Source organism: Cyanobium sp. Morenito 9A2, from assembly GCF_024345575.1.
Classification (GTDB): domain Bacteria; phylum Cyanobacteriota; class Cyanobacteriia; order PCC-6307; family Cyanobiaceae; genus ATX-6F1.
In genome coordinates, this window is sequence record NZ_JAGQBJ010000005.1 from 53,243 (window position 1) to 168,585 (window position 115,343).

General features: G+C 66.4%; 104 protein-coding genes and 2 pseudogenes (2 of these 106 running past the window's edge). 66 read left to right on the forward strand and 40 right to left on the reverse strand.

Features of this window, described 5'->3' with window-relative positions:
- Positions 1–642, reverse strand: partial view of a DEAD/DEAH box helicase gene (locus KBY88_RS08050; protein ID WP_254939404.1) — the start only. 828 nt of this gene lie to the left of the window's left edge; only the first 642 of its 1,470 coding nucleotides appear in the window; its start codon is at positions 640–642; its stop codon lies off the left edge, out of view.
- Positions 643–704: 62 nt separating this feature from the next.
- Between KBY88_RS08050 and KBY88_RS08055 the strand changes: the two genes are divergently transcribed.
- The 5 genes from KBY88_RS08055 (at position 705) to KBY88_RS08075 (ending at position 5,408) form a co-directional block, all read left to right on the forward strand.
- The gene (locus KBY88_RS08055; protein ID WP_254939405.1) at positions 705–1,370 is read left to right on the forward strand and encodes an SDR family oxidoreductase; all 666 of its coding nucleotides are present in this window, start codon (positions 705–707) and stop codon (positions 1,368–1,370) included.
- Positions 1,371–1,479: 109 nt separating this feature from the next.
- On the forward strand, positions 1,480–2,649 hold the full coding sequence (locus KBY88_RS08060; protein WP_254939406.1) for an NAD(P) transhydrogenase subunit alpha: 1,170 nt from the start codon (positions 1,480–1,482) through the stop codon (positions 2,647–2,649).
- Positions 2,646–2,945: an NAD(P) transhydrogenase subunit alpha part 2 gene (locus KBY88_RS08065; protein WP_254939407.1), complete on the forward strand. Its 300-nt coding sequence runs from the start codon at positions 2,646–2,648 to the stop codon at positions 2,943–2,945. Before KBY88_RS08060 ends, KBY88_RS08065 begins: the two co-directional genes overlap by 4 nt.
- Positions 2,942–4,342 carry an NAD(P)(+) transhydrogenase (Re/Si-specific) subunit beta gene (locus tag KBY88_RS08070; RefSeq protein ID WP_254939408.1) on the forward strand — a complete coding sequence of 467 codons (1,401 nt, stop codon included), beginning with the start codon at positions 2,942–2,944 and terminating at the stop codon, positions 4,340–4,342. Before KBY88_RS08065 ends, KBY88_RS08070 begins: the two co-directional genes overlap by 4 nt.
- Positions 4,308–5,408, forward strand: a complete 1,101-nt coding sequence (locus KBY88_RS08075) for a YheT family hydrolase (RefSeq protein WP_254939409.1) — start codon at positions 4,308–4,310, stop codon at positions 5,406–5,408. The genes KBY88_RS08070 and KBY88_RS08075 overlap by 35 nt, the downstream gene beginning before the upstream one ends.
- An 18-nt stretch (positions 5,409–5,426) precedes the next feature.
- Here the strand turns inward: KBY88_RS08075 and KBY88_RS08080 are convergent, their stop codons facing one another.
- The 3 genes from KBY88_RS08080 to KBY88_RS08090 are packed head-to-tail and all read right to left on the reverse strand — an operon-like array spanning position 5,427 to position 7,319.
- Positions 5,427–5,660 (reverse strand): hypothetical protein, encoded by a 234-nt coding sequence (locus KBY88_RS08080; RefSeq protein ID WP_254939410.1) that lies wholly within the window; start codon positions 5,658–5,660, stop codon positions 5,427–5,429.
- Between the two features lie 31 nt (positions 5,661–5,691).
- Positions 5,692–6,078, reverse strand: coding sequence for a (2Fe-2S) ferredoxin domain-containing protein (locus tag KBY88_RS08085; RefSeq protein WP_254939411.1), 387 nt, complete (start codon positions 6,076–6,078; stop codon positions 5,692–5,694).
- Positions 6,078–7,319 carry a 1-deoxy-D-xylulose-5-phosphate reductoisomerase gene (locus KBY88_RS08090; RefSeq protein WP_254939412.1) on the reverse strand — a complete coding sequence of 414 codons (1,242 nt, stop codon included), beginning with the start codon at positions 7,317–7,319 and terminating at the stop codon, positions 6,078–6,080. The genes KBY88_RS08085 and KBY88_RS08090 overlap by 1 nt, the downstream gene beginning before the upstream one ends.
- A gap of 102 nt (positions 7,320–7,421) precedes the next feature.
- Here KBY88_RS08090 and KBY88_RS08095 point away from each other — a divergent pair, with 102 nt between their 5' ends.
- Entirely contained in the window at positions 7,422–7,649 is a 228-nt protein-coding gene (locus KBY88_RS08095) for a hypothetical protein (protein WP_254939543.1), read from the forward strand.
- Between the two features lie 178 nt (positions 7,650–7,827).
- Here KBY88_RS08095 and KBY88_RS08100 read toward each other — a convergent pair whose 3' ends face one another.
- The 7 genes from KBY88_RS08100 to cysS form a co-directional block, all read right to left on the reverse strand.
- Complete coding sequence (locus KBY88_RS08100) at positions 7,828–8,178, reverse strand: Uma2 family endonuclease (RefSeq protein WP_254939413.1); 351 nt, start codon at positions 8,176–8,178, stop codon at positions 7,828–7,830.
- Positions 8,179–8,262: 84 nt separating this feature from the next.
- On the reverse strand, positions 8,263–8,820 hold the full coding sequence (gene rfbC, locus KBY88_RS08105; RefSeq protein WP_254939414.1) for a dTDP-4-dehydrorhamnose 3,5-epimerase: 558 nt from the start codon (positions 8,818–8,820) through the stop codon (positions 8,263–8,265).
- Positions 8,821–8,862: 42 nt separating this feature from the next.
- Complete coding sequence (gene rfbB / locus KBY88_RS08110; RefSeq protein WP_254939415.1) at positions 8,863–9,948, reverse strand: dTDP-glucose 4,6-dehydratase; 1,086 nt, start codon at positions 9,946–9,948, stop codon at positions 8,863–8,865.
- Positions 9,945–10,352 carry a clan AA aspartic protease gene (locus KBY88_RS08115; RefSeq protein ID WP_254939416.1) on the reverse strand — a complete coding sequence of 136 codons (408 nt, stop codon included), beginning with the start codon at positions 10,350–10,352 and terminating at the stop codon, positions 9,945–9,947. Before KBY88_RS08115 ends, rfbB begins: the two co-directional genes overlap by 4 nt.
- Positions 10,349–11,290 (reverse strand): dTDP-4-dehydrorhamnose reductase, encoded by a 942-nt coding sequence (gene rfbD, locus KBY88_RS08120; RefSeq protein WP_254939417.1) that lies wholly within the window; start codon positions 11,288–11,290, stop codon positions 10,349–10,351. Before rfbD ends, KBY88_RS08115 begins: the two co-directional genes overlap by 4 nt.
- Positions 11,287–12,195 carry a glucose-1-phosphate thymidylyltransferase RfbA gene (rfbA, locus tag KBY88_RS08125; protein WP_254939418.1) on the reverse strand — a complete coding sequence of 303 codons (909 nt, stop codon included), beginning with the start codon at positions 12,193–12,195 and terminating at the stop codon, positions 11,287–11,289. The genes rfbD and rfbA overlap by 4 nt, the downstream gene beginning before the upstream one ends.
- A gap of 70 nt (positions 12,196–12,265) precedes the next feature.
- Positions 12,266–13,732 (reverse strand): cysteine--tRNA ligase, encoded by a 1,467-nt coding sequence (gene cysS, locus KBY88_RS08130; protein ID WP_254939419.1) that lies wholly within the window; start codon positions 13,730–13,732, stop codon positions 12,266–12,268.
- A gap of 478 nt (positions 13,733–14,210) precedes the next feature.
- Between cysS and KBY88_RS08135 the strand changes: the two genes are divergently transcribed.
- From KBY88_RS08135 to KBY88_RS08180, 10 genes are all read left to right on the forward strand, one after another.
- Positions 14,211–15,761, forward strand: a complete 1,551-nt coding sequence (locus KBY88_RS08135) for a hypothetical protein (RefSeq protein ID WP_254939420.1) — start codon at positions 14,211–14,213, stop codon at positions 15,759–15,761.
- Positions 15,762–15,902: 141 nt separating this feature from the next.
- Positions 15,903–17,114 (forward strand): polysaccharide biosynthesis/export family protein, encoded by a 1,212-nt coding sequence (locus tag KBY88_RS08140; RefSeq protein WP_254939421.1) that lies wholly within the window; start codon positions 15,903–15,905, stop codon positions 17,112–17,114.
- A 2-nt stretch (positions 17,115–17,116) separates the two neighbouring features.
- The gene (locus KBY88_RS08145) at positions 17,117–17,569 is read left to right on the forward strand and encodes a protein-tyrosine phosphatase family protein (RefSeq protein WP_254939422.1); all 453 of its coding nucleotides are present in this window, start codon (positions 17,117–17,119) and stop codon (positions 17,567–17,569) included.
- A gap of 238 nt (positions 17,570–17,807) precedes the next feature.
- Positions 17,808–19,727 (forward strand): ABC transporter ATP-binding protein, encoded by a 1,920-nt coding sequence (locus KBY88_RS08150; protein ID WP_254939423.1) that lies wholly within the window; start codon positions 17,808–17,810, stop codon positions 19,725–19,727.
- A gap of 46 nt (positions 19,728–19,773) precedes the next feature.
- The gene (locus KBY88_RS08155) at positions 19,774–19,995 is read left to right on the forward strand and encodes a ribbon-helix-helix protein, CopG family (protein WP_254939424.1); all 222 of its coding nucleotides are present in this window, start codon (positions 19,774–19,776) and stop codon (positions 19,993–19,995) included.
- Entirely contained in the window at positions 19,996–20,259 is a 264-nt protein-coding gene (locus KBY88_RS08160; RefSeq protein ID WP_254939425.1) for a PIN domain-containing protein, read from the forward strand.
- 763 nt (positions 20,260–21,022) lie between these two features.
- Positions 21,023–21,151, forward strand: coding sequence for a hypothetical protein (locus KBY88_RS08165; RefSeq protein ID WP_254939426.1), 129 nt, complete (start codon positions 21,023–21,025; stop codon positions 21,149–21,151).
- A 169-nt stretch (positions 21,152–21,320) separates the two neighbouring features.
- The gene (locus KBY88_RS08170; protein ID WP_254939427.1) at positions 21,321–22,304 is read left to right on the forward strand and encodes a glycosyltransferase family 2 protein; all 984 of its coding nucleotides are present in this window, start codon (positions 21,321–21,323) and stop codon (positions 22,302–22,304) included.
- Positions 22,301–23,431, forward strand: coding sequence for a UDP-galactopyranose/dTDP-fucopyranose mutase family protein (locus KBY88_RS08175; RefSeq protein WP_254939428.1), 1,131 nt, complete (start codon positions 22,301–22,303; stop codon positions 23,429–23,431). Before KBY88_RS08170 ends, KBY88_RS08175 begins: the two co-directional genes overlap by 4 nt.
- Positions 23,428–24,582 carry a hypothetical protein gene (locus KBY88_RS08180; protein WP_254939429.1) on the forward strand — a complete coding sequence of 385 codons (1,155 nt, stop codon included), beginning with the start codon at positions 23,428–23,430 and terminating at the stop codon, positions 24,580–24,582. Before KBY88_RS08175 ends, KBY88_RS08180 begins: the two co-directional genes overlap by 4 nt.
- Positions 24,583–24,598: 16 nt before the next feature.
- On the opposite strand, the gene KBY88_RS08185 is transcribed toward KBY88_RS08180, so the two are convergent.
- Positions 24,599–24,826, reverse strand: coding sequence for a hypothetical protein (locus KBY88_RS08185; RefSeq protein ID WP_254939430.1), 228 nt, complete (start codon positions 24,824–24,826; stop codon positions 24,599–24,601).
- Between KBY88_RS08185 and KBY88_RS16265 the strand changes: the two genes are divergently transcribed.
- From KBY88_RS16265 to KBY88_RS08300, 23 genes are all read left to right on the forward strand, one after another.
- The gene (locus tag KBY88_RS16265) at positions 24,737–25,378 is read left to right on the forward strand and encodes an FkbM family methyltransferase (protein ID WP_396102835.1); all 642 of its coding nucleotides are present in this window, start codon (positions 24,737–24,739) and stop codon (positions 25,376–25,378) included. The two genes, KBY88_RS08185 and KBY88_RS16265, sit on opposite strands and share 90 nt — an antisense overlap.
- An 886-nt stretch (positions 25,379–26,264) precedes the next feature.
- Positions 26,265–27,491 (forward strand): glycosyltransferase family 4 protein, encoded by a 1,227-nt coding sequence (locus KBY88_RS08195; protein WP_254939432.1) that lies wholly within the window; start codon positions 26,265–26,267, stop codon positions 27,489–27,491.
- Positions 27,485–28,420, forward strand: a complete 936-nt coding sequence (locus tag KBY88_RS08200) for a glycosyltransferase (RefSeq protein WP_254939433.1) — start codon at positions 27,485–27,487, stop codon at positions 28,418–28,420. The genes KBY88_RS08195 and KBY88_RS08200 overlap by 7 nt, the downstream gene beginning before the upstream one ends.
- Positions 28,417–29,385, forward strand: a complete 969-nt coding sequence (locus KBY88_RS08205) for a hypothetical protein (RefSeq protein ID WP_254939434.1) — start codon at positions 28,417–28,419, stop codon at positions 29,383–29,385. Before KBY88_RS08200 ends, KBY88_RS08205 begins: the two co-directional genes overlap by 4 nt.
- Positions 29,385–30,344: a glycosyltransferase family 2 protein gene (locus tag KBY88_RS08210; protein ID WP_254939435.1), complete on the forward strand. Its 960-nt coding sequence runs from the start codon at positions 29,385–29,387 to the stop codon at positions 30,342–30,344. Before KBY88_RS08205 ends, KBY88_RS08210 begins: the two co-directional genes overlap by 1 nt.
- Entirely contained in the window at positions 30,344–31,363 is a 1,020-nt protein-coding gene (locus tag KBY88_RS08215; protein ID WP_254939436.1) for a glycosyltransferase, read from the forward strand. The genes KBY88_RS08210 and KBY88_RS08215 overlap by 1 nt, the downstream gene beginning before the upstream one ends.
- An 18-nt stretch (positions 31,364–31,381) precedes the next feature.
- Complete coding sequence (locus KBY88_RS08220; protein ID WP_254939437.1) at positions 31,382–32,536, forward strand: glycosyltransferase family 4 protein; 1,155 nt, start codon at positions 31,382–31,384, stop codon at positions 32,534–32,536.
- Positions 32,533–33,810 (forward strand): glycosyltransferase family protein, encoded by a 1,278-nt coding sequence (locus KBY88_RS08225; protein ID WP_254939438.1) that lies wholly within the window; start codon positions 32,533–32,535, stop codon positions 33,808–33,810. Before KBY88_RS08220 ends, KBY88_RS08225 begins: the two co-directional genes overlap by 4 nt.
- On the forward strand, positions 33,807–34,943 hold the full coding sequence (locus tag KBY88_RS08230; RefSeq protein WP_254939439.1) for an acyltransferase family protein: 1,137 nt from the start codon (positions 33,807–33,809) through the stop codon (positions 34,941–34,943). Before KBY88_RS08225 ends, KBY88_RS08230 begins: the two co-directional genes overlap by 4 nt.
- A 10-nt stretch (positions 34,944–34,953) precedes the next feature.
- The gene (locus tag KBY88_RS08235) at positions 34,954–35,085 is read left to right on the forward strand and encodes a hypothetical protein (protein ID WP_254939440.1); all 132 of its coding nucleotides are present in this window, start codon (positions 34,954–34,956) and stop codon (positions 35,083–35,085) included.
- 270 nt (positions 35,086–35,355) lie between these two features.
- A complete protein-coding gene (locus KBY88_RS08240; protein ID WP_254939441.1) occupies positions 35,356–35,994 on the forward strand; it encodes an FkbM family methyltransferase in 639 nt (212 codons plus the stop codon).
- Positions 35,995–36,304: 310 nt separating this feature from the next.
- A complete protein-coding gene (locus KBY88_RS08245) occupies positions 36,305–36,709 on the forward strand; it encodes a type II toxin-antitoxin system VapC family toxin (RefSeq protein WP_254939442.1) in 405 nt (134 codons plus the stop codon).
- Positions 36,710–36,900: 191 nt separating this feature from the next.
- On the forward strand, positions 36,901–37,593 hold the full coding sequence (locus tag KBY88_RS08250) for a sialate O-acetylesterase (protein ID WP_254939443.1): 693 nt from the start codon (positions 36,901–36,903) through the stop codon (positions 37,591–37,593).
- Positions 37,590–38,666 carry an acyltransferase family protein gene (locus tag KBY88_RS08255; RefSeq protein ID WP_254939444.1) on the forward strand — a complete coding sequence of 359 codons (1,077 nt, stop codon included), beginning with the start codon at positions 37,590–37,592 and terminating at the stop codon, positions 38,664–38,666. The genes KBY88_RS08250 and KBY88_RS08255 overlap by 4 nt, the downstream gene beginning before the upstream one ends.
- The gene (locus tag KBY88_RS08260) at positions 38,663–40,000 is read left to right on the forward strand and encodes a glycosyltransferase (protein ID WP_254939445.1); all 1,338 of its coding nucleotides are present in this window, start codon (positions 38,663–38,665) and stop codon (positions 39,998–40,000) included. The genes KBY88_RS08255 and KBY88_RS08260 overlap by 4 nt, the downstream gene beginning before the upstream one ends.
- Entirely contained in the window at positions 39,997–41,439 is a 1,443-nt protein-coding gene (locus KBY88_RS08265) for a hypothetical protein (RefSeq protein ID WP_254939446.1), read from the forward strand. Before KBY88_RS08260 ends, KBY88_RS08265 begins: the two co-directional genes overlap by 4 nt.
- Complete coding sequence (locus KBY88_RS08270; RefSeq protein ID WP_254939447.1) at positions 41,436–42,617, forward strand: glycosyltransferase family 4 protein; 1,182 nt, start codon at positions 41,436–41,438, stop codon at positions 42,615–42,617. The genes KBY88_RS08265 and KBY88_RS08270 overlap by 4 nt, the downstream gene beginning before the upstream one ends.
- Positions 42,617–43,792 carry a glycosyltransferase gene (locus KBY88_RS08275; RefSeq protein ID WP_254939448.1) on the forward strand — a complete coding sequence of 392 codons (1,176 nt, stop codon included), beginning with the start codon at positions 42,617–42,619 and terminating at the stop codon, positions 43,790–43,792. The genes KBY88_RS08270 and KBY88_RS08275 overlap by 1 nt, the downstream gene beginning before the upstream one ends.
- Positions 43,793–43,795: 3 nt before the next feature.
- On the forward strand, positions 43,796–45,622 hold the full coding sequence (gene asnB, locus KBY88_RS08280) for an asparagine synthase (glutamine-hydrolyzing) (RefSeq protein ID WP_254939449.1): 1,827 nt from the start codon (positions 43,796–43,798) through the stop codon (positions 45,620–45,622).
- 2 nt (positions 45,623–45,624) lie between these two features.
- On the forward strand, positions 45,625–46,473 hold the full coding sequence (locus KBY88_RS08285; protein ID WP_261348621.1) for an FkbM family methyltransferase: 849 nt from the start codon (positions 45,625–45,627) through the stop codon (positions 46,471–46,473).
- Between the two features lie 7 nt (positions 46,474–46,480).
- Positions 46,481–47,653 (forward strand): glycosyltransferase, encoded by a 1,173-nt coding sequence (locus KBY88_RS08290; protein WP_261348584.1) that lies wholly within the window; start codon positions 46,481–46,483, stop codon positions 47,651–47,653.
- Positions 47,646–48,419 (forward strand): glycosyltransferase family 2 protein, encoded by a 774-nt coding sequence (locus KBY88_RS08295; protein ID WP_254939451.1) that lies wholly within the window; start codon positions 47,646–47,648, stop codon positions 48,417–48,419. Before KBY88_RS08290 ends, KBY88_RS08295 begins: the two co-directional genes overlap by 8 nt.
- On the forward strand, positions 48,416–49,054 hold the full coding sequence (locus tag KBY88_RS08300) for a class I SAM-dependent methyltransferase (RefSeq protein ID WP_254939452.1): 639 nt from the start codon (positions 48,416–48,418) through the stop codon (positions 49,052–49,054). The genes KBY88_RS08295 and KBY88_RS08300 overlap by 4 nt, the downstream gene beginning before the upstream one ends.
- A gap of 396 nt (positions 49,055–49,450) precedes the next feature.
- Here KBY88_RS08300 and KBY88_RS08305 read toward each other — a convergent pair whose 3' ends face one another.
- On the reverse strand, positions 49,451–49,828 hold the full coding sequence (locus KBY88_RS08305) for a HEPN domain-containing protein (RefSeq protein ID WP_254939453.1): 378 nt from the start codon (positions 49,826–49,828) through the stop codon (positions 49,451–49,453).
- Positions 49,815–50,222, reverse strand: a complete 408-nt coding sequence (locus tag KBY88_RS08310) for a nucleotidyltransferase family protein (protein ID WP_254939454.1) — start codon at positions 50,220–50,222, stop codon at positions 49,815–49,817. The genes KBY88_RS08305 and KBY88_RS08310 overlap by 14 nt, the downstream gene beginning before the upstream one ends.
- 46 nt (positions 50,223–50,268) lie before the next feature.
- On the opposite strand from KBY88_RS08310, the gene KBY88_RS08315 reads away from it, so the two are divergent.
- Together KBY88_RS08315 and KBY88_RS08320 are read left to right on the forward strand one after the other, a co-directional pair.
- Complete coding sequence (locus KBY88_RS08315; RefSeq protein WP_254939455.1) at positions 50,269–50,841, forward strand: WcaF family extracellular polysaccharide biosynthesis acetyltransferase; 573 nt, start codon at positions 50,269–50,271, stop codon at positions 50,839–50,841.
- 151 nt (positions 50,842–50,992) lie between these two features.
- On the forward strand, positions 50,993–52,393 hold the full coding sequence (locus KBY88_RS08320) for a glycosyltransferase family 4 protein (RefSeq protein WP_254939456.1): 1,401 nt from the start codon (positions 50,993–50,995) through the stop codon (positions 52,391–52,393).
- A 193-nt stretch (positions 52,394–52,586) separates the two neighbouring features.
- Here KBY88_RS08320 and KBY88_RS08325 read toward each other — a convergent pair whose 3' ends face one another.
- The 3 genes from KBY88_RS08325 to KBY88_RS08335 form a co-directional block, all read right to left on the reverse strand.
- Positions 52,587–53,381 (reverse strand): C40 family peptidase, encoded by a 795-nt coding sequence (locus tag KBY88_RS08325; RefSeq protein WP_254939457.1) that lies wholly within the window; start codon positions 53,379–53,381, stop codon positions 52,587–52,589.
- 1,051 nt (positions 53,382–54,432) lie between these two features.
- Positions 54,433–55,080: a hypothetical protein gene (locus KBY88_RS08330; RefSeq protein ID WP_254939458.1), complete on the reverse strand. Its 648-nt coding sequence runs from the start codon at positions 55,078–55,080 to the stop codon at positions 54,433–54,435.
- Between the two features lie 1,082 nt (positions 55,081–56,162).
- Positions 56,163–56,774 carry a hypothetical protein gene (locus tag KBY88_RS08335; RefSeq protein WP_254939459.1) on the reverse strand — a complete coding sequence of 204 codons (612 nt, stop codon included), beginning with the start codon at positions 56,772–56,774 and terminating at the stop codon, positions 56,163–56,165.
- A gap of 648 nt (positions 56,775–57,422) precedes the next feature.
- Here KBY88_RS08335 and KBY88_RS08340 point away from each other — a divergent pair.
- Both KBY88_RS08340 and KBY88_RS08345 read left to right on the forward strand, forming a co-directional pair.
- Positions 57,423–57,539: pseudogene (locus tag KBY88_RS08340) on the forward strand (type II toxin-antitoxin system Phd/YefM family antitoxin); the annotation flags it as partial.
- A gap of 145 nt (positions 57,540–57,684) precedes the next feature.
- Positions 57,685–58,080: a type II toxin-antitoxin system VapC family toxin gene (locus KBY88_RS08345; protein WP_254939549.1), complete on the forward strand. Its 396-nt coding sequence runs from the start codon at positions 57,685–57,687 to the stop codon at positions 58,078–58,080.
- 6 nt (positions 58,081–58,086) lie between these two features.
- On the opposite strand, the gene KBY88_RS08350 is transcribed toward KBY88_RS08345, so the two are convergent.
- On the reverse strand, positions 58,087–60,534 hold the full coding sequence (locus tag KBY88_RS08350; RefSeq protein WP_254939460.1) for a GumC family protein: 2,448 nt from the start codon (positions 60,532–60,534) through the stop codon (positions 58,087–58,089).
- A 142-nt stretch (positions 60,535–60,676) separates the two neighbouring features.
- Between KBY88_RS08350 and KBY88_RS08355 the strand changes: the two genes are divergently transcribed.
- The 14 genes from KBY88_RS08355 to KBY88_RS08420 all read left to right on the forward strand — a co-directional run bounded on the left by KBY88_RS08355 (position 60,677) and on the right by KBY88_RS08420 (position 77,599).
- Positions 60,677–61,477 carry a hypothetical protein gene (locus KBY88_RS08355; RefSeq protein ID WP_254939461.1) on the forward strand — a complete coding sequence of 267 codons (801 nt, stop codon included), beginning with the start codon at positions 60,677–60,679 and terminating at the stop codon, positions 61,475–61,477.
- Positions 61,464–62,318 (forward strand): archaeosortase/exosortase family protein, encoded by an 855-nt coding sequence (locus KBY88_RS08360; protein ID WP_254939462.1) that lies wholly within the window; start codon positions 61,464–61,466, stop codon positions 62,316–62,318. The genes KBY88_RS08355 and KBY88_RS08360 overlap by 14 nt, the downstream gene beginning before the upstream one ends.
- Position 62,319: 1 nt before the next feature.
- Positions 62,320–62,916 (forward strand): hypothetical protein, encoded by a 597-nt coding sequence (locus KBY88_RS08365; RefSeq protein WP_254939463.1) that lies wholly within the window; start codon positions 62,320–62,322, stop codon positions 62,914–62,916.
- Between the two features lie 951 nt (positions 62,917–63,867).
- Complete coding sequence (locus KBY88_RS08370; protein WP_254939464.1) at positions 63,868–64,494, forward strand: DJ-1/PfpI family protein; 627 nt, start codon at positions 63,868–63,870, stop codon at positions 64,492–64,494.
- 30 nt (positions 64,495–64,524) lie between these two features.
- On the forward strand, positions 64,525–65,949 hold the full coding sequence (locus KBY88_RS08375; protein WP_254939465.1) for an APC family permease: 1,425 nt from the start codon (positions 64,525–64,527) through the stop codon (positions 65,947–65,949).
- A gap of 3 nt (positions 65,950–65,952) precedes the next feature.
- Positions 65,953–66,861 (forward strand): PhzF family protein, encoded by a 909-nt coding sequence (locus tag KBY88_RS08380; RefSeq protein ID WP_254939466.1) that lies wholly within the window; start codon positions 65,953–65,955, stop codon positions 66,859–66,861.
- 30 nt (positions 66,862–66,891) lie between these two features.
- Entirely contained in the window at positions 66,892–67,152 is a 261-nt protein-coding gene (locus KBY88_RS08385; RefSeq protein WP_254939467.1) for a hypothetical protein, read from the forward strand.
- A 50-nt stretch (positions 67,153–67,202) separates the two neighbouring features.
- On the forward strand, positions 67,203–67,574 hold the full coding sequence (locus tag KBY88_RS08390; protein ID WP_254939468.1) for a cytochrome c oxidase assembly factor Coa1 family protein: 372 nt from the start codon (positions 67,203–67,205) through the stop codon (positions 67,572–67,574).
- A complete protein-coding gene (locus tag KBY88_RS08395; RefSeq protein WP_254939469.1) occupies positions 67,561–67,917 on the forward strand; it encodes a hypothetical protein in 357 nt (118 codons plus the stop codon). Before KBY88_RS08390 ends, KBY88_RS08395 begins: the two co-directional genes overlap by 14 nt.
- A gap of 1,646 nt (positions 67,918–69,563) precedes the next feature.
- Complete coding sequence (locus KBY88_RS08400) at positions 69,564–70,709, forward strand: zinc-dependent alcohol dehydrogenase (RefSeq protein WP_254939470.1); 1,146 nt, start codon at positions 69,564–69,566, stop codon at positions 70,707–70,709.
- Between the two features lie 168 nt (positions 70,710–70,877).
- Positions 70,878–72,077 (forward strand): radical SAM protein, encoded by a 1,200-nt coding sequence (locus KBY88_RS08405; RefSeq protein WP_254939471.1) that lies wholly within the window; start codon positions 70,878–70,880, stop codon positions 72,075–72,077.
- 21 nt (positions 72,078–72,098) lie between these two features.
- On the forward strand, positions 72,099–74,831 hold the full coding sequence (locus KBY88_RS08410) for a sugar porter family MFS transporter (RefSeq protein WP_254939472.1): 2,733 nt from the start codon (positions 72,099–72,101) through the stop codon (positions 74,829–74,831).
- An 82-nt stretch (positions 74,832–74,913) separates the two neighbouring features.
- Positions 74,914–75,678, forward strand: coding sequence for an SDR family NAD(P)-dependent oxidoreductase (locus KBY88_RS08415; RefSeq protein WP_254939473.1), 765 nt, complete (start codon positions 74,914–74,916; stop codon positions 75,676–75,678).
- Positions 75,679–75,829: 151 nt separating this feature from the next.
- Positions 75,830–77,599: a thiamine pyrophosphate-binding protein gene (locus KBY88_RS08420; protein WP_254939474.1), complete on the forward strand. Its 1,770-nt coding sequence runs from the start codon at positions 75,830–75,832 to the stop codon at positions 77,597–77,599.
- Here the strand turns inward: KBY88_RS08420 and KBY88_RS08425 are convergent.
- The 7 genes from KBY88_RS08425 to KBY88_RS08455 form a co-directional block, all read right to left on the reverse strand.
- The gene (locus KBY88_RS08425) at positions 77,569–81,069 is read right to left on the reverse strand and encodes an SDR family oxidoreductase (RefSeq protein ID WP_254939475.1); all 3,501 of its coding nucleotides are present in this window, start codon (positions 81,067–81,069) and stop codon (positions 77,569–77,571) included. The genes KBY88_RS08420 and KBY88_RS08425 overlap by 31 nt on opposite strands.
- Positions 81,070–81,082: 13 nt before the next feature.
- The gene (locus KBY88_RS08430; protein WP_254939476.1) at positions 81,083–81,955 is read right to left on the reverse strand and encodes a radical SAM/SPASM domain-containing protein; all 873 of its coding nucleotides are present in this window, start codon (positions 81,953–81,955) and stop codon (positions 81,083–81,085) included.
- Positions 81,956–82,038: 83 nt separating this feature from the next.
- Positions 82,039–83,391: a glycosyltransferase gene (locus KBY88_RS08435; protein ID WP_254939477.1), complete on the reverse strand. Its 1,353-nt coding sequence runs from the start codon at positions 83,389–83,391 to the stop codon at positions 82,039–82,041.
- Positions 83,392–84,799: 1,408 nt separating this feature from the next.
- A complete protein-coding gene (locus tag KBY88_RS08440) occupies positions 84,800–85,330 on the reverse strand; it encodes a sterol desaturase (RefSeq protein ID WP_254939478.1) in 531 nt (176 codons plus the stop codon).
- A 59-nt stretch (positions 85,331–85,389) separates the two neighbouring features.
- Positions 85,390–86,568: a UDP-2,3-diacylglucosamine diphosphatase gene (locus tag KBY88_RS08445; RefSeq protein WP_254939479.1), complete on the reverse strand. Its 1,179-nt coding sequence runs from the start codon at positions 86,566–86,568 to the stop codon at positions 85,390–85,392.
- A 62-nt stretch (positions 86,569–86,630) separates the two neighbouring features.
- Positions 86,631–87,743, reverse strand: coding sequence for an S-methyl-5-thioribose-1-phosphate isomerase (gene mtnA, locus KBY88_RS08450; protein ID WP_254939480.1), 1,113 nt, complete (start codon positions 87,741–87,743; stop codon positions 86,631–86,633).
- A 172-nt stretch (positions 87,744–87,915) separates the two neighbouring features.
- A complete protein-coding gene (locus KBY88_RS08455; protein WP_254939481.1) occupies positions 87,916–88,119 on the reverse strand; it encodes a hypothetical protein in 204 nt (67 codons plus the stop codon).
- Positions 88,120–88,254: 135 nt separating this feature from the next.
- Here KBY88_RS08455 and KBY88_RS08460 point away from each other — a divergent pair, with 135 nt between their 5' ends.
- Positions 88,255–88,626 (forward strand): VOC family protein, encoded by a 372-nt coding sequence (locus KBY88_RS08460; protein WP_254939482.1) that lies wholly within the window; start codon positions 88,255–88,257, stop codon positions 88,624–88,626.
- A gap of 30 nt (positions 88,627–88,656) precedes the next feature.
- Here KBY88_RS08460 and KBY88_RS08465 read toward each other — a convergent pair whose 3' ends face one another.
- The 5 genes from KBY88_RS08465 to KBY88_RS08485 all read right to left on the reverse strand — a co-directional run bounded on the left by KBY88_RS08465 (position 88,657) and on the right by KBY88_RS08485 (position 93,991).
- Entirely contained in the window at positions 88,657–89,946 is a 1,290-nt protein-coding gene (locus KBY88_RS08465) for a SufS family cysteine desulfurase (protein ID WP_254939483.1), read from the reverse strand.
- On the reverse strand, positions 89,943–91,247 hold the full coding sequence (sufD, locus tag KBY88_RS08470; RefSeq protein ID WP_254939484.1) for a Fe-S cluster assembly protein SufD: 1,305 nt from the start codon (positions 91,245–91,247) through the stop codon (positions 89,943–89,945). The genes KBY88_RS08465 and sufD overlap by 4 nt, the downstream gene beginning before the upstream one ends.
- A gap of 2 nt (positions 91,248–91,249) precedes the next feature.
- Entirely contained in the window at positions 91,250–92,068 is an 819-nt protein-coding gene (gene sufC / locus KBY88_RS08475) for a Fe-S cluster assembly ATPase SufC (RefSeq protein WP_254939485.1), read from the reverse strand.
- A gap of 86 nt (positions 92,069–92,154) precedes the next feature.
- Positions 92,155–93,600: a Fe-S cluster assembly protein SufB gene (gene sufB / locus KBY88_RS08480; RefSeq protein ID WP_254939486.1), complete on the reverse strand. Its 1,446-nt coding sequence runs from the start codon at positions 93,598–93,600 to the stop codon at positions 92,155–92,157.
- 13 nt (positions 93,601–93,613) lie between these two features.
- Entirely contained in the window at positions 93,614–93,991 is a 378-nt protein-coding gene (locus KBY88_RS08485; RefSeq protein ID WP_254939487.1) for a ferredoxin thioredoxin reductase catalytic beta subunit, read from the reverse strand.
- 256 nt (positions 93,992–94,247) lie between these two features.
- Here KBY88_RS08485 and sufR point away from each other — a divergent pair, with 256 nt between their 5' ends.
- Together sufR and KBY88_RS08495 are read left to right on the forward strand one after the other, a co-directional pair.
- Positions 94,248–94,904, forward strand: coding sequence for an iron-sulfur cluster biosynthesis transcriptional regulator SufR (gene sufR, locus KBY88_RS08490; RefSeq protein WP_254939488.1), 657 nt, complete (start codon positions 94,248–94,250; stop codon positions 94,902–94,904).
- Positions 94,901–95,284, forward strand: a complete 384-nt coding sequence (locus KBY88_RS08495; RefSeq protein ID WP_254939489.1) for an NDH complex assembly factor CRR9 — start codon at positions 94,901–94,903, stop codon at positions 95,282–95,284. The genes sufR and KBY88_RS08495 overlap by 4 nt, the downstream gene beginning before the upstream one ends.
- Here KBY88_RS08495 and KBY88_RS08500 read toward each other — a convergent pair.
- The gene (locus tag KBY88_RS08500) at positions 95,281–96,081 is read right to left on the reverse strand and encodes an EamA family transporter (protein ID WP_315858117.1); all 801 of its coding nucleotides are present in this window, start codon (positions 96,079–96,081) and stop codon (positions 95,281–95,283) included. The genes KBY88_RS08495 and KBY88_RS08500 overlap by 4 nt on opposite strands.
- Positions 96,082–96,124: 43 nt before the next feature.
- Here KBY88_RS08500 and KBY88_RS08505 point away from each other — a divergent pair, with 43 nt between their 5' ends.
- The 5 genes from KBY88_RS08505 to KBY88_RS08525 all read left to right on the forward strand — a co-directional run bounded on the left by KBY88_RS08505 (position 96,125) and on the right by KBY88_RS08525 (position 100,981).
- Positions 96,125–96,754 (forward strand): phycobiliprotein lyase, encoded by a 630-nt coding sequence (locus KBY88_RS08505; RefSeq protein WP_254939491.1) that lies wholly within the window; start codon positions 96,125–96,127, stop codon positions 96,752–96,754.
- Positions 96,755–96,884: 130 nt separating this feature from the next.
- Positions 96,885–97,646, forward strand: coding sequence for a phycobilisome rod-core linker polypeptide (locus tag KBY88_RS08510; RefSeq protein WP_254939492.1), 762 nt, complete (start codon positions 96,885–96,887; stop codon positions 97,644–97,646).
- A gap of 174 nt (positions 97,647–97,820) precedes the next feature.
- Entirely contained in the window at positions 97,821–98,933 is a 1,113-nt protein-coding gene (locus tag KBY88_RS08515) for a DUF4912 domain-containing protein (protein WP_254939493.1), read from the forward strand.
- Between the two features lie 192 nt (positions 98,934–99,125).
- Positions 99,126–100,523 (forward strand): phospholipase D-like domain-containing protein, encoded by a 1,398-nt coding sequence (locus tag KBY88_RS08520; RefSeq protein WP_254939494.1) that lies wholly within the window; start codon positions 99,126–99,128, stop codon positions 100,521–100,523.
- 23 nt (positions 100,524–100,546) lie between these two features.
- Complete coding sequence (locus KBY88_RS08525; RefSeq protein WP_254939495.1) at positions 100,547–100,981, forward strand: hypothetical protein; 435 nt, start codon at positions 100,547–100,549, stop codon at positions 100,979–100,981.
- Between the two features lie 19 nt (positions 100,982–101,000).
- Here the strand turns inward: KBY88_RS08525 and KBY88_RS08530 are convergent, their stop codons facing one another.
- Complete coding sequence (locus KBY88_RS08530; protein ID WP_254939496.1) at positions 101,001–101,357, reverse strand: hypothetical protein; 357 nt, start codon at positions 101,355–101,357, stop codon at positions 101,001–101,003.
- Between the two features lie 212 nt (positions 101,358–101,569).
- On the opposite strand from KBY88_RS08530, the gene KBY88_RS08535 reads away from it, so the two are divergent.
- Positions 101,570–103,201, forward strand: coding sequence for an alpha-D-glucose phosphate-specific phosphoglucomutase (locus KBY88_RS08535; protein WP_254939497.1), 1,632 nt, complete (start codon positions 101,570–101,572; stop codon positions 103,199–103,201).
- Between the two features lie 49 nt (positions 103,202–103,250).
- On the opposite strand, the pseudogene KBY88_RS08540 reads toward KBY88_RS08535, so the two are convergent.
- The 8 genes and pseudogenes from KBY88_RS08540 to KBY88_RS08575 all read right to left on the reverse strand — a co-directional run.
- Positions 103,251–104,216: pseudogene (locus KBY88_RS08540) on the reverse strand (putative bifunctional diguanylate cyclase/phosphodiesterase).
- A 24-nt stretch (positions 104,217–104,240) separates the two neighbouring features.
- Complete coding sequence (locus tag KBY88_RS08545) at positions 104,241–105,521, reverse strand: sensor domain-containing diguanylate cyclase (protein ID WP_254939498.1); 1,281 nt, start codon at positions 105,519–105,521, stop codon at positions 104,241–104,243.
- 125 nt (positions 105,522–105,646) lie between these two features.
- The gene (locus KBY88_RS08550) at positions 105,647–106,021 is read right to left on the reverse strand and encodes a PAS domain-containing protein (RefSeq protein WP_254939499.1); all 375 of its coding nucleotides are present in this window, start codon (positions 106,019–106,021) and stop codon (positions 105,647–105,649) included.
- A gap of 267 nt (positions 106,022–106,288) precedes the next feature.
- Positions 106,289–109,549: an efflux RND transporter permease subunit gene (locus KBY88_RS08555; RefSeq protein ID WP_254939500.1), complete on the reverse strand. Its 3,261-nt coding sequence runs from the start codon at positions 109,547–109,549 to the stop codon at positions 106,289–106,291.
- A gap of 9 nt (positions 109,550–109,558) precedes the next feature.
- A complete protein-coding gene (locus tag KBY88_RS08560; protein WP_254939501.1) occupies positions 109,559–110,725 on the reverse strand; it encodes an efflux RND transporter periplasmic adaptor subunit in 1,167 nt (388 codons plus the stop codon).
- Positions 110,726–110,752: 27 nt separating this feature from the next.
- A complete protein-coding gene (locus KBY88_RS08565; RefSeq protein WP_254939502.1) occupies positions 110,753–111,070 on the reverse strand; it encodes a hypothetical protein in 318 nt (105 codons plus the stop codon).
- The gene (locus KBY88_RS08570) at positions 111,070–114,378 is read right to left on the reverse strand and encodes an efflux RND transporter permease subunit (RefSeq protein ID WP_254939503.1); all 3,309 of its coding nucleotides are present in this window, start codon (positions 114,376–114,378) and stop codon (positions 111,070–111,072) included. The genes KBY88_RS08565 and KBY88_RS08570 overlap by 1 nt, the downstream gene beginning before the upstream one ends.
- Positions 114,379–114,392: 14 nt before the next feature.
- Positions 114,393–115,343: the 3' portion of an efflux RND transporter periplasmic adaptor subunit gene (locus tag KBY88_RS08575; RefSeq protein WP_254939504.1), read on the reverse strand. The gene runs 141 nt beyond the window's last position; 951 of the gene's 1,092 nt are visible here — the last part of the coding sequence; its start codon lies beyond the right edge, outside the window — the gene reads right to left on this strand; its stop codon occupies positions 114,393–114,395.

Genomic DNA, 115,343 nt, shown 5'->3' on the forward strand with positions numbered 1-115,343 from the left:
GCCTTCCTCCTGCACCTCCACCCGCCGGGCGGCGCAGAAGGCCAGGTTGTCGGCGCGAAACGGAGTGCCCGTGAGCCCCAGGCGCAGGGCGGCCCGTTCGGTGAGGCTGGTGAAGGCATGGCCCCAGGCGGTGGCCTGCGGTTCCTCAGGATCGACCCCGAGGTGATGCACCTCATCGGCGATCGCCAGCACCTGAGCCATTCCGGCCTCCGCGAGCGCCTGCTGCAGGGCCAGGCGGTGACGTGCCGCCCCCTGGTAGGTGAGCAGCAACCCTTGCCAGGGTTCGCGTGCCGTCTGGGGGGCCAGATCCTGCGGTTGCTCGGGGTCCCAGTCCCGCAGCCGCAGCCCCAGCCGCCCGGCGGCGGCGCGCCACTGGCCAGCGATTGAGCTCCGGTGGCAGAACACGAGGAAGTGGCTGAGCTGACCCTCCTGGTGCAGGCGCTGAAAGCTCATCAGTGCGCCCAGGGTCTTGCCGGCACCAGGGCCGGCGTGGATCAGCACGTCGTGGCCGGCTGGATCGGGGCGCCCCAGGCGCCGGCGCAGCAGCTCCACCAAGTGGCGCTGCCACTGGCGCGGCTGCGGCGCAGGCGGGACCCCGGGGGCGGGTCGCGCCGCGCGGAGGTCAAAGGAGGGAGCCGCCATGGCGCCATTGTGTCGGCAGCGGCCACCTCCCTAGAACGGGACTCGTTGGCAGAGGAAATGGGATGGGGCGATTGGCGGTGAGCGGGGCCTCCGGCAAAACCGGCTGGCGGGTGGTGCAGGAGGCCCTTCGGCGCGGCTGGGCGGTGCGGGCGCTGGTGCGGCCGGACTCCGAGCTGCCCGAGGGTCTCGAGGGTGCCGAGGTGGTGCGGCTGGAGCTGGGGGATGGCCCGGCCCTGCGCGCCGCCCTCGACGGGGTTGACGCCCTGGTGATCGCCACCGGCGCCCGCCCCTCGATCGACTTGACGGGCCCGCTGCGGGTCGATGCCCTGCTGGTGCGGGCCCAGGCCGAGGCCTGCCAGGCGGCGGGGGTGCGCCGGCTGGTGCTGGTGAGCTCGCTCTGCAGCGGCAGGCTGCTGCACCCGCTGAATCTGTTCGGTCTGATCCTGCTCTGGAAGGGGCTGGGGGAGCGCTGGTTGGCAGGCAGCGGCCTGGATTGGACGGTGATACGCCCGGGGGGGCTCAAGGAAAGCGAGGAGAACCTGGAGGCGCAGGGCATCCGCTTCTCCGGCCCGGACCAGCAGGAGAGCGACAGCATCCCCCGGCGCCTGGTGGCCCGGGTGACGCTCGATGCCCTGGGGGATCCGGCGGCGATCGGGCGGATCATCGAAATCACCAGCGGTGAGGCGGTGCCACGCCAGGAACTGAGCAGCTGGCTCCAGGCCTCCTGAGGCCGCCTGAAATCAATTGTGTGCCGGACTGCGCACAAAGCCCCCCCGCCCGTTGCACGGGGCGCTGGGATTGTCGATCACTGAAGGCAGTCCCATCAGCGAAGCCTCCTTGACCACAGTTTTGGTTCCGCGGGAGCGGCGCTCCGGGGAGACCCGGGTGGCGGCCACCCCTGAAACGGTGAAGCGCCTGATCGCCCGGGGCGCTCGGGTCTGGATCGAAGCCGAGGCCGGGCGAGCAGCGGGCTTCAGTGATGCGGCCTTCGAGGAGGCGGGGGCGGAGGTGTTCGCCAGCAGCGACAGCCTCGAGCGCTGGCGTCAGGCCGATGCGGTGCTGGCGGTCCAGGCGCCGTTGCTCTGCTCCGAGGGGGGGGATGGCGGCCTGGAGGCCCTGCCGGCGGGCAGCCTCGTGCTGGGCCTGTTGGATCCCTACCGCAACCAGGCCCTGATCGATCAGCTGGAGCTTGGTCGGGTGTCGTCCCTGGCGCTGGAGCTGCTGCCGCGGATCAGCCGGGCCCAGGCGATGGATGTGCTCTCCTCCCAGGCCAACATCGCCGGCTACAAGGCCGTGCTGCTGGCGGCCGCGGCCCTGGACCGCTTCTTTCCGATGCTGATGACGGCGGCCGGCACGGTGCAGCCCGCCAAGGTCGTGGTGCTGGGCGCCGGAGTGGCGGGCCTGCAGGCGGTGGCCACGGCCCGGCGGCTCGGAGCGGTGGTCCGGGTGAGTGACGTGCGCCCGGCCGCCCGCGAACAGGTGGAATCGCTCGGGGCCCGGTTCATCGAGCCACCCCAGCTGGAGGAGGCTCCTGGTGAGGCGGGGGGCTATGCCCGGGAGGCCGGAGCCGTGTTCCAGGAGGCCCAGCGTCAGATCCTCGCCAAGCAGCTCGAGGACGCCGATGTGGTGATCTGCACGGCCCAGGTGCCCGGCCGGCCGGCGCCGCTGCTGATCACCGAGGCGATGCTGGCGGGGATGCGCCCCGGGTCGGTGGTGGTGGACCTGGCGGTGGCCCAGGGGGGCAACTGCGCCGCCAGCCGCGCTGAGGCCGATGCGTGGGTGGGCGGTGTGCGCGTGATCGGGGCGGGCAACCTGGCGGCCACGGTGCCTCAGCACGCCAGCGCGCTCTACGCCCGCAACCTGGCCGCCCTACTGGAGGTGGTGCTCAAGGAGGGCGCGATCCACATCGATCCGGAGGATCCCTTGCTCGACCCCTGTCTGCTCACCCATGGGGGGGCCTGCCGCCGCCCCGATCTACGTCCCGCCCGCCAGGAGGCCACAGCATGAGCGAAACGTTTTCCCTTTCCGAGGCCCTCTGGGTGCTGCTGCTGGGCAGCCTGCTGGGCTTCGAGCTGATCGGCAAGGTGCCCCCCACCCTGCACACCCCGCTGATGTCGGGGGCCAACGCGATCAGCGGCATCACCCTGCTGGCGGCCCTGGCCCTGATCGGTCAGGCCCCGACCCCGGCCCTGCGCCTGGTGGGGGCGGTGGCCCTTGGCTTTGCTCTGTTCAACGTGGTGGGAGGTTTCCTGGTGACCGATCGGATGCTGGCGATGTTCCGCCGTCGGGGGCCGGCCTCATGAGCCACCTCGCGATCGATCTGGGGGCCGTGCTGCTGCTGGCCCTAGGGCTCAAGGGCCTCTCGCGGATCCGCACCGCCCGCTGGGCCAATGGCCTGGCGGCGGCGGCGATGGCCCTGGCAGTGGTGGGGCTGTTGCTCGACCAGGGCCTGGCCGGCTGGCCGTGGATGCTGCTGGGGCTGGTGCTGGGCAGCAGCGTGGGCGCCGTGGTGGCCTACAAGGTGCCGATGACCTCGATGCCGGAGGTGGTGGCCCTGTTCAACGGCTGTGGCGGTGTGGCCTCGCTGCTGGTGGCGCTCGGCGCCTCGGCCCTGCCCACGCCCCTGGGCCTGCTGGCGGTGGTGTCGGTGCTGGTGTCGGTGCTGGTCGGCTCGATCACCTTCAGCGGTTCGATCGTGGCGATGGGCAAGCTGCAGGGATGGCTGCCGACCCCCGGCTGGATGCTCCTGCCCCAACGCCATGGGGTCAACATCACCCTGGCACTGCTTTGTCTGACCAGTTCCGTTCTGGTGCTCAACGGTCTGCCGGCTGGTCTGCCGGCCCTGACGGTCTTCTCCCTGCTGCTCGGGGTCGGTCTCACCCTGCCCGTGGGCGGCGCCGATATGCCTGTGGTGATCTCGCTGCTCAACTCCTATTCCGGCGTGGCGGCGGCGGCGGCGGGCTTCGTGGTCGGCAGCCAGCTCCTGATCGTGGCCGGCGCCATGGTTGGGGCGGCCGGGCTGATCCTGACCCAGGTGATGTGCACGGGCATGAATCGCTCGCTCACCTCGGTGCTGTTCGGCGGTGCCCTCGGCGGCGGCGCCACGGCCAGCGGCGACGGGGACCAGGGTTACACCTCGGTCACCTCCTGCAGCGCCGAGGAGTGTGCCCTGACCCTTGAGCAGGCGGAGCGGGTGGTGTTCGTGCCGGGCTACGGCCTGGCGGTGGCCCAGGCCCAGCACGGGCTCAAGGAACTCGCCCGGTTGCTGGAGCAGCACGGGATCGAGGTGAGCTACGCGATCCACCCGGTGGCGGGACGCATGCCCGGCCACATGAATGTGCTGCTGGCGGAGGCGGACGTGCCCTACGAGCAGCTGATCGAGATGGAGGTGATCAACCCCGATTTCCCGCGCACGGATGTGGTGATCGTGCTGGGGGCCAACGACGTGGTGAACCCCCAGGCCAAGAACGACCCCAGCAGCCCCCTCTACGGGATGCCGGTGCTGGAGGTGGATCAGGCGCGCTCGGTGTTCGTGGTCAAGCGCAGCCTGGGCTCGGGCTACTCCGGGATCCGCAATTCCCTGTTCGAGTTGCCCCAGACCTCGATGGTGTTTGGCGATGCCAAGCAGGTTCTGCTAGCTCTGACCCAGGAGCTGCGGGCGCTGGGTGTCGGCAAACAGGCGGTGGGAGCGACCCCCTGAGGGGATCGTCGCCAGTCTGGGGCTGAGGGCGTTCCGGCCCCGGGCCCCCTGGTGGGGGGCTGACCTGCAGACCCTGCGCGACACCCTGCGCCAGACGACCTTGCCCCCTGAGCACGGGGAGCCCTTCGAGGTGCCGATCGGCGGCGGCGACCGACTGCTCGCCCTGCTGGACCGCCCCACCACCATCCCCCGGGCCCTGGTGCTGCTCGCTCCGGGTCTCGGGGGCCACAGCGAGGGGGAGGGGGTGGGCCGGCTGGCCCTGGGCCTGCAACGGGCGGGGCTGGCGGTGCTGCGCCTCAACCTGCGCGGCGCGGGGCGCGGGCGGCCCCTGGCCCGGGGCACCTATGCCGCCCAGGGCAACCGTGACCTGGCGCCCGTGCTGGCCTGGGCCCGCCGGCTGGCGGCCGATTTGAGCCCTGCCCCGGGGCCGCCGGTGCCGCTGCTGGGGGCGGGCATCTCCATGGGCGGCACCCTGCTGCTCAACGCCGTGCTGGATCCGGCGCTGCGCGCCGAGGGCCTGGCGGCCGATCGGCCGTTGCTCGACGGTCTGGTGACAATCAGCAGCCCCCTCGATCTGCTGGCCTGCGCCCGGGTCATGGAGCGTCCGCGCAACCGCGTCTACGTGAACTGGCTCCTGCGCAGCCTGCGCCGCCAGACCCTTGCCGATCCCTACGGGGTGACGGAACAGGAGCGCTCGGCCCTGGCGCAGGTGCGCACGATTCGCCAGTTCGACGCGGTGATCACCGCCCCCCGCTGGGGGTACGACTCGGTGGAGCACTACTACGCCGAGGCCAGCCCCCTGGGCCGCCTGAGGGCTGCACTTGAGGGCGGCTCAACCGCGGTTGGGCTCCCACCCACCCTGGTGCTGCACGCCCAGGACGACCCTTGGGTGCCGCCTGATCCGGCCCAGGATCTGCTGCGAGCCCTGGATGGGCGGCCCGCGGGATCGCTTCAGGTGGTGCTCACCCGGGGCGGCGGCCACAACGGCTTTCACGCCCCCGAAGGTTGCTGGAGCGACCAGCTTGCGACCCGCTGGCTGGAGCACCTGGCCGACGGGGCCCGTTGAGTCAGCCTTGTCGCCGGCTCAAACTCCGGGGGGCTCCAGGCGGGGGTCGGCCGCCACCAGTCGCTCGATCAACAGAGCCCGGTTCTCTGGATGCCCCGACACCGTGAGCTCGCCACTGCCTGCCCACCAGTTGAGTCGCTCGCCACTGTCGAAGACGAACTCCTCGAAGGGACCCTCATGGAGCCAGTGGCCCGGTTCCCCCAGCAGGGCCACCAACTCCTTGAGCTCTTGCAGGCTTCCCTGGAAGTTCACGGGCTGCGCTGCGGCGGGGCTTGGCTTGAGCTTAAGGCGCCTCAGCGGCAGAGAACGGTTCGAACGGCGTGCGACGCAGCACCCAGTCCTCGATCACCTGGCCGCCGATCAGGTGCTCGCGCACAATCCGCTCCAGCCGTTCTGCGCTCGCTTCGCCGTACCAAATGCCCTCAGGCCAGACCAGCAGAATCGGGCCGCCGCTGCAGTGGCGCAGGCAGTCCACCTTGGTGCGCAGCACGATTCCCCCGATCCGGCTCGGGTTCTCGAGGTCGTGCTCGCGCACCAGGGCCTTGAGCTTCTCCCAGCTGGCGGCCCCCACGGCGGGGTCACAGCAGACCGGGCGGCTGGGGGTGGCGCAGAGCAGCAGGTGATGCTGGATGCCCATGGGGCCCTTGGCCCCTTCAGCTGGCAAGGCCATCAGGCGATGAGCAGCTGGGCGGTGGCGGTGGCGGCCGCCTCGCGCACGGCGGCCCGGGCCCAGCCATCAACGGCGAGCACATCCTCGAGGCTGGGGTCCGCGCGCAGATCGGCGCCGTGGCGTTCACAGATGCGCTCGATCAGCCGCGGGATGTCGAGGAAATGGATCCGTCCGTCGAGGAAAAGGGCCACCGCCTGCTCGTTGGCGGCATTGAGCACCGCCGGCATCGTGCCGCCGGCGCGGCCGGCGGCGTAGGCCAGCTCCATGCAGGGGTATTTGGCCCGGTCGGGGGCACGAAACGAGAGCGTGCCCACCTCGGTGAGATCGAGGCGGCGCCAGGGGGTGGCGAGGCGATCGGGCCAGCTGAGGCAGTAGAGGATCGGCAGCTTCATGTCGGGCCAGCCCAGCTGCGCCAGCACCGAGGAATCCGCCAGCTCCACCATCGAGTGGATGATGCTCTGGGGGTGAATGACGATCTCGATCGCATCGAAATCGAGCCCGAAGAGGTAATGGGCCTCGATCACCTCCAGCCCTTTGTTCATCAAGGTGGCCGAATCCACGGTGATCTTGCGCCCCATGGTCCAGTTGGGGTGGCTGGTGGCATCGGCGACGGTGGCCTTGGTCAGATCGGCAGCGGGCCAGTCGCGGAAGGCGCCGCCGGAGGCGGTGAGCTGGATCCGGCGAAGCCCCGGGGTGGGCACCCCCGTGGAGAGGCGGGCGCTGTCGGCCCAGGGGGTGCCCTGGAGGCACTGGAAGATCGCCGAGTGCTCGGAATCGGCCGGCAGCAGCCGGCTGCCGCTCGTCTTGAGCTCCGGCAGCACCACCGGGCCGGCGGCGATCAGGGTCTCCTTGTTGGCCAGGGCCAGATCCTTCCCGGCGCGGATCGCCGCCAGGGTGGGCAGCAGACCGGCGCAGCCGACGATGCCGGTGACCACCAGATCGGCCGAGGGCCAGGCAGCGGCGGCGCAGAGTCCATCGGAGCCCCCAAGCACCTCGGGCAGCGGCCCGGGGCGCTGGCCAGGGTTGAGATCCTGCAGGCGCTGGCGCAGCACCGCCACCAACTCGGCATCGGCCAGGGCCACCACCTCGGGGCGGTGCTCGATGATCTGCTCGATGAGCAGGTCGAGATTGCGGCTGGCCGTGAGCGCCACCACCTTGAAGCGCCCGGGGAATTCCGCGGCGATCTCAAGGGTCTGGGTGCCGATCGACCCGGTGGAGCCCAGCACGCTGATGGCTTTCACGGGAACGGCGGCACGGGGTTGGCGCCCAGTGTCCCACCGGAGCCCCAGGTGCGGCGCCGCTGGCGCGTGCCGCGTCACACTGGGGCTACTTGCCCCTTGGCCGTGCTCTGGCTCAAACGCTGGAACTTCATTGAGCGGGCCAAGCTGGAAAGGGAGCTGTGGGAGGCCTTCGAGCGCGGCGAGACGATCGAGGATCTGGTGGCGGCCTGTCCCGCCGGGGATGGCTTTCGCCGCGAGGTCTGGACGACCACGCTGGTGCGGATTCGGCGGATCGAAGCGCTGATGGCGGGGCAGACTCCAGCGGCCAAAACTCAGGACGACTCGGACTGAACAACCGCCCCGACTGAGGTGCGTGGGGCTGCTGATGGGGAGCTTCTGGCCCCCTGGACCAGGGCCAGGTCCGGGGGGCTGGGGAACAGTTCACCGGCCTCCAGTTGCAGGGCCGCCCCGTGGCGCTGGGGCTCGGACTGATCGCCAGGCCAAATCTCAGCGGCCCGTTGCTCGGGGATCAGCCCAAGCCCAGGGAGGCGCCATTGGTGCGGTAACTCTCCAGCTTGCAGCGCAGCGCGGAGAGGTCATCGCTGGGGCTGGCGAGTTCCACCACCAGATCGGGCAGAGGGGGGAAAGCCGCGGCGCTGCTCCGGGCTGAGGGCCTGCCAGAGCAACGCGCAAGGGCTTGGTTACGCGCGCCGGTCTCGCCGCCGGTGGGAGTCGTGGTGATCAGTTGGCCATCGGAGCCAAGCTCCAGTTCTGCCTCTGGGTTGGTCCGGCCGACGGCCGCGAACTGCTCAGGGGTGAGCCGCAGCTCAGGAGGCAGCAGCAGCGGTGCGGAAGTGGGGTTTGGCAGGGAGTGCCTCATGGGCCCTGCGAAGGCTGAAGCTATGGAGGGTGCAGCATTTGATTAGGGCTGGCGGGCGGCCCATCGATCAACCTGGAAGGGTGATCAACCCGGTAGCCGCTCGGCGGGTTGATCCTTCAGCCGCGGGTTGGTTTGATCCCTGGCCGAGCACTGCAGCGCTGCACCGGCCTCCAGGGGCGGCCAGTCGATCGCCAGATCAGGGTCATCCCAGGCGAGGCCTTGCTCCGAGGAAGGGTGGTAGTAGTTGCTGCAGAGATAGCAGAAATCCGCCAGCTCACTGAGCACCAGAAAGCCGTGGGCGAAGCCAGGCGGCACCCAGAGCTGATGGTGCTCCACGTCATCGAGCACGGCGCCCACCCACTGGCCGAAGCTGGGGGAGCCGGGGCGCACGTCGACGGCCACATCGAAAACACTGCCCCTGGCGCAGCGCACGAGCTTGCCCTGGGTCTGCGCCAACTGGTAATGGAGGCCGCGCAAGACGCCGCGGCCAGAGCGGCTCTGGTTGTGCTGCAGCAGCGGCGGGATGCCGGCCGCGTCCAGCGCCGTCTGACGGGCTGTTTCAACGAAGAAGCCGCGTTCGTCGCCGAACACCCTGGGCTTGAGCAGCAACACCTCGGGAATGGACTGGGGGACGATTTCCATCGGGGTGGGCAGTGAATCAGCGTGTGAAAGCAGCCAGAACCATCAGCTGAGTTGGCCGGCGTACTGACCGACGAGGTAGGCGGAGTAGTCGTCAGACAGCAACGGCTCCCACCAGGAGCGGTTCGCCAGGTACCAGGCCACGGTGCGGCGCAAGCCTTCCGACACCGTGACCCGGGGCTCCCAGCCCAAGGCCTCACGGATGTGGGAGGCGTCAATTGCATAACGGCGATCGTGGCCGGGTCGATCGGTCACAAAACGGATCAGCTCGCGGCTGGGCCGCTGCGGCAGGGCGAGACCCTGATCGGAAGCCAGCTCATCGACCAGGTCGCAGAGCTGGTGCACCAGATCGAGGTTGCTCACCTCGTTGTTGCCGCCGATGCAATAGGTGTGGCCAGGTTCACCCGAGAGCAGGATGCGCTCAAGGGCGCGGCAATGGTCTTCGACGAAGAGCCAATCGCGCACATTGGCGCCATCGCCGTAGACCGGGATAGGCCGGCCCAGGAGAATGTTGATCAAGGTGAGCGGGATCAGCTTCTCGGGAAAGTGGAAGGGACCGTAATTGTTGGAGCAGTTGCTCACCAGCACCGGCAGGCCGTAGGTGTGCTGCCAGGCGCGGGCGAGGTGGTCGCTGGCGGCCTTGCTGGCAGCGTAGGGGGAGCGGGGGGCATAGGCGGTGGTTTCGTTGAAGGGCGGATCACTGGGCTCCAGACTGCCGAAGACCTCATCGGTGCTCACGTGCAGGAAGCGCCAGGACGCGGGCGAGCCGGCGGCGAGCCAATGGGTGCGGAACGCCTCCAGCAGCGTGAAGGTGCCGCCCACGTTGGTGGAGAGGAACGCCGCGGGGCCGCTGATCGAGCGGTCGACGTGGGATTCGGCAGCCAGGTGGGCGATGTGGGTGATGGCGTGCTCCGCCAGGAGCACGTCCACCAGGGTCCGGTCGCCGATGTCGCCCTCCACGAAACGGATCTGGCCGGCGGCGATCAGCGGTTCGATCGTGGCCCGGTTGCCAGCGTAGGTGAGTGCATCGAGCACCACCAGGTTGTCGTTGGGGTGCGCGGCGGCCCAGTGATGAACGAGGTTGCCGGCAATGAAGCCGGCGCCGCCGGTGATCAGGATGTGACGCGTCACTTGGCGACGGAGAGGGGAAGGTTCGGGCTGGCGGGGTTCAGATCGATCGACTGCAGTGGGGGCCTGAGTACCAGATCCATGTCCTCCGTCGGAATCGCCCCCAGCAGCACCTCATCACCCAGCACCATGGCGCCGGTGAAGCAACGACGGTTGCGGAAGCGCACCTCGATCGGACCCACGTAGGGCACGCTGCGGCAACGGCCATCGGCCAGGACGACCTCTCGCTGCTCCAGCGTTTCGAGCTGCCGCTGAATCACCAGGTGCTCGGGGATGCAGAGATGCACCGCGCCCGTGTCGGCCAGGGCTGAGACCGCCACGGGCTGGAATTCGGGTCTGGTGGTGTTCGCCAGTTGAAGGTCAGCGCGAATCAGGCCCATCGAAGCAGAGGTGGTGGATGGGTTCATGGTTCCCCGTCCCAGGCGCTCAGACATTGGCGCAGATCCTCGCGCCAATCGGGCAGGGGAAGCCCAAATGTGCTTTGGAAACGGGAGCCATCGAGGCGTGAATTGGCGGGGCGGGCCGCCGGGGTGGGGTAGGCGCTGGTGGGGATGGCGCTCAATTCGGGGGCACGGGTCAGCAGGCCCAGCTCCAGCGCCTGCCTGAAGATCTCGGCTGCGAAGCCGTGCCAGCTCACGGCCGGCTGGCCGCTGTAGTGGTAGGTGCCCCAGGGGAAGGGGCGGCCATCGGGGAGTACGCCGACACTGGCGGGTTCGGCCAGGGTCAGCAGGGTGCGGGCGATCGCTTCGGCGCTGGTGGGGCCGCCGCTCTGGTCGGCCACCACCGAGAGGGCCGGGCGTTCGGCGCCGAGGCGCAACATCGTGCGCACGAAGTTGGCGCCCTCGAGGCCGAACACCCAGCTGACCCGCAGCAGCAGGTGCGGGCCGCCGGCAGCCCGCAGGGCCTGCTCGCCGGCCAGCTTGCTGGCGCCGTAGACCCCCAGGGGGCCCGTGGGGTCGTCCTCCTGCCAGGGGCGCTCGCCGCCGCCGGCGAAAACGTAGTCGGTGGAGAGGTGCAGCAGGGGGAGGTTGCGCTGGGCGCAGGCGGCGGCCAGCAGGCCCACGGCAGTGGCATTGATGGCGTGGGCGAGCTCCGACTCCGTTTCGGCGCGATCGACGGCGGTGTAGGCGGCGGCGTTGAGCACCAGGGCGGGCCGATGGCCATCAAGCAGGGCCGCCAGTTGGGGGGCCAGCTCGGTCACGGGGGCGGCCAGATCGAGCTCGGGACGGCCGGCCACCACCAGCGGCGGCGGCGGAAGACCGGGACCATGCCGTTGGATCATGCATCGCCGCAGGGCCGAGGCCACCTGACCCTGGCGGCCGATCAGAAGCAAGGGAGAGCTCAAGGCTGCAGTTCCTCCATCAGCAGCCTCTCCAGGTAAGCCCCGTAGCCGGACTTGCGCAGGGGCACCGCCAGGGCCGCCAGGGCCTCGCCATCGATCCAGCCCTGGCGCCAGGCCACCTCCTCGGGGCAGCCGATCTTGAGGCCCTGGCGTTTCTCGAGGGTGCGGATGTAGCTGCCGGCCTCATGGAGGGAATCGCAGGTGCCCGTATCGAGCCAGGCCATGCCGCGCCCCAATAACTCCACCTGCAGTTGGGCGGCGTCGAGATAGAGGCGGTTGAGGTCGGTGATCTCCAGCTCGCCCCTGGCGGAGGGCATCACCTGTTTGGCCAGCTCCACCACGCGGGCGTCATAGAAGTACAGGCCGGTGACGGCGTAGTTGGAGGCGGGCTTGGCCGGCTTCTCGACGAGGGAGGTGACGCGCAGGTCGGCATCGAAGCCCACGACGCCATAGCGCTCCGGATCCGCCACCCGGTAGGCAAACACCGTGGCCCCCTGCTGCCGAGCGCTGGCGGCTTGCAGGCCACCGGAGAAGTCGTGGCCGTAGAAAAGGTTGTCGCCGAGCACCAGGGCGGCGGGCCTGCCGCCGAGGAAGGCTTCACCGATCAAGAAAGCCTGGGCGAGACCATCGGGGCTGGGTTGCTCGGCATAGTTGAGCTCCAGGCCCCAGGCCGAGCCATCGCCAAGCAAATCGCGAAAGCGGGGCAGATCCACAGGGGTGGAGATGATCAGGATCTCCCGGATCCCCGCCAGCATCAAGGTGCTGAGCGGGTAGTAAATCATCGGCTTGTCGTAGACGGGCAACAGCTGTTTGCTGACCGCCTGGGTGATCGGATGCAGGCGGCTCCCGGTGCCGCCTGCCAGGATGATGCCCCGGCGCCCATGGGCCTTGTGATGTGGGTCGGGCATGGGCTGGATTGTATGCAGCCAGGCCAGACGGCATGGCCCCGAAGCCTTCGGTAGCCCAGGGGCCTGAGGTCTACTTCCGAATCCAGTCGGTCACGCCCGTCGGCCGATCGATCAGTTCGATGCCGTGGCGGCGCAGCTGGTCGCGCAGGCCATCGGCGCTGGCATAGTCTTTGGCGCCCTTGGCCGTGCGGCGCTGCTCGATCAGGGCCTGGATCTCGGCCTCCGAGGGGCCGCCGACGGGCTCAGCCGCTGGGGTGGCGCTCGCTTCGGCCTTCAGGCCCAGCACCCCGGCCAGCTCCACAAGCAAACGCCATTGGTCTTCCAGGCGCCGGTCGTCGGGCGAGGGCAGTTCCCCGCGCTCCAGCCGATTCGCCAGCGATCGCAGCGGCCGGGCCAGCTCGAACAGCACCGCCAGGGCGCTGGAGCTGTTGAGGTCGTCATCGAGGGCGGCGACGAAGGCGTCGCGCTGGCGCGCCAGCTCCGGGCTGGGCTCGAAGTTGGGCTCTGCCTCAGGACCGGCTTCCCAACCGACGGCGGCTGCGCCGCCCACAGCCAGGGCGGCGCCCAGGCCCCTCCAGCCCGTCGCGGCGGCCTCCAGGGCGACGGGGCCGAAGTCGAGCGGTTTGCGGTAGTGGGCCTGGAGCACGAACAGCCGCAAGGTCATCGCGCTCACGCCACTGGCCAGCAGGGCGCGGATCGTGGTGAAGTTGCCAAGGGACTTGCTCATCTTCTGGCCGCCCACGTTGACCATGCCGTTGTGGAGCCAGAGCTGGGCCAGGGGTTTCCCCGTGGCCGCCTCCGACTGGGCGATCTCGTTTTCGTGGTGGGGAAAGATCAGATCGGCGCCGCCCAGGTGGATGTCGATCGATTCGCCCAGTTCCGCGCGCACCATGGCCGAGCACTCGATGTGCCAGCCGGGCCGCCCAAGGCCCCAGGGGGAGGGAAAGCTGGGCTCGCCTGGTTTGGCGCCTTTCCAAAGGGCGAAATCGAAGGGATGGTGCTTGCGCGCCTCCTGGGCTCCACTCACGCGACCGGAGGCGTTGTCCTGCTGGCTCTCCAGGTCGCGGCCGGAGAGTTTGCCGTAGCCCTCCGCCTTCATCACCGCGAAATAGACATCACCATCGGCCGAATAGGCGGCGCCCTTGGCCTCCAGCTCGCCGATCAGAGCCCGGATGCCATCAAGGCAACGGGTGGCTCGGGGCATGCGGTCCGGCGGCAGGATGCCAAGGGCCGCCATGTCGGCCTGGAACGCGCTGATGTTGCGCTCGCTCACCGCCTCCATGGAGCTGCCTTCTTCGGTGGCGCGCTGGAGGATCTTGTCGTCGATGTCGGTGATGTTCTGGACGAAGGTGACCGCCAGGCCGCGCCAGATCAGGTAACGCCTGAGCACATCCCAGACGATGTAGCTGCGGGCGTGGCCCAGGTGGCAGAGGTCGTAGACGGTGACGCCGCAGCAGTAGATCGAAACCTGGCCCGGCACCAGGGGCACCAGCGGCTCGCTGCGCCGGGTCAGGGTGTTGGTGAGCCGCAGGGTCAAGGGAAGCGGTGTCCAATCGCAGCAAACTAGGGCCTGGCCCGGGCCGGATCCTGCGCGTATCGTTCCACGAGTCGATCCACCAGCTCACGCTCCCTTGCCCCAGCCTGCACCAAGGATGCTGGTGGTTCTGGCAGCAGCCCTGGGCTTGCAGAGTCCAGCGCCCAGAGCTGAGCCGATCGAGACCAGGGCGCCCCTTGCGTGGGAGCTGGAGCCACCCGCCCCGGCACGGCCCAGCCACTCGGGCCCCTCCGTTGACCCACCTTGGCTCGAAGGAGCCAGAACTCTGGTCTGGGAATGGGATCCAGACCCGGAGGACACGGCTCGGATCTGGGCAGAGGACGGACCGGACCTGGCAGCGAAACCCATCTCTCCGGCGGCGCGAACCGCGCCGCCCAGCCAGGCCGATGGGAAGGCCCTGCTGGGCGGTCTTCCCATCATCCCGAGCGATTACCTTCCCCTGCTGCGTCTGGGCCCAGCGGTGCCCACCGCCAGCCAACTGCCTGAGGAGAGCTGGCAGATCAGTGTGGGCCAGTTGGCACCGTTCGGGGGCGGCGGGCAGGCCAGGGGCACCGGCAACCAGACCTATTTCGGCCGCCTCGATGCTGGAGTTTCAGACGTCTGGCAGTTCTCCGTCTTTTATTCGGTGGCGGATGACCCGCTCTATGCCCCGGTCAGAGCCAAGGGACACCCCCCCAACCGTCTCAGCACCTCCTCGAATTACTGGGAAGCCTTTGGAGGCGCCCTGCAGAGGCCGTTGGCGGCGGGTCGGAACTGGACCCTGAGCCTGGCGGGCTCCCTGGAGCAGTTCCATGTGATCAGCGGCGGCGGCTGTGGCTCCAGCGGCTGCCAGGACAACCCCAACATCTTCAACAGCGCCGCCGGACCGGTGTCGACCCGCAACCTGGCGGGGTCCCTTGCCCTGCCGATCAGTTGGCAGGCCACCCGCAACCTTCAGGTCACCTTCACCCCCGGCGCCTCCTTTCTGCCGCCGACCCAGGGGGATGGCCAGGGGGGCGCGGGCACCTTCTTCGGCACCAACCTGACCGTGGCCGCCGGCGTCAGCTGGCGCTTCGCCCCGCAGCTCAGCCTGTTTGGCTCGGGGTTGCTCCCCCTGGGCCCCGGCACCAACAGCTTCGATGGCGAGCTCAACTTCCGCAGGGTCCCGATCCTGACCGCAGGCTTGAACTGGGCGATCAACCCCCGCTTCGGCCTCGAGGGGGCCCTCACCAATGGCTGGGGCGCCACTCCGGCCACGGCCCTGCTGACCCTCCCGAGTCAGAACAAGCTCGGGTTCATGGGCCGCTTCGTCTACAGCCCCGAGGCCAGCGATTCACCAGGCGTCACGATGGGGGACCGCCAGCGCAGCCTGACCCTCGGCGGCCTGACGGTGAACACAGCCCAGGTGCCGCCGGATGGAACCCTGCAGCTCTGGGCCAACGCTGACAGCCTGGGCAATCTGTTCGGTTTCTTCGGGTACTCCCTCTCCAACGCTGTCCAGTTCCAATACAGCGGTGGCGTGTTCAACACCATCGAGCCCGCCACAACCCTGAGCAGCCTCTACGCCAGCGATGGCGGCTACAACGAGCGCTTCGGCGCCAAAGCGATCGTGCTCAACCAACTGCGCGGGGCACCGTTTTCCACCGCCGGACGCCTCAGCGTCGGTCGCAACCGTGACCCAGACAGCTTGCAGGGGTACGCGTTCTTCGAGCTGATCAACACCTGGGAGGCGAACCGCTGGCTGGCCCTCAACCTCAGCCCCAAGGTCGGCTGGAGTGGGATCAGCTCGCCGTGGGGGGTGGGTCTGAGCGCCAACCTGCAGCTCGGGAAGTGGTTTCAGCTGATCCCTGAACTGAACCTCGTGGCATCCCAGGTCAGCGCCAGCAACGGCACCCTGGCCCTGCGCTGGCTCGCCAGCAGGACCAGCGCCGTGGATCTTTATGTGAGCAACGCTGCGGGCCTGCTGGACATGGGCCAGCTGATGGGCAATGGCCAGGTGCGCGTCGGTGGGCGCCTGCTACTGACTTTCTAGATTGAATGAGCCACGGGCCTTGGATGCAAGCTGTCGAGGGAAGGACCAAAGCAAAGCACTGTCCTGGTTATTGCGGCTTCCCAGCCCCATACTGACCCCCAGGTCTGACCGACTGACGGTTCCTCGATGCCTGCCCGAGTGTTGAGCCGCCAGCCCCGTGCCACCGCTGCCGGGCTGAGCGGGCTGCTGGTGCTGGCCCTGGTGAGCTCGGGGCTGCCGCTGGCCCTGGCGGCAGCCGAACCGATGGCGATCCCCCTGGCCCAGCCCCCTGGAGCCGAAGCTATTCAAGGCAGTGGGCCGACCCCACCGGCGTCCAGGGACCCTGCCCGCGGCCTGGTGGCCCCGGGGGGGGCCACCAGGGCCATCCGCCCAGCCCCGCTTCAGGAAGACGCCTACATCCTCGGGGCCGGCGATGGGCTGGCGGTGAAGTTCCTGGGAGGGGACACGCGCAATCCACTCTCGGGGCCCGTCGAGATCCTCAGTGATGGCACCGTTTCGTTACCCCTGCTGGGCAGTGTGCGCCTCCATGGCTTGACCCTCTCCCAGGCGACGCTCTGGCTGGAGGGGCTCTACAGGCGTCAACTGCTGCGCCCTGAACTGCAACTCACCCTCACAAGGCCGAGGCCGCTGCGGGTGGCGCTGGTGGGTCAGGTGGAGCGACCGGGCATCTATACCCTCACCAGCTCGGAAACCTCGAACACCGAGGCCAGGGTAACGATCAGCGGCCTGCCCACCCTGGTGGATGCGATCCAGAAGGCGGGGGGGATCACCCAGGAGGCGGACCTGCGCCAGGTGTTGTTGCGTCGGCGCTTACCCGGTGAGGCTGTGGCCTATCGGCGCACGCGCGTGAACCTGCTGGCGCTGGTGCAGGACGGTGACCAGGTGCAGAACCCGCTCCTGTTCGACGGCGACACGATCCGGATCGAGAAGGCCACCGAGCCCGTGATCGAGGCCACCGAGCTGGCGGCCACCACCCTGGCGCCGCGCCAGATCACCGTGAATGTGGTGGGCGAAGTGGAGCGCCCCGGCCCGGTGCCGCTGCCCGCCAACACCCCCCTGGTGCAGGCGGTGATGGCGGCGGGGGGCACCAAGAGCTGGCGGGCGAACATCTCCCGGGTGCAACTGGTGCGCATCAACCGCAACGGCAGTGTCACCCGCCTGGCCTATGCCCTTGATCTGGATGCACCGGCCTCTGACAACCGCAACCCACCCCTGCGCGATCGGGACACGGTGGTGGTCGGACGCAGCAGTTTCGCCAAACTCAGTGATGCGATCACGGCGGTGGGCACGCCGCTCACCGGGCTGACGAACGTGCTCACCTTGCTGCAGCTCACGCGCAACAACAACAACTGAGCATGGCGGTCCGAGCACACTTTCGGATCAACTGGGTGTTGCGCGACCAGCTGGCCCTGGGGCCGGCGCCCCGCCAGGAGGGCCATCTGAGGTTGCTGGAACAAGAGGGCGTGCGGGCAGTGCTGAGCCTCTGTGACGCCCCCGAGCTGTCGATGCCAGCTGCGCTGGGGGAGCGCTTCCTGTGGGCACGCCAGGTGCTGCCCGACCACCGCAGCGGCCGCAACCCCACGCGCGGGGAGCTGGAGGCGGCCCTGGCCGAACTGGCCCGGCTACGTCAGGAGGCGGCGGGGGCGGTGTTCGTCCACTGCCTGGGCTCAATGGAGCGCTCCCCCCTGGTGTGCCTTGCCTGGTTGATGCGGGAACGGGGGCTGAGCCGTCTGGAGGCCCTCGATTACCTCATGCAGGTGCATCCCGGCACCAACCCGTTGCCCGGCCAGCTGGGCTTGCTGGAGTGAAAACTCAGGCCCATGCTGCATCGGGGCCTACAGGTCTGGCCCGGAGAGAGCCCCTACATTGACCATGGTAGGTGTGACGTTCGAGCCCCGCTCACGTTCGCCTGAACCTCACCGAATCGTTAGGCCGGGGGTGTGGTGTGGCCCAACGACTCGGCCGATGGCGGGCGCGAAGGCCAGGACCAGCGGTTCACCGGCGGCCGGGGTCTAGCCGGGACCCGCCTGCGGCTGGGCGCGCGTGGTGCCCTGGGTCCCTGACGCCCTCTCCATTCCTCACTCCCTCCGCTTGAAACACCTGATCCGCCAACTGCTCAGCCCACTTCTCGGGACGTTCCTGAGCCGGCAGCCAGCGGCACAGCTGATCCGCGAAACGGCGCGCCGGCAGTGGAAGCTGCTGGTGGTGAACCTGCTCAGCAGCCTGCTGGAGAGCGCCAGCGAGGGCGCCACCTTCGGGGTGATCTTCCTGGTGGTGGAGCTGCTCTCCAACACGCACGCCCCCACGGCGGTCACCTGGGCGAGCAAACCCGTGGTCTCCTGGATTACGGGGGCTCCCGCATGGCTGGCGGGCCTGCCCACCACGCCGCTGTTCCTGGCTCTGCTCGTTCTGGCGGTCATGCTTCAGCTGGTTCAGAGCCTGACCCGTTACGCGGGGCTGGTGAGCATCGGCTACTTCGCTGCCCGCTGCAAGGCCCAGGTGACGGCGCGGATCCACAGCCAGATCCTGCGCCTGAGCTACCCCTGCGCCAGCGCCTACCGGGTGGGGGATCTCACCGACTACGCCGCCGGCGGGCCTGACGCGATCCGTACCCAGATCGAGGCGGCCAGCCAGATCCTGGTGACGACGCTGCTGATCGCGGTCTACCTGGGGATCCTGTTGCGCCTCTCCCCCTGGCTGCTGCTGGCGGCGGGGGCCCTGGGGGGGCTGATCACCTCGGTGCAGCGGGCGCTGCTGCCGCGGCTGCGGACGGGGGCCCATCAGGTGAGTGGCATCCAGGCGGAGATCGCCGCCCGGATCACCGAGGACATCCAGGCGCTGCGGCTGCTGCACAGCAGCGGCCAGCGCCAGAGCGCGGATCAGGCGCTGCGCTCGCGCATGGGCGAGCTGGAGGGCAGCCTGCGGCGCCAGAGCCGCCTGATGAACGTGATCGGTCCGTTCAGCAGTTTCCTGCCGATCGCGGCGATCGCGGTGATGGGGGGCCTGAGCCTGCTGGTGTTCGGCTCGAAGACCTCCGGGGTGCTGCCGAGCCTGGTCACCTTCGTGCTGGCTTTGCAACGCCTCAATGTGCGCTTTTCCAGCCTGGCGGGCCTGTTCAACCAGCTGGCCGACAACGCCGGACGAATCGGTCGGCTGAATGCGATCCTCAGTCCCGGCGGCAAGGCTTTCGCCCAAGAAGGCGGCGTGCCCTTCCTGGGCCTGGGACAGGAGATCCGCCTGGAGCAGGTGCACCTGAGCTACGGGGGCAGCGGCCCCGATGCCCTCAAGGGGATCGATCTGGTGATCCCCAAGGGGGCCACCGTGGCCCTGGTCGGACCGAGCGGGGCGGGCAAGAGCTCGATCGCCGATCTGCTGGCGGGGCTCTATGAACCCAGCCGCGGCCGCGTGCTGATCGATGGCCAGGATCTTCGCGCCCTGGAGCTGGGCAGCTGGCAGCAACGCCTGGGGGTGGTGAGCCAGGACACCTTCCTGTTCAACCTTTCCCTGGCGGAGAACATCGCCTTCGGCACCCCCGGAGCCAGCCGCGAGCAGGTCCGGGCGGCGGCGGCGGTGGCCCATGCGGCGAGCTTCATCGAGGCGCTGCCCGAGGGCTTCGACACGATCGTGGGGGAGCGCGGCTTCCGGCTCAGCGGCGGCCAGCGCCAGCGCATCGCCCTGGCCCGGGCGATCCTGCGCCAGCCGGAGCTGCTGATCCTCGATGAGGCCACCAGTGCGCTCGATTCCGAAAGCGAGCGGCTGGTGCAGGATGCGCTCGAGGCCCTTGATGGCCGCATCACCAAGCTGGTGATCGCCCACCGTCTCGGCACTGTGATCCAGGCCGATCGGATCGTGGTACTGGAAGCGGGGCAGATCGTGGAGCAGGGCAACCACGGGGATTTGAGCGCCCGGCAAGGGAGCCTGTACCAGCAGCTGTGGCTCAATCAGGTGGGGGCTGGGGTGGGGTGAGGCTCACCACCCGATATCGTCATCAAAAGAGGGAGCGCAAGAGGAGATGCGCACGATCGTCGATCTGCCTGAGCCTGAGCGGGAGGAGCTGGATGCCCAGTGCCGTCAGCGCGGTCTTTCGAGGGCGGCCGCCCTGCGGGAGGCCTTGAAGCTTTGGCTCCAGCACCAGCAACCCAGGCATGAGAAGGTAAAGCGCCTCTGGCACGACCGACCCGCTGACGCCCTGACCCTGCAGGAGGCCCTACGGCAGGAGTGGATCGATCGCTGAATGCTTTTGCTCGACACCAACAGCCTCATCGATGTGCTGCGCGGCGAACGGCCCAGCCTGGCCTGGCTGGAGAGTTTCCTGCGACTGCCTCTCGATCACAGCATCGCCAGGGAAAGCGTGCTCCTCAGGCAGAGCCTTGAGCTGAAGGTGCCTGATGCGATCATCCTGGCTACGGCCACCGTGCATGGGCTCACCTTGGCGACCCGCAACGTGCGGGTTTTCCCCTTGACGCTCCAGAACGTGGTTCATCCCTACGCGCTTTGATGGCTGGGGCGGCCCTCGCTGGCCGCCTCAGCAAGCTGGTGATCGGCCGCCGCCGCGCGATCGTGGAGCAGAGCAGCCGCAAGGATCTGAACGCCCGCGGGAGAGCCCGTACCGCCAGGTGCGGCTCGATCAGGCGGGGGATGGGGTGGGATCGGTCCTGTTCGCTTCTGGTCAGTGGTGTGCCGCGGATCCATGGAGCCAGCCCGACCCGGGGTGCCCGCCCGCCGCACGCTCGCGGTTGCTGCGATCAAGCGCCGGGGTAAGGCGGGGATCGATCGGGCTCTCCCATGCGGCCCTGTGCATCTGAACAAGCGCCACCGGCCGCCGGCTGTGATCCCTTCCGAGCAGGAGTACAGGGGGAAGCGGGATCAGCCAGGACAGCAACCCCGTGGCGAAACGAACACTCTGGCCTGGCTGCTGAGCCGTCCCCCCAGTGGCTGCCGATCACCAGCTGAAATCGCTGCCGAGCTCGCCGCCGAGCGGGCTTGGGGATCGCCTTTCTTAATGCCAGCGCCCCCGCTACCTGATCGAAGACCAGGAGACCTTTTCGGGCCGCTGCCGGGGCCTGCTTGCCGATCCGGTCGAGCGACAGGTGGAGGCGCCGCTTGGAGGGAGACGGCTCCGCTGGCTTGAATGCCGCGGAGCTCCGCTCAAACGGGTTGATCAGCAGGCCCTTGGGCGTTTTGATGCCTTCGTTGCCAGGCTGGGTCTGCATGGGGTGGAACGTTCCCGAGCGCTGGTGGTAACCGCGATTGAGCGGAGGATGAGTGACGGCCTGTTCAGACCCGACGCCCTGCAAGCGGCCTGTTGCCAGCGGTTGGGGCAGGGCAGGGTCTGGATGCTCCCCGGGGATGCGGTGGTCCAGGGGCTGAAGGTGAGGCTGCTGGCTTGATGGGGGGACACGTGCGCTTGAATCCGGGGGCGAGCAGCTGGTGCAGGAAGCGCTCGGAGCATGGAGGGAGGGTGGCGAACTCAGAACGTCGCCCCAACGATGGAGGCGCCGGCAGCAAGTCTTGGAACCGTCTCCAGCCCTGCCCCCATCGATGAGCCTGGTATCTGTTGTGATCCCTACGCTCAACCGCCTTCCCCTGCTGCAGGCCACGGTGGCTTCTGTGCAGGCACAGGTGTACGGCGCCTGGGAACTGGTGATTGTGGACGATGGCTCCAGTGACGGCACCACGGCCTGGGTGAGCGCTGAGCGCGCCAGGGATCCAAGGATCCGGCTGGTTGAGCGCTCCTCCCTTCGGTCCGAGACCCATGGGGCGCAGGTTTGCCGCAATCTGGGCCTCCAGCAGGTCAACGGAGAGGTCGTACTGTTTCTTGATTCCGATGATCTACTCGCTCCTGATTGCCTCCACCGCCGCCAGCAAGTTCTGCAAAAAGAGCGAAGCCTTGATGCAGTTGTGGGGCAAGCCGGATACTTTCAAGACCAGCCTTTTGATCTAGGAATCGACAAGATCTGGGGCAATCTTGATCCGGAAGAGGGAGATCTCGACCGGTTCCTGGCCCATGCCATTCCCTGGCAGACCAGCGGCCCGCTCTGGCGCCGAGAGGCTCTGAATTGCATCGGCCCCTGGGACGAGAGGCTCCAACATGTCGGGCACGACCACGAATTCCACGTCCGCGCCCTCTGCCGCGGCGTGCGCTTCCGAAAGCTGGCAGGTGTTGACTACTTCTGGCGTGTTCCCCGCAATGATTCCCTCAGCTCGCTGGAGTCCTTCAAGCTCCGCCACCGTGATGGCGGCATGATCACGGCCTACCGGGCCATCATCGCCGAGGTAATGGGCAACGGCTGCAGCACGTCTCTGCGGGAGGCCGTGATGGCGCGGGAAGTGATTCGCCTGATGATGGACTGCCGAAACTTCGGCGGATCAGCACAATGCTGCGAACAAGGCCTGCTCGATGCCGCCCAGCGCGGACTGCTTCCTGCCTGGAAACTCGTCGCCAGCCGGGTGCTACTCCGCTGCTGGTGGCGGATCGGCGGCCGTCTGCCGGCGATGGCACTGCTCAACCGCCTGGCAGGGGAGGCGGTGGCCTCCCGATGACCCGCACCGCAAGGGTGCTCGTGGTGGGTGCCGGCTTCTCCGGTGCCGTCGTGGCCCGAGAGCTGGCGGAGGCAGGCCATGACGTGCTGGTGATTGATGCCCGCGACCATCTCGCCGGTAATTGCCACACTGAACGGGATGAGGACACAGCTGTGCTCGTTCACCGCTACGGCCCCCACATCTTCAACACAAACAACGAGATGGTGTGGTGCTACATGCAGCGCTTTGGCACCTGGATGCCCTACACCAATCGGGTGAAGGCGTCGATCCCCAAAGGCATCTACAGCCTCCCGATCAACCTGCATACAATCAACCAGTTCTACGGACTGCGATTACATCCCAAGGAGGCCCGCACCTTTCTGGCCAGTCGGGCAAGCCGGGAGTACCCCGAACCAACTAACTTTGAGGAGCAAGCACTCAGCCTCATTGGGGAGGAGCTCTACGGAGCCTTCTTTTATGGCTACACGCGCAAACAATGGGGCTGCGAACCAAAGGAACTACCGGCCTCGATCCTCAAGCGCATTCCCGTTCGATTCAACTACAACGACAACTACTACGCCACCCGGCACCAGGGCTTACCGCTGGAGGGCTACACCGAGGTGATCCGACGCATCCTCGATCACCCCGCCATCACGGTGGAATTGAACACAGATTGGGAGCCAGCGATGAAAGGAGTCTTTCGCCACGTGGTGTACACCGGCCTGATCGATCAGTTCTTCGGCTGTGAGGCCGGTGCCCTGGGCTATCGCACCGTGTTCTGGACGTGCAGCGGCGGCGTGGGTGATCTGCAGGGCAACGCCGTGATCAACCATTGCGATCTGGCTGACGCCTTCACCCGGGTGCATGAGCACAAGCATTTTGCCCCCTGGGAAGAACACGAGCGTTCGCTGTTGTTCACTGAGTACAGCAAGGAAACCGAGACAGGCGACATTCCCTATTACCCCAAGCGCCTGGCACCGGATCTGGAGCTCCTGGCCACCTATCAAATCCGGGCGGCACAGGAGCCGAACGTGACCTTCCTCGGCCGCCTGGCCACCTACCGCTACCTGAACATGGATGCGGTGGTGGCCGAAGCGCTGGAGCGGGCACCGTTGATCCTGCGACAGCTGGGGCGCCCAGCGGCATGAAGGCGGTGCGGCCCCTGCTGGTGTGGTTCGCCAACAGTCATGAGCACTCGCTCCACTACCTCAAGTTTGGCCTGATGCAGATGGCGCGGCAGGGCGAGATCTGCCTGGAGGAGAGAAACACAGCAACAGCGCACGACTGGCTGCCGCAGGATCTCCGCCAGCGCTCCTACCGCAGGATCGTGCTGCTCGGTGTGCAGTGGGGCGGGCAACGGCGGCTGGTGGCGGTGGACGGGGAAGATTCTCCGTTCCAGCTCTCGGATCTGATTGAGCGGGTGGATCGCTACTACACCTGCACCTATTGTCCGTTCCTCTTCCAGGAGCAGCAGTTTCGCATTGCGCTGCCCTGGCAGAGCGACGCGGAGATTCGGCCCTATCGCCAGCGCTTCGGTTCACTTGTGAACCGCTATGGGGATCAGTTCCACAAGGTGCGCCCCTGGGCACCGATCGGCCCCGATCTGGAGTGCTCCCAGCCCCAGCGGAGTTGGTCAGAACGAAAGCTCGGCAACCTGCGCCACAAGCTGCAGCTGCGCTGGTGCGGCACGCTGGACTGGCAGCCCCAGCTTGAACGCTTCTCAGCACGCTGGGAGCACATCAAGGCGCTTCGCACCGAGGCCCCCACGGTGGATGTGGTCCTGCTTGACTCCCTCTGGGGCTGGCCGCGGCATCGCATCGCCCTGCACAGCCAGCTGGCCAACCTGGCGGCGCAGGGCTACGGGATCCGGTCGCAGCTGAACCACCGTGAGCCCGAGGCCGATGAGCTGGGTGATGCGCCTGCTCCGGATCCCGCCGATTTCCCCATGCAAGTGGGCGAACCCATCGGGGAAAACTATGAACAGCTGCTGGCGCAATCGCGGTTGGGTGCATTCGCAACCGGGTTTCACTATGGCTGGCGCAGCATCGTGACCTTGGCCTGGGCCCTGGGCTTGAAGACCTTGCAGGACCCCTTCACCTACACCTTTCTGTACGATCCGGCCCCGTTTCAGCAGCGGCTGGGGCCTGAGGGCTGGCAGGGGTTGAGCGCTGCTCTCGATGGGGCGCGCATGGAGGATTGCACGGAACGGAAACGCCGCTGGGAGCATTTTGATCACGTGGCGGCACCAGAACGCCTGGCGGCGATCATTGTTGAAACGACTTTGAAAGAGCTGAGCTAGATTCACTTGTGTTGATTCATAAGATATCCAGAGGATGCAGCGGGTTTTCGGCAGGATGATTCGCCCCTTGCTTCGAGCGAATGGGTACAGGCTTGAAACCGACTTGCCATGCTTCCTCAACCACGCCACTCCAAAACTGCAGCCAACGCCCTTGATGGCGCTTGCGTTGGCGGAGCATTCCCTGACGAGGCCATTTGTCCTGCAGCTTGGCGCCAATGATGGGAAAAGATTTGATTGTCTTCATCCGTTTCTGGAGCATTCATGCTGGAGCGGCTTGCTTGTTGAAGGCGACCCGATACTGCAGGAGCAACTGAGATTGAACAATCAGCATCGTGAGCCACGAATCAGGACATTGAATTGCGTTGTGGGAGATGGTGAACCAGCCACCTTCTACTCCCCTCATCCCGACAAGGTCCATGAGCTCCCAGACTGGGCGCTTGGAATCGGTGGATTTGATGCTGACCACATCGATCGCCATGCTGTTCATTTCCCTGGGCTGGCTGATTGCTTCACGAAGAGAAGCGTAACAACAATAACCATTAACAATTTGATCAGGAATCATCTTGGGCGCACCCCTGATGTTCTTTTCATGGATCTGGAGGGATATGATGCCAACATCCTTGAGGCCTTGGACTATGCCAGCTTTTCCCCAAAGATAATCATATTTGAATCGGCGCATGCAGAACGCTCCCGCATGAACTCCCTGTTCTCCATGCTTGGGGCCAAGGGATACCTGGTTCACTGGGGTCCTGGCGATTCAGTTGCGATGCACGCATCAGTGATGGGGTGTCAATGATCCAACCATTTCGACAAAGAAAGGGCACATTCATCATGGTTGTGATTTGATTTGGGCTCAGGACTGTACATGTTTGCCACGAATCTGATGGCGGGCGTTGTTTCAAATTGATTGGCATGACCACCGTTCCCGTCACGACCTCTCCCTTGCCAGAGCATCCCAGTACTCCCGATGTCAGGTAGCATTTCATTGATCGTCACGATGGCTGCATGCCTGCTTTGACCATGGCACTCTTGACGCAGCCTGCTGTCTTTCAAGCCGCCTAACATTGCTTTCCACGGTGGAGATCCTCGCGTTAGGTCTACTCGTTTCTGAACTCATGCGATGGCGAGCCCCCGGGCATCTCCTACCCGCGAGCGGGGCAGGATGGATGATCCTTGGCTTGGCCAAGCTCGATCCAGGCCCGAGGGGAGAGCCAGCACCTGTTGACAGAGCGCCACAAGCGAGAGTTGGCCGCGATAGAAAGCTTGATACAACGGCGCGACTTTTTTCTCAAACGTGGTGCTCGTTCGATCACATTCTGCCACGAAAGACCATGGCCAACGCCTTGGGCATCGCCTGATCGGTGTTGCGCCTCCAGGCTTGAAATGCCGGAAAAACTCTTACATTGAAGGTACCACTACTGAGTGCATGGTGAGCCACGCTTGCAACCCTTGGGAGGCCCGCTACCATGCTGACTTGATAGTCACTACTTCTTACAGGCCCTTCTATGACATGAAGAAGCGACCTTTCAGTCCGCTCTGGCTTGCATCGAAGCTGGCGGGGTGGTTCTCTCAACGCTGTCTTGCTCCTCCAAGCGACACATTGCTCGGCCATTTCAGCCAAGTTCCCTGTCATCAATTGTGCCAAGGTCGCTCCAGGTGCCTGACGGCTTGATGGCGATGGCATGAGAATCGCTCTCATCAGCTATGAATACCCCCCCGCCGTCGCCATCGGAGGCATCGGCACCTACGCCGGGCAGGCCTCGACGATGCTGACCATGGCTGGCCACTCGGTAGAGGTGTTCGCGGCCGGACCGCCGCAACCCGAGCCCGCTGAGACCTTGGGTGTCCGCGTCCACCGCATCGCGGTCCCCAGCCGTTCCAGCTTTCGATCGGCCCTCGCTCCTTGCTTCCTGGAGCGGCACCGGCAGGAAGCCTTCGACGTGTGGGAAAGCCCCGAACTGTCTGCCGAAGCCGAGCCGCTGCTGAAATTGGCCCCCGAGGTGGCGCGGGTGGTCAAGTTGCACACCTCCAGCCATTTGCTCGCACAAATCGGCCATGAACCTCCTACGTGGGCCCAGCACGCTCGATTCAGCCTCGGTGCCCTGCGGCGTGGGCGCCTGGCGGTGTTGCCCACGGTGCGATCTGATCAGGAATGGGAGCGCGAACGCGCGTTCACCCTCCAGGCCGATGAGGTGGCGGCGCCGAGCCAGGCCATCGGCGATCGGATCACGGCTGACTGGGGCCTGAATCCTGCGCAGGTGGCTGTCTTCCCCAATCCCTTCACCCCTGCGCCGGGACTGCTGGAGCTGCCCCTTCCTGAGGCCGTGGGCACAGTGGGGTTCCTGGGCCGTCTCGAAACCCGCAAGGGCATCTTTGAGTTCGCTGAAGCGTTGCGGCCCCTGCTCCGTCGACACCCCTTCCTCAACGTGCGGTTCATCGGCCCCTCCTGGCCCACCCAGAGGGGTGAGGCGGAGCGCTGGTTGCGGCGCTACCTGCACCACTTCATTAATCGGGTCACATTCACGGGTGGCATAGCGTCTTCTGCCCTGGCCAGGGAGTTGGGGGTCTGCGATGTGGTGGTGTTGCCTTCCCGCTGGGAGTCGTTCGGCCTGGTGTGCGCGGAATCGATGGCGGCAGGTCGGGTGGTGATCGGTTCCTCGGCCGGTGGAATGGCGGAGCAGATCGAACATGGTCATAGTGGCCTGCTGGTGCCACCGCGTTCCCCAGGGGCGATCACGGCGGCGCTCGAGGCCTTGATCGAACAGCCCGCCCTGGTGGCGCCCATGGCGGCGGCGGCCCGCCAGCGGGTGCTCACGCACCTGGCCCCTGAGCGCATCCTGCCCCTGCAGCTGGCCAGCTACCAGCGGGCGATCGAGCGGGCCCGGCAGCGCCAGACCTCCCTGTGCTGAGCGTCGTTCTCCCCACCCACAACCCGAACCCCGAAAGGCTGGAGCGAACGCTGGAGGGCCTACGCGTCCAGACGCTGGCGACCGCCGAATGGGAGATGCTCCTGGTGGACAACGCCAGCGATCCGGAGCTGTCAGCGCAGTGGGTGTCCTGGCACCCCCGCGGGCGGCTGGTGAGGGAGCAACGCCTGGGGCTCACCCACGCGCGCCTGAGGGGCCTCGCCGAGGCGGCCCCCGGAGTGATCGCCTGGGTGGATGACGACAACGTGCTGGCGCCCACCTACCTGGAGGAGGTGCGTGATGTGTGCGCAGCCCATCCCCGCCTGGGGGCCGCCGGCGGTCCGGCGATCGCCGAGGTGCAGGGCTCGGTGCCGGCCTGGTTCGTGCCGGATCTGGCCCCGATCGGCTGCCGCGACCATGGCGATCAGCCCCTCTGGATGGAATGGAATCCCGCTGCTCCGGCTTACCCCGCCGCCGCCCCGATCGGCGCCGGGCTGGCGATCCGCACCGAAGCCATGGCCGTCTGGGCTGAGCAGGTGAAAGGCGATCCGCGCCGTCTGGCCCTGGGCCGCAGCGGCCAAGCCCTCTCCTCGGGCGAGGACAACGACATCTGCCTCACCCTGCTGCGCGCGGGTTGGCAGCTGGCCTACCTGCCCCAGCTGCGCCTCACCCATCTCATACCCAGTAAACGACTGGAACTGGATTACCAGCGCCGGCTGGCGGAGGCCAGCTTTCGCGATTTCGTGCGCGTGCTCGATCTCCATGGCCTGCGGCCCTGGCCGGCGATCCCCGTCTGGAGCGTGCCCTTGCGCAGCCTGCGCGCCTGGTTCCGCTACCGGGTCTGGCGCAGCCCTGAGCGCCAGGTGCGCTGGCGGGGGGCTGTGGGGCAGTTCAGGGGGCGGGCTCTGCTGGAACCAACCGAAGCGCGATGAATCTTCGCCCCGCCCTCGGCCAGCTCAAGACGGTCCTCTACCGCAAGCCCAAGGACGAACTGCGCCGTCTGCGCCGTTGGGGCCCCCACGCCTACCTGCGCCTCGGCGCCTGGCAGGCACGGATGGAGGCGGCGGCCCATCAGCTGCCGCCCGTGGTGGCCACGGACCTGGGGGCTCCCCCCCTGGAGGTGTGGTACCTCACCGGGGCGCGCTTCTGGTACCAGACGGCGTTCTGCGCCTGGACCCTGGCCCGCTGGAGCGGCCGCCGGCTGGTGCTCAACCTGACCGATGACGGCAGCCTGAGCGCCGCCCAGGAGCAGGCGCTGCGGCGTCTGTTTCCCCAGGGCACAACCCGCTGGCGTTCAGCCTGTTGGGAGCAGTTCCAACAGCTGTTGCCGGAGCCGCAGTACCCCACCCTTCACGCCCGCTGGCACGACTACATCAACCTGCACAAGCTCACTGCGATCCACCTGGGATCCAGGGGCCCCAAGCTGGTGCTCGATTCCGACATGCTGTTTTTTGCCCGCCCTGAGGCCCTGCTGGGCTGGTGGGATAGGGACCTGGCGGCCGACGCGTCCGGGGAACTTGTGCAGCCTTGCCTGATGGTGGATTGCGAAGAGGCCTACGGCTACTCGCCGGAGCTGATGCGGGAGCTGGTGGGGGTGCCGATCCCACCCCTGCTGAATGTGGGCGTGTGCGGGCTCTCCAGCGAGGCGCTGGACTGGGCTGAGCTGGAGCACTGGTGCCGCACCCTCTTGGAGCGGGAGGGCACCAACTACTACCTGGAGCAGGCCCTGGTGGCGATGCTGGCTGCCCGGCATTCCCCCACCGTGCTGCATCGGGACAGTTACATCACCTTCCCCAGTCGCGCCCAGACCCTGGCGCGCCAGGGGGTGCTGCAGCACTACGTGGCCGACAGCAAGCCCTGGTATTTCCGGGAGGCCTGGGGGTTGGCGTGTCAATGATGGTGACCCAGACGTCGTTGGTGTCGGTCTGCATGCCCTGCCGCAACGCCGAGCCCCATGTGGCAGCGGCGATCGATTCGGTGCTGCAGCAAAGCTGGACTCAGTGGGAGTTGATCGTGATCAACGACGGCTCCAGCGACCGCAGCCTGGAGCGGATCCGCAGCGTCAGTGATCCGCGCCTGCGCGTGCTGAGCGGGTGCTTCGGCTCGGCGGCCCGCGCCCGCAATGCGGCGTTCGCGGCCTCCCAGGGAGACTCCATCTTGTTCTTCGATGCCGATGATTTGTTGTCACCCTTGGCGATCGAAGCCCAGCTGACGCGTCTGGCCGGCCACAGCGATGCCGTCGCCATGGCGAGCTGGGGGCGCTTCTACGGCAACGATCTGGCCAGCTTTCGACCCGATCCGCAGCGTGTCTGGCGCGACATGGATGCTCGCGATTGGTTGGTGGAAGCCTGGGCTGAAGCTCAGCCGATGACCCAGCCCGGCCAGTTTCTGATCCCACGGGCCTTGATCGAGGTGGCGGGCGGCTGGGACGAAACGCTGACGCTGATCGATGATTTCGAATTCTTCGCCCGGGTGCTGGTCCACGCCAAGGAGGTGCTGTTCACCCCCGAGGCCACCCTCTACTACCGCTCCGGCATCCAGGGCAGCCTCTCCGCCCAAAAGAATCGGGCCGCCCAGGAGTCCGCCTTCCATTCCCTCCTGCGCGGCACCGGCCATCTGCTGGCCCGGCGCAGCGACGCCGCCGCCCGCCGCGCCTGCGCCAACGTGCTCCAGAACTTCATCTATGGCCTCTATCCCGAGCACGCCGACCTCAGAGCCGCCGTGGCCCAGCGCGTGGCCGAGCTGGGGGGGAGCAATCTGCCGGTGCCCGGCGGCCCGACGTTCCAACTGATGCGGCGCGCGCTCGGCTGGAAAGGAGCCAAACGGTTGCAACGGGCGCTCGGCCGCGGCTTCTGATGCGCATCGCCCTCACCGCCGATCCGGAACTGCCGGTGCCACCCCTGCTCTACGGCGGCATTGAGCGGATCATCGATCTGCTGGCCCGGGAGCTCACAAGGCGGGGCCATGGGGTCACCCTGTTGGCCCATCCCGACTCCCGCACGGAGGCTGAGCTGGTGCCCTGGCCCGGCCGCTCCAGCCGCTCCCGGGCCGATACCGTGCGCAACGCCGCCACCCTGCTGCGGGAGGTGCGCCGCCGCCGCTTTGATCTGGTCCATTCCTTCTCGCGCATTGCCTACCTGCTGCCGCTGCTGCCCCTGCCGATCCCCAAGCTGATGAGCTATCAACGGCCGATCAGCCACCGCTCGATCCACCTGGCCCAGGCCCTTTCCCGCGGCAGCCTGCAGTTTTCAGCCATCAGCCGCTGGATGATCGAGCCGGTGGCCGCCATCGGCCATTGGCACCTGGTGCCCAACGGCGTCGAGCTCGCCACCTACCCCTTCGTCGCCGATCCCGGACCCATGGCGCCGTTGGTGTTTCTCGGGCGGGTGGAGGCGATCAAAGGCCCCCACCTCGCGATCGAGGTGGCGCGCCGCACCGGCCTGCCCCTGGTGATCGCCGGCAATGTGCCGCTGGAGCATCAGGACTGGTTCGAGGCCACGATTTCCCCGCAACTCGACGAACAGATCGCCTACATCGGTCCGGTGGACGACACCCAGAAGGCCATACTCCTGGGCTCCGCCCGGGCCTTGCTCATGCCGATCCTGTGGGAGGAACCCTTCGGCATCGTGATGGCCGAGGCCATGGCCTGCGGCACTCCCGTGCTGGGGTTCGCCCGTGGGGTCGTGCCGGAGGTGGTGGAGCACGGCGTGAGTGGCTTTGTGGTGGAGGGCGTCGAGGCCCTGGCCGAGGCGGTCGGGCGCCTGGAGCTGCGCCACCGCCGGGCCAGCCGTGGGCGGGTGGAGCGCCTGTATGCGGCCGAGGCGGTGGCCGATGGGTATCTCAAGGTCTATGGGCTGTTGCTGGCCCATGCCTAACCAGAGCAGAGCGCTGCGATGAGCATCTCTCTCAGTTGCGGCCGTAAATTCCATTCCGATCATCTTGCCGCTGCCTTGTGGCGCGCGGGTGCGCTTGATCAGGTCTTCACCGCCAATCCCTCCTGGGCTTACCGGCGCCATCGCTCGATTCAGCACAAGGTGGTCCACACCTTCCCTTATTACCTGCCTGGACTGCTGCTGGGGCGCCTGCCTGGGGTGCAACGACTTGCTTCCAGCCTGGATTGGTGGGCGACGAGGCGGTTCGATGCGGCCGTTGCCAAGCAGCTGGGATCCCCTTCGACCCTCATCGCCTGGGCCTGGTCGGCCCATCGCAGCTTCGAGGTGGCCAAAGCCCATGGCATTCAGTGTGTGTTGGAGGAATGCGGGTCAGCCAACCTTCAACAGTTCAACATCCTCACCGAGGAATACAGCCGTTTCGGCTTGGCCTACCACAGCCCGATCGCCCAGCGAGTGATCGAGAATGAACGGCGTGAATGCGAACTCGCCGATATCATTCTTTGCCCGTCTGCCTATGTGGCGGATTCTTTCTCAAGTTATGGGGTGCCCCGCAGCACGTGCCTGGTGATTCCCTATGCCACGAATCCACGCTTCCGGGCCGCGCAGCCCAAGCTCCCGAGGGAGCGTTTGGAGATTCTCTATGTGGGGTCCGTTGGCTTCCGCAAGGGACTGATCTATCTGCTCCGGGCCCTGGCGGAGCTTGATGATGCACGGGTGAGTTGCACGGTGATTGGCCAGGTGGATCCTGTCATGGCCCCTTTCCTGAAGCCCTTCCAGCATCTGTTCCGGCATATCCCTTCGGTTCCTCACACCGAGATGCCTGAGCATTTCGCCCGGGCCAATCTGTTCGTCTTGCCAACCCTCGATGAAGGCATGGCCTATGTCGTCATGGAGGCCCTGGCCAGTGGCACACCTGTGATCACCACGCCCCACAGTGGGGCCGAAGGGATGGTGAGCCATTGCAGCAATGGTTTTCTGGTGCCAATCCGTGATTCCCATGCGATCGCGTCGGTCCTGGGTGAATGCCTGGAGGATCCCCACTTGATCCCGAGACTGTCGGCGGCAGCCCTGGCCTCCTCCGCAGGCTGGTCGTGGGATGACTACGTCGAGCAGCTGGTGGCCTCACTGGAACGGGGACTCCCGACCGTGTCTTGAACCCGCCTTCCTCCACGATCTGCCTGGTGTCGCCGGGCCATCTGAGCTCCAATCCCCGCATCGTCAAAGAGGCCAACGCCCTTCACGCCGCTGGGTATCGGGTGCATCTGGTGTATGGAGAAACGAATGCCTGGGATCGGGTGCGCGATGGCTCCATCCTTCAGTCGGCCGGTTGGTGTGCCCATCCGGTGCGGGTGAGAGGAGGTTCCTTTCGCTACTACCTCTTGAGGTTGCGCCAGCGCTGCGCCCTGAGGTTCTGCACATTCTGGCCGGGCTCCCTGGCTCTGGCCGTGGCCGCCCAGCACCCCCTGGCGGTGCCCCTCGCCAGAGCTGTCTGCCGCCTCAAGGCGGATCTTTACATCGCCCACTACGTGGTGGCGCTTCCCGCTGTCGCCCGGGCGGCCCGCCTCCATGGTGGTCGCTATGGCTTCGATGCCGAAGACTTTCATCCCGGGGATCTCCCCGAGACGGCAGCCCATGCTCGCCAGCGGCGTCTGATTGGCTTGATTGAGGGCGCGTTCCTCCCTGATTGCGTTCAGATCACGGCAGCCTCGCCGGGGATTGCCGCGGCCTACGAGCAGGCCTATGGCCTTCCCCGGCCCACGGTGATCCTCAATGTCTTCCCCCTGGCCCAGGCCCCCGCGGCGGCCACTCTGAAGGGGACGGCGACGCCTGGTCCATCCCTCTATTGGTTTTCGCAGACCATTGGCCCCGGTCGTGGCCTGGAAACGGCCGTGGAGGCCATGGCTCTCGCGGCGTCCAGGCCCCATCTTTACCTGCGTGGATTGATCTCCGATCACTACCGAAATGCCCTGAACGAGCTGGCCCAACAGCTCGGTGTGGCTGATCGGCTTCATGTTCTAGAGCCCGCCGCACCTGATCAGATGGAGCGCCTGGCTGCTTCCTACGACCTGGGCCTCGTCTCGGAAACCGGAGTGACGTTGAACCGTTCGATTGCCCTCACCAACAAGCTGTTCACCTATGCCCTGGCCGGACTACCAGCCATGATCAGCGATGTTCCAGCCCATGTCGCCTATGCGCGCACGGCAGCAGGTTCAGTGTGTGTCTACCGCAACCATGATCCGCTCAGTCTGGCAAACGCACTCGATTCCCACTTGATCGGTGATGGTTTGATCTTGGCCTCCGCGCGCCAAGAGGCCTATGCGCTCGGACAGGCCCGATTGAACTGGGACAGTGAACAAGTTCTTCTACTCAGGTGTGTCTCCTATTCTCTCTTACCAGGCGACTTGACAGCCAGAGATTCAGCATCGTGAGTGCAACTGAACGAACGTCACTGGCAACATCGGCTGTTCACGCACCTCTGCTCGATTGGGCACGCTTTCTGACTGCCTTCCTTGTGGTTCTTTGTCATGCCAGGCCAGATCACTGGGTGGGTTGGAGTGAATTGAACACATTCGGCCATGCCGGATGGGCTCAGCTCTTCTTCCTTTCGATCAGGCCAGGGCGCCAAGGCGTCGTGATCTTTTTCGTGCTGAGTGGCTATCTCGTTGGCGGCCGCGTGATCGAACGGGTCAATAATCACACCTTTGCACCAGGGCGTTACTTCAGTGATCGTGTGTCAAGAATTTATACGCCATACCTTCCTGCCTTGGTGCTAACAGTGGTCTGTGTTTACTTCGCGAATGGCCAACTGCCTAGAAATATTCTCGCCCAGCTGAGTTGCAATGCTGCTTCATTCCAGGAGGTATTCTGTGCGCCCCTAGAGGGCAACCCATCGCTGTGGTCGTTGAGCTACGAAGTCTGGTTCTATGCACTGGCTGGAGTTCTTGCCACCTTCCTCTCGCAGTTTTCTATGGTCAAGAAGACCTGGAAAGAATTGGCATTGCTGGCCGCTCTTGGCCTGATCACTTGCTGGGCTCTCTCCATTCTCAACAGTGTCTATTTGATTGCGTGGCTGATTGGGGCTCTCGTCTATAGGCGGCCGCTTTTCCCGGCGTCATGCCTGGTCAATGTTGGTGGTGGGCTGTTGCTGGTTGTAGGGATTGTGCTGTCCCAGCTTGGTGCCGCTCTATCCAAAGGAGTCAACGAGCATCAGGGCCTTCTCTATGTGCTGGGAACGTTGTTGGTCAGTGCTGCCGTTGCCTTGCTGCTACCGGCACTCGCACGGCCCTATGGGCGCTTGGAAGGCTCTTGGCTCCTGGACCTGGGCCCTCGATTGGCGGCGTTTTCCTACACGCTTTATCTCGTTCATTATCCCGTGTTTTATCTGATGCGGTCTTGGCATGCTCCATTCACTGCTTTTACGGTTGAATCTTTCTTTCTCTTCTGGATCAAAATTCTGATCTCGATCATTACTGCTTGGTTAATGTACTTGGGATTTGAGCGCAACACCAGCCATGTCCGATCGCTTCTGTACGGTAAGTTGCAGGCCGGTTCAAGTATTTGATGGGTGGTCGATGGGCTTCGATTGGGTGATTCTTGGAGCGACCAACGAGCCCTGTCTTTGCTGGGCTGATTTCAGCCTTCAGCACCTGGCTGCCATTGTGAAGGCCCTGCGGCTGTCGATTTTTGTTGAGAGTTTAGAATGATCTTGATCACCACCTGTTAATATTTGAGCATGAAGGCAGTTGGCGCCTCATGAAGAAGCAGATCTCTACCTGCTGATCAGTTGAAGAAACTTCCTGGCCTGTCCGGAGGAGGATCTCAGAACGATTTGAAGACTTCTCTGTGCGGAGAGCAAGTCGAGCGGGCATGGCAGGTATCTGGCTACCTCAATCGTATCGATGCCTATGTTGTTTCCTTTGCTTCCCCACCACTGGCGCCAGAGGCTTAAGCGCCGCCTCCTGGTGGTCCGTGACATGACCACACGCCTGCAGAACCTTCGACGGGCGGGCTTTGTGTGCACGGGGGCCATCGATGGTGGGGCCTATCTGGGCAACTGGAGTCTGGAGTTTTCCAAGGTTTTTGGAGAGGTTGCGATCCTGCTCGTTGAACCGCAACCGGCCAGCCAAGCGATTCTGACCAGCCTGATCCAGCGACATGCCGCATGGCAGGTGGCCGCAGTGGCCCTCTCCGATCGATCTGGCGAGTCGTTGTTTCGCCTGGGCGAATCCAACAGCGGCCTGGTTCCATCACCCCAGGAGGACCCAGTAACCATTGCTGTGCCATGCAGCACCTTGGAGCAGTTACTGAAGGAGCGCGCCGCTTTTGAGCCAAACCTGCTCAAGCTCGATCTCCAGGGCCACGAACTTCAGGCCCTCCGTGGTGCGGGAACGGAGCTGCCGCGCTTTGAGGTGATCATCACGGAGATTTCCATGCTGCGCATCGGCGATGTGCCGATCTTCCATGAGGTGGATAACTTCATGGAAGCGCAGGGCTATCGGCTCTATGACCTGCTACCCCAGTACGACCGTCCGCTCGATGGGGCGCTCTGGCAGATCGATGCGTTCTATGTGCGGCTGGATTCCGCCTTGATCGCCTCCCGTGCCTGGGATTGATCGGCCGCGCCCGCGCCGGCCTCCCTTGCGAACCAATGACACGCAGTGAGACTCTTAGCTGTCTGCCGTGATCCCATGCGCATCACCAGCAAGGGCCAGTTCACGATCCCCAGGCCTTCCAGGAGCGCTTCGGGCCTCACCCCCACACCGCTGTCCGTTTCCGCGAGCAGCAAGGGAACGTCGTCCTTGAGAAGGCCAGTGAGGACCCCGGCTGTGGGGAGCAGAGCCTCCAACGGCTCCGCCAGGCCCGCCTGCGCCCTCGCCTCAGCACCGAGGCCCTGCTCTCCGTCACCCGAAGAGAGGGCCCCTGATGCTGCTGGTGGATTCGAATGTGTTGCTGGTTGTGCTGTCAGCCGGTCCGACTTGGTTGGAGTGCAATGCGGCGAACCTCCAGGAGGCGTTGGATGCGGACCCTGTTCTGATCAACGTGATCGTCTACGGGGACATTGCTTTTGCTGTGCAGCGCACTAAAGCATTGGAAGAGCTCATGCCGCCCGATCTTGATCTCCATCGCGCCATCCCCGAGGAAGCTTCCTTCCTGGCCGCCGGTGCCCACGCGGCCGATCGCGAACGGGGCGGCCTTCGCCAGACGATCCTTCCGGACTTCCCCATCGGTGCCCATGCCCTGGTGGAAGGGATTCCCCTCCTCACCCGCGATCAGCGCCGTTACCGCCAGGCTTTCCCAGGCCTGAAGCTGATCTCCACTCCGAGGTGACGCCCCGTCGCGAGGGAGGGGAGATGAATCGCCGCGCACTCGCCGTTGCCGTGGCCTCCTGTGCACTCGGAGTGATCGCAGGTGTGCTGATGCAACGTTCAGGGCTGATCTCAGCCCTGACCCGTGGTGTCCCACGGACGCGGCCTCCGTCGGTCGCCACCGTTCCATCACCCCTCTGGCGCGACCCCTTCGTGTTGGTCGTCATTGGCCAGTCCAATGCCGGAAACCACGGCCACCCCCCCGCCCGAGCCGGTGTGAACGCCTACGCGCTTTCGGCCCAGGGGCTCCATCGCCTCGTTGATCCGCTGCCTGGATCCAGCGGCACGGGGGGGTCCCCCTGGAGTCGATGGGCTGCACTGCGGCAGCTTGCCGATCCCGGCCAGCAGGTGGTGGTGGCCTCGATCGCCCAGGGCTCCAGTCAGGTGGTCGATTGGATCAACGTCGGTGCCCATTCCCAGCGTCTACCGGCTCTGCACGCCCAGCTGAAACGCCAAGGCCTGAGCGTGGATGCCCTGGTGTGGCACCAGGGGGAAACGGAAGCCTGGGGTGGGGATGACCCCAAGGCCTACGCCGCCCATCTGGGTGCGTGGTTGGCTTCGGTTCGGCGCCTCGGCATCCAGGCCCCGATCTTTGTCTGTCAGACCAGCCGGGATGGGCAAGGGGTGGTCAATCCCGCGATCCGCGCCGCCCAGGCCTCCGTCTGGGACGCCAGGGCAGGGATCTATGCGGGAGCTGACACCGACAGCCTCGGTGCGGCCTTCCGCAGTGATGGCGTTCACTTCAACGACAAGGGTCTTGAGGCGTTTGCAGCCATGGTCGAGCGCGCCATGGACCAGCCCAGTGACACGCGGGCTATCAGCCTGGAGGATCTCAGGCGCCCATGAGCGCATCACCCACCCGCCGCATCGTTGCCCTCGATGGTCTTCGCGCCGTTGCTGTGGTGCTGGTGATGCTGGGCCATGGATCGGAGGCCTACCTGGGCGACCAAGCCGAGGCCCCCTGGCTGGCTCCGCTGGTGAACAGCTCCCTCGGCGTGCGGCTGTTTTTCGTGCTGAGTGGCTTTCTGATCACCAGCCTGCTGCTGCGCGAACAGCAGCAACGGGGCTCGATCGACTGGAGGGCCTTCCTCTTTCGCCGCTGCCTGCGCATCTGGCCAGCCCTCTATGCCTACCTGATCGCGATCGCTGGGCTCACGCTGCTGGGGGTGATCGCTGTTTCACCGCTTCAGTTCCTGGCGGCCGCCACCTTCACCTGGAACTACGCCGGGATCTGGATCCGCCAGGGCACGGCCGACGGCGGTTGGTTCCTGGGCCATCTGTGGACCCTGGCCCTGGAGCAGCAGTTCTATCTGGCCTGGCCCGCCCTGATCATTCTCGCTGGCTGGAGGCGGGCGGCCGTTGGAGCCGTTGCGGTGCCACTGCTGATGCCTCTGGTGCGTCTGGGGTGGTACGCAGCCTTCCCTGATCAGCGCGGTTTTCTGGGAATGTTGTTCCACACGGCGATCGATTCAATTTTGATCGGTTGTGCCTTCGCCCTTCACCAGCCACGGATTCGCCTCTGGATGGCGCCGCGGCCCTGGGTGTTCCCGCTGGCCCTGCTGTTCGTGTTTCTGATTTCGCCGCTCCTTGGCTCCCTGCTGCGCCCCTATCGGATCACGGTGGGCTATGGCCTCGATGGCCTCTGTTGTGGGGTCCTGATCCTGGCGGCGGAGCAGGAAGGGGCCTGGTCCCGCTGGCTCAGCCTCAAGCCACTGGTTGTTCTGGGAACCATCTCCTATGGCCTCTACATCTGGCAGCAGCTGTTTCTCACCCCGTTGAACACCACCATCACGGGCCACTTCCCCATCAGCGTGCTCGCTGCCTTCGGCTGCGCGGCGGCCTCGTTTGGTGGGATCGAGCGGCCCTTCCTGAGGGCCAAGGGGATGTTTCAGCGTGCGGCGCTCGGTCCGCCCGGATGAGGCCCCCTCTGCGGATCCTGCTGGTCTCCCCCCGCTTCCCCCCCAGCAGCGCCGCCGACAGCCAGCGATTGCGCATGCTGCTGCCTCACTTCTCGAGCGCAGGGGTGCAAGCCGACGTGCTCGCTGTGGATCCCGCCTGCAGCGCCAACCCGCTGGATCCCTGGCAGGCGGAGCATCTGCCACCGGAGGTGCCGGTCCACCGCGTGCGCGGCCGCTCCCTGCGCTGGGCGCGGATTCCCGGTCTGGGCAACCTCGAGGCCCGCAGCTTCGGGGCCCTCGCTCGCACCGGCAGCCGCTTGCTGAGCTCCAGGCGCTTTGATCTGGTGTACATCTCCACCACGGCCTTCGGCAGTTTTGGGCTGGGCCCGTTGTGGAAGCGCCGCCATGGGGTTCCGTTCGTGCTCGATCTGCAGGATCCCTGGGTGAACGACTACTACCGCCAGCACCCGGCGGTGCGCCCCCCCGGCGGGCGCCTCAAGTACGCCCTCGCCGATCGGCTCCACCGGCGCCAGGAGCCGCGGGTGCTGCGCCAATGCAGTGGACTCACCAGCGTGAGCGCCGCCTACGTCCAGCAGACCGTGGCCCGCTGGCCCTGGGCCGCCTCGATCCCCGCGGTGACCCTCCCCTTTCCCGGCTCGGCCGAGGATTTTGAGCACCTGGGCGCCATCGCCCCCAGTCAGTTGCCCTTCGATCCGGCTGACGGACTTTTGCATTGGGTATCGATTGGCCGGGGTGGCGCCGATCTCACCACCGCCTTGGAGGGGTTGTTCAGCGCCCTCGCCCGCCACGCCCCCGCCGAACTGCAGGCGCGTCTGCGACTCCATTTTCTGGGCACCTCCTACGCCCCCGCCGGCCGGGGAATCCCCTCGATCGCGCCGATCGCCGCGCGCTTCGGGCTCACCGATCTGGTGGAGGAAAGCACAGATCGCCTGCCCCTCTCGCTCACCCTGGCCACCCTCAGGGCTGCCGATGCGCTGCTGGTGATCGGCTCCGATGATCCCGGCTACACCGCGTCCAAGCTCTACCCCTGCCTGTTGGCCCGTCAGCCCCTGCTGGCCCTGATGCACCCCCAGAGTTCAGTGGTTGAGCTGATCCGGCGTTGCGGAGGCGGCGTGGTGGTTCCGTTGGCGCCCGGGGAATCCAGTGAGGTTTCCGGGGATCGGATCGCTGCCGCCTGGCTCGCTGGTGACCGCTACGGCCAGACCCAGCCTCTGGAGGCTGCCGCCTTTGGGCCCCACACCGCCGCAGCCCAGGCCAGGACCCTGGCCGCATTCCTTCATGCCTGCTTGGATCAGCCATCGGACCGTTCCCCGTTACCCGCCAGCGCCGTTTGACTGCCCTGTTCCCACCGCTGCTCACGGCCCGCAGCGAAGACCTCGCCCGGGCCTACCGGCGCCTCCAGGATCCTCTGCTGCAGTGGTTCGGGGCGGCGGCCCTGCTGCTGGTGGCCTTCCTGGCGACGAATTCCTTCGAGCGCGCCCTGGCCCTGGCGGTGATCCTGCCGGCCTGGTGGCTGGTGCTGGTGGTCTGGGATCGCCTCGGCGGCCTGGAACTGCCGTTTCTGCCGCTGTATGTGAGTTCCCAGGCCCTGCTATTCGCCCTGCCGCTGCTCACCTCCGCCGAGAGCCTGCGGGACTACGCCCCGTCCCAGATGTTGCCGGCCGGCCTGGTGGTGGCCCTCTGGCTGCTGAGCCTGCTGGCGGGCTGGTGGATCGCCCAACCCGGCTGGTTTCTGCTGCCCCCCGGGGCTCCGCTGCCCCTCAACGAACAGAGGCTGAGGCTCCTGCCCCATGCCCTGCTGGCAGCGGGCCTGGCCATCGACCTGCTTCTCAGCAGCGGGCTCTACTGGCAACTGGCTGGTCCGGCGGGCGGCGCCCTGCTCTCGCCGGTGCGCACCCTGGCTTCGGCCTTCGAGTTGATCGGGGGCTTCTTCGGGGCGCTGCAGTTCGGTGCCGGCCGTCTGCAGACTCCCCAGCTCTGGTGGGCCCTGTGGGCGGCGATCGTGGTCCAGAGCCTGTTCTCGTTGTTGCTCTCCGCCAGCCAGGCGATGCTGCTCAGCACCCTGTTCGGCCTCTGGCTCGCCTCCCCTCGCCGGGCCCTGCCCTTCACCCTGGCGCTGCTGCTGCTGTTCGGCTTCCTCAACCAGGGCAAGTTCGTGCTGCGGGAGCGCTACTGGAGCCGCGGCCTGCCCCTGCCCGCCAACCCGATCGCGCTGCTGAGCGAATGGTTCGAAGCCAGCACCAGCTCCCAGGCGGCCGGCACAGGCCAGGATCCCACCCAGCGCCTCAACAATCTTCAGAACGTGCTGTTCATCCAGGGGCAGCTGGCCGCCGGGGTGCCCACCATCGGTGGCGCCAGCTACGCCCTGATCCCCCAGGTGCTGGTGCCGCGGGTGCTGGCCAGCGAGAAGGTGCGCAGCCAGGAGGGGCAGGTGCTGCTCAACCTCCAGTTCGGTCGCCAGGCCACCCGGGAGCAGACCGAGACCACCTACATCGCCTGGGGGTTCCTGCCGGAGGCGATCGCCAATTTCGGCGACCTGCTGGGCCCGCTGCTGGTGGGCGTCAGCTGTGGTGCCCTGCTGCGCCTGGGGGCGAACGCTGCCCGCGATCAGCGGCTGTTTTCGGTGCCGGGGGTGATCGGCCTCACCCTGCTGCTGCTCTGGGTGGTGTCCTACGAATTCGTGGCCAGCACCTTCGCCGCCGCCGCCTTCCAGTGGGTGGTGATGTTCCTGGCCGTCACCTGGCTGCTGCGCAAACTGGCGCCAGCCGGATGAGCCGCCTCGCCATCGTCGTCAGCCATCCGATCCAGTACTACGCCCCCTGGTTCGCATGGCTGGCCGCCGAGCCGGATCTGGCGATCGAGGTGTTCCACCTCTGGGATTTCGGCGTTGAGCGGCGCCACGATCACGGGTTCGGCCGGGCGCTGCAGTGGGATCTCAACCTGCTGGAGGGTTACCCCAGCCGCTTCGTGGCCAACGCCGCCGCCGATCCGGGCACGCACCATTTCGGCGGCCTGCACAACCCCTCCCTCGTGCCGGAGGTGCTGGCCTGGCGACCCGACGCCCTGCTGCTGTTCGGCTACGGCTGGCGCAGCCACGTGAGCCTGCTGCTCGATCCGCGCCTCCGGCGGATTCCGATCCTGTTCCGCGGTGATTCCCATGACCTGGCGGCCCAGGGGGGGTGGCGCCCGGCTCTGGCCCGCCTGCTGCGCCGCCTGCTCTTCCGCCGACTGGCCGCCGCCCTGGCGGTGGGTTCGGCGAACACCGCCTGGCTCCGTGCCTCTGGTGTGCCGATGAACCGGATCGTGAACGCCCCCCACGCCGTCGACAACGCGCGTTTCCAGGCCGCCGCCCCCGCGGCCGAGCGCGACGCCCTGGCCTGGCGCGGCGAGCTGGGCATCCCCCCGGAGGCGCCGGTGGTGCTGTTCGCCGGCAAATTCGAGCCCAAGAAGCAGCCCCTGGAACTGCTGGCTGCCTTCGCAGCCTTGAACCACCCCAACGCCGTGCTGCTGCTGGTGGGTGACGGCGTGCTGGAGCGCCCGTTGCGGGAGGCGGCCGCCACCCTGCCCCCCGGCCGGGTGGTGATCGCCGGCTTCCAGAACCAGTCGGCGATGCCGCGCACCTATGCCACGGGTGATCTGTTCGTGCTTCCCTCCCTGGGCAACGGGGAAACCTGGGGACTGGCGGTGAACGAGGCGATGAACCTGGCTCGGCCCGCGCTGGTGAGCAGCCATGTGGGCGGTGGTCCTGATCTGGTGCGGACCGGAGTGAACGGCTGGCTTGTTCCCGCCGGTGATCGCACCGCCCTGGGAGCCGCCCTGGCGGAGGCCCTGGCGGATCCCGTGCGCCTGCGGGCCCTGGGCCAGGCCGCCCGCGATCACATCGCAGGCTTCAGCTACGGCGCCGCCACTGCGGCCCTGCGCCGGGCCCTGGCCATCGCAAGGGTGGCCTGATGGCTCCCCCAGCCCCTCCCGGTCCGGTGGTGGATCTGATCGTGCCCGAGCTCCATGCCCACGAAGGAGGCGTGCAGATCTACAGCCGCACCATGATCCGTGGCCTGCTTCAGGTGCTGCCGCCGTCGGTGCACCTGCGGGTGTTCGTGCGCAACGACCGCCCCAGGCACCGCCCGGCTCGGCTGGATCCGCGCGTGGAACTGCACCTGCTGGGCTCCCCCCTGCCAGGCGTGCCCTTCCTGCGCTTCACGGCGGCGCTGCTGGCGGCGGCCGGGCGCCAGCGGCCGGCCCTGGTGATCAGCACCCACCCCAACCTCGCGCCGCTGCAGTGGCTGCTGGGGCGACTGGCGGGTTGCCCCACCTGGGCCTCCGCCCACGGCATCGATGTCTGGAACCTGCGGCCGGGGCCCCGCCGCTGGGCCCTGCGCCGGCTGACGCGGCTGCTGCCCGTGAGCCGCTACACCAAGCACCAGCTGCAGCGCCAGCTGAAATCCCCTCTGGGACGCCGTGGCCCCGAGCTGGTGGTGCTGCCCAACACCTACGACGACCGGAGCTTCTGCCCGGGCCCCCGGCCCGCCCATCTGCTCGAACGCTATGGCTTGGATCCCGATCAGCCGCTGATCTTCTGCCTCACGCGGCTCTCCAGCCTCGATCGCTACAAGCACGTCGATGGCCTGATCACCGCCATGCCCGAGCTGCTGCGCAGCCGACCCGATCTGCGGCTGCTGATCGGTGGAGAGGGCGATGACCGTGCACGCCTCCAGGCGTTGGTGCAGGAGCGCGGCCTTGGCGCGGCCGTGCAGCTGATTGGCAACATCGGCGCCGATGACTTACCCGACCACTACCGCCTCGCCAGTCTGTTCGCACTGCCCAGCGAGAAGGAGGGCTTCGGGATCGTCTTCCTCGAGGCCGTCGGCAGCGGCACGCCGGTGCTGGCCGGCAACCGCGATGGCTCCGTCGATCCCCTCGCCGATGGCGCCTTCGGCTGCCTGGTGGATCCGCGCCTGCCCCTTGCCCCACCGCTCCAGGCCCTGCTGGAGGGTTACGGCGAGCCCCTCTGGCACCAGCGCGAAGCCCTGGCGGCGGCGGTGGCGGAGCGCTTCGGCTTTCGGGCCTTCTGCGGGCGGCTGCGGCGGTTGCTGGCTGATGTGCCGGCGCTTGTGGGCGAGACCTGAGCCATGTGCGGCATTGCTGGCCTGTTGTCTCTCTCCACTCAGCCGTCGGCTCCCGATCTGGTGGCGGCCCTCGACCAGGCCCTCGCCCACCGTGGCCCCGATGACGCCGGTGTGTGGAGTGAGCGGGGCACCACCTTGGTGCACCGGCGCCTGGCGATCCAGGACCTCTCCCCCGCCGGCCACCAGCCGATGCCCTCGGCCTGCGGGCGCTACGTGCTGGTCTTCAACGGCGAGATCTACAACCAGCGCGAGCTGCGCCGTCAGCTGGAGCGCCTGGGCCACCGCTTCCATTCCAGCAGCGACACCGAGGTGCTGCTCGAGCTCTACGCGCGCTATGGCCTCAGCGCCCTGCAGCGCTTGCGGGGCATGTACGCCTTCTGCCTCTGGGATCGCCAGGAACGCCGGGCCCTGCTGGCCCGCGATCCCTACGGGATCAAGCCGCTCTACCTGCACCACGGGAACGGCGGTGAGCTGCTCTTTGCCTCCGAGCTGCGCGCCCTGCTGGCCACCGGGCGGGTGCCGCGCCGCCTGGACGGACAGGGACTGGCCGACTTCCTGAACCAGGGCAGCCTCCCCCACCACCGCACCCTGGTGGAGGGGATCACGCCGTTGCCCCCCGGCCACCTGGGCCTCTGGCAGGAGGGCCGCTGGCAGCTGCAGCGCCACTGGCAGCCCAGCTACGCCCCCGATGGAGTGCTGGAGGGCCCCGATCTGGTGTCCCACACCCGTGCGGCCCTGGGCGCCTCCGTGCGGGCCCATTTACTCAGCGATGTACCGGTGGGCCTGTTCCTCTCCGGCGGGCTCGATTCCTCCGCCGTGCTCGCCCTGGCGGAGCAGCCGCTCACCACGGTCTCGATCGGTTTCGCTGAGGCCGGCTTCGATGAATCCGGGCGCGCCGCCGCCCTCGCCCGTCAGTTCGGGGCGACACACCACAGCGTGCAGCTGCGCGTCGCCGATGCGGCCGCCACTATCCCCGGTTTTCTGCAAGCGATCGATCAACCCAGCGTCGATGGCTTCAACACCTACGGCGTTTCCAAGCTGGCGGCGGGGCTGGGGCTCAAGGTGGTTCTCAGCGGCCTCGGGGGCGATGAGCTGTTCGGCGGCTACCCCAGCTTCCAGCGCCTGCCGCGGGCCTGGCGGCTGCACCGGCGCCTGGCGCCCCTGGCGCCCCTGGCGGCCGCTGCCCTCGGCCGCAGCCACCGCGGCGGCGCCCAACGGCTGGCCGATGGGCTGCGCCAGCCGGCCTCGATCGAGAACAGCTACCGCTCCCTGCGCGGCATCTTCTCCCCCAGCGAGGTGGGCCGCCTGCTGCGCCACTGGGGCCTTGAGCCCCCGCTGACCCACGGCCATGAGCCCCCGCAGCCGTGCGGCCCCGAGTCCTGGGTGGTGAAGGATCCCTCCCGCTTCCCCACCGCCGCGGATCAGATCGCCTGGCTGGAGAGCAGCCTCTACATGGGCCAGCAACTGCTGATCGACAGCGATGGGATGGCGATGGCCCACGCGCTGGAGCTGCGCCTGCCGCTGGTGGATGCGGAGCTGCTGCGGGCCCTGGCCGGTCAGCCCGCCGCCCAGCGCCTGGCGGCACATAAGCGCCTGCTGCGCCAGGCCGTGCCGGAGGCCGAGGCCCTGGTGGGCCGGGCTCCCAAGCAGGGCTTCGCGTTCCCGTTCCAGTGCTGGTTTGATGCCGACGGCTTTCACCCCAGCGCCTGGGGCCTGCCGCCGCTGCCCCCCACCCCCGCTGATCTCGATGTGCGCGCCTGGGCCCGCCGCTGGGGGCTGTTGGTGCTCAGCGATTGGCTGAAGCGGCACCTGGGGGTGGAGTTGGCGTGAGCATGCAACGGGGCCTTCCCTACATCTGGCGCCATCCGCTCAGCCGCCGCGAGCGCCTGCGGGCGACGGGTCGTTATCTGCGCTGGCAGCTTGGCGCCCGCTTGTTGCCCTGGCCTGTGGCGGTGCCCTGGGTCAACGGCACCAGCTTGGTGATGACCCGCGGAATGACCGGCGCCACCGGTAATTACTACTGCGGACTGCATGAATGGCCCGACATGGCCTTTGTGCTGCACCTGCTCCGGCCCAGCGACACCTTCGCCGACCTGGGCGCCAATGTGGGCAGTTACACCGTCTTGGCTTCAGGAGCCGTCGGCTGCTCTTCGCTGAGCTTCGAGCCGGCCCCCGTCACCTTTGATGGGCTGCAGAGGAATCTTGCCTTCAATCACCTGCAGGATCGGGTCAACGCTTACCAGGCCGCCCTCGGCAGCCAGCAGGGCAGCCGGCGTTTCAGCCTTGATCACGGCCCGATGAATCAGGTGGTGGGCGACGACGACGCCGGTCCCACGGCCTGCGTCGTTGTGTGCTCCATTGATGCCATTCCAAAACTGCGCCAGGCTGCGCTTTGGAAGCTGGATGTGGAAGGCCACGAACGCGAGGTGTTGCACGGAGCCCGACAGACCTTGGCCGAAGCGCCGCCCCAGGCGCTGTTGATCGAAGACCGCAGCCCGACCGTGCAGAGCGTATTGGAGGGACATGGCTACCTGGCCTGTGGCTACGACCCCTGGAACCGGGAGATCTCGATCGATCCCCGGGCTCGCACGGGCAACCAGATCTGGATCCGAAATGTGGGCTGGGCCCGTGAGCGGGTGGCCTCGGCACCGAGCTTCCAGGTGCTGGGCCTGGCGATCTGAGGCCCGCTTGAACATCCTCCACCTCATCCCCTCGATCAGCCCGCTCCGCGGTGGTCCCAGCCAGGCGGTGTTGGCGATGGTGGCCGAGCTGCGCCGCCAGGGGGTGGACGCCCGCCTCCTCACCACCAACGACGACGGGCCGGGGCTGCTCTCAGACCTGCCCCTGGGGGTGTGGCACGAACACCAGGACGTTCCCGTGCTCGCTTTTCCCCGCTGGAGCCCGCCCCTGCGTCCCCTGCTCGAGTTCGCCGTGGCCCCTGGGCTCACGCGCTGGTTGCGGACCCATCTGAGCGAATTCGATCTCCTGCACGTCCATGCGCTCTTCTCGTATCCCTGCACCAGCGGCATGGCCGCGGCGCGGGCCTTGAAGGTGCCCTACCTGCTGCGCAGCATCGGGCAGCTCAACCGCTGGAGCCTGGAGCAGAGCCCTGGCCGCAAGCGGCTGCTGCTGCGGTTGATCGAGCGCCGCAACCTGGAGGGGGCGGCGGCCTTGCACTTCACCAGTGACGCCGAGCAGCGGGAGGTGGCGGATCTGGGCCTGGCCTCGCCGTCATTCGTGTTGCCCCTAGGCGTCGAGCTGCCGGAGTTGTTGCCTCCGGAGGATCGGGGAGAGAACCAACCCACGCGCTTTCTGTTTCTCTCGCGCCTGCACCCCAAGAAGCAGGTGCCACTGCTGCTTGGGGCCTTGGCCGAGCTGCGGCTCCATCGCCCCGAGGCCGCCTGGACGTTGGAGATCGCCGGCGAGGGGGAACCCGCCTACGTGGCCGAGCTCAAGGCCCTCGCCCTTCGACTGGGCCTCGCCAAGCGTTGCGCCTGGCTTGGCTTTGTAGCTGGACCTGAAAAGCAGGCCCTGCTGCAGCGGGCCGATTGGTTCGTGCTGCCCTCGGCCTCGGAGAACTTCGGTGTCGCCGCCGCCGAGGCCCTCGCCGCCGGCACCCCGGTGATCCTCAGCACCGGGGTGGCCGTGGCCGAGGCGGTGCGGCGGGCCGGGGCGGGGTTGGTGTGCGCGGCGGAACGGCGACCACTCAAGGAGACGTTGCTCCAGGCGCTGGAGCCGCCCTCACCCGCCCAGCGCCAGGCCGCTCGGGCGCTGGCGGCGGAGCGGTTCAGCTGGCCTTCGATCACCGAGCGCCTGATCGAGCACTACCGCACCCTCGCTCCCCTTTCCGCCCGTGGCTGACCCCCTCGCTCAGCTCACCCCGCTGATCCTCACCTACAACGAGGAGCCCAACATTGCCCGCACCCTCACCGGGCTCAGCTGGGCGCAGCGGATCGTGGTGATCGACAGCGGCAGCAGCGATCGCACCCTGGCGATCCTCGCGGCCCACCCCCAGGTGGAGGTGGTGCATCGGATGTTCGATTCGTTTGCCGCGCAGTGCAACTTCGGCCTCACCCAGATCCACACCCCCTGGGTGCTCAGCCTCGATGCCGACTACGGCCTTTCCCCTGCGCTCGTCGATGAAATCCGAGCCGCCTTGGCTGGAGTGCCTGCTGAGATGAGGGGCTTTCGGATTCCCTTTCGCTACTGCGTCGATGGGAAGCCCCTGCGGGGAACGATTCTTCCCCCGCGCCTGGCCCTCTACCGACTTGGCTCAGGCCACTACGTCAACGACGGCCATGCCCACCGCTACGAACTTCAGGGGGCATCAGCCTCACTGAGTCACCCCATCTTCCACGACGACCGCAAACCTCTTTCCCGTTGGCTGCGATCCCAGGAGCGCTACCTCCAGCAGGAAGCCAGCAAATTGCTCAGCACCCCCCATCACCAGCTCTCCCGCGCTGATCGCCTGCGCAAGCGCCACGTGATCGCCCCCTTTGCGGTGCTGTTTCTTTGCTTGGTGCTCAAGGGGGGCCTGCTCGATGGCTCGCGCGGTTGGTTCTATGCCTTTCAGCGGATGTACGCCGAGCTTCTGCTCAGCCTGATGCTCTGGGAGGGACGAATGTGAGCGACTCACGTTCGGTTGGCGACTACGGATGGAGCACCCGGATCCCCACCGAGGAGGCCTTCCTGCTGGCGCCCCTGGCGCAGCTGTTGCCGTCCTCCGCAGGGCCGCATGGCCGGTTGCGGCTGCTCGATCTGGGCTGCGGCAACGGCTGGCTGAGCGGCTGGCTGGCGGCACGCGGCTTCCAGGTGGTGGGGGTGGACCCCAGCGCCTCGGGGATCACCGAGGCCAGGCGCGCCCATCCCGAGCTGCGTTTCGAGCCCCTGGCCGCCAGCCCCCAACTGCTGCACCAGTTGGGCGAAGCACCCTTCGATCTGGTGGTGAGCCTGGAGGTGGTGGAGCACTGCTACGCCCCGCGTGATTGGGCGGCGGCCGCCTTCAGCGCCCTGCGCCCCGGCGGCCAGCTGATCGTTTCCACGCCGTACCACGGCTACCTCAAGAACCTGGCCCTGGCCGGCACAGGTCAGCTCGAGGCCCATTTCACAGCCTTGTGGGATGGGGGCCACATCAAGTTCTGGAGCCGCCGCAGCCTGGGCCAGCTGCTCACGGAAGCGGGCTTCGAGCAGCTGGAGTTCCGCGGCGCCGGACGGCTGCCGTGGCTGTGGAAATCGATGGTGCTGGGGGGGTGCCGGGGTTAGCTGTGTGGCGGGTGGCCAAGGTGGCCCCGATGGAGAGGGTGACGGCGGCGATCACCGCATCAGCTCAAGGAGGCAGGCTCAGGGCTCGAGGCCCTCGGTGGCACGTCCAGCTCCACACCGCCGAGATCAGCGAAGTGGACACCGATGCGGCGGCCCAATCCGGCGCCGCCGCTTTCGGGTCCCTGGGATGGCTTGACAGCCTGGCGCATGCTCATGCGCGCTTCTTCTTCCATGGAGTGGCCATGGCGTGCGGCATCAGATGTGCCTTGAATTCGTCGTCAAGGTGTGGGTCGTGATTGAGGCCATCCCTTGGTCAACCGCCTCGATGATTGCATTGCCGTCAATGCAACTGGTGCGGTCGGAATGGGCCCCGTTCCGTCAGGTTGAGGCGAATCATCAGCTCTCCCGCGCCCTGCGCACCGCCGCCTCCTTCTCCTCCAGCAACGCCTGCAACCACCCCAGCAGAACCTCCCGGCTGGCGGGCAACGGAAAAGGCCCCTCCTCGTAGCGGGCCTCCACGGCAAACACCTGCAAGTCGAGCAGGTCGGCCGGCAGATCGGAGCCGGCCAGATCGGCCAGTTCTGCGAGGTCATGGCTGCGGGGCGGGCGCTGATTCGCCAGCACGATCTGGGCCTTGAGCAGTTTTTCCAGAGCCTGCTGGGCCAGGAACCCCCACTCCTCCTCAGGGAACACCCCATCGAGCCCCAGCTGCAGGGCCACCAGATGGCGCTGAACGATCACCAGGAGTAGGGCCGCATCCTCAGCGGGCGGCATAAAGCACCTTCCCTTCCCGCGCCACATCGCCCATCACGTGCCAACGCGATTGGGCCATCCGCGCCGCATCGCCCCAGCCGGTCACCAGCAGATCAACACCCACCGGCACCGAGCCCAGCAGCGCTCGGTAGCGGCGCCAACCCGCCAACTTCTGCTGGGGCGTGAGCTGGGCGCTGCGGATGATCACCACTAGATCCAGATCCGAATCACTGCGGGACTCACCGCGGGCTCTGGAACCAAACCCCACCACGGCCTTCACCTCCGGGTCGGCGATCAACGCCAGTAACCCCAGACGCAGTCGATCCCCATCAATCCCAGGGCCCAGGTCCAGTCGCTCTGGCAAGGCAGTGGGATGCTCCCAGGGCAGTGTTGGATGGGCTGAGGTCAAGGCCATGGCCTCAGGCTAGATCCGCTTCGCTTGGCGCCCCACACACCTGCCCATGCTCCAGGATCTCGCCGCCTACCGCCTGCCCCCTGATTTCACCGCGGGCGCCCCCAGGGTGGTGCAGCTGGTCTGGTTCTGCGTCGGCAGCCCCCTGCTGGCGGCCCGCTGGCTGCCGGGTTCGGCCTGGCGGGTGGGGCTGCTGCGGGCCTTCGGGGCGCGCCTGGGGCGCCAGTGCCGGATCAAGCCCGGCCTGCGGGTGAAGTACCCCTGGCGGCTGGTGGCGGGCGAGGCCTGCTGGCTGGGGGAAGCGGTGTGGATCGACAACCTGGCCCCGGTGCATCTGGGCGATCGGGTCTGTCTCTCCCAGGGGGCCTACCTCTGCACCGGCAACCACGATGTCCGCAGGCCCGGCTTTGATCTCCTCCTGGGGCCGATCGAGCTGGGCGATGACGCCTGGATCGGCGCCCGGGCCGTGCTCGCCCCCGGCACGCGGGTGGGGGCCGGCACGGTCGTGGCCCTGGCGGCGGTGGCCAGCGGCGACCTGGGGGCTGGGGTGATCTACGCCGGCCACCCGGCCCGCCCCAGCGGCCACCGCTGGGGTCCTGACCAGCCCTCCCTGAAGCCTTGACGGCAACGGTCAGCCCGTTGTCATGGATTCCTCAGGTGGGTGGCCTGGTTCCAGAGTGGTTCCGCCCCCAAAATGACTGCGGCTGCACCTGGTTGCCCTGACCGCTGACAATGACTCCTCGCCAAGGGCTCCCAGCCGGCCGCCGGTACCCTTGCGGGGTCTGCGCCGCCTGAGCGCCCAGCTGCGCCAACGCTGGTCCTGGCGCGCCAGCCGCAGCCGCACCGCCCGGCTCACGGTGGTGAGTCAGTTCTTTCCGCCCGATTTCGCCGCCACAGGCCAGTTGCTCGATGATCTGAGCGTGCGCCTGGCCCAGCGTGGACTGCAGGTGCAGGTGGTCACCGGGCAGCCTGCCTACGCCTTCCACCAGAAGGAGGCCCCACAGCTGGAGTTCCACTCCAACCGTTGCATCCGCCGCACCCGCGCCTCGCGCCTGTGGCCCAGGCGCATCCGCGGCCGCGCCGTGAACGGGCTGTTGTTCTGCCTGCGCAGCAGTGCCCGGCTGCTGCGCTACGCCCGCCGCGGCGACCTGCTCCTTTACACCACTGAACCGCCCTACCTGCCGGTGGTGGGCTGGTTGCTGCATCGCCTCACCCGCACCCCCTACCTGGTGCTCCTCTACGACCTCTACCCCGATGTGCTGGTGGAGCTCAAGGTGCTGCCCGAGCGCCATGGGCTCACCCGGGTGTGGCGGGAGCTCAACCGCTGGGTCTTTGCCGAGGCCCAGGAGCTGATCGTGTTGAGCGCGTCGATGGCAGAGCGCCTCAGGCGCTTCTGCCCGGAGGCGGCCGCCAAGGTGTCGGTGATACCCAGCTGGGCGGATCCCGAGCGCATCCAGCCCCTCGCCAAGGCCGATAACTGGTTTGCCCGCAAACATGGACTCGAACCGTTGTTCACGGTGCTCTACTCCGGCAACCAGGGCCGCTGCCACGACCTGGTCACCCTCATGGCGGCAGCCCTGCTTCTCCGCCACGACCGGCGCATCCGCTTTCTGTTCATCGGCTCCGGTCCCCAGCGGGAACGGCTCATCGGCCTGATCAACGACTGGGGTCTGCTCAATTGCAGGTTTCTCCCCTTCCAGAGCCTGGAGGTGTTGCCCTACTCCCTCACCTGCGCCGACCTGGCGGTGGTCAGCCTGGGCATCGGCGCCGAGGGGCTGGTGGCCCCCAGCAAGCTCTACGGGCACCTGGCGGCGGCGACCCCGATTGCCGCGATCACCCCGGAGGGCTCCGAACTGCAGCAGCTGGTGCGCTCCAGTGGCTGTGGCGCCTGGTTCGCCAATGGCGATGCCGATGGCCTGGCCCGCTGGATCCGTCATCTCGCTGACCACCCCGAGGAGGCCCAGCGCCAGGGCAAGGCGGCCCGGGGTCTGCTGCTGGCGGAGGCCTCCCCGGAGCGCATCACTGACCAGTACTGGGAGCTGATTCGCCGCCACCTGCCCTTCGAGAAGCTCGTGGCCATCGAAAACACCCGCCGTCTGGATGCGGAGCCGGAAGGCTGGGCCGATCTGCCGAGGGACATCGGGCCCCAGGAACCGGGAGCCGTGACCTGTTAGGCCGGGGGAATGCCTGCCGAATGGGGCGTCCCACCAGGGGGCGGGGGCAGGTTTTGAAACCATCGTCCCCTGTGATCCGGTGGATCGCCAGCCCGCCACCCCAGGAGCCAGGGAGCGGTGGCGGCTCAACCCGAGCGATCAGCCCTGGGGCACGTCCTCGTTCGCTTGCTGGGGCGCAGCTCCGCCAGCTCGTTCAATCCCCCGCCGGCCCCAGCCCGGTGGCCGCTGCCCCGGTCCCTGGCCGGGGAGCCAGCTCGGCGAAAGCGACCCGCCAGGATTCGGGGCCGAGGATGCCATCCACCTCCAGACCGGCGGCGCGCTGGAAGGCCTGGAGCTCCTGGTAGGAGATCGGGCCGAATGCCCCGTCATCACCACGACCGGAAGGGCCCGAGGGACCCAGGTCCCAGCCCAGCAGGATCAGTCGCCGCTGCCAGGCGAGCACGTCCTGCCCCACGCTGAGCGGACTGGTGAGGCTGCGGTAGATCCCCGGCCAGGCGGGGGCGCCGCTGGTTTCGCCCGGGGCGCTGAGGCCATCGAAACGGGGACGGCCGTAGCCGTAGACGTTCGCCATCGGATGGCGATCACGGCGCACCCTGGCGGGGAAGGGGCCGATGTTGCCGTTGATGCAGGTCACCTGACCGCCGGGGGCGACCGATTCGACGATCCCCACATGCCAGGCGTCGGAGTCGGCCGTGCCGGGATACCAATCGAAGAAGACCAGATCGCCGGACCGGGCACCTGCTGGGCCCTCGATCCACTGGCCCCTGTCCTTGAACCAGCGCACGGCGAAGGGGCAGTAGCTGAAGCCCTTGGCGGTGGTGATCGGCAAGGGCAGTCCCGCCTGGTGGAACACGTAGGAACTGAACAGACCGCACCACTCCGCCTGGAGGCCATACCAGGTGCCGTACTTGGTGACGTTGTTGGCGTTGGTTTCACCGAATCCGATTTCACCGGCGGCAATGCGGAGCACGTCGGAGGCGGTGGCCATGGGGCTGGGGCGGAAGCAGGTTTTGAAGGCTTGAAATCTAATCAAACTGCCTTGAGTTGACCACGCCATCAAGCAACGAAGGACCTGCAGAACGATCGGAGCAAGGACCCTTCGACAGCTGGGTCTGATCGCGTCTGGTCAGACTCCGAGCGCTGGGGGGCGTGAGGGGGCATAGCGGCGGCGCAGGGCAAGGCAGGGGGCCAGGGCCAGCAGAAGACCCGGGGCACAGACCGGTGACGGGGCCTTGAGTGGCCCACCGATGCTCCCGAAGTGGCGCTGGGTGCTAACGCATGAGATGTCCCCCGCCAGGCTCTTGGGCGTCAGGTTGGCGCCGCCTGTGCCGACGTCTTGGCCGATCGAACTGAACCCCGCTGTGTCGCTGGAGCCAATGGTGCTCTGATGTGGGCCACGGCATCGGGGCCAGGGGTGGTGCTCGGGAGGTCTGCCGTCAGTGCAATCCTGACGCCGCTGGGAGCAGCTCCAGTGGTTGGAGCGAAGAAGGTCAGATCGCCGTTGCCACCTGGGTTGTACGGAAGGAAACCGCAGGTGCAGGGGTTTCATCCGGGGTGTTGCTGAAGGTGAGGGAACCACCGGGGGTGCGGCGTCATCTCAGGGGAAACAACCTGAACAGGTGCCCGATTGGCGCTCGATGGCGTCATGGCATGACCTCCCTGCCAGGCTCACCCGGGACGTGAGGCAATCGGTGTAGGTCTGGTTCTGAATCGTTCAGGTGATGGCCTTGGACGCGCTTTCGCCAAGCTCCCCAAGGACAGCGATTGCGCAGCCAGCCCCCGCAGTGGTCGTGAGAACGGTCCCTTCACCGCATGAATGCTTAACGGGTAGGCAAGGCAAGCGCGGCTTCCGGGCTGGTCTGGCAAGGGCACCTGGGGATAGGGGGGAGGACCGCTCCAGCACTGCCCTGGGGACCTGAGCTGGGGAGGTGGCCAGAGATGGGGCCTCCCGGGGACGCCCTGCTGGGGTCCTGGATTTCAGGCCACGGCCCCCTGGTGCCCCCCCCGGGCCTGGACAGCTCCCTGGGAGTGGGGCGGCCTCAGGCCGTTGGAACCAGTTCCGGGTCAGGCTGGGCCGCTGACAACCTGGTCTTCAGCTCCGCATAGCGACGGCGCGCCATCAGCACGGGCAGGAACACAGCAAGGCCAAACCAGGAGATGGGCGCCGGTGCCTTCGCAAGGGTCGTGGACGCTGTCCACGTACCCCTGACAACTCCTCCAGTGCCACAAACGCCTGCGCCGGTGTAGATGCCATTGTCGCAGTATTCAATGCCCGTGATTGCTCTCGATTCTGTGGCTGTGCCTCCCGGAGCTGCCGCGGGAAGCGCGGAAGCGATCGTGAAGCGGATGACATCAGCGCCATTCGGTGTGTTGTTCAAGATCAAGTACTGGGTACCCCCTGATACTGCGGTGGCGATTGTTCCGCCCTGCAACCCCGTGGCCCAACGGGAGGTCTGATCAAGGCCCGTCGTGGGAACAGTCGTCAAGCTGATGTCGTAGGCCCCAAAACCAGCAGCGGTCCCGCCCCAGTTGAAGTAGCCGCTGATGGTTCCGGAGGTGCCGTTGGTGCCTGCCACTCCCGTAAAGCTGTAGGCACCGCCGAGAAAATAGGTGATCGCATTCGCTGGCTGATCAACGCCCACGGTCAGCGCAAGAGCACAGCAGGCTCCCAAGAGGCTGGGGAGCATCGCTTCTTTGGTGAGCCCCACGCGCCTGGTTGAAGAGCAAATTCCTAAAAGAGTTTACTTCAAGATGCATGAAGCCGACAACCGGCCCCTGGGGCCTTCACCACTTGGCTGGAGCCGGAACCCGTTCGCAGGAGGGCGCCGCGGCAGGCTTTCTTGGGGGTTGACAGGCCCCCGGACGCCAGGGTGTGAAGGGCTGGGTCAGCGATGGTGCGCATGAGGAGCGGTCCGTCGCTGGTTCGGACCGTTCTGGCCGCTCGCCTTGGCCTCGCCAGCGGCTGGAAACGTTTGTTGCTGTCAGCGCAGGGAGCTACGTGTTGATCGCTGGCAGGTCTGCCCCAGCAGGTCCTGCCCCCGCCTCCATCGTGACGACGTGATTGGCTGTCCTCGACAGCGTCCCACGAGGTTCAATCGCAAGCCTTTTGGATGGACCACTGTTGCTGGATGGCCTGGTGCATTGGCGCAGTCGTCGTCAGTACTGTTGGCCCCATGGGTCAAACATAGATACATCTTGGCGCCGTGATTCACCACTTCTGCCCGGAGCAAGGACACAGCTGAAGTGCGGTCGGGTCAACCACTCCCATCGACGCAGCCTTCGCACTTGAACAAGCGCTGGCGCCCCGGCAACGACACCATCCATGGCCCAGCGACCGTGTCGGATCTCCCGTCAAATGCTCTGCAGCTGACGCTCATCGTGTTGACGTTCGAGACAATGGTCTCTGCAGATCCGTAGGCGCCGATCCCACCTCCGGCGGGGCAGCCGCCTCCAGGGAACGCGCCAGGAGCGGATCCGGGCGATTCCATGACTCAAGCCCTTGAATCGCACGCTTTCTCATCAGCGGCGGCCACTCCCACGTTCGGAAGGGCCCCCTGGGCGAGTTCAGGGGTGTCACAGGGGCCTTGGTTGCGTACCCCCAGGGCCTTGGCGGCGATCAGGGTGCTGCCACCGAAGCAGTCGCTGAGCGGCGCATCGGGGCCTAGGGGGGGGGCAGGTCCGTTCCACGGGAGTCCCCACGGCGGCAGGAGGGCGATCGGGCCATCCGTCGACCGCAGCCCACCCGACCAGGAGAGCCCTCCGACAAGTTCTATCGGGCTGGAGGAGCGGTAGCCGTCAACCCAGGCCGGGGCCGGGGATCCGCCGGATTGGGTAGGAGCGCAACGTAGCGGCGGCGCAGAAAGAGCATGGGAAGGAGTGCGCCAACGCCTAGCCATGACAGTGGGGCCGGGGCGGCGACGGTGGCCGAGACACCCTGCAAAGCGGTGGCCGAGGCGTTCGGGCAATTCAGATTGTTGGACACCTGATTGCTGTTGATGTTGTTGTTGTTGTCTCTGAAATTGGTGCAGAACACACTGTTGGCCGCCGTCGCGCTGATCGGCGTTGAGCTGGTGTTGGTTGGAGTGGTCGCCAGGGGGCTGGCAAGGGCCAGCCTGAACCCGGGCTCGTTGCCGCCGCCCGCTTCATTCCAAAAGTAGAGCGCGATCGGACTGGTTGAGTTCGCTGGCGCATTGCCGCTTGTGGGGTCGTAACCGACGTTGGTGAAGGTGACCGGCGAGGTCAGGCCCAGGGGGTTGGCACCTGTCACCCGGAGCGATCCGCCGGACAGGGCCGTTCCATCCCAGTTGAACCAGCCGCTGAAGGTTCCCGCATTGCCGGCTCCGGCATAGCTGTAGGTACCGTTCGTGATCCAGTAGGTCACGGCCTGCGCCGGCTGCCAGGCTCCCCAGGCAAGACCGGCGGCACAACCGGCGCCGAGCAGGCCCGGCAGCAGAGCTCTGGTCAAACGCCCTCCATGGATGAAATCCAAGCCAAGGCCCAATCTTGGCCATGTTGCAGGCGCTGTCTGCTGAAGACGTCCCGGCTCGTTCTGAGAAAATCCTGAGAACGCCTTCCCGCCTGAGTGGGCACCCGCTCGGCCTGACGACGACGGGCCCCTGCCGCCATCGTGCTGGGGTGGGGGACCGGCGCCCTGGAGGCTGAGCCTCAACCGCAGCGTCTGGCGGCCTTGGAGAAGCGCCTGGCCGCGCTGGCCGGCGCGACGGAGGCATCGCCCGAGGATCAGCTGCACCAGCCACCCCCCACCGAAGCCTGGAACGATGGCTGCCAGAACGGCGCTGGGGTCGATGGCTTTTCTGCTCTGGAGCTGATCGTCGCAACGGATCGGGGAGCCTCTGCGCCGGGCAGCGGTGGGACTGGCCGCTGGTCTGGATGGTCGCTGCGGCGCTCGCCCAAGGCACCGTGCCCGTGCACAGGGAGCCGGCATTCAAGGCGATTCAGCACCTCCAGCAGGACTGGGTGGGCTGATCGGACTGGACCAAGTTGAGTCCACCTGACAGTGGGTAACTGGATGCGGGTGGTCCATGTGCACGAAGCCAAGACCCAGTTCTCACGCCTGCTCGACGCCGCCCACGCCGGCGAGACGATCGTGCTCGCCAAGGCGGGCCGGCCCTGGGCCCGGCTCATGCCCCTGGAGGGGCAGGCCGGCTGGCGCAGGAGTGGAGCCTTGCGGGAGCAGATGCCCCTGCCGCCACCGGAGGTGTTGCTTGAACCCCTGCCGGAGCAGGAGCTGGAGCTGGAGTCCTTTGAGGGGGGGGGCTGGTTCCCGGTTCATGAGCCTGCCGCGACTGCTGCTCGATACGCACGTGCTGTTCTGGTGGCTGTCGGAGCCGGAGCGCCTCAGCCCGGCGGTGGCGGCAGCCCTGGCCGACCCAGCCTCCGAGGTACTCGTGAGCGCCGCCAGTGCCTGGGAGATTGCCACCAAGTACCGCATCGGCAGGCTTCCCTCTGCCGCCGTGCTCCTGGAGGATTGGGGGCCCCTGCTCGATGGTCAGGGGTTTCGACACCTGGCCATCCATCCGTGCATGCGATCCGAGCCGGTGGCTACGCCCTGGCCCATCGCGACCCCTTTGACCGTCTGCTGGCGGCCCAGGCCGAGCTGGAGCAATTTGACGCTGGTCAGAGTGGATCCGGCACTGGCTGGGTTCCCGTGCCGGATCCAGTGCTGATCAGCCTCAGCCGTCGAGCCAGCGACCGAGACGTTTCTTCCAGTCCGCCCACAGGTGAGGGGCACGTCGGGCGCGCTGGGGGGGATCGTCGTCGCCATCGGGAGCGGCCTTGTCGTAGTAGCTGTAGGCCGATCCGGCATCGAAGCCGCCATAGCCGCTGTAACTGCGCACGTCGTTGTAGCCGTAGCCATAGCCGTAGGCGTAGGCGCCGGATTTCTCGCCCTTGGGTCGGCGGGCGTTGGTGACGATCCCCAGCAGCGGCACACCGGCATCGTTGATCCGATCCACGGCTTCGGCGGGCAGGGAGCGATCGACGCGGTTGAGGGTGACCAGAAGCACGATGCCCTCCAGGTGCTGGGCCACCAGGGCCGCATCCGCCAGGCCCAGGGCCGGCGGGGTGTCATAAAGCACCAGATCGAAGACGCCGCTGGTGCCGATGTCATGCACCAACGCACCCATGCGCTCGGAACCCAGCAGCCGCGGCGGATCGGGGGGCCGGCGGCCGGCGGTGATCACGCTCCACCCCGGGTAATCGGGCACCTCCTGGACCACATCCCGCCAGTCCAGCCCCTCCTCGGTGAGCAGGTTCGTGAGGCCACGGAGGTTGTCGAGGCCGAGGCGATGGTGGATCTGCGGCTTGCGCAGGTCGGCGTCCACCAGCAGCACCCTCTGGCCCAGCTCCGAGAGCGTTTTCGCCAGGAGTACGTTCAACAGGCTCTTGCCCTCGGCGGGCACCGAACTGGTGAGCGCCACCGACACCAGGGGCCTGTCCGTGTGGAGGAAGCGCAGGGAGGTGTAGAGGTTGCGCAGGGCCTCCTGGTAGAAGAAGCGCTGGTAGCCCCCCTGGCCATCGGTCTGCTGGTCGAGCTCCTGGAGCAGGAAGCGCTTCTCCCGCCGCACACCATCGAAGAAGGCCACGTAGGGCACGTGGCCCAGCAGGGGGACGCCCAGGTCTTCGCGCACCTCCTGGGGACTGTGGAACACATGGTCGAGCCGGTCGCGCAGCAGCGCCACACCCGCCCCCGCCACCAGCCCGAAGAGGATCCCCTGGAACACCCCCTTGCCCAGGGAGGGCTCCACGGGGGTGAGCGCCACGCTGGTGGGGGAGATCACCTTCCAGGGGGTGCTGCGCTGGGCGATCTCCAGCTGGAACTGCTCGCGGGTGCGGAGGTAGTTGGCCAGGTTGCCGTCGGCGATCTCCAGCTTCTGCTTGAGCGCGTCGAACTCCCGCAGCAGTGCCGGCTGCAGCTTGAACTGAGCATCCAGCTTGGCGATCTGGGCGCGGGTGATCGCCGTGGCGTTGGCGTTCTGCCGCAGGGCGGCAGTCACGGCGTCGAGCTCCTTGCGGAGCAGTTGCGGGCGCAGCTGGTCACGGGCCGCCAGCAGGCTGAGCAGCACGGGGGCGCCGGGGCGGTAGCGGGAGCGAGCCTCGGCGATCTCCACCTCGATCCGTTGCAGCTCATCCAACAGCGCCTGGTTGGGCAGGTTGGCGGCCAGGTTGTTGCCGCTGCCGCCGGCCTCGACTGTCGAGCCACCGCCACTGTCACCAGGGTTGGTGGAGCCGATGCTGAAACGGCGCGCCGAGAGCTTGCCGCTGGCCACCTCGGTGCGCACCTGCTCCAGCCGTCTGCGCTCACCCCCCTGGGCCAGCAACTGGCCCTGCAGGCGCTCCAGCTGTTGGCGCAGGGCCAGGGCCTCCTCCGTGGGCTGCACCAGGTTGTTGGCCTTGCGGAACTGCTCCAGCTCCAGTTGCAGGGCATCGCTCTTGGCCTGCAGCAGGGGCGCCTGGCGATCGAGAAAGCGCAGGCCATCGTTGAGGCGCTCCTGGCGCTGGCTGGTCGCCCAGCCCAGGTAGCTCTTCTCGGCGAGCGTCAGGGCCTGCTGCACCACCTGCTGGTCGGAGCCCTTTCCGCTCACATTCAGCACCCCAGGCGCCACAAGACCGTTGCGTTGCACCGCGTCCACCGGCACCAGCGACACGTTGATGCGGGGGAGGGCCCTGGGTTTCACCCCCGAGCGGGCCAGCTCCAGGTACACCGGCTCCAGCACCGCCGCGCTCTCCAGCACCTTGATCAGGGTGGGGACATCAATGTTGAAGGTGTTGCGGGCCAGCGATTCGATCGCGCCGCCGCCGTCGCTGCCGGCGGCGGCGCCACCGCCGCTGGAACTGGGCCGGTCGTTCACCGGATCGGAGATCAGCAGGGTGAACCCCCCCTGGTACACCGGATCGAAGTAGAGCTTGTACAGGGTCTGCGACACCTGGAACAGAGCCACGACCACCACGGTGATCAGGAACGGCCGCCGCCGCCGCCGGATCACCCGGACCAGGGTGGTGAGGTTGAAGCCCTCGCGGCGGCCGTCACCGGAGCCCCGCGGCACCCGCCCTGCCTGGTCCTCCGAGCGGACGCCGCCGCTGCCACCGATCACCTGTTCCGGTGGGCTGAGGCGGGTCATGGTGCTCGCGAGCTGTGCGGATCGTACGAGGGGGTTGCAAGGGCCGTAGCGGACCTGGGACGGGCACGGGTACCCAGGGGCCAGGGAGGTTCCCCGGGGCAGAACACCTTGCCAACCTGTGGGTGGGCCATAGGCTCCGCCCATGACCGATCCGACCACGGACCAGGCCTTCAGCACCGGTCGCGCCCGCAGCTTTGCCCGCCTCACGGCCTACACCCTGCTGGGTTTGTTCGCCGTCAGTGTGATCCCGGCGTTGCTGCCCTTCGCCTTCAATCAGCCCGAGCGCCTGTTCGGCAGCCTGCGCGAGCTGCTGGAACGCTCCACGCTGCCGCTGGTGGCCTTGATCCTGCTGTTCGCCGGCTTCGGCGGCGGCGCCCTGCCCGCCGCCTGGGAGGTGTGGCTGGCCACCGTGCTGGGGCCGCTGCTGAGGCTGGTGGCACTGCTCTACCTGCTCACGGCCGTCTCGATCGTGGCTGTCGCCGGTGAGATCCAGAGCCAGGGGCTGGCCCAACTCAAGGGTCAGCTGCAAAGCACCCTCTCGGGCCTCGGGGCCTTCCGCCAGCAGCTGCGGGTCGCCCCCGATGCTCCCTCGCTGCGGCGACTGCTCGACCAGCAGCCCGTCCTGCGACCCAGCCTGAGCAACCCCAGTTCCCCCCTGGCCAGCCCGTCGGCCAGCCTGAAGGACCAGCGGGCCGCCGCGACCCAGTTGCTCGATCGGGTCGAGGCGAACCTGCGCTCCGAGGATCTGCGCCGCCGCAGTGACGCCGCCGGCAACCTGCTCAAGGAAAACCTGCGCCTGGCGGCCACCGCCACCGTCTACGCCGGGTTCTACCTGCTGGCAAGCCTGTTCTGGCCGGCGCGGCTGGGCCCCTGGGTCGAGCGCGGCCGCCGTTTGCGGGCCGAGCGTTCCCGGGCCGAAGCCGAGACCCATGAAGCCGGCTGATCTGCCCCTGGCGTTGCTGGCCGGCCTGGCCGCCAGCCAGCTCACCTTGATGACCCGCAGCGGGCCCGGCGCCGGCGACTACGCGATCATGGCCGCCCTGGTCTGGCTGGGGGGCGCCGTGCTGCTGCACGACGACCGCCAGCAGCGGGGTTTTCCCCCCGCCCCCTGGCCCCTGCTGCTGCCGGGGCTGCTGCTGCTGCTTTGGTGCCTGCTGGTGCTCAGCTTCGCCCTGCGTCTCTACGACCCGCTCGTGCACCTACTCCCCCTGGCGGCATTGCTGGGCCTGGCACTGGTGTCGAACGCCAGCCCCCGGCGGCGCCTGTTTCGCCAACTGCTGCTGCTGGGGTTGCTTCCGCCGGCGATGCTGCTGTTCCAGGCGTTGCTGCCCCCCGAAGGCCCGGCGCGGCTCACAGCCACGTTTTCCGCTTTCCTGCTCTGGCTCGCCGGTCAACCGGCCCTGGCCGAGGGGATCGTGGTGCTGCTGCCCGGCCGCAGCCTCGAGATCGGCCAGGGCTGTCTCGGGCTCAACACGATCAGCCTCTGCCTGGGGGCGGTGGTGGTCTTCGCCCTGCTGCTGCCCGCCCATCGCCATCGAACCCTGTTGGCCCTGGCTGCCGCCGCCGTGCTCGTGGCCTTCGTGGTCAACGGCTTGCGGGTGGCGCTGCTGGGGTTCACCGATCCAGAGCCCGCCCCGGGCTGGTGGAACGAGCTGCACGGCTTCGACTTCTGGCACATCGGTCTGGGCTCCAGCCTGTTCTCACTGCTGGCCATGGGCGGCACCACCGTTCTGGTGGTCGCCTCCCTGGAGTGGGAGCTGCGCCGGAGGCGCTCCGGAGGCTGAGATGGGGTCCGTCGGCCCTGCTCCCGCCCCGCCCGACGGCCGGCCCACGGACCTGCGCCTGCTGGTCCTGGTGTTGTTCACGGGCTGGGCCGCGCTGCTCAGCGTCGAGAGCTGGTTCCGCCCCCCCGGGGTCGAGCGACCGGTTCCTTTCCCCACCACCGTGCTCCGGCCTGAGGGCACTTACCACCGGGTGCCGCAGGTGGCCGATCACCAACCGCTCCCTCCCCAGGTCGTGGTACTCCAGGCCGCCGATTACCGCGGACCGGACGGCCAACGGCTGGCCCTGCGCTGGATCACCCACACCTCCTCCTCCCGCGGCGGCATCAACTTCGACTTCCCCTCCATCGCCACGGCCGTGCTCGGTCCGGGGACCAGGGGCCACTGCCAGCGCATCAGCGCCGCCGGGCCGGAGGCCACCCTGTTGGGCAGCGAAACGGAGTTGCGCGCCGCCCTGGCCGCGTCGGCGCCCCAGGGCTTCGAGCGGCTGCTCTGGCTGGCGGGCCTGCGGCCCTACCAGGCCAATGCCTGCCTCTGGACCGGCACGGTGGCGCGGCCCTCCCCTTCGGCCCCACGGCGGGCTCCATCACGTTTCGAGTGAGGTCCCCCTTGGCATCGAGGGCACGGGGGGCGGCGACCACCCCTTGTCGCAGGGCGGGAGGCCCGGTTTGACACCCCCGGGCGAGACGGGTCTGAACACCTGAAAAGGCCTGCCGACGCCACCAACCGCGTGCTGGCGAACCCCCAGGGCACCGGGAGAATCGTGCGCACCGCCTCCCGACCGCGCACGGCGCATCGTCCCGCCGAACACCTGATCGTGGCCGTCCTGGGGAGCGCAGGGGGCCTTGAAACCGCCGTTGCGCACCTGCGGAACGGCAGCAGCCGCCACCCTGGTGGCCTGGAGCCGATTCCGCACGCCGTGAGGTTGGGGCCCATGCCCCGAAGCCCTCAGCACCAACGCACCCGCTCCGGTGCCCTGGGCGCGGACCCGGACCATTGGCGCTGAGGGCCTCCCAGCCTGAAGGCCGAGCGACGTTCATCGGACGCCCGGTGATCGTGCCCGCCGCCGGCTGGATCCACGAGCGACGGCGCTGGTGCTGGTGATCGAAGCCATGGTGGGCGTGCTGAGGCTGAGTGGCCCGCCCGCTGCACTGGTCACGATCCGCGACCCGTTCACCGGAGCGATCGAAAAGCAGCACCCTTGAATCCGTCGTGGGGCTGAGAAGCTCGACCAGCGCCCCTGGCCCCTTCAAACGACCCCAACTGAAGTGAAATGAGCAGCAACCGCGGGCGCGCGGGCACGGTCCACGACCAGGAAGGATCCAACTCCGCTGCCTTCACCTGGGATGTCGGCGGTGGGGACGTCCTGATCCGGTCGTAAGCACTGGGTTGATGCGCCCAGGGAAGCCCAGCCTGGCCCGGCCAACGGGACTCTCGAGCCAGCACCTCGGCAGGTGGACCTGGGCGGCTGAACCCGAACAAACCTGCCAGAGTTGGTGAGTCAAGGGCCCACGTCAGGCCCGCCGCAGCCCTGCTGGCCCAGGCCCCTTCCATGAACATCGGCATCCTGATCTTCCCCCAGGTGGAAGAGCTCGATTTCGTCGGCCCCTGGGAGCTCTTCAGCCTCTGGCAGCGGCTGGAGAACGGCCCCGAGCGCTGCCTGGTGGTGGCCGAAACGCTCGATCCCGTGGTGGCCGCCAAGGGGCTCTCACTCAACCCCCACGCCTCCTTCAGCACCTGCCCGCCGCTGGATGTGCTGCTGGTGCCGGGGGGCCAGGGCACCCGAAAAGAAGTGTTCAACACCGCCTTGGTCGACTTCATCCGCGACCAGGCCGAGGGCGCCGGCGCCGTGCTCTCGGTCTGCACCGGCGCCTTCCTGCTGCACGCCGCCGGTCTCCTGGAGGGCCGTCGGGCCACCACCCACTGGGGTTCCCTCGATCGCCTGCGCGCCCTCGGCGATGTGGAGGTGGTGGAGGAGCGCACCACCCAGGACGGGCCGATCTGGACCTCGGCGGGGGTCTCGGCGGGGCTGGACCTGGCCCTGGCCTTCATCGCCGAGCGCGCCGGGGAGGAGGCCGCCGCAGAGGTGCAGCTGGCCGCCGAGTATTTCCCCTCGGACATCGTCTACGGCACGCCCTCGCGGCACCCCAAGGCTCCCGCCTATCTGCGCCGGAGCTGAGCCCTAGGCTCCGGCCATGGGAGGCCTGCCTTGACACCGACCCCTGGGAGCAGCGACCAGGATCAGAGGCAAGGCCCCAGCCCAGGGCAGGTCGGTGCGGCCCCAGCGGCGAACCCCGCTCCTTCGGGGCAATTGCTCTCCATCCTTGGCGTGGGCTTCGGTCTGGCCGGTGCGGTGGGCGGTTCGATCGGCGCCGGCATCCTGCGCACCCCCGGTCTGGTGGCGGCCCAGCTCGGCAACGGGCCCCTGATCCTGGCCGCCTGGGCGCTGGGGGGGCTCTACGTGCTGCTGGGGGCCCTGGCCGTCGCCGAGCTGGGGGCGGCGATGCCCCGCGCCGGGGGCTGGACCGTGTACGCCCGCCGCGCCCTGGGGGATCAGGCCGGCTTCGCCGTCGGCTGGATCGACTGGGTGGGCCACTGCGCCGGCCTCGCCTGGGTGGTGGTCACGATCGGTGCTTACACCTCCGCCCTGGTCCCCGCGATCCCGCTCAACGGCAGCGCCATCGCCCTGGTGGTGCTGCTGCTCTTTGCCCTGATCCAGCTGATCGGGCTGGAGGCCGGCAGCCTCAGCCAGCAGCTCCTGAGCCTGGTGAAGGCCCTGGCCTTCCTGGCCCTGATCGGCGCCTGCCTGCTGCTCAGCCCGGGCCATGGGCCGGAGCTGGCCGGAGCCGGTGGGCCCTGCGCCCCCGGGGGCCTTTCGGCGCTGGTGATCGCGGCGGTGTTCGCCCTGCAGGCGGTGATCACCACCTACGACGGCTGGCAGAGCCCGATCTACTTCGCCGAGGAATTCAGCGCGCCCGAAAAGGAAGTCCCCCGCTCCTTGATCGGCGGACTGGTGGTGGTGATCGGATTGGTCCTGCTGGTGAACCTGGCCCTTCTGAAGGTGCTGCCGCTCGCGGAACTCGCTGCCTCCGACCTGCCCCTGGCCGATGCCGCACGCACCCTCTTCGGCCCCCTCAGCGGCCAGGTGATCCTGGTGCTGGCGCTGATCTCCTCGCTGGGGCTGGTGAACACCTCGATCATGTGCGCCCCCCGGATCCTGTTCAGCCTCAGCCGCGACGGGCTGTTCCCCGGCGCCTTCGCCCTGGTGCGCCCGAGCGGCACCCCCGTGAATGCCCTGGCCGCCACCACCCTGCTCACCGGCCTGCTGGTGCTGTTCGCCGATTTCAATCGCCTGCTGGGGGTGGCCTCCCTGCTCTATGTGCTCCTTTATCTGGCCGGCATGGTCTCGATGCTGGTGCTGCGCTGGAAGGAGCCGGAGCTGCCGCGCCCCTTCAGGGCCCCGGGCGGCGCCTGGGCGGCCTCAATCGTGGCCCTGGGCTCCCTGGCCTTCCTGGGGGCGGCCGCCCTGAACGACCGCACCAACAGCCTGCTGGCCCTCGCCCTGATCGTCCTCTCCCTGCCACTGAAGTGGCTGCAGCGGCGCCGGGACGTGTCCTCCCCGGGCGGGGCCTGAGCGGTGCACACCCCCCCTCACCCAGCGATCGCCGCCGGCACCCTGCACCGGCTCGCGGCCTTCAGCGACGACCCGGCCGGGGGCAACCCGGCGGGGGTGTGGATCGGGGCGGCCCTGCCGCCAGCGGAGGCGATGCAGCAACTCGCCGCCGAACTGGGCTATTCGGAGACGGCCTTCCTGGCACCGCTGGAGGGAGGGGAGCGCAGGATCCGTTACTTCAGCCCCAGCGGCGAGGTGCCCTTCTGCGGCCACGCCACCATCGCCAGTGGCGTCGTGCTGGGAACGTCGATGGGCATGGGCACCTACCAGCTGCAGACCGCCGTGGGCCAGGTGCCGGTGAGCGTGCGCCGGGAGAACGGCCGCGCGGTGGCCACCCTCACCTCGGTGGAGCCCCGCCAGGAATCCGCCCACTCCGAACTGGTGGCGGCCGTGCTGGCCTGCCTGGGCTGGGGCGCCGGTGAACTGGACCCGGCGTTGCCGCCGCTCAAGGCCTTCGCCGGCGCCTGGCACCTGGTGCTGGCGGCCCGCCACGCCGAACGGCTCGGGCAGCTCGACTACCCCTATGAACCCCTGCGGGAGCTGATGCTGGCCGAAGGGCTGCTCACCCTGCAGCTGATCTGGCGGGCCGAAGCGGCCCTGTTTCACGCCCGCAACCCCGCCCCCGCCTGCGGCATCCGCGAAGACCCCGCCACCGGTTCGGCCGCCGCCGCCCTCGGCGGCTATCTGCGCGCCCTGGGTCAGATCCCCCCCGGCGGCCGGTTCACGGTCCTGCAGGGGGAAGCGATGGGACGCCCCAGCCGCCTGGAGATCACCATCCCCGCCCGCGGCGGCATCGGGGTCAGCGGCGGTGCCGTGGCGCTGCCGGTCCCCTGGGCCGCGGCGCCCCCTGGGGGCCTTGAACAGGGTTCCTAAGCTGAGAAAAACGCGTGTCCTGGGCTCTTCATGGCCGTCGACTCCTCCGAGCAGGGCCCCCGGTTCGTCAACGCCTGGGCCCAGCACCCACCGCTGCGCTTCTTCGGGGGCGTGGCGCTCGGGGTTTTCTTGTTGGCCATCCCCTGGTCCCTGGAAGAGCCCTTGCGGTTTGGCTCCGTTGAAGCCATCGCCAGCGCCGGCCTGGTGCTGCTCTGCGGAAGCCTCACCGCCCGCTGGGGCGCCAACTTCGTCGCAGCCCTCTCCCGCGCCTTGGATTCCCTGGCCCTGTGATCGCAGAGCCCCCCCCAAAGCGAAATTGGTGGCAGCGGAACTGGCCCTGGGTGGTGCCCCTGGGCTGCGCCGGCAGCCTGGTGTCGGTGCTGGGCTTCGTGGGCCTGGCGGTCTTCGGGGTGTTCGGCCTGATGAAGTCCTCCATTCCCTACAAGGAGGCCCTGGGGCGGGCCCAGGGCGATCCGGTGGTGCGCAGCCGCCTGGGGGCTCCCATCCAGGGCGGCCTGTTCCTCTCCGGCCAGGTCAACGTGAGCGGCACCGATGGCAGCGCCAACCTGGCGATCCCGATCAGCGGTCCGAAGGGTTCGGGCACGCTGGTGGTGCAGGCACGCAAAGCCCGCGGGGAGTGGACCTACTCCACCCTGGAAGTGCAGCCCGATGGCCCGGGCACCCCCATCAAGTTGATCGGTGACGCGCTCTGACCCCTGGAGATGCCAGTGCCTGGCCCTGCTTCTCCTGCTGGCCAGCTGCAGTTCAGGGCCGAAGCTGGTCGTCGTCAACCGTTCGGCAGCCACCCTTGATGACGTGGTGGTTTCAGGGGTTGGGTTCGAGCGGCCGATCGGTGCGCTCAAGGGCAGCGAGCAGAGAACACTGGAGGTGCACCCGCGGGGCGAGTCAGGGGTGCGTCTGCGCTTCAAGGCTGCCGGCCGCACCATCGACAGCGGCGAGCTGGGCTACATCGAGAACAACCCCAGCTACCGGGTGGTGGCGAGCGTTGAGCCAAGCCTGGAGGTGAAGGTGGAGTCCAGCCTGGGCAACTACTGATGCGGCGCCAGGAGCCCCAGCCTCGGTGGCGCGTCAGCTCTCCTGAGATCCCCCTGAATCTGCCCAGAACCATGGGGCGGCAGGGGATCTGGGCCAAGAAAAGAGGGCATGGCCCAGCCCACGTCCGCCCGTGACCGGTCTTCGACTGCTCCCCACGGGCCCTTCCCGCCAGGCCTGATCAGGGTGCCGGACGTTCGGTGATCCTGGTCCCTGCCAGGGCAGGAAACCCCACGGCGAGAAGGGCTCTGACCCGCGGATCCCCCCGTTGGTGACGCCCCATGCCCGTTGCGCGGACAGCGACAGCTCGGGCACGGTCGAGGGATGCTGGGTCGAGGGACTGGCCCGTCGGGTGCGGACGGTCAGCCCTCTGCTCCACCACAGCCGTGCCTGTTTCGCAGTGGCCATCCGGCGGCCATGGTTCCCTCGCCCGAGCTGGAGGGACAACGCTGCGCCAATGGCAACCGTGCCAGTGACCTGCCAGATGAACGGGGCTGCCGCTGAACCGGCTGGCCAGGATCCGCCGGACCGGACGGATCAGGAACGCTGGCGATGCCGGCTCGGGACCTGGCCCCGGAAGCGATCAGACGCCGCTGAACAGCCCGATGGGAGACTCCCCCATGGGAGCCAAACGATGGGAAACAATGCCACCCCTGCGCCGGAGAGGACGTTGAAGCCCCCTTAGCGGCAGGCGGGCCATCGGCCGGGAACGGCGAGGCCACAACCCGCCTGACCGGTGGGACGGAAGCAGGAAGGGACCTGAGCTCTTAGCCCCGCGCTCGTCTCCCACCCCGGAGATCTGAGCGCCAAGTCTTTGGAGCATCTCCAGGATTGAATCCACCGGGGTGCTCCGGTTGAACGGGGCCGTGGTTACGGCCGCCCGGGTTGCCCGGCTCGGCCAAGACCCTCCGGGCCGATGGACCTGGAGCACGCGACGGAAGCAACCCTCCACCCTGCGGCCGCAGCAGTGAAGTGGGGCCCAATGGCCCAGGGCCCACGCGCTCTGCCCCGGCGCCAGGGCGGCACAGATGCCGTGGAGGCAGGTGTGCGGTTCCTATGGTTCCCACCCTGCTGAGACCGGAGCGCACCGGGCTGAAGAGACCTGCCCGCCGATTCAGGCTGACCCATCAGCGGCGATCCGCCGCCGTCTGCCCCCCTCACCGATGGCCAGGCCCGCGCCCGCCAGGGCGACGGGGCCATACCTCCGCCGCTCTGGCAACATCAAGAATCGCCAGCGATTTGCTGCGATCTGGGGGAGAAATCAATCACCCGTTCTTGCTCCAGAAGGCCTTGATCATGGAGACGGAAAGATTCACTGAATCCTGCGGGCATGAGCCTGCCGGCGTCCTGTTGCAGCTCCTGTTCCGTCAAAGTGGCCTGTGGCGGCAAGGTAAGTCACTGACGGATCGTGGAGCATCCAGTGGCTGCGTCTGGCCGCTGAAGAGGACCCCATGGGGCTGGTCAAGCCGCCCGCGACAAGTCATGGTGATCATCTACCCATGACGAGAACCCTGGCGCCGGATCGATTTCAGCGGCACAGGCCACGATGGCCCCTGCCGCAACAGGTTGACAGGTGGAAGAACAGCAACGAATATCAACGGGTCCAAAGAGGAAAGGGATGGCAACCTCAGCCCTCTCCACCCTGAAGTGTGAAGCTGATCATGCCAAGCATGAAGGTTGAGGACACAATGACGTCCAGCCTTGTTCTTCACGCCACAGAAGCAGGCAACGGCAGGCAAACACGGCAGGCCAATCAACGTTATAAGGATCCCTCGATCCGCCTTGAGGAAAGGGAACTGAAACCCTTGGCTCCCGATGGTCTGCGCCTTCAGATGCTCAGGGTAGGCATCTGCGGAACGGACATTCACATGACGCAGAAGGATCCCAACGGCTATGTACGTTGCTCAGCGCCCGCCTCCATTCCAGAGCATGGTCGGATTCTGGGGCATGAAGGAATCGGCAGGGTGATCGCCACCGGTGCAGATGTTTCCAGCTTTCGGGTGGGAGAGATCGTGGCACCCGAATCCGTCCTGAGCTGCGGGCTCTGCAGGCCGTGCCGGGCCGGAGCCTTCAATCAGTGCCGGCATGCCCGGCTGCTGGGCATGGAAAACGATGGCCTGTTTTCCGCAATTGCCGACGTCCCGGCCCGATCCGCCGTCGGCATCCATAGGTTGGCCGAAAGCGAACAGGGGCTGCAGATGGCCGCCTGCCTCGAACCCGCGGGCGTTGCCCTGTTGACGGGCCTGAAAGCACAGATGTCACCGGGCGACAAGGTGCTGATCTTCGGGGCCGGGCCGATAGGACTGCTCTGCGCCATGATGGCGCGGCGATTGCATGGTGCATCAGCGGTCTGCATGGTGGAACCCTCCGCCTACCGCAGAGATTTTGCGGCTGCTTGGACTGATCAGGTGGTGGAGTCAGTGGAGGCGTTGGAGACACCCGATGGCGGGTGGGATGTTGTTGTGGAGGCATCGGGTATTCTTGCCAATGTCAACACTGTGTTTCGTCAGATCGCCCCCTGTGGCCGTGTGGCTTTGCTGGGCAGGGGCGGAGAAGCGTTGTTGGTTGAAGCCGTCGACCATATGATCACCAACGCCATCAGCGTTATGGGTCTTCGCGGCCACCTTGGCGGTGTTTACGAGCGACTGATTGACCTGTGCGTTTCCGGGGTCCTTCCCCTGGATCGAATTGTCAGCACAACCATGGAGGGACTCGACAAACTTTGCCATGTGCTGGAGCGTCCGGATTCCATCTCCAGCGCAGATTGCAAGATCGTAGTCAAGCTCTCCAGTTAACTGACTTGACTCCCGGCAGCGCAGGAAACGACGCCCTCTGCCCCTTCAGGACGGCGTGGCAAAGGCCTCCAGATCCAGGGTCGTCCCGCCAGCTTCCGCACAGTTAAGGCGCCGAGATTCACCCGCCAGCTGATGTTAATGACTTCTCAACACCCTTTGATAACCAGCATGGCCAATCCCTTCCCCCTGGACGGCGAGAGTTTTCTGAAGATCCGGATTTCCGTACGGATGCTGAAATGCAACTTCAGTTGCAACTATTGCGTGGCAGCCGCAGGGCAGACGCAGGTGAGCGGGGTGGACTACAGCAGGGGTGCTAAACGCAACATGTGGGGGACGGAAAAAGGCCGGGGCGCGGCACGTCAAGCGATCGAATGGGCGGCGTCTCTGCCCTATCGGATTGGCGTTCGCTACGACGTGCACGGGGAACCCTTCCTCAACGCCGATGTGATGGAGGATCTGGTCTGGCTCACAGGCCAGGCAAACGTTGCCTTTGTGGAAGTGCAGACCAATGCTTCACTGTTCAAGCAGCGTCTGCCGACCCTTGCAACAGCCCTGGATCCCAAAAAGCTCAAACTCTTCTGCACGTTTCACCATACGGAGATCGCCCTCGATGATTTTCTGAGTAACGTCATCGTTGCCAGCGATCTGGGATTTGACGTTGTGGTCAACACCTTGCTCGCAACGGACAATGTGGCCATCATCCGCGAAGCCCTGGAGCGCTGCGCCGAACTGACGATCGCCACCTCTGCTGATCTGAAGTTTCCTGGGTTTGAGGTGCCGGCCACCGAGGCGATGGGTACACGGGTCGATGTTGACAAACGGGCCAGGCATTTTCTCAGCAAAGACCCCATCGAAGAACTTCTCCAGGCCGGTGAAGCAGGCCTGGAGGTCTTCCGGACGATGGCCGACAGCGGACCACTGGGGCGGGAGATTCGCTTTCTGGCGGCCCTGCTGGTGGGACTCTATGGGGGAACGGGCCGGCTCTGCTCCGCCGGTCATGACTATCTGATTGTTGACAACTGGGGCGACGTCTTCCCCTGCACAAGTTATGCGGATATCCAGATGGGTCAACTTGGTTCAGTCTTTGATCCTGGATTTGTTCCAGTACTCAGAGAAGCTGTGTACGCCCCATGTGCCTACGCAGAAACCTGCCACCAGAAGGAAGAATATGGAAATCTGAGCATTCTTCGAGAACACCGGGATCGGCTTAATATGAGCCTAAATTGTGTTTGCGGAACAGCCAAGGAGATTGATCCCCAGACCCTTTTTGACAGCAGAATGGCCCTTCTGGAAACAAGCCGCAACAATCTTCAGACCGGCCGGATCGGGAAGCCCTTCTGCGATCCCACCCCCGCAATCAGCGGATAGGGGTCAGGTCCTCACAACGTCATGCCATTCTCTTCCAAGCCTTCTCCACAATGGTGGCTGGAGGCCAGAGTGTTGATCTTTGCGCTGGTGGCCTCTCTGGGAGGCCTGCTGTTTGGCTTCAACGCGACAACACTCGGGCTGGTGGCCTCGACGGCGGCCAACGACTGGTCCCTCAGCCTGACGTCCCAGTATCTGCTAAGTGGAGCCTTTTTCCTGGGCGCCATCCTGGGGGGGATCTTCATCGGCAGGTTCGGAGATGGCCTGAGCAGACGAGATGTGATCACGACGAGTGCGGCCTGCTATGCCTTCTTCGGTTTTGCCTGTGCCATCTCTGAGCACTTCGAAGAGCTGGTGGTGGCGCGCTTCTTTCTGGGGATCATCGTTGGAGTGACGTCCCTGGCCATCCCCTTGTACATCGCTGAGATCTCCCAACCCAAAAACAGGGGAGCCCTGATCTCACTCAACCAGATGAGCATCACCCTGGGGATCGTTCTGGCTTTTGTAGCGGAGAACAGACTGGTGGATGAGCGTGACATCACGCAGCTCTACACCATCAGCGGCATTCTTGCCGTCGCCGTGAGCATGGGAGCCATCATTCTGCCTGACTCCCCAGCCTGGCTGATCAAGCAAGGAGATGAGGATGCCGCTCGCGCTGTTCTGAGGACCATCCACAGCGCGGATGTGGAGCAGGAGGTGGCCGCCATCAAGGAGAGCCTGACTGACAGCCAGCAGAACGTGTGGGTGGAACTTCTGGAGCCATCGAATCGGAAGCTGCTGGGCATTGGGATTCTGCTGTTCGCGATTCAGCAACTGAGTGGGATCAATTTTGTCCTGCAGCTGGCCGGAAATGGATCTCTGTTTAAGAGCTTGGACCTCGGTTGGGACATGGTGATTGTCATTGGGCTCGTCAATCTGATCAGCACGCTGTTCTTTCTCCTCCTCGTCGATCGCATCGGTCGCCGTCCCTTGCTTCTTGGGGGCATGGCGGGCCTGGCCCTGTGCCTGGTCGGTCTGATTCTCGAATCCACAGGCCATGATGTTCTACGGATGGAAGCAGCCACCCATCCCCTGCTGCTACTTGGCTATGTGTTTTTCTTTGCCATCAGCCTGGGGCCCTTGCCCTGGCTCTTTGTGGCAGAGATGTATCCGCTGGCGGTGCGAGGAATCTCGATGAGTATTCCGATCACCATCAATTGGATCACCAATGCGATCATGGTGTTCGCCGCCCTGTCGGTGGATTCACCAGCGGATACGCTCGCTGTCTACTCGATTTCATTGACGGCCACTGTCATCGGGATTCCACTGTGCTTTCTGTTGTATCCAGAGACCCGGCGGATGCGCTTCTCGCAGATCCGATTCATGTGGCACCAATCGGGTACGGCCAGTGAAAGAAACGAGATCGCCGCCACACTGGCCACCATTGTCGTGACCATCGGTGGGATCTTCTTCGGTTACAACCTGACGGTCATTGCGGGAGCCTTGCTGCAGATCCGAGCGCAGTTTGCTCTCACACCACTGACCAGTGGACTGGTGGTGAGTTCGGTGCTGGTAGGGGCCATTCTAGGTTCCTTCATGAGCGGAAATCTGGCGGCGGCCTTCGGCAGGAGATACATGCTTTTGACGACAACGGTTGTTCTCATCGTCGGGACAGCCGTCTCAGGGCTCTCCGATTCAGCCCAGGCATTGATTCTCGGGCGCTTTGTCACCGGCCTGGCAACGGGGGTGACGGCGAGCATCGTGCCTCTTTACATTTCGGAAATCTCCCCCGCCTCGATTCGTGGTCGCTTGAACTCGATTCAGCACCTTGCTGTCGGTATTGGCGCACTCACCGCCTATGGCACCAACACCCTGCTGATGGAAGTGAACGAAGGATGGAGAGCGATGTTGTATCTCGGATCTGTGCCAGCCTTGCTGCTGGGAATCGGGGCTCTCTTTCTGCCGGAGTCTCCTCGCTGGCTCATTTCCAAGTCCCGTTTCAGCACAGCTGAACGGATGCTCGAACAACTCTGCGTCAACAACCCTGGGCAGGAGCTCGCCCTGATCAAGGCCACGGCCGAACAGGCTCCAGCCGGCTCCAGAACTACACCCTTGTTCTCGAAAACCGTCCGCGGGCCCCTACTGATCGGCCTTGGCCTGGTGTTCTTCCAGGAGTGCACAGGTATCAACATCGTCACCTACTACAGCCCGACGATCTTTCAAGCCAGTGGGGTAAACAATCCAACCACGGCCAGCCTTCTGACCACAATCGGCGTCGGTGTCTTCGGCCTGGCCATGACATCCCTGTCCTTTCTGCTAGTCGACCGCATGGGCCGCCGCAGCCAATTCCTGATGGGAATTCTTGGAGCGCTCACCAGTTCGATCGGCTTCGGGGTGATCTTTGGTGTCCTGCCCTTGGGCTCTCCCGCCGTTCAGTATCTGGTCTTGGCCTGCTTCATCCTGTTTGTTTCTTCCTTCTCCCTGAGCCTTGGTGCCGTCTGCGGGATGATGGTTTCGGAGTTGTATCCGCAGTCGGTCAGAGATCGTGCCATCGGGTTTGTGATCGCCTTTCAGGTGCTCTGCGGCATGGTGGCCTCTTTTGTCTTTCCGATGCTCGCCAACTCGTTGGGTCTGGCGGTGGTGTTTTTCATCAATGCCGGAATCACCGCCCTGGCCCTTCCGTTCTGGTACTACCTCATGCCTGAAACACGGGGCCGGAGCCTGGAGGACATTGAACAGCACTGGCTGGCAGGCAGAAGTCCCGCAACCCTGCGATGACGATCGGGGTGCCGTGCAGGAACCAGGAGGCCAGCTCAGCCCCTTCGTTGAGAGGTGGGGTCAGCGTTGCCAGCATGACACCATGACACCTGCGTCACCCCCCCTGGAGGGCAAGATCGCGCTGGTCACCGGAGCCTCTCGGGGCATCGGGGCTGCCATCGCGCTTCACCTCGCCGAAGCGGGTGCCTCGGTGGTGGTCAACTACGCGGCCCACAGGAACGGTGCCGAACGGATTGTCCGCAGCATCCGGGAGAACGGGGGCCAGGCGATGGCGGTGCAAGCGGATGTCGGCAAGGGCGAGGATGTCGAACGTCTGTTCCTGGCCTCTGATCGAGCCTTCGGTGGCGAACTGGATGTCCTTGTCAACAATGCCGGCGTGTACTACGCCACAGATCTGCAGGATGTGACGCCGGCAGTGTTCGATCACCTCTTCAGGATCAACGTGCTCGGGGTGATTCTCTGCTGCCAGGCAGCGGCCCACCGATTTCCACAGATGGGCGGATCGATTATCAACATCAGCAGCCTCGCCGCCACCAAGGGGGCGACGGGAAGTCTTGTCTACAGCGCGACCAAGGGGGCCATTGATGCCTTGACCCGAACACTTTCACAGGACCTGGCGCCCCGTAACATCCGCGTGAATGCCATCAATCCAGGGCTGGTGATCACAGAAGGAACTCGAACGGCAGGATTCACCACAGCCGCACTGGAGGAGCAATGGAAGGCGAAGACAGCCCTGGGGAGAGTGGCAACGCCCGATGACATCGCGCCGGTGGTCCTGTTTCTCGCCTCCTCAGCCAGCCGATGGCTGACGGGGGAAACCATCCACACCACAGGAGGTGTCCGATAAGCGACACAGCGCCCCACAGCTCCCTCAGCGCGACGCTCCCTGGCTCCATGGGTGCCAACCGCGCTCTTAACTCCGTGATTGCCGTGGCGATTCAGCCCAGCACAATTAAACTGTTGAACAGAACAAAATCCCTGGGCTTGAAAAGATCATCATGAAAGGCTCTGATCTTTTTGCGAGTTATCTCGAGCAGCGAGGGATCACCCATGTGTTCGAACTGATCGGCGGCACCATCACCTACCTTCTCGATTCCATCCAGCAGCGGACCTCAATCAAGATCATCAGCATGCACCATGAACAGGGCGCTGGTTTTGCAGCCGAAGCCTACGCCCGCCTCACAGGACGGCCCGGAATCGCCCTGGCGACGAGTGGTCCGGGGGCGACCAATCTCCTCACCGCAATCGGCAGTTGCTATTTCGATTCAACCCCAGCCATCTTTGTTACCGGTCAGATCAACCGCGACGAGAGGAAAGGAGACCTCCCCATGCGTCAGCTCGGCTTCCAGGAAACCGACATCGTCGCCATGGCCCGACCGATCACCAAGGCGGCGATTCTGGTCGAGGATCCCGCCGATCTTCCCCATCGACTCGAGGAGGCCTTTGAGCTGGCCCTCAGCGGTCGACCGGGCCCGGTGTTGCTGGACCTGCCGATGGAGGTGCAAACCGCCGAGATTCCCTCCCGGTCCCTGGGGCCGGCGTTCGCTCAAGGGACAACAGCCAGCGGCGATTCCTCTGACGCCACAGAGCGAATGGATCTGTTCTGGAAGGCCACCCGTACCGCCCTCAGCCGGGCCGAGCGTCCGCTGATTCTGGCGGGGGGAGGCATCCGAACATCGGGAGCAACGGAGGCCTTCCGCCGGTTTGTCCGGGCCTTGGGGGTGCCGGTGGTCCATTCGCTGATGGGGGTGGATGCGCTCCCCTTCGATGATCCCCTGCGCCTGGGCATGATCGGCCTGTACGGCAATCGCTGGGCCAACGTCGCCCTTTGCGACTGTGATGTTCTGCTGGTGCTGGGCAGTCGTCTCGACAGTCGCCAGACCGGAAGTGATACCGAGCTGTTCCGAGGGACCCGTTCGCTCCATCACGTGGACTGTGACGCCCATGAACTGAACAACAGGGTCAAGGGATGTCAGACGCTGACGGTATCCCTGGAGGCGTTCTTTCGCCGCTGCGGGCAGGATCTGCCCGCAGCCCGAGGGCACGAAGCCTGGACCATCCTGCTGCAACAGCAACGGGAGCAATGGCCGGACACCGCCGAGCTCGGGGCCGTCAACGGCATCAACCCCAACCGACTCATGCAGCAGCTCTCCCAGGCCTCGGGCGCGGCAGCGGCTTTCGTGGTGGATGTGGGCCAGCATCAGATGTGGGCCGCCCAGTCGCTGCGGTTGCGGGACCACCAGCGCTTCCTGACCTCCGGGGGCATGGGGGCCATGGGATTTGCCCTGCCGGCGGCGATCGGAGCCTGCCTGGCGGCAGGGCAGCAGCCGGTGGTCGTGATCGCGGGCGACGGGGGATTCCAGATCAACATCCAGGAGCTGCAGACCATCAAACGGAACCGGCTGCCGATCAAGGTGCTGGTCCTCAACAACCAGTGCCATGGCATGGTGCGTCAGATTCAGGATGTCGCCTTCCAGGCCCGGTACCAGTCAACGGTCTGGGGCTACGACGCGCCCTCCTTCACGGCCGTCGCTTCGGCCTATAGGATCCCATCGGGGCTGGTAACGCAGGAATCCGGGGTTGGCGAAGCCCTGCATGAGATGTGGGCTGATCCGGAGGCCCCCTTTCTTCTGGAGGTCGCCATCGACGCTTCGGTCAACGCCTACCCCAAAGCCATCGCAGGACGTCCCCTCTCGGAGATGGAGCCTCCCTTGGCCACGGACTCCAATGGGCAAGATCAGGCAGACGACCCAGGGGGGGAGCGGTGAACGTCGCGGGCGAGGGAGTCGATCAGCCCACGCACGGCGAAGTCGTTGATCACCTTGGCCAGGTAGTCCGCCGGGAAGCTGGCGCGCAGATCACCGCCCCAGTGTTCTGAAACGGAGTGATCGGAAGCCCCCTCGCCGGGTCCCGGCGCCGCCGGCGCCAGGGGCGAACCATAGGCCTCCAGCACATCCAGCAACGACAGCGCCTGCTGCGGCGCGGGCAGCTCGAGCAGGGCCTGCTCAATTCGATCCAACCACTCGTCGTAGCTGGCCAACCGCTCCAGGGGACAACCTGCCGCCGCCATCCCGTCCACCAGGGCCTCCAGGGGGAACAGGCCATCGGACGGGCCAGCCAGGTCGAGCAGGTTGAAACCACCCGCCTCCGATGCCGCCAGGGAAACGATCGCCTCCGCCCACTGATCAACGGGCAGACCCCGGGCACGGAATCCCCGTTCCTCCCCATCGGGCCCGGGGCCGGAGAAGCGCAACGGGGCCAGCCCCGTGCGCAGGATGCTGTAGATCAGGCGGCAGAAAATGTCGTGCTGGTTCATGTCCCCGGCCAACCGGCGATCGGGGAGAATCAATTCCGGCCGGACGATGCGAACCGGAAGCCCTGTCACCGCGTGGGTGGAGCGCAGCAACTGCTCGCAGGCCCACTTGCTGGCGGCATAGCCGTTGGCATAGGAGTCATCGAGACGGATGCACTCCGTCCAGGGCGCCTCGCCGCTGGGTGTCCCGGACGGACGGCGGAGGCCGCCGACGGCAACTGTGGAGACGAAGTTGATGGACTTGCGCCTGTGCGCCATCGCCAGACGCACGATCTCCGCTGTTCCGGAGACATTGGGTCGCACAACATGGCGGTAGGCCAAACGATGGTTGACCAGGGCCGCGCAATGGCAGATGGCATCGACCTCATGGGCCACCCTGGCGTACGTGCTGGGCTCGAGCCCACACAGGGGCTCGGTGATGTCGCCGGCAAGGACCTTCAGATGGCGACCCGCCAAGGTGCGAAAGCGGAGCGCTGTGGCGCTGTCGTAGTGAGCGAAACGGGCCTCCAGCCGCTCCAGGGCTGAGTGGCGCTGGCTCGGCCGCACGAGACAGAAGAGCCGTCCGCCCGTGGTCGAGAGGCGCTCCAACCAGGCCAGACAGACCCGACCGCCCAGAAATCCGCTCGCCCCGGTGAGAAAAACCGACTGCACAGGCCAGGACCCGGGGGGGAGTTCCGCCACGGCATGGAGGATCGCCCTGTCGACCAACCTCTCCACCGCGACGTCTTCGGCCCTCAGCTCCCGGGCCTCAGCGGAGCGGCCGCCCCTCTCTCCGGGCAGGGCCGGGGTGGGTCCGGCTGGGTCGGCGCGGATGATCCGCGCCCACTCCGCGACCGTGCCGCCGGGACCGAGGATCTGGCTGCCCTCAATGGAAACGCCAAAGAGCTCCTCGATCTGGACCGAAAGCTGAGCAGCGCCCAGGGAGTCGCCGCCCAGCTCGCGGAAACTCCTGGTCTGGAGCTCATCATGGCCCTGCACCCCCAGGCTGCTGCTCAGAAGCAGCAGCAGTCGACCCTCGACGGTGAGCTCGGCTTCCGGGTGCCGGAGGCTCTGCAGGACCGTGCGGCCATGGCTGTCGTGGGCCCCATACAGCTCGTCGAGGGCAGACAGATAGCGCTGGCGGATGGCCGGGCGGATCGGCTTGCCCAGCGAAGTCAGAAGGCCATTTTCATGGCTGAAGGGTTCCGTTGCGAGGATGAAATCCCGGGGGATCTCAAAGCTCTGCAGGCCCCGCTCTCGGGCCACCTCCAGCACCTCATGGCGCAGAAGGGCGATCCACTCCGCCTCGCCCATGGGCGGCTGGGCCCACCGCTCCAGGGCCGCCTGGTCGGGGACGACGACCGCCAGCAGGTAGGAACGGGAGCTGTCTCCATGCACATGGATCTGCCGCACGGAGGTGCAGGCTTCCACAAACAGTTGCTCCAGCGCGCCAACGGCGACAAACTCCCCCTGCGAGAGCTTGATCACATTCTTGCGACGGTCGATGATGGCAATCCGGTTGGGGGCGCGCTCCTCGACGACATCACCGGTGCAACTGAATCCCTCCGCATCAAACAACTCGGCTGTGGCCTCAGGGTTGTTGAAATACTGGCGGATGCCAAAGCGTGTCTTGACACATAACTCTCCCCTCGGGAAAGGGCGATCCGTGAGAAAGTAACCCGATTCCGGCACATCCCTAAGCCGGTACTCAATGACGTTCCGGCGGTTGAGCAGACCGTCCATGGCCAGCCCCCCGCTGGCCGTCTCGGTGCTGCTGTAGCCCTCATGCACAGGCACCTGAAACGTATCGGCCATGAGCGCACGAAGCCTGGGTGCGAGCGGCGCAGAGGCCACAACGATGCTTTGCAAGCGATCGCCCAGAAAGCAACGGAGCGAAGGTTCTGGCGCTGAGGTTCTGGCCCGGATCGATTGAACATGCTGATCAATCCACTCACAGAGGCGAGGGAAAAGAACCAGTGCGGTCGGACGCACCAGCTGAATATCCTCGAAAACGGTGGAGAGATCAGGCCTGAGGGTGAAACAGGCGATGCCACCTGAATTGAGGGCGGAGATCATCGCGTCCCGGCCCATCATGTGATGGAACGGTGCCAGGACAACAACAATTTTCGGGAATGGAGCGGTGACCGTTCGCCACGTGTTGATCAAGGCCCTGGTGGAGATGCAGGCACCCTTGGGGTGGCCGGTGCTGCCCGACGTGTGAATCAGCAGAGCCGGGACCTCGGGATCATCAACGCCCGCGGCGGAGAACTCAAAGCCGTCGCCGTGACCACGGTCGAGGAGCGACTGGAGCAGCCGCAGGGTCACCGGCGATCCCGCCTCCCGAAGCTGACGCTGGGCCTCCCCGAGGAGGGTTTGCTCGGCTGTGATCCGGGGATCGGCGTCGAAGACAATCAGACCTCTGATGCCGGCATGGCGCCTGACAAGATCGACGGCTGCGGGAAGTTGAACGATCGAAACTGCCAACGCGGCAGGAGCGATCTTCAGAAGGATGGCGTCGTACTCGGAGGCGGTGTGATGGCCCGACAGAGGAGCGGGCACAGCCCTGACATAGGCGAGTGACAGGTCGATGACCGCGTAGTCAAGGCTCGCAAAGCCGAGGATGCCAACGGTCTCCCCCGGCCGCAGGCCGAGATCAGGGTCCGATCGCCAGACCATGGCCATGGCCCTGACCCGCTCGTGCAGCATGCGGTAGGTGATGGCACGGAACTCCGGCAGGATCTCTCGCCGGGTGGCGCCCGTGGCTGGGTCAACCCGGAGTTCATGGGCTCGCTCCGCCAGGGCAGGCCGTTCGCCGTAGGCCGAAAGGAACGTGTCGATAATCTCCTCGCAGGAGAGCCCTGGCGCCTGGACCCGCGCCGTCACGGAGGGATCGGGACCTTCGACGGACGGCCCCGACAGACCCAGGGGAATGGTGGCCTCGCTCACGGCGAGTCAGCCCTCAAGCCGGTGCTTTGGCAAACTCAAAGACAGGAAAGTTCTGGGGCAATTTGATGGCGTAGACACAGGTTTTACAGAGGTCATAGGAATGGAGAGGACTGGGGAGCAGGTCAGAAAAAGACTGCTCAAAGATGTTTCCCAGCACATGATCCAGATGGTAATCCTGACAACAGAGAACAATATCTCCATTCGGAAGCATCACGTTGTTGTAGATGTATTCATCGCGACCGCAGATCACAGGGCCGTCATGGGACGCCGCTTGGAAGGATTCCGAAACGCCTTGCTTCTCAAGATTCCCAGACCGTGAATTCATTGTTGGCAGCGCCACGCTGGACTGCGGAAAGATGGATTCGACATCGGGATGGATCGCGCCCATCGACATGACGGAAAAGTTCTGGATGCTGGCGGCTTTGAGAGCTTCAAGCACCTGCAGGTACTCCGGCGTGACATCGATCTTGGCCAATCCCCTCGCATCGGGAAGATGGATGGTGAATCCCCCATGGGGATAGGCGCTGAAGGGAATATCCTTGATCTGATCGACATCCTGCAGACTCATACCGACGGCGGTCGTGAACACGCAAAGGGGATGCCCCTTGTGGTGCGCATGCAGGATCATCCTGGCGCATTCTTCGTTCAGAAATGGCTCGGAAAAGCCTGCAAAGATAATCGTGACATCATCCGGCATTTTATCGAGAGCAAGTCTGAAGTCAGCGAAGGCCAGCTTGCGTTTAGGACTTCGATACCGGCCCAGGAGACTTTTCTGGGGACAATAGGTGCAGTTGACATTGCAACCGATGACCGTGGTGATCTCCATCATGCAAGCTGGAACCCGCACATCCCGCAAACTGAAGTGCGCCAGAGAGTGTGCGGCCATGGCTGAATTCTTTCGCCTTTCCAAGGATGTAAGACCTTGGAGATTTTCTCAACCCTAGCACCAGATCAGTGATCAAGGGATGATCAAGTCGCCTTGCGGCCACCAGCCAGCCGATGTCCCTCGATGAACGCAACTGCCTGAGTCAGGCCAGGCTCGCGTTCCATCGTTCCCTTGAGCCGAGCGAGGCCCGATCTCAATCGCGCGTCATTCACGGCCTTGCCGATCAGTGCCAGCAGCCGATCTGCCGTGATCGCGCTGACATCAGCAGTCAGGGCCAGCTGGTGGTAGGCCGCACGGGCGGCGTTGCCAGGCTGGTCCCTGGCGCAGGGAAGGATCACCATGGGAACTTCATTCTGTACACATTCAAGGATGGAATTGAGGCCTCCGTGATGGACCATGACGACCGCATGCCTCAGCAGTGAAAGCTGGGGAATCCAGGACGTCACCAGCAGATTCTGCGAAGACGGATAATCAGCGAGCAAAGCTGGATCGCTGATGTGGAGCACAAAGAACCACTGCGGAGCCGCTGCGCTGGCCCCTGCCACAGCCGAAAAAAATCTGCGGGCCTGCCGGTAGGAACCGGCACTTGTCCCAAGGGAACAAAGGATGATCGTCCTGTTGGCGGGATCAAAGGGAAGCTCTGGTTCGTTTCTCTGGAAGTCAATAAAGTCGCCGCAATGGTGCCGCTCCCTTCGCCCGGGGCCCGGGAATTGAAAGGCGGCCGGACACAGCACAAGCTCCGGCAGGATCAGATGGGGGCCGATTTCGTCCAGAAGGTAATTGACCTGGCGCTGGCAGCGGAAGTCCGACTGCCTGGCGATCGAAAGGAAGCTGTCGGTGAGATGGTGCATTCTCAGCGGGGCACGGTAAGCACCGAAAAGGCGGGAAGCCAGTCGCTTGCTGAACAAATGCTTGAGGTGCATCAGCTTCCAGGCCAGGGAGATCTGGAGGGCGGAGAACGCTCCCGGACGAGGCGTGATGGAGCTCACCGCAGGGGGGATCCGGGGGTTGTCACACAGAAACAGTGACGTCGAGACCTGAAGTGTCGAGATGCCCAGCCGGAGGCCCCTGAGGGCGACATACCAGAGGAACGAGTCGCAGAGTAGAAGGTCCGGGCGAGCCGCGATCAAACAGCTGTCGAGACTGCCGTCCACGATCGCTGTGGTGTAGCGACGGAAGAGCGTTTCCCCTGCCCGGCGGCGGGCCAGGCGGCTGGTCGGGGCCCCATCGGCGGGTTCCGCCCGAACCTGGTCAGGCTCCGCGAAGAGGTGCCCCGCAAAGGCGATGAAGTCGAAGCCCTGATCCTCCACCAACGGCCTGATACGGGGCATCCCGAGGTAGGCCACCTGATGGCCCTGACAGACCAGCGCTCGGGCCAGCCGGAATGTCCCCAGGTGATGGCCCGGCTCGCCATGCATGGAGAACAGGATCTTCATTCCTTGGCCCCGTTTCCAAGCCGCGGGCCGGCGGCCTTCGCATACCCTGGCGGGCCCTGGCCAGCCTTCAGGGCCCGATCACCGGGGGATCCTGGAAGGCCGCCGGTGATGCGGCAGGCAGCGCCATCCGCACCAACGCCAACGACACCCGCTCCGGTCGAGCGTGCCCTGCTCTGGTGCCGAGAGGCAAGGGAGGCTGAGCTGGTGTCAGCGTCCGGGGGACCACCCGGCGGCAGAGGCTGGGCCTGGATGACAAACGCCGCGGCGATCAACGGGACCCCGTGGGGGCATTCGGCTGAGGCGATCAGCTGGGCACCACCGTTGAAGGCGTTCGGCACGGTGGCGGCCTGGAACAACGTTGACGCCCCTGGCTTCGAGCCGGAGCGATGGCCAAGGTAGCTGGTTCGGCGTGGCGGCTCGGGGGTGGTCGATCGTCTGCGCTGACCGGATGTCGCTGACGCGGCTGCCGCTGGCGGGGCTGCCAGCGATGCCCAGACGGTTCGATCGCCAGTGGAGGGGTCCCGCGGCTGATGGGCCGGGGGATCGGCTTGGCCGTTGGTGCGTGCCGTGCCGGGTTTGGGGCGGATGGGTTTCCGATCCAGTGCCCGGCGGGCTGTTCTCCTGTCACCGGGGCGACAGGTGGCCCGTGGTCCCACCAGACACGGTGGCGGGTGATTCCCCCCGGGAACCCGCCACCCGCAGGGGGCACGGCGGCGGTCACGGCTGGTCCGGTGCCCTCCTCGCTCCGACCTGGCCCGCTGCCACTCCTGACCTTCGCGGCGGCGGCAGCGGTTGAGCGGACTACGGCCAGGTTCTGCAAGGGGCCCATGGCTCCGGGGCGTTGCGACGGGCGTCTGGAACGGAAGACCCGGGTTCGAGGGTCCGCTCCGACGCCGAGGGCATGGCCAACGCCGGGGCCGCGCGCCGGACAACCCTGACCGCCCATGGCCTGGCGGCGCGAGACATCACGCGGGCGCCAGGGGATTCCGCCCGGCTGCAATCGTCCACCCCCGCCGCAGAAACCGCTTCCATGCCACCGTCTTCCCTGGCCCCGGGGCCAGAACTCGCCCAGAACCTCACCCCAGACAGCAGAGGGGAGGGCGATGGCAGGGCGATGGCAAGGCGGAATCCCCGCCAAGCGCCCGGGGAACCGGACGGGTTCGGGATCTCCAAGGAAACTGAAGAATCCGCAGATTCTCTCCCTGCCAGGCCGGTTCCCGTGGAGGTGGGTCAGGACGCTTCGGTCTCCGATCACCCCCGCAGCCGCCCTTTGACGCCAAGAACGCATCCGCCGCGCGCACCCAGGCTCGGGACCGTCCCGGCGCGGCCATGCGATCGCCCCCCTGGCCTTGTCAAGCCCAGGCGGCTGGACCCAACCCAGGCACCAGGTTGAAGAGCCCTGGGCTGCTCACGCCTGCCCCAGTGCGCCCACGGGCCGCAGGGCGCGCAGCCGCCGGCGCAGGTACCGAAGCATCCGCAACCACTGCTGGGCCGGGGCGTCGTAGAAGCTGAAGATGTCGCCGAAGGCGGCGAAGCCGTTGCGGTGGTGCTCCCAATGGCACTCAGGTGTCACCACACCGAGCCGATCACACAGCGCGCGCACGGGCTCCGGCGTGCGCCAGCCCAGGCTGCCCACGTGCCGCCAGACCACGTGCAGCTCCCCCAGCAGCAACCCGATCCCAGTGCCAAAGGGCGAAAGCGGCCAGAGCAAGGGCGCCAGCAACAGATAGGGCAACGCCCCCAGAAGCCCGTCAAGGATCACCAGCGGTTGGCGGGAGAGCACGGCGTAGTGGCGAAAACACCGGTTCCTGCCGTGGTGCACCTTGACATGAAAGCGACCGAAGGCGTGCTCCGGGACGTGATAAAAGAAAGTGGAAAGAAAATCACCCACCACCAGCAGCAACCAGGCCGTCAGAGAGGCCAACAACAAAGCACTCATGCTTGGAGCGAAACTGGCCAGAATGGAAGCCAATGCCAAGATGAGCGCTCACAATTGGATCAAGCCCGAACCGTATCGGCAACAGTTAAAGGGCCCCTTATGGGGGGATTAAAATCATCTAGATTCAGATCGACTTTGGAGAGATCCGCCACCGGTGCGCCACACACCGCACAGGGTCGCTGAGGGTAACTGTTGAAAGGAAATTTTGGTGGCTGAAAGGGCACGATTCCCCGCTGGCGATCAAAACGAACCATGCCGATCGTGCCGTCATGGGCCACCACCAGGGCGGTGCGGCCCAGCTGCCGTTGGCTGCGGGCCCAGCTGCCGTCGTTGTAGGTGGTGATGTGGCAGGGCCACAGCACATCGCCCGGGGCGGCTGGGGGCGATTCAAAACCGGTGACCTCTGGGATGTGGGTGTGACCATTGATCACCCCATCGAGGCGCCTGCCGGCCCGGTTCTCGCGGAACAGGTGCTGGGTCAACAGCCGCTTCAGCACCCGGTCATGGCCCGTGCGTGTCTTGATCGCCCGCTCCAGGGCAAAGGCCAGCGAGAAATCCGACGACTCCAACCCCCGGGCCTGGGGCACCGGCCACTCCCAGGGCTGGGCGAGCAACTCCACGGCGCTCTGCAGGATCGCCTCGGGATCCCAACTCGCCAGGGGTCGACTGGGGCGCAGCGCCTCAGCGGCGGAGCGGAACAGGCCGACCAGCTGGCTGTAACGCTCGGTGAGGCGCGTGAGCTGAGCGGCCAGATTCTGGTGGAAATGGATCACCCCGTCGTACTCATCGCCGTGGCGCACCAGCAGCCGGCGGCCATCGGGGGTGGTGTAGATGTCTTCGCGCCGGATGGCGAAGCCGTCGTGCTCCAGACCCGCGTACCTGCGCAGGTAGGCATCGTGGTTTCCCGGTACATAGACCACCTTCACCCCCGAGCAACCGAGCGCGCGTAAATCGCGAAGCACCTGCAGGTGAGTGTGGCGCAACAATCTGCGGCTGCCGAAGAAGCCCTTCTCCAGCGGATCGGCGGAGGTGGCCTGGAAGGCCCGATCGACGCTGGCCGCCAGGAAGGCTTCGCTGACGTTGGCATTGATGCGGATCGCCTGCAGGTCGATCACATCGCCCACCAGATAGAGCACCCGGGGGCGAATCAGGGCCAGAAAACGACTGAGCTCCTTGGCCTCACACTGATTCGAACCCAGATGCAGATCGGAGATGAACAGGGCGGCACAATCGAGCACGACAGATCACCGCTTTGTTGTTGACCATCCCTTAACCTTTTCAGGCCCCAGGCGCGCGGAACTTAGGCCTGGGCATACAACGAACGCAACCCCTCCTCACTGGCCTCGGCCACGCCGCGTTCCGTGATCAACCCCGTCACCAACCGCGCCGGGGTGACGTCGAAGGCGGGATTGAAGCCCATGCTGCCGTCGGGGCTGAGCTGCACTGTGATCGGATCGCTCCCGTAGGCAATCTCCCCAGGACGCCCCTGGATATGGGTCACCTCACGGGCGGAGCGCGCCTCGATCGGGATCTCGGCCACCCCGTCGTCGATCGTCCAGTCGATGGTGGAGGCGGGCAGGGCCACGTAGAAGGGCACGCCGTTGTCGAAGGCAGCCAGGGCCTTGAGATAGGTGCCGATCTTGTTGCACACATCGCCCGAGCGCGTGGTGCGGTCCGTGCCGACGATCACCACATCCACCTGGCCGTGCTGCATCAGATGACCGCCGGCGTTGTCGACGATCACGGTGTGGGACACCCCCTCACGCCCCAGCTCGAAGGCGGTGAGGCTCGCCCCCTGGTTGCGCGGGCGTGTCTCATCCACCCACACATGAATCGGAATCCCCGCCCGGTGGGCCTTGTAGATCGGGGCCAGGGCCGTGCCCCAGTCCACCGTGGCCAGCCAGCCGGCGTTGCAGTGGGTGAGCACGTTCAATGGTTCCCCCTGGCGCTCGACCGGGCGGGCGGCGGCGATCGCCTGGAAGATCCTCAACCCGTGGTCGCCGATGGCCTCACACATCGCGACATCTTCATCGGCGATGGCGGCGGCTTCGACCTTCGCGGCCTCTGCCCGCTGCTCCGGCGGCAGGGGCCGCACGCGCTCACGCACCCGTTCCAGGGCCCAGCGCAGGTTGATGGCCGTGGGGCGGGTGGCGTTGAGCTGCTCGAAGGCAGCCTCCAGCGCTGAGTCGCCGGGGTCGTGCCGCAGGGCCAGCATCAGCCCATAGGCACCGGTGACGCCAATCAGGGGAGCCCCCCGCACCACCATGGTGGCAATGGCCTGTGCCGTCTGATCGAGGCTGGCGAGCGAACGGGTTTCGAAGCGATGCGGCAGCAGGGTCTGGTCGATCACACCCACCGCAGCGCCGCCCTGCTCCAGCCAGATCGTGCGCCAGGCCTTGCCGTCGATGTTCATCCGCCCCGCTCCTTGTCAAGTCAACCGTTCACGGATCCAATCCTGGGGGATCGTTGGCCCCGGGGCGTGTATCCCACCCACCTCCTGGGCCAGCGGCCCTGGCCCGCCGCCTTCGGACGGCTCCGACCTCCTTGGCCTGAAGCACTGAGGGAGGTTCCTTTGGCGCCCCTCGTCAGAACGGCTCCTTTGCTTCGCTTTCAAGCGAGCCCTCAGCCGCGCCAGCAGTTGGTGATCGCTGTGGTGGCGGTGCTGGGGGCCGCAGGGTGGGCTGGCGGCGGTTGGCCACGGTCACCGCCAACGAGCGCGCCCAGGGGGCGATCGAGGCCCCAACGGCGCCGGTGCTGCGGAAAGATACGGGGATCACGGTGGCAGCCACCGGCTCGTGCAGGCCGGGCGGATCATGCACATCCGCGACGGGCGGATCAAGCCCCACGGGCAAGGGTGATGAAGACGACCGGATCACTTGGAATACCGAACCTAAGGTTCAAACCACCCTCCACCCGACACCGCCATGGCCACCAATCCCGTCATCTGGTTCGAGATCAACGTGTCCGACATGGAACGGGCCAAAGCGTTCTATGGGGCCGTGTTCCAGGTGGAGTTCGAGGACATGTCCAACCCGGCCATGGCCTACTGGAGCTTCCCGATGGACAACGCCCAGGTGGGCGCCGGTGGGGCACTGATGAAGGTGGAGGGCTGCGAGCCCGGGAAGGGCGGCACACTGGTGTACTTCAGCTGTGGGGATTGCGCTGTGGAGGAAAGCCGCGTGGTGCCCGCCGGAGGCCAGGTGTGCCGCCCGAAAATGGCCATTGGCGAGTTCGGTTTCATCTCCGTGGTGATCGACACGGAAGGCAATGCGATCGGCCTGCATTCACTGGCCTGAAGCAGTGGTCTCCCCGGAGCCGATCCAGCCTCAGCTGTGCTCCCGAAGGAAACCGATCGTGCCCTGGAGTTCCTCGGCGAAGCGGTCGATTTCCTCGGGCGTGGTGGTGAATCCCAGGCTGGCCCGGGCCGATCCGGCGAGGCCGTAGTGGCGGTGCAGGGGCTGGGTGCAGTGGTGGCCGCTGCGAATGCAGATGCCGGCGGAATCCAGCAGGGCGGCGATGTCGTTGGCGTGCAGGCCCTCCACCGTGAACGCGGCCAGGGCGGCGCGATCCGGTTGCTGCTCGGGCGTGGGGCCAAGGATCCGCACCCCCTCGATCGCCTGCAACCTGGCGAACAGCTGGCGCGTCAGCTGCTGCTCCCAGGCATGGATGCGCCCGAGCCCCAGGCCCTGCAGGTAATCGAGGGCCGCTCCCATGCCGATCGCCTCGCCGATGGCCGGGGTTCCGGCTTCGAACTTGTGGGGCAGACCCGCCCAGGTGCTGGAGCCCAGCTGCACCTCCTCGATCATCTCGCCGCCCCCCAGGAAAGGCGGCATCGCCTCCAGCAGCGCCTCGCGTCCCCACAGAAAGCCCATGCCCGTGGGCCCGCAGAGCTTGTGGGAGGAGCCCACCAGGAAATCGGCGCCGAGATCGGCCACATTCAGTGGCAGGTGGGGGAGGCTCTGGCAGGCATCCACCAGCACCAACGCACCGGCGGCGTGGGCCAGGCGGGTGATCTCGGCGATCGGGTTGAGGCAGCCCAGGGTGTTGCTCACCTGCACCAGGCTCACCAGCCTCGTGCGCTCTCCCAGCTGGGCCTTGAAGTCGTCGAGATCCAGTTCACCGGTGGGGGTGAGCCCCACATGACGCAGCACGGCGCCCGTGCGGGCCGCCAGCAGCTGCCAGGGCACCAGGTTGCTGTGGTGCTCCATCACCGACAGCAGAATCTCATCGCCGGGGCGGATGTTTGCGTCACCCCAGCTGCGGGCCACCAGGTTGATCGCCTCGGTGGCGTTGCGGGTGAAGACGATCTCGTGGGGGCTGGCGGCACCGATGAAGGCCGCCGTTTTGGTGCGTGCCGCCTCGAAGGCTTCGGTGGCACGGCCACTCAGTTGGTGGGCGCCGCGGTGCACGTTGGCGTTGTCATGGCCGTAGTAGTGCTGCAGGGCCTGGAGCACCTGACGGGGCTTCTGGCTGGTGGCGGCGTAATCGAGATAGATCAGCGGCTGCCCCAGGCAGGCCACCTGATCGAGCAGCGGGAAATCCGGACGCGTCATCAATGCCAGGTTCTCGGCCGGCTCGATCGCGGGGATCAGCGGTGGGAGGGCCAGGCTGGTCATGGCCGCCGCTCCGGAGCGCTCAAAGCAGAGCCCGGCTGCAGCACCCTCGCCAGGGGCTCCCAGACGGCGGCGGCCGCGGGAAGACCCTTGAGCACTTCGGCGCAGAAGCCACGCTTGAGCAGGCTGGCGGCGAGCTCGGCGTCGATGCCGCGGCTCTGCAAATAAAAGAGCTCATCGAGCTGCAACCGGCTCACGGTGGCGCCATGGGCGCAGCGCACGTCGTCGGCGACGATCTCCAACTCGGGCTTGGTGTCGATCCGGGCCAGGTTGGAGAGCAGCAGGTTGCGGCTCAGCTGGGCGGCGTTGGTGCGCTGGGCCGCCCGGGGCACGCGCACGGCACCATTGAAGATGCTGCGGCCGTGGTCATCGGCGATCGCCTTGTGCAGCTGCTCGAGGTTGCCATCGGGCCCCTCGAAGCGCACCCAGGCGTGGGTGTCCGCCACCTGATGCTGCTCCGCCAGCTGCAGGCCCGCCAGATGGGTGTGGGCCGCGCCGCTCACCTGACTGATGCGGGGCTCCAGGCGCGACAGCGCCCAGCCGCGGGAGGCACTGGTGAACTGATAGCGGCTCTGGGGTTCCTGCTCCACGGCCACATGGGCCAGCAGGCTGGCCGGGGCCTCCCCGAGGGCCAGCAGACCATGATTGACCGCGGCCTTACGGCCCAGGTGCAGCTCAAGAATCAGGCTGGTGAGGCTGGCGGCCGAGCCCAGCAGCACCTGGGTGAGCTCCAGCTGGGCCTTCTCCTCCACCACCACCAACACGCGCAGGGGGAGCACCGCCTGGTCGTTGCAAGCAGCACTGACGAGTTCCAGCTGAACGATCTCCCGCCCACTCACGCGGAGGGCCAGGCAATCGCCGGCGCTGGCGTGGTTGAAGGCCACGGGCCAGTGGTGCTCAGCGCCCACAGCCGCCAGGGTGTGGCCCAGGGCCTGGCTCAGCTCCAACGGCGCCAGGGGGCGCAGACCGGGCGGCAGTTCCACTCCAGCGAGGGGATCACTGCGGCCATCGAGCCACAGGCGCGTGACCCCGGGGGCCGCCGGGGGCCAATCGGCGGGCGGCGCCACGGGAGCCGCGTCCCAACGGGGGCTAAGGGCTGTCAAGCCTCCCAGATCAGTGAACCGCCAATCCTCCTGGTGCCGACGGGGCAGGGGCAGGGCTTCTAGGGCGGCGCGACCGCGACGCTGCACGTCCGCCAGCACACCCACGGCGGGCGGTAACTCTTGCAGGAGCTTCGCGCTCCAGGCCTCGATCGCCGTGGCGTGATCGGCGGCCCCGGTTGTGGTGTCGCTCGCCAGGACCATGGTCAGGCCACCTCCAGAGGCGTGCGGGCGTTCTCGGAAAGCTCCAGGGCCGCTAGCTCCTCGTCGACCCAGTCGTAGCCGCGCTCCTCGAGTTCCAGGGCCAGCTCCTTGCCGCCCGTGCGCAGGATGCGGCCCGCCGCCATCACGTGCACATAATCAGGGGTGATCACCTCAAGCAGGCGCTGGTAGTGGGTGATCAGCAGAGTGGCATTGTCAGCCGTGGCCAGTTGATTGACCCCGCCAGCGACGATGCGGAGGGCGTCGATGTCGAGGCCGGAATCGGTTTCATCAAGGATCGCCACCAAGGGCTCCAGCAGCGCCATCTGAAGAATTTCGTTGCGCTTTTTCTCACCCCCGGAGAAGCCTTCGTTCACCGAGCGTTCCAGAAAGGCCGGGTCCATCTGCACCACCTTGAGGCGCTCGTTCACCAGATCCTCGAAGGCAAAGGTGTCCAGCTCCTCCTGGCCCTTCTGGCCGCGGCGGGCGTTGGTGGCCACCCGCAGAAATTCCAGGTTGCTCACCCCGGGAATCTCGATCGGGTACTGAAAGCCGAGGAACACCCCCATCCGGGCCCGCTCCTCCGGGGGCAGCGCCAGCAGATCCTCGCCCCGATAGCGCACCGAACCGCTGGTCACCCGATAGGAGGGATGGCCCGCCAGCACCTTGGAGAGCGTGCTCTTGCCACTGCCGTTGCGGCCCATCACCGCATGGATTTCGCCGGCGCGGATCTCCAGGTTCACGCCCTTGAGGATCGGCTGATCCTCCACGCGGGCGTGGAGATCGGTGATCTGGAGCAGAAGTTCAGCGTCGGGACGGATCACAGGGCCTGGGGTTGGGGCAGAGCGGAAGGAAGGCAGGCCCTAGGGGGAGCTGCACGGGAGCGGGGATGGAAGGAACGAAGCGGGACTCAACCCACCGAACCCTCCAGCTTGAGAGCGAGGAGCTTGTCGGCCTCGGCGGCGAACTCCATCGGCAGCTGGTTGAACACATCGCGGCAGAAGCCGCTGACCATCATCGACACCGCCTCCTCGAAGCCAATGCCCCGGCTCTGCAGATAGAAGAGCTGGTCTTCGGAGATCCGGCAGGTGCTGGCCTCGTGCTCGATCGCGGCGTCGGGCTGCTGGGAGCGGATGTAGGGGTAGGTGTTGGCGGCGGCCTGGTCGCCGATCAGCATCGAATCGCACTGACTGAAGTTGCGACCCCCAACCGCCTTGGGCCCCATCTGCACCAGACCCCGGTAGCTGTTGGAGGAATGGCCGGCGCTGATGCCCTTGCTCACGATCGTGGAGCGTGTGCGCGGACCCACGTGGATCATCTTGGTGCCGGTGTCCGCCTGTTGGCGGTGGTTAGTGAGGGCCACCGAGTAGAACTCGCCCACCGAATCAGCCCCCTGCAGCACGCAGCTGGGGTACTTCCAGGTGATCGCCGAGCCGGTCTCCACCTGGGTCCAACTGATATGGCTGCGGTCGCCGCGGCAGTGGCCGCGCTTGGTGACGAAGTTGTAGATGCCACCCACACCGTTCTCATCGCCGGCGTACCAGTTCTGCACGGTGGAGTACTTGATCGAGGCGTCATCGAGGGCCACCAACTCCACCACCGCCGCATGCAGCTGATTGGTGTCGAACATCGGTGCGGTGCAGCCCTCGAGGTAGCTCACCGAGGCGCCTTCTTCAGCCACGATCAAGGTGCGCTCGAACTGGCCGGTGTCGCCGGAGTTGATGCGGAAGTAGGTGGAGAGTTCCATCGGGCATTCCACCCCCTTGGGGATGAACACGAAGGATCCATCGCTGAACACCGCTGAATTGAGGGCCGCGAAGTAGTTGTCGTTGCCGGGAACCACCGTGCCCAGATAGCGCTCGATCAGCTCGGGATGCTCCTTCACAGCCTCACTGATCGAGCCGAAGATCACCCCGTGCTCCGCCAGCTTCTCCTTGTAAGTGGTGGCGATCGAAACGCTGTCGAAGACCGCATCAACGGCCACGTTGGAAAGACGCTTCTGCTCGCTCAAGGGGATGCCGAGCTTCTCGAAGGTTTCCAACAGCTTCGGATCCACTTCATCGAGGCTGGACTTCTTCGCCTGCTCTTTGGGGGCCGCGTAGTAAATGATGTTCTGATAGTCGATGGCTGGGAAACCGAGGGTGGCCCAGTCGGGTTCCTCCATGCGCAGCCATTGGCGGTAGGCTCTCAGACGGAAATCGAGTAGGAAGGACGGCTCCTCCTTCTTCGCTGAAATCCAGCGGACCACGTCCTCGCTCAGTCCCTTGGCGATTTTGTCGGTCTCGATGTCGGTGACGAAGCCATACTTGTACGGCTGGCTCACCAGATCTCCGAGCGGGGAGGCGGCTGCGGTCATGGCGGTGCGGCGCTCAGCCTGCGGTGTGGGAAAGAAGTTCTTCTGTGCTGATGGTCTGGCTCTCGCCGCGGAAGGGGTTGTCCTCGGTGAGGAAGAGCATGCAGTGACACTCCTTGCGCTCCCGCATCGGCACGCAGGGGCAATTCCAGAAAGCCTGGGAGACCTCGGCCTGCTTGTCCTCGTAGTGGCGACAGGGGCAGAGGGCACCCCCGAGCTCATCCTTGTGGCGGGCAAGGCCCTCGAGTACCACGGCTGTCACGCCGGGATCGCTGCAGAAATAGGTGCCGGTGCGCTTGGCGTAGGTCTCGGCAAACTTGCGGATCACCTCAAGGCTCTCGGAGCCGGCCCCCGCAGGACCGCTGGATGCCGTAGCTGAGGAGGCGTCTGACATGGTTCGACGGGACGGTGGGCGGCACCACGGCGTGGGGGATGAGGGCTTGGAGAGATCCGGCCGGACAGGGCCAGCCTCCAATTACGAAACTCTGGGGTTTCGTTAGTTGGAGCCTAGGGCACCGCAGCAGGCACCGGAGGTGATGGGGCCATTGTGGCCCTTGCCTGACCCTTGCCCGGGCGCTGACCACAGATTCCTGCCGCGCGTGGCAAGGTTGGGGCACGGTCCGCTCGCCGGCGGAACCGTGAACGACCCGATGAGCCCCTCCACCCAGGCCCCCACCCGCGAGGCGGCACTCACCCTGCTGTTGCACACGGGTGACGCGACGGCGGCCCAGTTGGCCGACCGCCTGGAGGTTTCAGTACAGGTGATGCGTCGGCACCTGCGCAGCCTCGAAGACGACGGCCTCGTGGAGGCCAGCCCCGCCGCCGAGGGCCCCGGTCGCCCCAGCAACCACTGGCGCCTGACACCCCGAGGCCACGACCAGTTCCCCGACGGCAGCGAGCAGTTCGCCCTCGGCCTGCTCAGCTCGATCAACGCCAGCCTGCCCCCCGGCACCGTCCAAGCCTTGCTGGAGCAGCAGGCCCAGGACAAGGCCCGGCTCTATCACCGGCAGATCGGCGAAGGCAGCCTCCGCACCCGGGTGGAGCGCCTGGTGGAGCTGCGCCGCCGGGAGGGTTATGTCACCGAATGCCGCCCGGACCCCGAGGGCAGTGGCTGGCTCATGAGCGAATTCCACTGCTCGGTCTCGCGCATCGCCGAGCAGTTCCCGGTGGTGTGTGCCCAGGAACTGGAGCTGATTCGCCACACCTTCCCCGACTGCTCGGTGGAACGCATGCATTGGCGCCTGGAGGGGGGCCACTCCTGCGGCTTCCGCCTCCAGATCGAGAACGGCATATCACCCCAGCGGTGAATCCCTCCGGCCCCCTCAGTGATCGCGACCTGGGCCTGCTGGAGTCCAGTCTGCTGCCATCTCTGGAGCGCCATCACCTGCGCCTGCTCGCCCACTGCCTGCGCTGCCTTCAGGAGATCGCCGGGCGGGGCCACGGCCCCATGCCCGTCAGCGTTGCGATCGAAGCCTGGATGGCCCATGAGCCCCGCTTCCAGAGCGACCCTGGCTTCGCCCCGGTGTTCCTGGAGCAACTGCTCAGCGGCGCCGCCCAACTGGAGCGTCTGGCCGCCGAGCTGGGCTGTGATCCCCTCACCCTTGAGCTGACCCAGCTGGTGGCCTGGGCCGAGGGGCAGGCCCAGGAGCGCTTGAACGGTGCGCCGTTGACACGCGATCCGGCTTAACCCCCCAGGCCCACCACCAAGCCGACACCCGCCAGGGCCAGCAGCGCCGCCGCCCACCCCCGCCGCCCCGGCCTGTCCCTTTCCAGGGGGGCCAAGGGCAGGGCCATCACCGGCGCTGTGGCCATCAGCACCACAGGCCAGCGCGGCCGCTTCGGCAGGGGACCGCAGCGGGCGCGCGGCAACCGCCCCAGCAGCGGTAGCAACACCACAACAGCGGCGGCAAGGCGCACGGCAGCGGATTGCAGCGGCCCCACCGTGCCCACCACCAGCACCGAACGGGCCAGGAGCGCCCCGGCTGTCCCGCAGGCCAGGGCCCCAAGGGCCAGGGGCACCCCCCAGGGGTCGGGGGGCCGCCGCTGGCCGTCAGAGTCGCGCACGCCACGGGCCACCAGCAGCACCGCCAGGCTGATCAGGCCGATGCCCAGCCACTGGCCGGGCCGGGGCACCTCCGCCAGCGCCAGGACACCCACCAAGGCCGTGAGAGCCGGTCCGCCGGCATCGAGGGTGAGGGTGCGGCGGGTGCCCAGGCGCCGCAGAGCCGCAAAGAACAGGCTGTCCCCGAGGCCGATTCCCACCACTCCGCTCAGGGCCAGGGGCAGAAGGACCGAGGGCGGCACCGCCCCGGGAAGCAGCCCCAACACCGGCCCCAGCAGGGCCAGGGCCAACAGGTTCTTGAGCAGGTTCAGCTGGGCGGGGCCCAAGGAGGTGGGCAACCGCCGCCAGAGGCTGGTGGAAAGGGTCCAGCAGAGGGCTGCCGCCAAGGCCGCCAGGGCTCCGAGGGACAAAAGAGGCGCCACCAAGGCCGTCGCTTGCGATCATCGCTGTAGCCGCTGCCGCGCCGTGAGCCTCTCGATTGCCGATGCCCTGAGTTTTTTCCAGCTCAGCTGCGGCCGCTGGCGCTCCCAACGCAGCAGCCACCACCTCCTGTACCGCAGCGCTGAGGCGGGCGGCTCCCTGATTGAAGTGGTGGAAGTGGTCGCCGGCGACCCGCGGCTGTTGGCGATTGCCGAACTGCATGGCCAGGACCCCGCCGGTCTGGTGGGGGGCTGCCAAGTGCGCTGGAGCGGCTCGATGGCCTGGGACAAGGCGGGCGAAGCCCATGAAGGCGAATCCGTCTTCGGGCTGATCCCCAGCGATGAACGGGGCCGCGTCGGCCTGCTGCTGCGCGACCGGGGCTACGCCGAGACGGCCCCGGTGGCTGGCCACTTCGCGATGGACGCGCGCGATGGCCTCCTGCTCAGCACCAACTACGAAACGATGAACTCCCTGGAGCGCTTCAGCTTCGCCGGGCCTGATGTGCGCCTGCGCACCAGCACGGTGGAGGGGCTTTCCAACACCGCTTCCTTCTGCATCGAAACCCGCTGGCAGGGAGCCGATGGCGCCGAAGCGCCCTCAGCAGCAGCCGTTGGAGCGCCTGAGTCCGGAGCCGCCCCCCCCCCGGCGTCACCCCTTTCAGCCTTCGGCTGGTGAGTCCCCCGCGGGGGGTGGGCCGGCCACGCAGCAGGGTGCAAACGTTACGGATCGTGAGTCCTGCCTGGCCAGCGAGAAGAGGCCCAGAGGCGCACTTCTACGATCACAGGCGTCGGATGCCGATAGACGCGTGGCGCTCCCCCTACTCAAGTACGCACCCACGACCCAGAACTCCCGGGTCAAGGCGTTTCGGGTGGGTTCCGACGAAGATCCCAAGGCCGTTGCGCTGGACAAGGTCCTGAGCCGCGACGATCAGAACTTTGTGATCGAATCGGCTTACCGCCAGCTCTTCTTCCACGCCTTCAAGGTCGACCGGGACCACACCCTCGAATGCCAACTGCGCGACGGTCAGATCACCGTGCGCGACTTCATCCGCTCCCTGGCCCTCTCGGACACCTTCGTTCGCAGCTTTTACAACCTCAATAACAACTACCGCCTGTCCCGCCACTTGGTGGAGAAACTGCTCGGTCGTCCGGTCTACAGCCAGGCCGAGGAAATCGCCTGGTCGGCCGTGATCATGACCAAGGGCCTCAAGGGTGCCGTGGACGCGATCCTCGACAGCGACGAGTACCTCGAGAACTTCGGCTACGACACGGTTCCCTACCACCGGAACCGGGTGGTGGGCTCCCGGGCGCTGGGTGAAACCCCCTTCAACATCACCACGCCCCGCTACGACGCCTACTACCGCGGCATCTTCGGTTTCCCGCAGATCGTCTACACCGGCGCAGGCAAAGCCTTCCCGGTTCGCGCCACCCAGCGCCGTGGCGGCAACCCCGAGGATTACCTCCCCTGGGTGCGCTCCCTGCCGGCCCTGCGCAACGCCGGCAATGCCGCCAGCAGCGCCAGCATCGACTACCTCTCCAAGGTTCCTTACCGCAGCATCGGTCGCTGATTTCAGCGCTTTTGCCAGCCCGGCAAGGCCATCAACAACGGCGGGAGATCCCCGCCGTTTTTTTCATGGTTGGTGGCAACCGGAGCCGTCAGAAGATGCTGACCCTTGCCCTGGGACGGGGCCCTGGGCGGAAAAAGTCATGCAAACTGATCCCAAACGAAATCAGGAAACGCTGTGAGTCAGACCCTCTCTTCTCTAGCCCGCTTGACCCTCCGGCAGCTGCGTCAGATGGCCAGTGATCTGGGGGTCGGTCTTTACAGCCGCAAATCCAAGCAGGAATTGGTGGAAGCGATCAACACCCGGCAACCAGGCGATGACGCCCCGGACACTCCGGCCCTGAACCTGCAGGCGATTGAGGCGGAGCTGCCGCCTGCCCCCCGGCCGGCCTCCCCCACCAAGGTGGTGTTTTTGCCGCGGGATCCCCAATGGGCCTATGTGTTCTGGGAGATCTCCGACCCTGATCGTCAGGGAGCCCTGACCATCGGCGCCACCCAGCTGGCCCTGCGCCTGGCCGATGTGACGGGCCTCGCCAATGGTGCCACCCACCCCCACACCCTGCAGGAGGTGCCGGTGGATGCCCACGCCACTGAGTGGTACCTGCCCGTGCCACTGAGCGACCGCGACTACCGGGTGGAGCTGGGCTACCGCCGACCGGCCGGCGGCTGGATCTCCCTGGCCACATCTTCTGTGGCGCGCGTTCCGGCCCTGCATCCCAGCGAGCAGATCCTCGATCAATTCGTGCCCTTCACCCTCGAATCGTCGGCACCTGGCACCACGGGCACTCTGCCCAGCCTGCCCAGCCCTGTGGAGGCCGCCGACACCGACCTGCATGAGCGGCTGTACCAAAGCGCCACGGTGCGGTGGAAGCGCTTCGGCCGCGGCTCAGAGGCCTTCCACGAAATCGAGGACAGCGACCATTCCCGCCTCAGCGGTGTAGGCCTCAACCCCTCGGGCATCGGCCTTTGGGCCAGTGGCCGCAATGAATCAGGCCTGGGCGGGGTGGCCCCGCGCCAGCGGGCCTTCTGGCTTGTGGCCGACGCCGAGCTGATCGTCTACGGCGCCACCGATCCCTCCGCCCGGCTCTTGATCGGCGAGGAGGAGGTGCCCCTCTCCAGCGATGGCACTTTCCGGGTGCAGGTGCCGTTCCGCGATGGCCTGCAGCTTTATCCGATCCAGGCGATCGCCGCCGACGGTCAGCAAAAGCGCAACATCACCCTGCGCTTCGAACGCGACACCCCTGAAGACAACAGCAACCCCAGCGATCAGGCCGTCGCCGAGTGGTTTTAAGCCCCCAACGGCGCTGAACCGCTGGAGGGAGAGGCCGCCCGCCACCTCCCCGTCCACCTCTGGGAACCCTGAACCGGACCAGCGGAACCGGCAACCATGGGCGCCAAGGCCAATCCTTCGGCAGCGATCAGCCCCCACGATCACGTCTTGGAGCCTCCCGGTAGGGGCCCGCTCAACTGCCTGGGGCTTGGCTTGTTGACCCTTGCCGGGGCGATTTCCCTGGGCGGCTGCGGCGCCAACGCCCGGCTGATCGGCTCAACCCCTGCGCAACCGCCGCTGCCCAAGGGCTTTGAGCTGGTCTTCAACCAGCGCGGAGAAACCAGCTACCGCAGCCCGATCAACGGTCAGCAGCGCCCAGGCGATGACCTCGAAGCCCTGGTGCTTCGCTCGATCCGGGAGGCCCGCAGCGAACTGCTGGTCGCCGTTCAGGAGCTCTCTCTGCCGGAGGTGGCCCGGGCCCTGGTGGCCAAACAGCGTGAAGGGATCACGGTGAAGGTGGTGCTTGAGAACACCTACAGCACCCCCTGGAGCCAACAGCACGCCCTCGATCTCAACCCCCACCAGCGCCTGCGCCAGCGGCAGCTGAGCGCCCTGGCCGATCGCAACCACGACGGAGTGCTCAGCTCCGAGGAACGGGAGGCGGGCGATGCGGTGCTCATCCTGCAGCGAGGGGGTGTCCCCCTGATCGATGACACCGCTGACGGCAGCGCCGGCAGCGGCCTGATGCACCACAAGTTCCTGATCGCCGACCGGCGCGTGCTGGTGACCGGCTCGGCCAACTTCACCCCCTCCTGCATCCACGGCGACCCCGACTCCCCCAGCACCCGCGGCAACGTCAATCACCTCCTGCGCCTGGAAAGCGCTCCATTGGCGGCTGTGTTCGTGCAGGAGTTCCAGAAACTCTGGGGGGATGGTCCCCAGGGCCAACCCGACAGCCGCTTCGGCCTGGAGAAAAAGGGAACAGCGATCCAGCGGGTCGATGTACAGGGCACCGCCGTGGATGTGCTCTTCGCCCCCCACCGGTCCAAGGATCCTCGCAACGGACTTCTGGTGCTGGAGCAGAGCCTCAACCAGGCCCGGGAGCGGATCGATCTGGCCCTGTTCGTCTTCTCGGCCCAGAACCTCACCGAGGCCCTGGCCCACCTGCGCACCAAGGGCGTGCGCCTCAGGCTGCTGGCCGATCCGGGCTTCGCCTACCGCTCCTTCTCCGAGGTGCTGGATCTGCTCGGGATCAACCTGCCTGATCGCCGCTGCGGCATCGAAGCGGGCAACAAAACCTGGAGCGCGGCGATGGAAACGGTGGGGGTGCCACGGCTCGCGGGGGGCGACAAGCTCCACCACAAATTCGCCGTGATCGACCGGCGCACGGTGATCACCGGCAGCTTCAACTGGAGCCCGTCGGCCGCCCACGGAAATGACGAAACCCTTCTGCTGATTCACTCACCTGCGCTGGCGTCCCAGTTCGAGCACGAGTTCGAGCGGATGTGGCGGGGGGCCGAGCTCGGGGTGGCCCCGCGGCTGGAGCGCAGATGGGCGCGGATGCACAAGGCGTGCGGCAGCGGCCAGAGGCGCCCGATGCCGGGGCGATGATGGGGCTCATCTGTGCTGCCTCCATGGCTCGGCCCAACGCCTGCGCCCTCGGCCTCCTCGCCGCGGCACTCCTGCCCTGGAATGCACCACCCGGCGCCCAGGCCGCTCCGAAAACCCCTGAGCCGGACTTTCCCAGCCAAGAGACCCTGCGCACCATGCAGCTGAGCGCGATCAACTGCGCCCGCGAAAACACCGCCATCACATGCGACCCCTCGCGCAAGAGCGCCGATGGGTTGCTGGACAACCCCTGGCTCTCGGCCAGTTGCAAAGACGATCTCTGGGAGATTCGCCAGAAATCAGTGACCGCCTCCAGCAACAGCTACAAGCGCCGCGAAGCCCTCAACAAGCTGGCGGAAGGCCTGCAGAACGTTTGCAAACCCACCCTCAAACCTCTGGTGGCCCCGGCCCCCGCAGCCGCGCCCAAGCCAAAGAGCGGCTTTAACTTCGGCACCCAATGATCCCCGCGAGGGCGGAGCCCTAACGGTTCACCTCCACCGGGCCTGGGCCGCCCACGGCCACCGGAGCGGCCAGGAGAATCACTTTGCGTGCTGTGTCCTCCATCGCACCCAAACTCCAGGGGCCCGTGATCACCGAAACCTGATCGGCTAACTGGCAGAGCGGGTTGCGCTGGCCGCTCGCCTCGCAACTGGCCGACAATCCCAGCATCGCGTTGGTGAGCTTGCCGCGCAGACAGGTCTCCGTGCCGGTCTGAGCCAGCACCGCCTCGGCCGCCCTGACGCTGGTGCCCACCGCCTGCGCGTAGGGATGGGCCTTGGGCCCACCCATCACCGCCGCCGCGGGGCGCAGGGAAGCGGCGCCGAGCAGCGCCAACACCGACAACGCCAGAGGGAACGCAGCCGCCCCTCGCCCGATGGATCGGGGCGGAGCCGAGCCTGGTGTCGCCCCTTCCTGATGCATCGGCCTTCCTCCAGGGCGCAAACCCGACCAACGTTTCCCCACGGGTTTTGCCCCAATCGCCTCAGATCAACCTAGCCAGGGCCCAAGCAAGGGAGCGGTCTAATTTGGTGCCCCCGGAAGCCCCCCCAATGGCGCACAGCGTCAGCCTGGCCCAGCCCTTCAGCGATCAGAAACCGGGCACCTCTGGGCTCCGCAAGAGCAGCCGTCAGTTCCAGGAACCCCACTACCTCGAGAGCTTCATCGAAGCGATCCTGCAGGTGGTTCCAGGGGTCGAGGGGGGCACCCTGGTGCTGGGGGGCGATGGCCGCTACGGCAACCGGCCCGCCATCGACGTGATCGCCCGCATGGCCGCCGCCCACGGCGTCGCCCGGCTGATCACCACCACCGGCGGCATCCTTTCCACCCCCGCCGCCTCCCACCTGATCCGCCGCCACGGGGCGATCGGCGGCATCATCCTCTCGGCCAGCCACAACCCCGGCGGCCCCGAAGGCGACTTCGGCGTGAAGGTGAATGGCGCCAACGGCGGACCCGCCCCCGAATCAATCACCGACGCGATCTACGCGGTCACCACCGCTCTGGAGAGCTACCGCATCTGCGATGCCCCGCCCCTCGATCTCGACACACCGGGCCACGCCCAGATCGAGGGCCTGCAGGTGGAGGTGATCGATGGGGTCGATGACTACGTGGCGCTGATGCAACAACTCTTCGACTTCGATCAGATCGGCGATCTGCTGCGCCACGACTACCCGATCGCCTTCGATGCCATGCATGCGGTCACCGGGCCCTACGCCCATCGGCTCCTGGAGGGCCTGCTGGGGGCACCGGCGGGCACGGTGCGCAACGGCACGCCCCTGGAGGATTTCGGCGGCGGTCACCCCGATCCCAACCTCACCTACGCCCATGAGCTGGCGGAGCTGCTGCTCGACGGCGACGGCTACCGCTTCGGGGCCGCCTGCGACGGCGATGGCGATCGCAACATGATCGTGGGCCAGCGCTGCTTCGTGAACCCCAGTGACAGCCTGGCGGTACTCACCGCCAATGCCAGCCTCGCCCCGGGCTACGGGGCCGGGCTGGTGGGGGTGGCGCGCTCGATGCCCACCAGCGCCGCCGTGGATGTGGTGGCCAAGGAGCTGGGCCTGCCCTGCTTCGAAACGCCCACGGGCTGGAAGTTCTTCGGCAACCTGCTCGATGCCGGCCGCATCACCCTCTGCGGTGAGGAGAGCTTCGGCACCGGCAGCGACCACATCCGCGAAAAGGACGGCCTCTGGGCGGTGCTGTTCTGGCTGCAGATCCTGGCGGTGCGGCGCCGCTCGGTGGCGGAGCTGATGGCGGAGCACTGGAGCCGTTTCGGCCGCCACTACTACTCCCGCCACGACTATGAAGCGATCGAAAGTGGACGCGCCCAAGGGCTCTACGACCGCCTCAGGGGCCTGCTGCCCTCCTTGGTGGATCAACCCTTCGCCGGCCGCCGCATCGCCACCGCCGACGACTTCAGCTACAGCGATCCAGTGGATGGCTCCATCACCAGCGGCCAGGGCCTGCGCCTGCTGCTCGATGACGGCAGCCGGGTGGTGCTGCGGCTCTCGGGCACGGGCACCCAGGGGGCGACCTTGCGCGTGTACCTCGAGCGCTACGAGCCCAGCGGTGGCGACCTGGACCAGGATCCCCAAGTGGCCCTGGCTGACCTGATCGCGGCCATCGATCAGCTGGCGGAAATCAAACAGCGCACGGGCTTTGGGCGGCCCACAGTGATCACTTGATCGGGATCACCTGATCGAGATCACTGGTTCGAGCTCACGGGAATGGTGGTCAAGGGCTGGCTGGCGGCGGCGGCGCCCACAGGCTGGGGTTGTGGGCCGCCATGAAGGCCTCGAACGCCTCCACCTGGAGCGGTCGGCTGCAAAGATAGCCCTGAATTTCATCACAGCCCTGCTGACGAAGGTAGGCCAGCTGCCCCTCCGTTTCCACGCCTTCGGCAATTGCCTTGATGCCGAGATTGTGGGCCGGATGAATGATCAAGCGCACGATCGTGCGGCCGTCTTCAGAGGTTTCAAGATCCCCGATGAAGGACTGGTCGATTTTGAGCTTGTTGACCCTGAGCTTGCGCAGGTAGCTGAAGGAGGAATAGCCCGTCCCGAAGTCGTCGATCGACCAGGTGATTCCCAGCTCCCGCAGCTCGCCCATGATCTGGGCCACCCGCTCGGGGTTGTGCATGGTGACCGACTCGGTGAGCTCCAACTCCAACCAGGAGGGATGCACTCCCTCCTGCACCAGCAAAGCCTCCAAGTGCTCCACCAGGTCGGGTTGGAGCAGCTGCTGGGCGGAGAGGTTCACCGCCACCACCACAGGAGAACGACCGGGCTGGTTCCAGTGGCGCAGCTTCTCCAGCACCCGGTGGAGCACCCACTAACCATGGTTAACGATCAGGCCGTTGCTTTCAGCGATTGGGATGAACTCCCCCGGTGACACGGGCCCAATGGAGTGATGGTTCCAACGCAGGAGTGCCTCGGCGCCCACCAGTGCGCCGCTGCGCAGGTCGAGCTGGGGTTGATAGTGCACCGCGAACTGTTCACGGGTAATCGCCTCATGGAGGCCATTGCCCAGCACCAGCCGGCGATCGGAGCCGGCGAGGAACTCGGCGTGAAACAGAGTCACACTGTTGTGTCCGTCCTCCTTGGCCGTGCGCGCACTGACCTCAGCCTTGCGCAGCAAGGTCTCAAAATCGTCGCCATCGAAGGGATGGAGGCTCACACCGGCGAAGGCGCAGACGCGCACTTCCTTGAGTTCCGCCCGGACGGGTCAATTCAGGCGTTGCCGCAGGGCATGGGCCTGGGCAACGGCCTCCAGCTCATCGGTATCCGGCAGCAGGACCACGAAGGTATCCGCCGCAAACCTAGCCAGCACTTGGTTGGCCGAGGGGTTGGCGGCCCGCAGGCGATCGGCCATGGCGATCAGCAGGATGTCGCCCACGGGGTAGCCGTAGGCTTCATTCACCAACCGCAGGTTGTCGATATCGAAGACCAGCACGGCCAGGGTCTTGATGGGACTCCTGTTAGAAGCGATGGCCTGGTTGAACTTTTGACGCAATTGAAGGGCATTGGGCAGACCCGTGAGCTCATCGAAGAGCGTGAGCTCATCGATGAGCGTGAGCTCGTCGATTCTGGCCTGGTAGCGCTTGCGCTCAGTGATGTCACGGGTGCCCCCATCGATCTCAAGACGGCCCCTCAGTTCGTTGAGCACCGGGTTGATGATCACCTCCACGTTGTGCCGCTCGCCATTGGTATCACCCTGCAGCAGATCAGGACGTCGAGGCAGTGTCGCCTTGAAGCCGTCCGTTTCGACCCGGCAGACCATGGCCGCGACCGTCTCCCGCAAGGAAGCAAGACTGGGAGGCGAGAAGCAGAGATCGAGGGGTGCCTGCAGCACCTCCTCGGCCTTTAGCCCCCGTAACCGCTCAATGGCAGGGCTGACGTAGAGGAAGCGGAATCTGATCGGATCCAGGCTCCAGATCACATCGCTGATGCTCTCGGTCAGCTGGCGATACTGGCGTTCGCTGGCACGTAAGTCCACCTGAAGGGTCTTGTTGTCCTGTTCACGCGCGAAACGATCCAGGGTGAGATCCAGGTCGTTGACGAAATCTTCGAGCGGCAAACGCGTGCGCACATCGAATAGCTCCTCCTCTCCGAAGTACAGCGTGATCCCCCCCACCACGGAGCTCTTCTCATGCAGGGGAAGGCTGGCTGAGGATCGCCTGCCGTACTGCCGGCCTAAGTCGTGCCAGGCGGCCGCCAACGGATCGTTGCTGACATCATCGACCGAGCAGGGATGGTCTTCTCGCACGGTCGTGCCGGTGGGGCCACGGCCACCGGGCTCATCGGCGCGGATCGAGAGCGAAATTCTGCTGAGGTAATCGGTGCCGCTGCCGGCGCAGGCCTTCATTGGCAGCGCCCCCTTGGCAGGGTCCACCTCGCCGATCCAGACCATCTTCACCTCCCCGGATTGCACGGCCAGATCGCAGAACGTTCGGAAAAGCTCGTGCCGGTTAAGGCTCTTTACGCTCGCACGATTGCAGTTCCGCAAGGTTTCGTAGAATCGATTCTGCCGATCAGGTTCTGGGGCGTTTCCACCATCGCGGTCACATCCCGCAACAGCACGACGAACCGATCACCACTTGGTTGGGCCGCTGGCCACGTCGCCACGGAGAGTTAGAACCAATGAAGACCCTCTCCAAGCACATGGGAAATGCGGCGACCGACAGAACGGCCACGGTCGTCGGCCTCAGCGATGGCCTCGCGGTTCACCCGCCCGGCATCCGCAGGAAAGATGTCCCCAATGGTTCTGCCCAGCAGGGCCTGTGGTGTTTCGTCCCGTTGCAAAGGTCGGGTCCCATAGGCGGTGAGGTAAACACCCTCGCGATCAAGTTCAAAGAGCCGATCGGGCAGGGCGGCAAGGATCGCCCCCTCGTGATCAAGCGCCTGGATGACCTCCCTGGCCTGGCGCTTCGAAAGGATGCCAAGGCGCCTGATGTTGAGAAGCAACAGAAGAGCCCCCAACACCACCAGCACCAGGCACCCAGCCACCAGCGACTCGTTGTCGTGGAGCCAGCCAATGGCCCCTGGCACACCTAATTACTCCTGGGGGACCTCGATCATCCCCCCCCTGCAACCCGCGGGGGTGCCGTGCAATCGCAGCAAGGAAGGGAGGGGAGGCAGGGGTTTCAGCGACCGCCGGAGCCCCCTACGGACCACAAGGAGTACCTCAAGGCATCCTTCGATTCTTGGGAAACTCTAAAGAGTGGATTGTGCACTGGGCATCCTCCAGGGGAGTGGCCCGGGCCGGGACTCTGCCTAAGCAGAGTCTTGGCGATCCGCCTCAGCGAACCAGGCCTGTTCCAGCCCCTTGATCACCACATAGAAGGGCGGCACCACACCCAGCGAGAGCACCGTGGCCACCAGCAGGCCGCCGAAGATCACCGTGCCCAGGGATTGCTGGCTCTGGGCGCCGGCGGAGTGGGCCACCACCAGGGGCATGAAGCCCGCCAGGGCCGCAATCGCCGTCATCAGGATGGGCCGCAGCCGCGATTCCGCAGAGGCAATCGCCGCCTCCACCGCACTCATCCCGGCCTTCATGTGCTGCTCGGCCACCTCCACGATCAAGATGCCGTTCTTGGCCGCCAGTCCGATCAACGTCACCAATCCCACCTGGGCGTAGATGTTGAGGTCGATCGAGCGGATCGCCAGAAACGCCAGCGCCCCGAGCATCGCCAGGGGCACGGTCATCAGGATGATCACGGGGGTGACATAACTCTCGTACTGGGCCGAGAGCACCAGATACACCACCAGAATTCCGAGCCCGAAGACCAGCACACTGGCGCCACCTGCCGAAAGCTGGAGGGCGGCCAGGCCCGTGAAGGCATAGCCGATGTTGTTGAAATCGAGGTTGGTGAACACCTCCTGAATCTTGGCCAGCGCCTGGCCGGAGCTCTTGCTCGCCGCCTCAGCCCCCTGCACCAGGATCGTGCGGTAGAGGTTGTAGTGGCTGATCACCGGCGGGGCGCTGGTGAGCGTGACCTTGGCAAACTCCGACACGGGCACCAACTTGTTGTCGTTGGAGCGGACGTAGTATCCCTCCACGTCTTCGATCGTGCTGCGGTTAGCCGCCTGTGACTGGACGTAGATGTTGCGCACCTGGCCGTTCTCATAGGTGAGGTTGGCGAAGTTGCTACCCGCCAGGATGCCGATCGTGCTCATCGCCTGGGAGAAATCGATGTTCAATGCCCCCAACATGTCGCGGTCGATGCTCAACTCGAAGGCCGGGGCACTGGGGATGAACTGGGTGTAAACCGAGCTGAAGAAACCGGTGGCCTGGGCTGCCGAGGTGAGTTTGGCGGCCTGTTCCGCCAGCTGAGTGAAGGTGTAGCCGCCGTTGCTGAGGTCGTTGAACTGGAAATAGAAGCCCCCCTGGGAGGAGAAACCTGGAATCGCCGGAGGCAAGCCGGCGCGTACGAAGCCGCTGCTGATCGTTTGCAGGCTGTCGTTGAGCCGTTGCACCACAGCGGCGGCCGAAGCCGAGGCGGCCGAGCGCTCCTCCAGGGGCTTGAGTCCGAAGAAGAACACCCCCTGGTCGGGGCTGGCGCCATTGAAGCCGTAGCCGCTGACCACCGTGCCAGCCACGATCTCCTCCTCCTTGCCCAGCACGCGGGACACTTCCTGGGCCGTGGCCTGGGTCTGGCTGAGGGAGGCGCCGTTCTGGAGTTGGAAGAAGCCCACCCCATAGCCCTGATCCTCGTCGGGGATGAAGGCCGAAGGCAGACTGGTGAAAGCGAAGACCGTGAGGACGATGCCGGCACCAAGGCCCACCAGAATGAGGCGGCGGCGCCGGATCAAGGTGGCGACCAAGGTGGCATAGCCGCTCTCCACCTTGGCAAAGAAGACGTTGAAACGATTGAAGATCCAGGGCAGGTTGGCCCCGGCCAGCACGCCGAGCACCACGCCGAGGATGTAGGTCCACCCCCCCACACCGTTGAAACGGCCGAAGGCCAGACCCACCACCACCCCGAGCACGATCCAGATCGGCCCCTTGGGGGGTTGGGGCTTACCCCCAAGGATCAGGCCCGAGAGCATCGGCGAGAAGGTAAGCGCATTGAAGGCAGAGATCGCAATCGAGAAAGCGATCGTGAGGGCAAACTGCTTGTAGATGATGCCGATGCCGCCGGGGTAGAAGGCCACCGGCACGAACACCGCCATCAGCACCAGGGCCGTGGCCACCAGAGCGCCGATAAGCTCGCCCATGCATTCGATTGCCGCCTCCCGGGCCTTCATGCCCCTCTCGATGTTCTTGGACACCGCCTCGATCACCACGATCGCGTCATCCACCACCAGACCCGTGGCCAGCACCAAACCCAGAAGGGTGAGCTGGTTGATCGAGAAGCCGAAGACCTTGACGAAGGCAAAGGTGCCCACCAGGGAGATCGGGATTGCCAGGCTGGGCACCACCGTGGCACGCCAATCCTGAAGGAAAAGGAACAGAATCAGCAGGACTAGGATGATTGCCAGACCAAGGGCGTCCACCACCCCTTCAACGGCCGATTCGATGAACTGACCGATGTTGTAGATCTGCTGCACGGTGACACCCGAGGGCACACCGGCGGCAAACTGGTTCATGACCGCCACCACCCCCTCGGACACATCGAGAGCGTTGCTCGCCGGGGTCTGGAAGACCGCCACGGTGATCGAGGGATTTCCCTTCTTGTCGACCGCCACCTGGCCAAAACTGTTGAAGCCATAGGTGGCACTTCCCACATCCTTGAGACGCAGGAGGTTGCCGGAGGTGGTGCGCCCCACGATCAGATCATTGAGCTCCTCCACCGACACCAGGTTGCCGTTGTTCTTGATCAGCAGCGGGTAGGCAAAGGCCTGATCGCCGCCCGCCGGCGGGCCACCCACCAGGCCACCGATCGCCACGGTGTTCTGGTTCTTGACCGCATTAACCACATCGTTGGCCGTAAGGCCGTTGGCCGTGATCTTCTTGGCATCGATGAACAACCAGAAGGCAGGGTTGGAGCCGCCCAGCAGGTTGACGTTGGCCACCCCGGGCACCCGGCCCAGCTGGTAGAAAAGGTTTTCGTAGATCAGGCCGTTGAGGTAGGCGGCATCAAACTGGCCCTCGGTGGAGCCGACCTGATAGGCCAGCAAAATCGAGGGGGTGGACTGCTCCACCGAGATCCCAGTGGCCTGGACCTGCTGGGGCAATTGCGGCATCGCCAGGGAAACGCGGTTCTGCACGTTGACCTGATTGATGTTGATGTCTGTGCCTTCGTTGAAGTAGACGCTGATCGTGCTCGCTCCTTGCATCGTGCTGGTGGAGGCGATGTAGGAAGCGTTGGGTACGCCGTTGATCTGCTGCTCGAGCGGATTGGTGACCGACTGCTCGGTGACGATTGAATTGGCGCCGCCATAGGTGGCGCTCACCTGCACCAGCGGCGGCGCGATGTTGGGCAGGTTTTCGATCGAAAGGGTGGGGATTGCGATCAAGCCCACCAGCACGATCAGGATGCTGCAGACGGTGGTGAGCACCGGCCGCTTGATGAAATTATCGGAGAGGGACATTGCTAGGCCTCAGTTCTCCGGAGTACTGACCGCCAGCCGGGTGCCCGGGGCAGCTTCGTTGACCGGCATGCCGCTCCGCAGCAGAGCCGTGTTGCTCACCACGACCCTGTCTCCGGATTTCAGGCCGCTGATCAAGGGGAAGTGGTTGTTCTGAAGAAGACCCAGCTTGACCGCCACCTGCACCACCACCGGCTGCTGGGGGTTCTTGGCCGCCAGCAGCTCCAGTTTCCTTTTCTGCACCTCGGGCACCTGGGGAGAAGCCTTCAGCCGGGGCAGAATCGATTGAATCGGCACCACCTTGAAAACAAAGGGCTGGGACGCCTGCATCGTCACCGCCTGCACGGGCACTGCCAGGGAAGAGGCCTCCTCAGTGATGATTCGGTTGGTCACCACCAGGCCGTTCTTGAGTTTGCCGGTGAGGTTGGGGAACTCCGCCTTCACCAGCAGAGAATTGGGCGGAGAGGGATTCGTGGCGGTGGCGGGCGTGAAGTAGGGGGAAATGAACACCACCCTCCCTTCCGACTTGACCTTGGGGGTGCCCTGGGAGGTCAGCAGGACCCGCTGACCCACCGCGACCCGGCCCAGTTGGGTGGAGGGCACATCCATGCGTGTCCAGAGTGAGCTGTTATCCACCACTCCTGTGATCGATTGGCCCTTGGTGACGAAATCGCCGAGCTTGACGCTGCTCAGATCACCGAGGATGCCATCGATCGGCGCCTTCACGAAGGAGTAGCCCAAGGTGGCGGCGTCAGCTTTGGCCTGGTCTCGCGACTGGATCGCCTGGGTGATGTAGGAATCGCGGTCTTTGTTAGAAACCGCTCCCTGGTTGTTCAGGAAAACGTACCGCTCGGCGTTGATGCGATCCTTGCGCGCCTCTGCGGTGCTTGCGTTGAGCTGGGCGCTGGGCTGCACGTTATCCAGCACCAAGATGTGCTGGCCCTGACGCACTCTCTGACCCTGGGTGGCCAGGATCTTCACCACCCGTCCATCGGTCTCCGGCTTGAGCAGCACATCGGCAATCGACTCCAGCTTGCTGACCACATCGATCCCCGGGCTGAAGGTCTGGGGGGCGATCGTCTGCGTCTGGACGATCAGCAGAGGCTGGGCAGGGGGCTTGCCGCCACCGCATCCGGCCAGAAGCACCAGGGGAAGCAGCGAGACCGCAGATTTGCGCACGGAAAGAGCCCAACTGCGAACGCGAGGTTAGTCGCCCTTGGGCAGATCGTCCAAAGGCCTGTGGCGCTGGGGCCTCTGGCGCCGAGCTGCCGTGCGGGGTTGGCGGTGGTAGGCAGGATCGGGGTTGCGCTCCTGCAGCTGACGCACCGCTTCCAGCGTGAGGCCGGCCACGGCGCCGAAAGCGCAGAAAATCACAAAAAAGATCAGGTAGGTCCTGGGGCTCACCTGGGCCGGGGTGTTGGACACCACGGTCTTCAACATCAGGGCCATGGCGGCCCCCAGGGCGCCGCCGATGAGTGCTGCCAGGAGCACCTGGCGCCCGCGCAGGGGGACCGGGGGCGCCATCAGGGGGAGGCTCCTTCGATCGCCACAGCCTCAGCTCCCTCCTCCGGCGGAGCGGAAGGGGGCGGCACCAACTGCTTCATCACCACGTAGAACACCGGCACCACCAGCAGCGAGAGGATCGTGGCCACCAGCAGGCCGCCGAACACCACCGTTCCGAGAGCCGACTGGCTGCGGGCCCCGGCGCCGCTCGCCAGCACCAGCGGCAGGAAGCCGAACAAGGAGGAGATGGCGGTCATGATGATTGGCCGCAGGCGGGAGCGGGCCGCCTCCCGGGCCGCCTCCAGGGCGCTGGCGCCGGCGGCCATGCGCTGGTTGGCGAGATCGACGATCAGGATCCCGTTCTTGGCCGCCAGGCCGATCAGCATCACCAGGCCCACCTGGGCGTAGATGTTGAGCTCGTAGCCGCGGGCGCCCAGGAACGCCAGGGCCCCGAGCATGGCGGTGGGCACCGTCATCAGGATGATCAGCGGATCGCTGTAGCTCTCGTACTGGGCCGCCAGCACCAGGTAAACCACAAGAATCCCGAGGGCGAAGATCACCACCGCCAGGGCACCGGCGTTCACCTCCTCCCTGGCGATGCCAGTCCAGTCGTAGCCGATGCCAGGCACATCAAGGCTCTTGAACAGCCCCAGGATGCCCTTGATCGCCTGGCCCGAGCTGCGCCCCGGGCCCGCCGAGCCCTCCACCCGGATGGCGCGGAAGAGGTTGAAGCGGGGAATGATCGAGGGGCCTGTGACCGGCTCCACCGTGAACACCTCCGCCAGGGACACCGGCTCGCCTCGGCTGTTAGTGACGAACAGGGACCGCAGCCGCTCCGGCGTGGCCCGGAAGGGGGCGTCCGCCTGCACATACACCCGCCGCACCCGGCCCTCCTGGAAGGTGTCGTTCACGTAGGCCCCACCGAAGTAGAAGCTGAAGGTGCGCATCGCCTGGCCGTAGTCGAGGCCCAGGGAGGCGAGGCGATCACGGTCAACCGTGACGGAAAGCTGGGGCGATTCGGCGCTGAACTGAGTGAACACACGGCTGAACAGCGGCCGGCCATCGGGCCGCGCCTGGTTGGCCTTGGCGATCAGCTGGCCCGCCACCCCCGAGAACTGAGGCAGGGAGAGGCCACCCCCGCTCTGATCCAGGAGCTGGAACTCGAAGCCGCCGGAGGCGCCGTAGCCGGGGATGGAGGGGGGCTCCACCACGAACACCCGGGCCCCATCGATCACCGAGAGCTTGCGGTTCAGCCGCTCCACGATCGCGTTCACCGACTGGTCCGCATCGCCGCGGTCATCCCAATTTTTGGTGCCGAAGAAAAACAGGCCGCGGTTGGGCGCATTGCCATCGAGGCTGGCGCCGCTGAAGATCGCCGCCGAACTGATGTCGCTCTCGCTGCGCAGGATCTCCGCCACCCGGGCATTGATGCGGCGGGTGTTCTGCTCCGAGGTGCCGTCGGGGGCCTGCACAAAGCCGATGGCATAACCCTGATCCTCCACCGGCACGAACCCCGACGGGATGGCATTGAACGCCACACCGGTGAGCACCACCCCCCCCAAGAGCAGGGCCATCACCAGCGTGCGACGGCCCAGGACCCAGGCCAGAGCACCGTTGTAGCGCTCTTCAAAGCCGCCATAGAAACGGTTGAACCCCCTGAAGATCGAGGGGGTGAACCAGCCCAGGGCCAGGCCCAACAGGCCGAACAGCAACATCGGCAGGGGCCTGGTGAGGCTTCCGCTCCTGAGCAGGCCATAGATGGCCCCGATCACCACACCGCCGATGGCATAGATCCGGCGGGTCGGCGGCGGACTCTCGCGGGCCAGCAGCAGGGCTGAAAGCATCGGAGAGAAGGTGAGGGCGTTGAAGGTGGAGATCGCCACCGAAAAGATGATCGTGGCGGCGAACTGCTTGTAGATCGTGCCGGTGGCGCCGGGGAAGAACAGCACCGGCAGGAACACCGCGAACAACACCAGGGAGGTGGCGATCACCGCTCCGAACAGCTCGTTCATGGTGGCCATGGCGGCCGCCATGGCTGAGAGCCCTTCCTTCTTCTTGGTGGAGGTGTCCTCGATCACGGTGATGGCGTCATCCACCACCAGGCCCGTGGCCAGCACCAGACCGAACAGGGTGAGCTGGTTGAGCGAAAAGCCGAAGGCCATCACGAAGGCGAAGGTGCCCACCAGGGCCACCGGAATGGCGATTCCCGGCACGAGTGTCGCCTTCCAGTCCTGGAGAAACAGAAACAGGATCAGCACCACCAGCAGCACGGCGTCCCGCAGGGAGCCCGTCACCCCCTCGATCGAGGCGTTGATGAAGTCGGTGTTGTCATAGATGATCTCCTTTCGTATCCCTGGCGGCAGGGTGGCCACGAAGGTGTCGAGCACCTCCTTGACCCCATTGGACACCTCGAGGGCATTGCTGCCGCTGAGCTGATACACCGCCAGGCCCACCGAGGGCACCCCGCGCAGGTCAGTGGCCCCCACATCGAAGCTTTCACCCCCCAGCTCGACGCGGCCCACATCGCGCAGGCGGATCAGGCCCCCATCCGGGGTGGTGCGCAGAATCATGCGCCCGAATTCCTCGTTGGTGCGCAGCCGTCCCTGCAGCTGCACGGTGAAGGTGAACTGCTGGCCATCGGGCGCCGGTGCACCGCCCACCCGGCCGGCCGGCACCAGGCGGTTCTGGGAGCTCAGGGCCGCCACCACATCAGAGGACGTGAGCCGGTTGGCGGCCAGCCGATCGGGGTCGAGCCAGAGGCGGACCGCCAGCTGACGGTTGCCGAAGTAGGCGATGCTGCCCACACCCCGCACCCGGCGCAGGGCGTCGGTGAGGTTCTGATCGAGCAGGCCGCTGATCGTCTCGATGCTGAAGGGGTTAGCCGGGTCTTCGCTCACGAAGTTGGCCACCAGCAGGATTGAATTGGAGGCCTGGTTGACCACCACCCCCGACTGGCGAACTTCTTCGGGGAGCTGCGGCTGGGCCAGGGCCACCCGGTTCTGCACGTTCACCTGGTTGATGTCGCCGTCGGTGCCGCTGGCGAAGGAGACCGTGATCGCGCTGGTGCCGTCGGCAGAACTGTTGGAGCTGATGAACTCCATGTTCTGGACGCCATTGATCTGCTGCTCCAGCACGGAGGTGACGCCCTGCTCGACGCTGAGCGCATCGGCGCCGTTGTAGCGGGCGGTGACCTGCACGGTGGGCGGGGCGATGTCCGGCAGGTTCTCGACCGGCAGCAACGGAATGGCGATCAGCCCGGCGAACACGATCAGCAGGCTGCACACCACGGTGAGCACCGGCCGGACGATGAAGTTATTGGAGGGGGACATCGTTTACAGGCCGCTCAATTCGCTGCCACCGGCACCCCGTGGCGCAGGTTGAGGAGGTTGGAGGTGACCACCTGCTGGCCGGGTTGAAGACCACGCTGCACAGGAAAACGGTTGTTCTGCACTGGCCCCAGGCTGACCGGGACCTGCAGGGCAAACATGGTGCCCGGTGGCAGGCGGCGGGCGGCCTCCAGCACCGGCGCCGGCGGCTTGGTGGCCTCCAGCTCGGCGAGGCTGCCGGGGCTGAACACGAAGCTCTGGCCCGAGGTCTGGATCACAGCCTCAAACGGCACCGAGAGCTGCTCCTGCTCAGCGAGCACCAGCCGGGTGCGCACCCGCAGCCCATTGCGCAGCACCCCATCGGGGTTGGCGAAGGCCGCCTTCACCAGCAGTGACTGACTGCCGGCGTTCACAGTCGGATCGATTGAATCGACGCGACCGTTGGCGAGGGTGCGACCGGTGAGCGGATCCTTGATCACCACCAACTGTCCGGGCCGCACGCGGCTGGAGAGCGCCGCCGGCACATCGACCCGCGCCATCAACTCGGCGTTGCTCACCACCTTGGTGAGCTCCTGACCGGTGGCGATCACATCGCCGGCCTTCACCTTCAGGTCGCTGATCACCCCGGCGATCGGAGCGCGCAGATCGCGGAAGGCCAGGTCGGCTTCCCGGGAGATCACCGCCTGGCGCGAGGAGAGGTAGGCCGCCCGCAGTTCATCGCGCTGAAGGGCGCTGGCCGCCCCCTCCCGGGCCAGAAACTCGAAGCGCGCATAGTTGAGCTTGTCCTTTTCCAGCTGGGCCCGCAGGCTGGCCACCGAGGCCTCCACCTGCACCTGATCGAGCACCAGCAGCTGCTGGCCGGCACTCACCCGGTCCCCCTGGCGCACGTTCAGGCGCAGAATACGGCCGCCGGCCTGGGCGGCGAGCTGCACGAGCTTGTCGGATTCGAGGGTGCTGACCGTATCGAC

Bases quoted from the DNA above. Each gene is read 5' to 3' on its own strand.
- KBY88_RS08055 (WP_254939405.1), top strand. From the start codon at position 705: ATGGGGCGATTGGCGGTGAGCGGGGCCTCCGGCAAAACCGGCTGGCGG.
- KBY88_RS08065 (WP_254939407.1), top strand. From the start codon at position 2,646: ATGAGCGAAACGTTTTCCCTTTCCGAGGCCCTCTGGGTGCTGCTGCTG.
- KBY88_RS08070 (WP_254939408.1), top strand. From the start codon at position 2,942: ATGAGCCACCTCGCGATCGATCTGGGGGCCGTGCTGCTGCTGGCCCTA.
- KBY88_RS08085 (WP_254939411.1), bottom strand. From the start codon at position 6,078: ATGGCCTTGCCAGCTGAAGGGGCCAAGGGCCCCATGGGCATCCAGCAT.
- KBY88_RS08100 (WP_254939413.1), bottom strand. From the start codon at position 8,178: ATGAGGCACTCCCTGCCAAACCCCACTTCCGCACCGCTGCTGCTGCCT.
- rfbC (WP_254939414.1), bottom strand. From the start codon at position 8,820: ATGGAAATCGTCCCCCAGTCCATTCCCGAGGTGTTGCTGCTCAAGCCC.
- KBY88_RS08115 (WP_254939416.1), bottom strand. From the start codon at position 10,352: ATGAACCCATCCACCACCTCTGCTTCGATGGGCCTGATTCGCGCTGAC.
- rfbA (WP_254939418.1), bottom strand. From the start codon at position 12,195: ATGCCCGACCCACATCACAAGGCCCATGGGCGCCGGGGCATCATCCTG.
- KBY88_RS08145 (WP_254939422.1), top strand. From the start codon at position 17,117: ATGGCGGTCCGAGCACACTTTCGGATCAACTGGGTGTTGCGCGACCAG.
- KBY88_RS08155 (WP_254939424.1), top strand. From the start codon at position 19,774: ATGCGCACGATCGTCGATCTGCCTGAGCCTGAGCGGGAGGAGCTGGAT.
- KBY88_RS08160 (WP_254939425.1), top strand. From the start codon at position 19,996: ATGCTTTTGCTCGACACCAACAGCCTCATCGATGTGCTGCGCGGCGAA.
- KBY88_RS08165 (WP_254939426.1), top strand. From the start codon at position 21,023: ATGAGTGACGGCCTGTTCAGACCCGACGCCCTGCAAGCGGCCTGTTGC.
- KBY88_RS08175 (WP_254939428.1), top strand. From the start codon at position 22,301: ATGACCCGCACCGCAAGGGTGCTCGTGGTGGGTGCCGGCTTCTCCGGT.
- KBY88_RS08180 (WP_254939429.1), top strand. From the start codon at position 23,428: ATGAAGGCGGTGCGGCCCCTGCTGGTGTGGTTCGCCAACAGTCATGAG.
- KBY88_RS16265 (WP_396102835.1), top strand. From the start codon at position 24,737: ATGGCGCTTGCGTTGGCGGAGCATTCCCTGACGAGGCCATTTGTCCTG.
- KBY88_RS08185 (WP_254939430.1), bottom strand. From the start codon at position 24,826: ATGAAGACAATCAAATCTTTTCCCATCATTGGCGCCAAGCTGCAGGAC.
- KBY88_RS08195 (WP_254939432.1), top strand. From the start codon at position 26,265: ATGAGAATCGCTCTCATCAGCTATGAATACCCCCCCGCCGTCGCCATC.
- KBY88_RS08205 (WP_254939434.1), top strand. From the start codon at position 28,417: ATGAATCTTCGCCCCGCCCTCGGCCAGCTCAAGACGGTCCTCTACCGC.
- KBY88_RS08210 (WP_254939435.1), top strand. From the start codon at position 29,385: ATGGTGACCCAGACGTCGTTGGTGTCGGTCTGCATGCCCTGCCGCAAC.
- KBY88_RS08215 (WP_254939436.1), top strand. From the start codon at position 30,344: ATGCGCATCGCCCTCACCGCCGATCCGGAACTGCCGGTGCCACCCCTG.
- KBY88_RS08220 (WP_254939437.1), top strand. From the start codon at position 31,382: ATGAGCATCTCTCTCAGTTGCGGCCGTAAATTCCATTCCGATCATCTT.
- KBY88_RS08235 (WP_254939440.1), top strand. From the start codon at position 34,954: ATGGGCTTCGATTGGGTGATTCTTGGAGCGACCAACGAGCCCTGTCTT.
- KBY88_RS08240 (WP_254939441.1), top strand. From the start codon at position 35,356: ATGACCACACGCCTGCAGAACCTTCGACGGGCGGGCTTTGTGTGCACG.
- KBY88_RS08245 (WP_254939442.1), top strand. From the start codon at position 36,305: ATGCTGCTGGTGGATTCGAATGTGTTGCTGGTTGTGCTGTCAGCCGGT.
- KBY88_RS08255 (WP_254939444.1), top strand. From the start codon at position 37,590: ATGAGCGCATCACCCACCCGCCGCATCGTTGCCCTCGATGGTCTTCGC.
- KBY88_RS08260 (WP_254939445.1), top strand. From the start codon at position 38,663: ATGAGGCCCCCTCTGCGGATCCTGCTGGTCTCCCCCCGCTTCCCCCCC.
- KBY88_RS08270 (WP_254939447.1), top strand. From the start codon at position 41,436: ATGAGCCGCCTCGCCATCGTCGTCAGCCATCCGATCCAGTACTACGCC.
- KBY88_RS08275 (WP_254939448.1), top strand. From the start codon at position 42,617: ATGGCTCCCCCAGCCCCTCCCGGTCCGGTGGTGGATCTGATCGTGCCC.
- asnB (WP_254939449.1), top strand. From the start codon at position 43,796: ATGTGCGGCATTGCTGGCCTGTTGTCTCTCTCCACTCAGCCGTCGGCT.
- KBY88_RS08285 (WP_261348621.1), top strand. From the start codon at position 45,625: ATGCAACGGGGCCTTCCCTACATCTGGCGCCATCCGCTCAGCCGCCGC.
- KBY88_RS08305 (WP_254939453.1), bottom strand. From the start codon at position 49,828: ATGCCGCCCGCTGAGGATGCGGCCCTACTCCTGGTGATCGTTCAGCGC.
- KBY88_RS08310 (WP_254939454.1), bottom strand. From the start codon at position 50,222: ATGGCCTTGACCTCAGCCCATCCAACACTGCCCTGGGAGCATCCCACT.
- KBY88_RS08315 (WP_254939455.1), top strand. From the start codon at position 50,269: ATGCTCCAGGATCTCGCCGCCTACCGCCTGCCCCCTGATTTCACCGCG.
- KBY88_RS08325 (WP_254939457.1), bottom strand. From the start codon at position 53,381: ATGGCCACCGCCTCCGACGTGCTCCGCATTGCCGCCGGTGAAATCGGA.
- KBY88_RS08330 (WP_254939458.1), bottom strand. From the start codon at position 55,080: ATGCTCCCCAGCCTCTTGGGAGCCTGCTGTGCTCTTGCGCTGACCGTG.
- KBY88_RS08345 (WP_254939549.1), top strand. From the start codon at position 57,685: ATGAGCCTGCCGCGACTGCTGCTCGATACGCACGTGCTGTTCTGGTGG.
- KBY88_RS08350 (WP_254939460.1), bottom strand. From the start codon at position 60,534: ATGACCCGCCTCAGCCCACCGGAACAGGTGATCGGTGGCAGCGGCGGC.
- KBY88_RS08355 (WP_254939461.1), top strand. From the start codon at position 60,677: ATGACCGATCCGACCACGGACCAGGCCTTCAGCACCGGTCGCGCCCGC.
- KBY88_RS08360 (WP_254939462.1), top strand. From the start codon at position 61,464: ATGAAGCCGGCTGATCTGCCCCTGGCGTTGCTGGCCGGCCTGGCCGCC.
- KBY88_RS08365 (WP_254939463.1), top strand. From the start codon at position 62,320: ATGGGGTCCGTCGGCCCTGCTCCCGCCCCGCCCGACGGCCGGCCCACG.
- KBY88_RS08370 (WP_254939464.1), top strand. From the start codon at position 63,868: ATGAACATCGGCATCCTGATCTTCCCCCAGGTGGAAGAGCTCGATTTC.
- KBY88_RS08385 (WP_254939467.1), top strand. From the start codon at position 66,892: ATGGCCGTCGACTCCTCCGAGCAGGGCCCCCGGTTCGTCAACGCCTGG.
- KBY88_RS08405 (WP_254939471.1), top strand. From the start codon at position 70,878: ATGGCCAATCCCTTCCCCCTGGACGGCGAGAGTTTTCTGAAGATCCGG.
- KBY88_RS08410 (WP_254939472.1), top strand. From the start codon at position 72,099: ATGCCATTCTCTTCCAAGCCTTCTCCACAATGGTGGCTGGAGGCCAGA.
- KBY88_RS08415 (WP_254939473.1), top strand. From the start codon at position 74,914: ATGACACCTGCGTCACCCCCCCTGGAGGGCAAGATCGCGCTGGTCACC.
- KBY88_RS08420 (WP_254939474.1), top strand. From the start codon at position 75,830: ATGAAAGGCTCTGATCTTTTTGCGAGTTATCTCGAGCAGCGAGGGATC.
- KBY88_RS08430 (WP_254939476.1), bottom strand. From the start codon at position 81,955: ATGGCCGCACACTCTCTGGCGCACTTCAGTTTGCGGGATGTGCGGGTT.
- KBY88_RS08435 (WP_254939477.1), bottom strand. From the start codon at position 83,391: ATGAAGATCCTGTTCTCCATGCATGGCGAGCCGGGCCATCACCTGGGG.
- KBY88_RS08440 (WP_254939478.1), bottom strand. From the start codon at position 85,330: ATGAGTGCTTTGTTGTTGGCCTCTCTGACGGCCTGGTTGCTGCTGGTG.
- mtnA (WP_254939480.1), bottom strand. From the start codon at position 87,743: ATGAACATCGACGGCAAGGCCTGGCGCACGATCTGGCTGGAGCAGGGC.
- KBY88_RS08460 (WP_254939482.1), top strand. From the start codon at position 88,255: ATGGCCACCAATCCCGTCATCTGGTTCGAGATCAACGTGTCCGACATG.
- KBY88_RS08465 (WP_254939483.1), bottom strand. From the start codon at position 89,946: ATGACCAGCCTGGCCCTCCCACCGCTGATCCCCGCGATCGAGCCGGCC.
- sufD (WP_254939484.1), bottom strand. From the start codon at position 91,247: ATGGTCCTGGCGAGCGACACCACAACCGGGGCCGCCGATCACGCCACG.
- sufB (WP_254939486.1), bottom strand. From the start codon at position 93,600: ATGACCGCAGCCGCCTCCCCGCTCGGAGATCTGGTGAGCCAGCCGTAC.
- KBY88_RS08485 (WP_254939487.1), bottom strand. From the start codon at position 93,991: ATGTCAGACGCCTCCTCAGCTACGGCATCCAGCGGTCCTGCGGGGGCC.
- sufR (WP_254939488.1), top strand. From the start codon at position 94,248: ATGAGCCCCTCCACCCAGGCCCCCACCCGCGAGGCGGCACTCACCCTG.
- KBY88_RS08525 (WP_254939495.1), top strand. From the start codon at position 100,547: ATGGCTCGGCCCAACGCCTGCGCCCTCGGCCTCCTCGCCGCGGCACTC.
- KBY88_RS08535 (WP_254939497.1), top strand. From the start codon at position 101,570: ATGGCGCACAGCGTCAGCCTGGCCCAGCCCTTCAGCGATCAGAAACCG.
- KBY88_RS08555 (WP_254939500.1), bottom strand. From the start codon at position 109,549: ATGTCCCTCTCCGATAATTTCATCAAGCGGCCGGTGCTCACCACCGTC.
- KBY88_RS08565 (WP_254939502.1), bottom strand. From the start codon at position 111,070: ATGGCGCCCCCGGTCCCCCTGCGCGGGCGCCAGGTGCTCCTGGCAGCA.
- KBY88_RS08570 (WP_254939503.1), bottom strand. From the start codon at position 114,378: ATGTCCCCCTCCAATAACTTCATCGTCCGGCCGGTGCTCACCGTGGTG.